This is a genomic window from Kitasatospora sp. GAS1066B, from assembly GCF_041262605.1.
In the GTDB taxonomy this organism is placed as follows: Bacteria; Actinomycetota; Actinomycetes; order Streptomycetales; family Streptomycetaceae; genus Kitasatospora.
Window position 1 is genome coordinate 1 of the sequence record NZ_JBGCCO010000018.1, and the last position, 115,343, is coordinate 115,343.

Below are 115,343 nucleotides of genomic sequence, written 5' to 3' on the forward strand. Positions count from 1 at the left end.
GGCTCCCAGTAGACGACTGGGTTGATAGGCCGGATGTGGAAGCCTCGTAAGGGGTGGAGCTGACCGGTACTAATAGGCCGAGGGCTTGTCCTCAGACGCTCGCGTTCACTGTGTGGTTCCCGGGTAGCGAACAGCTATCGCCGGCGAACACTGAGTCGATTTTTCGGCTCTACCGAAGTAGAAGCACTTATCAACTGAAAAGTGTGTTCGCTGAATACCCGATAGGGTTTCGGTGGTCATAGCGTGAGGGAAACGCCCGGTTATATTCCGAACCCGGAAGCTAAGCCTCATAGCGCCGATGGTACTGCAGGGGGGACCCTGTGGGAGAGTAGGACGCCGCCGAACAATTCTTCATAGGCCGTGGCCCCAGCGATGAGCTGGGGCCACGGCCTTTTTGTTTTCCGCGAACGATCAAGCTCCGCCCGCTCAGCTCCACTGCTTCCCCAAGCGCGGGTCGGGTGCTGATGCTTGACAATGGAGATGGTGCCTGGCCTACGGCCGGCACTCTGCCGCGGCGGGTGTACGCGATGCCCGACCCGTGGCGCAGCTGATGATGTAGACAGGAGTCACCGCGATGCCGAACCCGCCCCAGGACCGCCCCGATCGTCGATCTGACGATGGCCGAGGCCATGAGCCCCGTTCTCGCGGCGGTTGGTCGAACGACCGCGGCCCGCGCCGGGACGACCGTGGCGACCGTCCCTCCGGTGGCGACCGTGGTGGTTACCGTCGTGACGACCGCCCCTCCGGCGACCGCGACCGACAGTCCGGTGGCGATCGCGGTGGGTACCGCGGGGGCGACCGTCCGTCCTACGGTGACCGTCCCTCGGGCGGCGACCGCGGTGGGTTCCGCCGTGATGACCGTCCGTCCTACGGCGACCGCGACCGTCCGTCCGGTGGCGACCGTGGTGGGTACCGCGGTGGCGACCGTCCGTCCGGCGGTGACCGTGGTGGCTTCCGCCGTGACGACCGTCCCTCGGGCGGCGACCGTGGCGGGTTCCGTCGTGATGACCGTCCGTCCTACGGCGACCGTCCGTCCGGTGGCGACCGTGGTGGGTACCGCGGGGGCGACCGTCCGTCCTACGGCGACCGTCCCTCGGGTGGCGACCGGGGAGGCTTCCGTCGTGACGACCGTCCGTCCGGTGGCGACCGTGGCGGGTACCGCGGGGGCGACCGTCCGTCCTACGGCGACCGTCCGTCCGGTGGTGACCGTGGTGGGTTCCGTCGCGATGACCGTCCGTCCTACGGTGACCGCGACCGTCCCTCGGGCGGCGACCGCGGTGGCTTCCGCCGGGACGACCGTCCGTCCGGTGGCGACCGTGGTGGGTTCCGTCGTGATGACCGTCCGTCCTACGGTGACCGCGACCGTCCCTCGGGCGGCGACCGCGGTGGCTTCCGCCGGGACGACCGTCCGTCGGGTGGTGACCGTGGCGGTTTCCGTCGCGAGGAGCGTCCGTCCTACGGTGACCGTCCCTCGGGTGGTGACCGTGGTGGGTTCCGTCGTGACGACCGTCCGTCCCACGGCGACCGCCCGTCCGGTGGTGGGTACCGCGGCGGCGACCGTCCTTCCTACGGCGACCGTCCCTCCGGTGGCGACCGTGGCGGGTTCCGTCGTGAGGGTGGCCGGCCGGCCGGTGACCGGGGTGGCCGGTCGTACGAGAGCCGGGGTGGCCGCTTCGAGGGGCGTCGCGATGACCGGGGCCACGGGGGCTTCGACGACCGTCGCGGCAACCAGGAGCCGGTGCACCGGATGGCGATCCCCGAGGACGTCACCGGGAACGAGATCGACGCGGATGTGCGCCAGGAGCTGAAGAGCCTGCCGAAGACGCTGGCCGACGACGTGGCGCGCAACCTGGTGATGGTCGCCCGGCTGCTCGACACCGAGCCGGAGGAGGCCTACAAGTACTCGCGGGTCGCGCTGCGGCTGGCCTCCCGCGTCGCTTCGGTCCGTGAGGCGGCCGGCTTCGCCTCCTACATGACCCAGCGTTACTCCGAGGCGCTGACCGAGTTCCGCGCCTCGCGCCGGATGACCGGCCGGGCCGACCTGTGGCCGGTGATGGCCGACTGCGAGCGCGGTCTGGGCCGTCCGGAGCGGGCGCTGGCGATGGCCGGCGAGCCCGAGGTGAAGCAGCTGGACAAGGCGGGCCAGGTCGAGATGCGGCTGGTCACGGCCGGTGCCCGCGCCGACCTGGGGCAGTTCGACGCCGCCGTGGTCACCCTGCAGAGCCCGGAGCTGGCCTCCAACGCGGTTCACCCGTGGACCGCCCGCCTGCGCTACGCCTACGCCGATGCGCTGATCGCGGCGGACCGGGCCGACGAGGCGCGTGACTGGTTCGCCAAGGCCGCCGAAGCCGACCCGGAGGGCAGCACCAACGCCTCCGAGCGGCTCGCCGAGATCGACGGGCTGGAGTTCGTCGACGCCCTGGACCCGGAGGCGGCCGAGGAGGAGGAGCGCGAGCTCGACTCCGAGGAGGAGCGTCCGGCGCCGCGCGCGGCCCGGCTGGCCCACGACGACGGCGAGAACGAGGTCATCTTCGAGGACGACGAGGACGTCGAGGAGTACTACGACGAGGACGACCTGGAGATGGAGGAGGCCGACGAGGCCGAGATCGGCCGGGCCATGCGCGAGCGGGACGAGCGCGACTGATCTGATCGTCGAGCACGACAGCCGAACGAGCTGAACGAAGGGAGGAGGCTCCCGCCCAACAGGGCGGGAGCCTCCTCCCTTTCCTGCTTCGGGCTCAGCCCAGTTCCAGGCTCCGCAGCACCAGGCCGCTGGCCGGCTTGGGGCCGAAGGAGGTGGACTTCCGGGGCATGGTGACCCCTTGCTCGGCGAGCCGGCGGACCACGCCCTCGTCGACCGGGTGCAGCAGCACCGCGGTGCCGCCGCTGCGGGCGGCCTCGCGCTCGGCGGCCACGGCGGCGTGCAGGTAGCCGATGTCGTCGGGGCCGTCGGGGACCTGCCAGACGTGCTCCAGCAGGGTGGCGTGCAGCACCGTGGCGTCCAGGTGCCGCCACTCCTCGGGCTTGTCCTTGGGCACCGTGGTGTTGAGCAGCGCCTCGTCGGGCCCGGTGAGCAGGTGGTAGGTCGAGTCGCCGCCGGTCAGCACGAAGGCGTTCTCGCCCGAGCGCTTGGCCTCGGCGAGCGCGGCCAGCGCGGCGTTGAGATCGCCGTCGAGCCGGCTGAGTCGCCAGCCGTCCTCGGCGGTGGTGAGCGCGTCGAGCGCGCGCTGCGGCGGGAGGCGGTAGAGCACCCGGTGGATGGCCCGCACCCGCAGCGGGTAGCGGGCGGTGTCGACCAGCAGCACCATGCCGCGGTCCCACGGGCTGAACGGCAGGTGGCGGTGCTCGCGCTGCAGCCGCAGGTACATCTCCCAGCGGTGGTGGCCGTCGGCGATCAGCGCCCGGCAGGTGGCCAGGTCGCGGGAGACCTCGGCCAGCTCGGTCGGGTCGGTGACGGCCCACAGGCGGTGCCGGGTGCCGTCGGAGGTGGTGGTGGTGAGCAGCGGCTCGCTCGTCACGGTCCGCTCGATCACGGCGGCGGCCGGCCCCTTGCCCCGGTAGGTGAGCAGCAGCGGTTCCAGGTTGGCCCGGGTGGTGCGCATCAGGCCGACCCGGTCGGCGACCGGGCGGGGCATCACGTCCTCGTGCGGCAGCACCACCGCGCCCTCCTGGCCGCTGACCGCCAGGGCGCCGATCAGGCCGCGCTGCAGCAACGCGCCGGAGGGGCTGTCGGCGGCGGTGCGCTGCTCGTAGACGTAGAGCGCGGGCTGCGGGTCGGGGGCCAGCACGCCCTCGCGCAGCCAGCTGTCGAGCAGCCGCGCGGCGTGCCGGTAGCGGGTGTCGCGGTCGGCGCGCTCGCCGGTGTCGTCCGGCTCGGGGCGCGGCAGGATCAGCCGGACCACGTTGTGCGGGTCGGCGGTCTCCAGGCTGAGCCGGCGATGGGGATCCACCACGTCGTACGGCGGGGAGGTGACGGCGGCGAGGGTGCCGACCCGTTCGGGGACGTAGCGCAGGCCGCGGAAGGGCGACAGGGACAGCCCGGCCGTGGCGACGTGCCCGGGGTCGCCGGGGCCGCTCGGCGGAGGCGTCGCGCCGCTTCCGGCACTGGGTGCACTCATCAGATCTCTCCCGTCGGGCTCCGGCTTGGTGGGCCAGAGAGAAATGGGTCGTCGGATCATCGGACCGGGACGTGGGACGCCGGACAGCTGGTCGTGCGGGGGTGGTGCACGCCGTGGTCGGCGCCTTAAGAGTTGACAGCTTAGTTTCCGCGGGCCGGCTGCCGAGTGGCTCGCGGGTTGCGAGGAACGGAAACAGCCGTTTCAGTCCGTACTTCGGTCTCTTCGCCAAGCGGTGGCGGAGATCAAACCTGGGAAAGGTATCGGGGAACGAGGTTGTTCCGACATTTCGCGGACGGTCGGCGCGGTCCGCGATGAGGCGATGAGGCACGCACCAAGGACGAGCGAAGCGAGGTCGGGCATGAGTGGTGGACAGGGGCAGGCCGCGGGCGGGGCGGGCGAGGGTCCGGCGACCGGCGGTGGTGACGGGGCGCCGCTGGGGGACGTGTACGACTGGTTCCGGCGCGGGGAGCGGCTGCTGGCCGACGGGCACCCGGCGGCGGCCGAGCAGCTGCTGGCCTGGGCGGCGGCGGCCGAACCCGACTCCAAGAGCATCCGGGAGATGCTGGCCAGGGCCCAGTTCGACGCCGGCTCGTACGCGGCGGCGGTGCGGAACTTCCGGGCCGTGGCCCAGGCCGATCCGTCGGACGACTACGCTCAGTTCGGCTGGGGGATCGCGGCCGCCCGACTCGGCGACTTCGAGACCTCGGCCGAGCACCTGGCGCTCGCGGTGGCGATGCGACCGCAGGCCGAGCACTACCGGGCGGCGCTGCGCCAGACCCGGGCCACCCTGGCGGCCCGGGCGGGCAAGTGGGGGCCGCCGCTGCCGGGCACGCCCGGTCACCGGCCGCCGCTGCAGCGCACCGACGGGTCGAACGATGGGGAAGATCAGGCATGACGGACACGCAGCTCCCGGGCCACAGCGACCAGCCGCTGACGGCGGCGTACGACACCGCGCTGCTCGACCTCGACGGGGTGGTCTACGCCGGGCCGGGTGCGATCGCGCACGCGGTGGAGTCGCTCGACTCGGCCCGCGCGGCGGGCATGCGGCTCGCGTACGTCACCAACAACGCCTCCCGGCCGCCCCGGGCGGTCGCGGCGCACCTCACCGAGCTGGGCGTCCCGGCCGAGCCGGCAGATGTGATCAACTCCGCCCAGGCGGCCGCCCGGCTGCTCGCCGACCAGCTGCCGGCGGGCGCGAAGGTGCTGGTCGTCGGCGGGGCCGGGCTGGTCGAGGCGCTGGCCGAGCGCGGCCTGGTGGCGGTGGACTCGCTGGCCGACGGGCCGGCGGCCGTGGTGCAGGGCTTCGACCCCTCGGTGGGCTGGGAGCGGCTGGCCGAGGCCTCGTACGCGGTGGCGACGGGGCTGCCCTGGGTGGCGTCCAACACCGACATGTCGATTCCGACCGCGCGCGGGGTCGCCCCCGGCAACGGCACGCTGGTGGCCGCCGTCCGCGCCGCGACCGGGGCCGAGCCGCAGGTGGCGGGCAAGCCGCAGCCGCCGATGCACCGCGAGACGGTGCTGCGGACCGGCGCGAAGCGGCCGTTGGTGGTCGGCGACCGGCTGGACACCGACATCGAGGGCGCCCACAACGGCGGGGTGGACAGCCTGCTGGTCTTCACCGGTGTCGCCACGCCCGGGCAGCTGCTCGCGGCGCCGGTCCAGCATCGCCCGACCTACCTGGCCGCCGACCTGCGCGGGCTGCTCGAGCCGCACCCGGCGGTGACGGCCCGGGCGGAGGGCGGCTTCGGATGCCGTGGCCAGTGGGCCGCGGTGGTCGACGGTGAGCTGAGGGTCGGCGGCGAGGGTGACGCGGACGCGGACGGCTACGACGGGCTGCGGGCGCTGTGCGCGGCGGCCTGGGCGGAGCTGGACCGCACCGGGGAGCCGGCGGACGGACGCAAGGCACTGGCCGAGCTCGGCTTCTGACGGCTGGTCGGGGGCTACGGGTCCACGGGTCGACGCGCCGACGGGTCAGAGCAGGGTGCGCAGCCGGAGCAGGTCGCGGAAGCCCGCCTCCAGCCTGACCCGGCCGCCGGCCCAGGCACTGGCGAAGTTCAACCGGCCGTTGACCAGGGCCACCAGGTCGTCACTGGTCATGGTGAGCCGGATCGCGGCCTTCTCGGCGGGCGCTCCGGAGGCGTGGGAGAGCTCCTCGATCCGGCCGCCGCGCAGGATGCCGGTGAAGGTCAGGTCCAGGTCGGTGAGCCAGCAGCTGAGCGAGCGGTCCACCGCGGCCGCCTCGCGGACGTTTCCGTTCGCCTGCGCCAGGTTCTGGCTGAGCAGCTCCAGCGCCGCGCGGCACTCCTCGGTGTCGGCCATGTCCTCGCCCTCCGGGGTCAGGGGGTGTCCGGGACACGGTACCGGCTGAGGCGGCTGGGCCGGACGCCCACTGCTGCCGCGCGCCGGTGGGTGGAGGCGGTAGCGTCTTTTCCGGGCAGACGACGGCGTGGAGGAGGCACCGGGAGATGCGGCAGTTGCTTCGGGGATACCGGGGATACGTGGAATTGGCCGCCGGGCTCGCGGAGGCGGCCGGCAAGCGGGTGCTGGGGACGGCGGCGGAGCTGCTGGAGCGGGCCGGGGTGGACCTGGAGACGGTCGAGCGCACGGTGACGACGCAGGTCCCGCCCGCGGTCCAGCGGCTGGAGACGCTGGTCCAGGAGGCCGTGACGGTCGGCCGGGGCGGTGTCGACCTGGCGGTCGGCCTGGCCCGGGCGGAGGCGGAGAAGGCGGTCGAGCGGGTGGGCAAGCTCGGCGACCAGGTGGTGAAGGTCGGCGTGGTGCTCGCCTATCTGGAGGGCAAGCTGCGCGGCCTGGAGGGTGAGGAGGCCGCTGGGGACGGCGCCGCGCGTGAGCAGCGCGAGACGTCGACCGAGTCGACTCCCAGGGCCGGTCGGGCCGAGGGGCTGTTCGCGGCGGACTGGGAGCCGGAGCAGGAGTGGTCCGCGACCCAGGAGGACGCGGGGTGGGCGACGGCCGCGGAGCCGGACGTACCGCCGGTGGTGAAGCGGACGCCCACACCGCGGAAGGCGGCCGCGAAGAAGAGCTCGGCGGAGCAGAGCCCGGCGAAGACGAGCGCTGCCACGAAGAAGACGGCCACCGCCAAGGAGCCCGCTGCCGCGAACAAGACGACGGCCAAGAAGACGACGGCCAAGAAGGCGGCCCCCGCCAAGAAGGCCACCCCCGCGAGGAAGACCACCAAGAAGGCCACCCCCGCTCCCCACCCGGGCGACGCCGATGCCTGAGGACCCGGTCGAGCCCGCCGCCGCGCCCGAACCCGCGCACCTGTGGGAGCCGGGACCCGAGCCGCTCGGCGTCGCCCTCGACCCGACCGGCCACCCCGAGGTCGACGCCGCCCTGGCGCGGCTGGTCGAGCTCGACGGGGTGCCCGTCACGGCGCATGCGGGCGTGTACGAAAATGTTCAGCAGACCCTGAGCACCATCCTCACCACCCTCGACGACAGCTAGACAGCCAGCCGGACAGCTGGACAGACGACTAGGAGCTGAACCACCCGTGGCAGTGGCACGACGCCGACTCGACGCAGAGCTGGTCCGCCGCAATCTGGCCCGCTCCCGCGAGCACGCCAGCGAGCTGATCGCGGCCGGCCGGGTGAGCGTCGGCGGCGCCACCGCGACCAAGCCCGCCACCCAGGTGGAGACCGCCGCGGCCGTGGTGGTCGCCAAGGACGAGAACGACCCGGACTACGTCTCGCGCGGCGGCCACAAGCTGGCCGGCGCGTTCAGCGCCTTCGTGCCGCAGGGCCTGGTGGTCGAGGGCCGGCGGGCGCTCGACGCGGGCGCGTCCACCGGCGGTTTCACCGACGTCCTGCTGCGGGCCGGCGCCGCCGGGGTGCTGGCCGTCGACGTCGGCTACGGCCAGCTGGCCTGGTCGCTGCAGAGCGACGACCGGGTGACCGTGATGGACCGCACCAACGTGCGCGAGCTGACCCTGGAGCTGATCGGCGGTACGCCGGTCGACCTGGTGGTCGGCGACCTCTCCTTCATCTCGCTCGGTCTGGTGCTGCCGGCGCTGGCCTCCTGCGCGGCGCCGGACGCCGACCTGGTGCTGATGGTCAAGCCGCAGTTCGAGATCGGCAAGGAGCGCCTGGGCAGCGGCGGGGTGGTCCGCAGCCCGCAGCTGCGCGCCGAGATGGTCCGTCAAGTGGCCGGGCAGGCCTGGGAGTCGGGGCTGGGAGTGCGGGCGGTGACGGCCAGCCCGCTGCCGGGGCCGTCAGGTAACGTCGAGTACTTCCTGTGGCTCCGGCGTGACGCACCGCGACTTGATCCGGCCGAGGCGGACCGGGCTGTGGCCGAGGGTCCCCGCTAGGCTGCCGGGACAGGTGCGTCGAGGCCGGCGCCGCAACAGCGGGGGGACCGGTCCAGGGCCAAAGGTGACCCGGTGGACGTAGGGAGAGGGCATTGAGCGAGGGACGGACGGTCTTCCTGATCGCGCACACCGGTCGGGAGGCCGCGTTGCGCAGCGTCGAGCAGCTGGTCGAGGGCCTGCTGAAGGCGGGGATCAGGATCAGACTGCTGGCCGCCGAGGCGGTGGACCTCGACCTGCCCGACGGGGTGGAGACCGTGCAGGCGGGCCACGGCGCGGCGGACGGCTGCGAGCTGATCCTGGTGGCGGGCGGTGACGGCACGCTGCTGCGCGGCGCCGAGCTGGCCCGGGACACCGGGCTGCCGATGCTGGGCATCAACCTGGGCCGGGTCGGGTTCCTGGCCGAGGCGGAGCGCGACGACCTGGCCGTGGTGGTCGAGCGGGTGGTGGACAAGACGTACGAGGTCGAGGAGCGGATGACCCTCGACGTGCTGGTCCGCACCGACGGCGAGGTGGTGCACGAGGACTGGGCGCTGAACGAGGCCTCGGTGGAGAAGGCGGCCCGGGAGCGGATGCTGGAGGTGGTCACCGAGGTGGACGGCCGCCCGGTCTCCAACTTCGGCTGTGACGGGGTGGTCCTCTCGACGCCGACCGGTTCGACCGCCTACGCCTTCTCCGGCGGCGGTCCGGTGGTCTGGCCGGAGGTGGAGGCGCTGCTGATGGTGCCGATCAGCGCGCACGCGCTGTTCGCCCGTCCGCTGGTGACCTCGCCGAACTCGGTGCTCGCGGTGGAGGTGCAGCCCAAGACACCGCACGGGGTGCTCTGGTGCGACGGGCGGCGCTCCTTCGAGCTGCCGGCCGGCGCCCGGGTGGAGGTCCGGCGCGGGCAGGTCCCGGTCCGGCTGGCCCGGCTGCACCAGGCGCCGTTCACCGACCGGCTGGTGGCCAAGTTCGCGCTGCCGGTGACGGGTTGGCGCGGCCGCTCGCGCTGCTGAGCCACCCGCCGCACGGTCGGCGCACCCGCTACACGGTCGGCGTCTCCACCGGCGGGGCGCCGTACCGGTCCCGCTCGGCCGCCGCGACGGCCGCCGCCAGCCGCCGGGCGGCCTCGGCGGCGGCCGTGCCGGGCACGGTCAGCGGGAGCCGGACGAAGGCCTCGAAGGCGCCGTCCGCCCCGAACCGGGAGCCCGCCGCGATCCGCAGGCCGACCTGCTCGCCGGCTCGGGAGAGTGCCGCGCCGGACACACCCGCGGTGTCGATCCAGAGCGTCATCCCGCCGATCGGCTCGGCGAACCGCCACTGCGGCAGCCGCTCGCGCAGCGCCGGGAGCAGCGCCGCCGTGCTCTCGCGCAGGTCGGCCAGGCGGTGGTCGTGGACCTCGGCGAACCGTTCGCCGAGCAGGGTGGCGCAGATCAGCTGGTCCAGCACCGGCGTGCCGGAGTCGGTGTGGATCCGGTCGGCGGCCAGCTGGCGGACCAGTGCGGGCGCGGCCCGGATCCAGCCGACCCGCAGGCCGCCCCAGATCAGCTTGCTGGCCGAGCCCACGGTGACCACCTGCGCCGCCCGGTCCAGCGCGGCCATCGGCCGGGGCAGCCGTTCGGTGCCCCAGGCCAGCTCCGCCATCGTCTCGTCGGCCAGCACCGTCGTCCCGGCGGCCCGTGCGGCGGCCAGCAGCTCGCGGCGCTGGTCCTCGCCGATCAGCGCGCCGGTCGGGTTGTGGAAGTCGGGGATCAGGTAGGCCAGCCGCGGGTTCGCCCCGCGCAGCACTTGGCGCCAGTCGTCCAGGTCCCAGCACGGCAGGTGCTCGGGCCCTGCGGGCCGGTGTTGCGGGACGGGCACCAGCCGGGCCTCGCCCTCCCGCAGCGCCCGCAGCACGTGCGGGTAGCTGGGTGACTCGACGGCCACCCGGTCGCCGCGCCGCAGCAGTGCCCGCCGCAGCAGGTCGAGCGCGCTCATCGCGCCGGTGGTGATCAGGATCTGGTCGGGGGTGGTGGGCAGGCCGCGCGCGGTGAACCGCTGGGCCACCACCTCGCGCAGCACCGGGACGCCGGTCGGGTAGTTGCCGTGGCCGGCGGCGTAGGCCGGCAACTGCTCCACCGCGCGGGCGGCGGCCTCGGCGAGCAGCGGGTGCGGTGCGGCGGGCGAGGCGGCGCCCAGGTCGATCACCTGTCCGTGGGAGTCGGGCGGCAGCGGGAAGAGCGCGTCGGCGGGTGGCGCGCTGCCGGCTGGCAGCGCCGTCCAACTGCCCGAGCCGCGGCGGCTGTGCAGGTAGCCCTCGGCGCGCAGCGTCTCGTAGGCGGTGGCGATGGTGGTGCGGCTCAGCTCGAGGGTGGCGGCCAGCTCACGTTCGGCGGGCAGCCGGGTGCCGACCGGCAGCCGGCCCTCGCTGATCAGCCGGCGGACCTGGCCGGCCAGCACCCGGTAGGCGGGGTGGCGCTCGCTCGTGGCCCGGGGTGTGCGGGTGGTGCGCAGCAGGCGGGCCAGCGCGAGTGGGGTGACGGTGCTCTGCCAGTCATACACGCTGATCAGTCCACTTGAGTCGAATTGGACCTGCCAGGCAGGTGAGTGGACTTCCCATGATGGCAGAGCGGCCCGCTCGGTCCCAGGGGGGCGACGCACCATCAGCGACACGCACCATCAGTAAGGAGCCCTCGATGGCGATCCTCGTCCTGCCCCGCGACAGTGCGGCCCTCGGGCGGCGGCTGCCCCAGCTCCTCGCCGGCCTGCTGCTCTACGGCGTCAGCATGGGCCTGGCCTACCGCGCCGGGCTCGGCCAGTCGCCGTGGGGCGTGTTCCACCAGGGAGTGGCCGCCCGGCTCGGGCTGAGCATCGGGACCGTGGTCAACCTGACCGGGCTGGCCGTGCTGCTGCTCTGGATTCCCCTGCGCCAGCGCCCCGGCCTGGGCACCATCGGCAACGTGCTGGTGCTCGGCGTCGCGATGGACGGCAGCGACGCGCTGCTGCCGGCCCCGCACGGCCTGTTGCCGCAGATCGCGCTGCTGGCCGCCGGGATCGTGCTCAACGGGCTGGCCACCGGCCTCTACATCGGCGCCCGGCTCGGCCCGGGCCCGCGCGACGGACTGATGACCGGCCTGCACCAGCGCACGGGCCGATCGGTGCGCCTGCTGCGCACCGGCCTGGAGCTGACGGTGCTGCTGGTCGGCGTGCTGCTCGGCGGCCGGGCGGGGGTGGGGACGGTCGCCTACGCACTGGCGATCGGCCCGCTGACACAGTTCTTCCTGCGCCACTGCACCGTTCCCGAGCGAGAGGCCCGGAAGGAATGAACTTCGGGCCGTGGGGCCCGGGCTCGTCGCGCGCCGGGGCCGGGGTCTCGTAAGGTCGTCTCCGTGTTGGACGAGATGCGGATACGGGATCTTGGTGTCATCGACGACGCGGTGGTGGAGCTGGCACCCGGCTTCACCGTCGTGACCGGTGAGACCGGCGCGGGCAAGACCATGGTGGTGACCAGCCTCGGTCTGCTGCTGGGCGGGCGGGCCGATCCCGCGCTGGTCCGCGGGGGTGCGGAGCGGGCCGTGGTGGAGGGCCGCCTCGACCTGCCGGCCGGCTCCGCGGCGGCGGCCCGCGCGCTGGAGGCCGGCGCCGAACTGGACGACGGCGCGCTGCTGATCAGCCGCACGGTCTCGGCCGAGGGCCGTTCGCGTGCGCACGTCGGTGGCCGCTCGGTGCCGGTGGGGCTGCTCGCCGAGCTGGGCGAGGACCTGATCGCGGTGCACGGCCAGAGCGACCAGCAGCGCCTGCTGCGCCCGGCCCGCCAGCGCGGCGCGCTGGACCGCTACGCCGGCGAGGCGCTGGCCGAGCCGCTGGCCCGCTACCGGGCCTGCTACCGACGGCTGCGCGAGGTCGCCGACACGCTCGCCGAACTGACCACCCGGGCCCGGGAACGGGCCCAGGAGGCGGACCTGCTGCGCTTCGGCCTGGAGGAGGTGGCCGCCGCCGAGCCGGTGGCCGGCGAGGAGACCGAGCTGGCCGCCGAGGCCGAGCGGCTGGGCCACGCCGACGCGCTCTCCTCGGCCGCCGCGCTCGCGCACGCGGCGCTGGCCGGTGACCCGGCCGACCCCGACACGCTGGACGCCGGCACCCTGCTCAGCCAGGCGCGGCGTGCGCTGGACGGCGTGCGCGGCCACGACGAGCGCCTGGCCACCCTCGCCGACCGCCTCGCCGAGGTCGGCTACCTGTTCGCCGACGTGGCCGGCGACCTCGCGATGTACGCCGACGACCTGGACGCCGACCCGGTGCGGCTGGCGGCCGTCGAGGAGCGCCGCGCGGTGCTGGCCGTGCTGCTGCGCAAGTACGGCAGCGCCGAGGGCGGCACGGCCGAGGTGGTCGCCTGGGCCGAACAGGGCGCGCTGCGGCTGGCCGAGCTGGACGGCGACGACGACCGGATCGAGGAGCTGGCCGCCGAGGAGGCCGAGCTGCGCGGCGAGTTGGCCGCGCTGGCCGCCGAGGTCTCCGCCGCCCGGCAGGCCGCCGCCGGCCGGTTCGCGCAGGCGGTCTCGGCCGAGCTGACCGAGCTCGCCATGCCGCACGCCAAGGTCACCTTCGACCTGACCTGGATCGACGACCCGCAGGGCCTGGAACTGGACGGCCGCACCGTCGGCTACGGCTCGCACGGTGTGGACGAGGTCGAGGTGCTGCTCGCCCCGCACCCGGGTGCCGCCCCGCGCCCGATCGCCAAGGGTGCCTCCGGCGGTGAACTCTCCCGGGTGATGCTCGCCGTCGAGGTGGTCTTCGCCGCCTCCGACCCGGTGCCCACCTACCTCTTCGACGAGGTGGACGCGGGCGTCGGCGGCAAGGCGGCCGTCGAGATCGGCCGGCGGCTGGCCAAGCTGGCCCGCACCGCGCAGGTCGTGGTGGTCACCCACCTGCCGCAGGTCGCCGCCTTCGCGGACCGGCACCTGGTGGTCGAGAAGACCAACGACGGCACGGTCACCCGCAGTGGCGTCAAGACTCTCAGTGACGAGGAGCGGGTACGCGAACTGTCCCGGATGCTGGCCGGTCTGGAGGACTCCGAACTGGGCCGGGCGCACGCCGAGGAACTGCTCGCCGCCGCGCGCGGACCCAGGCAGGCCTGAGCCTCGCCGTGGCGCCGACTGTCCAAGAGCCCCGGCGACCTGGCATGGTGGCGAAGGACCTTGGTTTTTCTAGGTGAGAGCGATACGACGTGGACCATTCCCCGGACCCGGGCCAGCTGCACGTGGTGCTGGTGCTGTCCGCCGGCAGCGGCGGGATCGGCGCCCATGTGCGCTCGCTGGCCCAGGGCTTGACCGCGCACGGCGTCAAGGTGACGCTCTGCGCACCCGCCGAGTCCGACGCGCGCTTCGGGTTCGCCCGCAGCGGCGCGGTCTTCCACCCGGTGGAGATCACCCCGACGTCGGGGGCCCGCAGTGACGCCGCCGCGATCGGGGAACTGCGCCGCGCCTTCACCGGCGCCGACCTGGTGCACGCGCACGGCCTGCGGGCCGGCCTGCTCGCCGACCTGGCGCTGCGCACCGCGGGCCGGCTGCCGGGGCTGCGACCCGAGACGCCGCTGGTGGTGACCTCCCATCACGCCCTGCTGGCCACCGGCCTGGAGCGCCGGTTGCAGCGGCTGATGGAGCGTCGGGTGGCCCGCTCCGCCGACCTGGTGCTCGGCGCCTCCTCGGACCTGGTGGCGCGGGCCCGCGAGCTGGGCGCCACCGACGCGCGGCTCGGCCCGGTGGCCGCGCCGCCGCGCCCGCCGGCCGAGCTGGACCGGGCGGCGGCCCGGGCCGCGCTGCTCGGCCCCGACGAGCTGGACCGTCCGCTGGTGCTGGCGGTGGGCCGGCTGGTGCCGCACAAGGGCTACGCCCAGCTGCTGGACGCCGCACGGGAGTTCGGCGACGCGCTGGTGCTGGTGGCCGGTGACGGTCCGCAGCAGCTGGAGCTGGCCGAGCGGGTGGCCGCCGAGCGGCTGCCGGTGCGGCTGCTGGGCCACCGTACCGACGTGCCGGAGCTGCTGGCCGCCACCGACCTGGTGGTGATCCCCAGCCGCTGGGAGGCCCGCTCGCTGGTCGCCCAGGAGGCGCTGCGGGCCGGCGTGCCGCTGGTGGCGACCGCGGTCGGCGGGATCCCCGAGCTGGTCGGCGACGCCGCCGTGCTGGTCCCCGGCGGCGATCCGGCGGCGCTGGCGGCGGCGGTGCGCGCACTGCTGGCCGACCCCGAGCGCCGGGCGGCGCTCGCCAAGGCGGGCCCCGTCCAGGCCGAGACCTGGCCGGACGAGGCCGCCACCGTTGCACAGGTGCTCAGCACCTACGACGAGCTGGTCCAGCGCCGCTGACTCTTCGTCGTCAGCGGCGCCGTCGCTGTGGCCGGGCTCGGCTCAGGACCGGACGGGCTGGCGTCCCGGCCGGCTGGCCTGCTCGGTGGCCGGGGGCTGCGGGGCCAGGTAGGCGGCGCCGCAGGCGGTCAGCCGCAGCGCGGTGTCGATCAGCGGCACGTGGCTGAAGGCCTGCGGGAAGTTGCCGACCTGGCGCTTGAGCCGCGGGTCCCACTCCTCGGCGAGCAGCCCGACGTCGTTGCGCAGCGCGAGCAGCTTCTCGAACAGCTCGCGCGCCTCGGCCACCCGCCCGATCATCGCCAGGTCGTCGGCCAGCCAGAACGAGCAGGCCAGGAACGCGCCTTCGTGTCCGGACAGGCCGTCGACATTCGCGCCACTCTCGTCGTGGGTCGGGTAGCGCAGCACGAACCCGTCCTCGGTGGACAGTTCGCGCTGGATCGCCTCGATGGTGCCGATCACCCGCTTGTCGTCGGGGGGCAGGAAGCCGACCTGCGGGATCAGCAGCAGCGAGGCGTCCAGCTCGCTGCCGCCGTAGTACTGGGTGAAGGTGTTGCGCTCGGGGTCGTAGCCCTTCTCGCAGACGTCCGCGTGGATCTCGTCGCGCAGCGCCCGCCAGCGGTCCAGCGGGCCCTCGGCCGGGGTCTGCTCGATCAGCTTGATGGTGCGGTCGACCGCCACCCAGGCCATCACCTTGGAGTGGACGAAGTGCCGGCGCGGCCCGCGCACCTCCCAGATGCCCTCGTCGGGGGCCTTCCAGTGCTCCTCCAGGTAGCTGATCAGGCGCAGCTGGAGCAGGTGGGCGTGGTCGTTGCGGGACAGGCCGGTCATCTGGGCCAGGTAGAGCGCCTCGACCACCTCGCCGTAGACGTCCAGCTGGAGCTGGCCGGCCGCGCCGTTGCCGATCCGCACCGGTGCCGAACCCTCGTAGCCGGGCAGCCAGTCCAGGTGACTCTCGTTCAGCTCGCGCCGTCCGGTGATGGTGTACATGATCTGCAGGTTCTCCGGGTCGCCGGCCACCGCCCGCAGCAGCCACTCGCGCCAGGCCCTGGCCTCCTCGCGGTAGCCGGTGCGCAGCAGCGAGGAGAGGGTGATCGCGGCGTCCCGCAGCCAGGTGTAGCGGTAGTCCCAGTTGCGCTCGCCACCGATGTCCTCGGGCAGCGAGGTGGTGGGGGCCGCGACGATGCCGCCGGTGGGGGCGTAGGTGAGCGCCTTGAGGGTGATCAGCGAGCGGACCACGGCGTCCCGGTAGGGGCCCTGGTAGGTGCACTGGGCGACCCAGTCCACCCAGAACTCCTCGGTCAGCTCCAGCGAGCCCTCGGGGTCGGGGATGTCCGGCGGGGCCAGGTGGGAGCGCTGCCAGGTGAGCGCGAAGGTCACCCGCTCGCCGGCCTCGATGGTGAAGTCGGCGTAGGTGGTCAGGTCCCGTCCGTAGGTCTCGGCCTCGCCGTCCAGCCAGACCGAGTCGGGCCCGGCCACGGCGACCGTGCGGTGGCCGCCGCCGGCCTGCTCGACCCGGTGGACCCAGGGGACGATCTTGCCGTAGCTGAACCGCATCCGAAGCGCCGAGCGCATCCGCACCTGGCCGGTCAGGCCCTCCACGATGCGGATCATCTGCGGCACCGGCTCCTGCTCGCTCAGGTGCCGCGGCGGCATGAAGTCGATCACCCGCACGCTGCCGCGCGGGGTGTCCCACTCCTGCTCCAGAATCAGCGAGTCGCCCCGGTAACTGCGCCGATCGGCGGGCACCGCGGGCGCGGCCGCGCTGCTCGGCACCTCCTTCAGATCACCCGTATCGGTGAACGGGGCGCGCGGCGCCGGAGCGGTGGACAGCGGCGCCCGCTGGCCCTGCCGGCCGTGCGGGTCGGCCGGCGCGGCCGGCTCGGCCTCCGCGGGGCCGATCCGCCAGAAGCCGTGTTCATCGGTGCCCAACAGGCCGGCGAAGACGGCGGGGGAGTCGAATCGGGGCAGGCAGAGCCAGTCCACCGCGCCATCTCTGCTGACCAGGGCGGCGGTCTGCATGTCCCCGATAAGTGCGTAGTCCTCGATACGGCCGGCCACGTGCATCTCCAGTTCGCGGTAGTGCTCGGCGGTCACCGACAGGGGGGGCGAGAGCGGATGCTGCGGGGCCGGGGGTGACGCGGTGCCAAGAACCGGGCGCCGCCTCGACCCGCTGGTGGCGGTGGCCGAACACGGCCCGCACGGAACCACGGATGCGGGTTCCTGGCACTGGCTCTGGAGTGAACTGGTGGAGCGGGGGAGTCCGGTCGCGCATCGGGGACGGAGAGGTATCGTCCGGACCCCTCGTCCTCGCTTGCTCTGCTGTCAGCGATGCGTCCGTGCAGGATACGACGCCGAGAGGGGGCTGGGCACCCGGAAACGATCAGGTACCGCCGTCTGCTCAGGCTCCACGCGTGAAAGTGGCCCGCCTGGGTGATGGGGGGCAGTTGAACAGGGGGGTCAGGCGCTGATCAATCCGGGTCATGCCACCTGATCACCTTGGTGGGGGAGCCGGCCCGGCGATCACCCGAGCGGGTCAGCGGCGGGGCTTGCGACCGCGTGCCACCCAGCTCGCTGATACCCTGGTATCCCGTGGACTGGTGGATAAACCGCCCCGGCCCCGCTGGCTGACGACCACCGAATCCTGACGCGTCGTCACCTCCAGCGACCGCACTCCACCGGCGTCATCTTCGACAGCGACCCACGGGAGCCCCCTCTTGGCACAGCCCCATTCCGGCAAGGCGGCGAACAGCCGCGCCGTGACGACCAAGCACCTCTTCGTCACCGGGGGTGTCGCCTCTTCACTCGGCAAGGGGCTCACCGCCTCGAGCCTCGGTGCCCTGCTCAAGGCCCGCGGCCTGCGGGTGACGATGCAGAAGCTCGACCCGTACCTCAACGTGGACCCGGGCACCATGAACCCGTTCCAGCACGGCGAGGTCTTCGTGACCGACGACGGCGCCGAGACGGACCTGGACATCGGCCACTACGAGCGGTTCCTGGACACCAACCTGCACGGCTCGGCCAACGTCACCACCGGCCAGGTGTACTCGACGGTGATCGCCAAGGAGCGCCGCGGCGAGTACCTGGGCGACACCGTCCAGGTGATCCCGCACATCACCAACGAGATCAAGTCCCGGATCCGCCGGATGGCGACCGAGGACGTGGACGTGGTGATCACCGAGGTCGGCGGAACCGTCGGCGACATCGAGTCGCTGCCGTTCCTGGAGGCCGTCCGCCAGGTGCGCCACGAGGTCGGCCGGGAGAACGTCTTCTTCGTGCACGTCTCGCTGCTGCCCTACATCGGCCCGTCCGGCGAGCTGAAGACCAAGCCCACCCAGCACTCGGTGGCCGCGCTGCGCAACATCGGCATCCAGCCGGACGCCATCGTGCTGCGCGCCGACCGCGAGGTCCCGCAGGCGATCAAGCGCAAGATCTCGCTGATGTGCGACGTGGACGAGGAGGCCGTGGTCGCGGCCATCGACGCCAAGTCGATCTACGACATCCCCAAGGTGCTGCACAGCGAGGGCCTGGACGCCTACGTGGTGCGCCGCCTCGACCTGGCCTTCCGCGACGTGGACTGGACGGTCTGGGACGACCTGCTGCGCCGGGTCCACGAGCCGCAGCACATCGTCAAGGTCGCGCTGGTCGGCAAGTACATCGACCTGCCCGACGCCTACCTCTCGGTCACCGAGGCGCTGCGGGCCGGCGGTTTCGCCAACAACGCGCGGGTCGAGATCAAGTGGGTCACCTCGGACGACTGCGAGACGCCCGAGGGTGCCCGTGAGCAGCTCGGCGACGTGGACGCGGTCTGCATCCCCGGCGGCTTCGGCGACCGCGGCGTCACCGGCAAGGTCGCCGCGATCACCTACGCCCGGGAGAACAAGATCCCGCTGCTCGGCCTCTGCCTGGGCCTGCAGTGCGTGGTGATCGAGGCTGCCCGCAACCTGGCCAACCTGCCCGAGGCCAACTCCACCGAGTTCGAGCCGGCCGGCCGGCACCCGGTGATCTCCACCATGGCCGAGCAGCTGGCGATCGTCGGCGGCCAGGGCGACCTGGGTGGCACCATGCGCCTGGGCCTCTACCCGGCCAAGCTGGCCGAGGGCTCGATCGTCCGCGAGGTCTACGGCGGTGAGCAGTACGTCGAGGAGCGCCACCGCCACCGCTACGAGGTCAACAACGCCTACCGCGCCGACCTGGAGAAGACCGGCCTGGTCTTCTCGGGGCTGTCGCCCAAGGGCGACCTGGTGGAGTACGTCGAGTACCCGCGCGAGGTGCACCCCTACCTGGTGGCCACCCAGGCGCACCCGGAGCTGAAGTCCCGCCCGACCCGCCCGCACCCGCTCTTCGCGGGCCTGGTGGCGGCGGCGATCAAGATCAAGACCGGCGGCGAGTAGAGCCGGAGCGCCACTGAAGTTCGCCCGACGGCGGCCCTGCGGAAATCGCGGGGCCGCCGTTCGGCGTTAGATTGTGTCGTACTGACGAAAAGGGGAGATCGCTGATGGCCGAGCAGCAGCAGACGGAGCAGATCCGCGACGAGGCGGAGCAGTGGGAGGTCCGCTCCAGCGTGACGCCCTTCCAGGGGCGGGTCACCGGCGTGCGCACCGACGAGGTGCTGATGCCGGACGGCGGCTACGCGCGGCGCGACTACCAGACCCACCCGGGCTCGGTGGGCGTGCTCGCGCTGGACGAGCGGCAGCGGGTGCTGCTGGTGCGCCAGTACCGGCACCCGGTGCGCCAGCGCCTGTGGGAGCTGCCGGCCGGCCTGCTCGACGTGCCGGGCGAGAACCCGCTGCACGCCGCGCAGCGGGAGCTGTACGAGGAGGCGTACTGCAAGGCGGAGAGCTGGCGGGTGCTGGTCGACTTCTACACCTCGCCCGGCGGCACCGACGAGGCGCTGCGGCTCTTCCTGGCCACTGACCTTGCCGAGGCCGAGGGCGAGAAGTACGCGGCGGACGGCGAGGAGCTGGAGATCCAGACCGCCCGGGTGCCGCTGGCGCGGCTGGTCGAGCTGGTGCTGGCGGGCGAGCTGCACAACCCGACGCTGATCACCGGCACCCTCGCGCTGCACGCCGCCCTGACCGGTCCCGGTCTCGCGGCGCTGCGCCCGGCCGACGCGCCCTGGCCGGCCCGTCCGTTCACGGCGTAGCCGACGAACGCGCAGGGCCGCCCCAATCGCCCAGCTCGAGCCGGCGACTGAACAGAGTGGGCGACCATCAGGGTGATTTGCCACTTGGTCATACCGATGTCCCCTCGGCCGGGCGCCCTTGGCGAACTACGCTTCGCTGACGGGAAGCTGGGCGACCGGGTCGGGAGTGGCGCAGGTGGCGAGGAAGACGGCGACGATGGACGCACGCCCGGCCCCCGACGGGCCGGTGGCGGGCCTGCCACCCGGCCCGGAGCACTTCGCCGGGCGGGCCGCCGAGCTGGCCGCGCTGCGCGCCGAGGTCCGGCGGCCGCCCGGTGACGGCTGCCGGGTGCTGGTGGTCACCGGCCGCCCCGGCTCCGGCCGCACCGTGCTGGCGCGGCGGTTCGCCCGTTCGCTGGCCGGTGAGTACCAGGTGCTCACCGAGCGGCTGAGCGCCCCGGACGGGACGGCGCAGCCGCCCGGTGCCGTCGCCCGGCGGCTGCTGGCGGCCCTCGGGGTGCCCTGCGACACGCTGCCCCCGATGGCGGACGAGGAGGCGGACCCGGCCTGCGCGCGGCTGCGCGAGGCGCTGGCCGGGCGGGCCACCCTGCTGCTGCTCGACGACGTCGCGGACGCCGCCCAGTTGCGGCCGCTGCTGCCGGACGAGCCGCGCTGCCTGGTGCTGGCCGCCACCACCGGGCCGCTCACCGCGCTGGCCGACCGGTTCCGGGTCGACCCGGTGATCCTGCGCGGACTGGACGAGGCCGCCGCCGTCGAACTGCTCACCGCTCTGGTCGGCGGCACCCGGATCAGCTGCGACCCGGTCGGCGCGGCCGCGCTCGCCGAGGCCTGCGCGGGGCGGCCGGCTCCGCTGCGGCTGATGGCGCACTGGCTGCGTGCCCATCCCAAGGCCGCCGTCCCGGCCGCGGCCGACGCGCTGCGCGAGGCCGGCGGCGAGGTGCTGTCGGCCGCCTTCGCGCTGCGTTACCGGGCGCTGCCGGTGGCCCAGGCGCGGCTGCTGCGGACGCTCACGCTGGCCCCGGGCGGCTGGGCCGACCCGCGCACCGCCTCGGCGCTGGCGGGCTGCCCGGCGCCCGAGGCCGCCGCCGGGCTGCGTGCGCTGGCCGAGGGGGAACTGCTGGAGGAGCACGGGGCGAGCGCCGACGGCACGCCGCGCTACCAGGTGCCGGGCCGCTTCTTCGGCGAGCTGGTCGCGCTGCGCGAGCGGCTGGACCGGCCCGCCGAGGTCCAACTGGCCCGGGCCCGGCTGCTGGAGCGGCTGGTCCGGCTGGTCGACTCGGCCCGCGCGCTGCTCGAACCCACCCGCTCGGCGCCCGACCCGCTGCCCGGGCCGCTGCGGCTGCGCACCGCCGCGCACGCCCGTGGCTGGCTGCTCGGCGAGCGCGAGCTGCTGCTCGCCGCGGGCGAGCAGGCGGTCGCCCAGGGGGACCTGGACGGTTCGGCCGTCCGGCTGGTCGGCGCGCTGTTGCGGACGCTGCCGGCGGCCGGCCCGCTGGCGCCCGCCGACGCGTACCGGCTGCACCGGCTGGTGCTGACCTGCGCCGAGCGGCAGGGCACGCCCCGGCGGGCCGCCGCCGCGCTGCTCAACCTGGCCGAACTGCGGGCCGGGGCCGGCCAGTGGCGGGCCGCGGCCGAGCACTACCGGGCCGCGCACGTGCACAGCCGCGATCCGCTGGACGAGGCGGTCGCCGCCCGGGCGCTGGAGGGCGTGGCGCAGTGCCACCGGGCGCTCGGGGACGCGGTGCGCGCCGCCGACAGCTACGGCCGCGCGCTGGCGCTGCGCCGGGGCCTGGACGAGCCCGCGGCCCAGGCCCGGCTGCTGGCCCGGATCGGCGAGGCGCATGCCGCCCAGCGGCGCTTCGCGGAGGCGGAGCGCGAGTACCGGGCGGCGCTCGCGCTGCTGCGCCGGCTCGGCGACGAGCGGGGCGCGGCGGCGGTGGCGACGGCGTTGGAGCGGCTCGTCGCGAACGGGTGAGCGACGGTGAGGGGTGAACGGGGGAACGGGTGAGCGGTGCCGGGTGGGCCCGCGGTGGTGAACGCCGGATGTCCGACCGGTGGTCTTGCGGTAGCCCTCGGCTGGGATGGGAAGTTTGTCCGGAACACGGGGGTTTGCCAGGAAGGATCCAAGGCAAGCCTACGAATCTGCCAATGTCTCTCGCTTATTTAGTCACTTTGGAAGGCTGGCGGATTCGCTGGGCTTCATTACACTCGACTTAGTCGCGCAGTGCAGCGTGCCCCGGCTCTGCCGGAGGCCTGTCTGTGCGGGCACCCGCCGGTCTTCCCCCGGTTGGGACTCCCATGGCAAGAGGGACGTGTTTAACCGTGACCAAGGTCGGCATCCCCCGCGAGGTCAAGAACCACGAGTACCGCGTGGCCATCACGCCCGCCGGCGTGCATGAGCTGGTCCGCAACGGACACGAGGTCTTCATCGAGGACGGCGCCGGTGTCGGCTCCTCCATCCCGAACGAGGAGTACGTGGCCGCCGGCGCCACCATCCTCCCCACCGCCGACGAGGTGTGGGCCACCGCCGACCTGCTGCTGAAGGTCAAGGAGCCGATCGCCTCCGAGTACCACCGGCTGCGCAAGGGCCAGACCCTCTTCACCTACCTGCACCTGGCGGCCGACAAGGCCGGCACCGACGCGCTGGTCGCCTCCGGCACCACCGCGATCGCCTACGAGACCGTGCAGCTGGCCAACGGCGCGCTGCCGCTGCTCGCCCCGATGTCCGAGGTCGCGGGCCGGCTGGCCCCGCAGGTCGGCTCCTACCACCTGATGCGCCCGGCCGGCGGCCGCGGCGTGCTGCCCGGTGGCGTGCCCGGCACCCACCCGGCCAAGGCCGTCGTCGTCGGCGGTGGCGTCTCCGGCTGGCACGCGGCCACCATCGCGATCGGCATGGGCTACGAGGTGACCCTGCTGGACCGCGACATCAACAAGCTGCGCGAGGCCGACCGGATCTTCGGCACCAAGATCAAGGCCATCATGTCCAACAGCTTCGAGCTGGAGAAGGCCGTGCTGGAGGCCGACCTGGTGATCGGCGCCGTGCTGATCCCGGGTGCCAAGGCCCCCAAGCTGATCACCAACGAGCTGGTCTCCCGGATGAAGCCGGGTTCCGTGCTGGTCGACATCGCCATCGACCAGGGCGGTTGCTTCGAGGACTCGCGTCCCACCACGCACGCCGAGCCGACCTTCCCGGTCCACAACTCGGTCTTCTACTGCGTGGCCAACATGCCGGGCGCCGTCCCGAACACCTCCACCTACGCGCTGACCAACGCGACGCTGCCGTACGTCGTCGAGCTGGCCAACCGTGGTTGGAAGGAGGCGCTGAAGCGTGACGCCGCGCTGGCCAAGGGCCTGAATGTGCACGAGGGTCAGATCACCTACGGCGCCGTCGCCGAGGCGTTCGGTCTGCCCTCCATCTCCCTGGACAGCGTGCTCGCCTGACGCTCCGCCAGAAGCGCGCGACAGGCGCGCGACCAGTGTCGATGGCCCCTGGCCGGCGGTAGCCGACCGGGGGCTTCGACGTGCCTCGATGCGCCGTCAACGCGCTGAGGGTCGGGTCACCCGCCCCTTGACAGAACCCGGTCGGGTAGCCGACACATCGGGCCCACTACCGTGGATTGTGTTGCTGCGAACGCCCGAAACGGCCTAGAGTCGCAAACCGTCGGCATGGTGTCAGGCTGACGAATCGACATAATGCCCTGGATGCCCAAGGAGGTAAGACGACTTGTGAATGAGTCGACATTTGCTCCCGGGGGTGGTCAGCCAGGACTGGCGGAGCGTGTCTCCGGACAGCCGACCGACGACACCGGGGCCGCACATTCCACTGTCGGAGCCAGTGAGATCGGCACGGTCGCCGTGCGCACCTTCGAGGCCCGGCAGGCCGCGAGCCAGGCAGCCACCCAGACCGCGATCTACGAGGCCGATCTGCCCGGACAGGGCCTCGGCTATGCCGAGTTCGCCTACGGTTCCTACGACGACCCGGACGCCGAGTACGAGCCGGACCCGGAGTACGCCGCCACGCTGGCCCCCGACGCGGCCCGCCAGCGCCGCGAGCGGATCGGCCCCACCGGCCGTCCGCTGCCGTACTTCCCGATCCCCGCGCCGCTGGCCAAGCACGGCCCCGCGCAGATCATCGCGATGTGCAACCAGAAGGGCGGGGTCGGCAAGACCACCTCGACCATCAACCTGGGCGCCGCGCTGGCCGAGTACGGCCGCCGGGTGCTGCTGGTCGACTTCGACCCGCAGGGCGCGCTCTCGGTGGGCCTGGGGGTCAACCCGATGGAGCTCGACGTCACGGTCTACAACCTGCTCATGGAGCGGGGCCTGACGGCGGACGAGGTGCTGCTGAAGACCGCCATCCCCGGCATGGACCTGCTGCCCTCCAACATCGACCTGTCGGCCGCCGAGGTGCAGCTGGTCAGCGAGGTGGCCCGGGAGTCGGCGCTGGCCCGTGCGCTGCGCCCGCTGCTGCCGGACTACGACTACGTGATCATCGACTGCCAGCCCTCGCTCGGCCTGCTGACGGTCAACGCGCTCACCGCAGCGCACAGCGTCATCGTGCCGCTGGAGTGCGAGTTCTTCGCGCTGCGCGGTGTGGCGCTGCTCACCGAGACGATCGAGAAGGTCTGCGAGCGGCTCAACCCCGAGCTGCGCCTGGACGGCATCCTGGCCACCATGTACGACTCGCGCACCGTGCACAGCCGCGAGGTGCTGGCCCGGGTGGTCGAGGCCTTCGGTGACCACGTCTTCCACACCGTGATCGGACGCACCGTCAGATTCCCCGAGACCACCGTGGCCGGCGAGCCGATCACCACGTACGCGACCAACTCGGTCGGCGCCGCCGCCTACCGCCAGCTGGCCAGGGAGGTGCTCGACCGGTGCCGCCCCGTCGAGTGAGCCTCCCGGGGGCCGACGAGCTGTTCCGCACCACCGGGGGGATGGCGCTGTCGCCCTCCCTGGCCAGCCGCTCCGCCGTCGAACCGGCGGAGGGTGGCGGCGGTGCGCAGCAGCCTGACGCGGCCTCGGCTGACGCTCCCTCGGGTGGTCCCGGCGGGGCCGGCCCGGCCGTCGCCCGGCCGCGGGTCGAGCGGGCCCCGCAGGGTGCCGCGCCGACCGGCACCGTGGTGCCGGCCCGTACCGGGCCGCCCGCCGCGCCGGGCCAGGGCGAGGAGCAGGGCGCGGACAGCGCAGGGCGGCGCCGCCCGCGCGGGCGCGCACCCCGGCGTCCCAGCGGGCGCGAACGGCACGACGAGAAGATCACCGTGTACGTCTCCGCCGAGGAGCTGATGGACCTGGAGCACGCGCGCCTGGTCCTGCGTGGCGAGCACGGCCTCGCGGTGGACCGCGGCCGGGTGGTGCGGGAGGCCATCGCGGTCGTCCTGGCCGATCTGGAGCAGCGGGGTGACGCCAGCATCCTGGTCCGGCGGTTGCGCGGCCGATAAGCGGGTTCCGCGTGTGAAGATGGACCGCCATGGCCAGCACCTCCCCGGACCCCGTCACCGCCCCGGAACCCGCCCCGGAACCTGCCGCCGCTGACGTCGCGCGCGGCGCCTTCCAGGTGCGGCTGGTCAACTTCGAGGGCCCGTTCGACCTGCTGCTCGGCCTGATCGCCAAGCACAAGCTGGACGTCACCGAGGTCGCCCTCGCCCGGGTCACCGACGAGTTCATGGCCTACCTGCGGGCCATGGGCCCGGACTGGGACCTGGACGCGACCACCGAGTTCCTGGTGGTCGCGGCCACCCTGCTCGATCTCAAGGCGGCCCGGCTGCTGCCCGCCGCCGAGATCGAGGACGAGGAGGACCTCGCCCTGCTGGAGGCCCGCGACCTGCTCTTCGCCCGGCTGCTGCAGTACCGGGCCTACAAGCGGGTGGCGGCCGTCTTCGAGCAGCGTTGGGCGGCGGAGCAGCGCCGCCGGCCGCGCACGGTCGGCCTGGAGCCGCAGCACGCCGAGCTGCTGCCCGAGGTGGTGATCCACGTCGGCCTCGAGCGCTTCGCGCAGCTGGCCGCGAAGGCGATGACGCCCAAGCCGAAGCCGGTGGTCTACGTCGACCACATCCACACCCCGCCGGTCAGCGTGCGCGAGCAGGCCGCGTTGATGGCGGCCTACCTCACCGAGCACGGCGAGGCGTCGTTCGGCGACCTGGTCGCGGACGCCGGGGAGACGCTGGTGGTGGTGGCGCGGTTCCTGGCGCTGCTGGAGCTCTACCGGGAGCGGGCGCTGGCCTTCGAGCAGCCGGAGGCGCTCGGGGAGCTGACGGTCCGTTGGGTGGCCGATCCGGAGCGGGCGGCGATCGAGGTGACCGACGAGTTCGACGGCGGGCCGCAGCCCGCGGCCGAGGCGGACGGGGGACCTGGTCGAGGAGAGGGAGTCGAGGATGAGCGGGACCGCTGAGGGGTCCGGGCCGCTGAGCGCCGGCGATGCGCGGCCGGCCCGCCGCGCGCTGGGCGTGCCGGGCCAGGCCCGCGAGGACGAGTGGCTGGAGCCGGCCTACCCCTGGGAGGACGGCGCCGCGGTGGTCGACGCCGAGCCCGCCGAGCCTGCCGGTCCCGCCGAGGCTGCCGCGCCTGTGCTGCCGCCGCAGGCGGTCCCGGCGGATCCGGTGGCCGTCGATGTGGCGGCCGACACGGACGACGGCCACACCGGCGACGAGCCGGCAGCTGCGCCCGAGGTCGAGCTCAAGGCGGGCCTGGAGGCCGTGCTGATGGTGGCCGACGAGCCGTTGGCCGAGCCGCGGCTGGCCCAGGTCATGGACCGGCCGAGGCCCGAGGTGGCGGCGGCACTAAGGGAGTTGGCGGCCGAGTACGCGTCGCAGGGACGCGGTTTCGAGCTGCGGCTGGTGGCCGGCGGCTGGCGGTTCTACAGCGCGGCGGCCTGCGCGTCCGTGGTGGACCGGTACGTGCTGGACGGTCAGCAGGCCCGGCTCACCCAGGCCGCACTGGAGACGCTCGCGGTGGTCGCCTACCGCCAGCCGGTGTCCCGATCCCGGGTATCAGCGGTACGTGGTGTGAACTGTGACGGCGTGATGCGTACCCTGGTACAGCGAGGACTGGTGGAAGAGACCGGCTCCGAGCCCGAAACAGGTGCGATCCTGTATCGGACGACGAACTACTTCCTGGAACGGATGGGGCTGCGCGGCCTGGATGAGCTGCCAGAGCTCGCGCCCTTCCTGCCCGAGGTCGACGACGTGGAAGCGGAGTCCCTCGAAGGCACGGTGATCGCGGACGCGGTGGCCGCCGTGAGCGCAGGGGAAGTGCAGTGAGGTCGGCCGGCACGACCCGCACTTCCCGATGGAATCGACGTACGGACATTTGATGCGTAGCAGTGGCAGTGGTAACGGTAGGAACAGCGGCGGCGGCGGTGGCCGCGGCGGCTACAGCGGTGGCGGTGGCGGACGGGGCGGCAGCAGCGGCGATGGCGGCCGAGGTGGCAGCGGCGGCGCCAGGAGCGGCGGCAGCGGCGGTTACGGCGGCGGGAGCGGCCGGGGCAGTGGCAGCGGTGGCGGCTACAGCGGTGGTGGCAGCGGCAGCCGAGGTGGCAGCGGCGGCTACAGCGGTGGCGGCAGCGGCAGCCGAGGTGGCAGCGGCGGCGGCTACAGCGGTGGCGGCCGAGGTGGCAGCGGCGGCGGTAGCGGTAGTGGCAGTGGCTGGAGCAGTGGCAGCAGCCGGAGCGGGGGCAACCGCGACGAGCGTCGCGAGCCCCGCCCCGAGGAGCGCCGCTACGACCGTCCCGAGTACGGCGGCGGCCCGAACGCCACCCCCGCCCGCGGCGGCTTCAGCGGTCGCCGTCCCGGCCCCGCGCCGCGCCCGCGCCGCGAGGGCCAGGGCGCTCCCGGCGACCCGCGGCGCCAGCCGCAGCGTTCGCGCGAGCTGCAGGCCAAGATCGAGGACGCGGTGCTGCGCCGCCACGAGGGTCCCGGCACCGGCGGCAACGAGGAGGGCGAGCGGCTGCAGAAGGTGCTGGCCCGGGCCGGCATGGGCAGCCGGCGGGCCTGCGAGGAGCTGATCGAGCAGGGCCGGGTCGAGGTCAACGGCCTGCGGGTCACCGAGCAGGGCAAGCGGGTCGACCCCGAGAGCGACGAGATCAAGGTGGACGGCCTCACCGTCGCCACCCAGTCGTACCTGTTCTTCGCGCTCAACAAGCCGGCCGGCGTGGTCTCCACCATGGAGGACCCGGACGGCCGCCAGTGCCTGGGCGACTACGTGACCAACCGGGAGACCCGGCTGTTCCACGTGGGCCGGCTGGACACCGAGACCGAGGGCATCATCCTGCTCACCAACCACGGCGAGCTGGCCCACCGGCTGACCCACCCGCGCTACGGCGTCACCAAGACCTACCTGGCCGCGATCCAGGGCCCGATCCCGCGTGACCTGGGCAAGCAGCTCGCCCAGGGCATCGAGCTGGAGGACGGTTTCGCCCGTGCCGACAGCTTCAAGGTGGTCTCCAACGTCGGCAAGAACTACCTGGTCGAGGTCACCCTGCACGAGGGCCGCAAGCACATCGTGCGCCGGATGCTCGCCGAGGCGGGCTTCCCGGTGGAGAAGCTGGTCCGCACCCACTTCGGCCCCATCGCGCTGGGCGACCAGAAGTCGGGCTGGCTGCGCCGGCTGACCAACCCCGAGGTTGGGCAGCTGATGCGGGAGGTCGGCCTCTAGGGCCTGTACGGCGGATCTTTCCGGGCCCGCGACGCCGGGCATCCCGGCTGGACGCACGCCCGAATCGCCCAAGTACGTCCAGTACGAGGACGACTCGGGCGCACGCCCAGCCGGGCGCCCAACGCCGCGGGCTCATCCGAAAAGATCCGCCGTACAGGCCCTAGGTCCTGTCCGGCCGATCTTGCCGGGCGCGCGACCGGACGGGACCTAGGCCGCAGCCGATTCCGAACACAGGACGAACAGCGGGGCCACGCACCGAGCGGGTGCGCGGCCCCGCGTTCTGTCCGGACGCCGTGCCGCGATCGCGGCCGGTGCCGTCCCGGCTTGACGGGTCGGCTTGTCAGGGGGATCATCCGTGGCGCAGGATGGCCACGAGATAATCACTCGCCAATTGGCGTGAAACCGCCACACGGGGGAGGGGCGTCATGTTTGACGCTTTCAGCGCACTCGGGCTGTCCGATGTCGACGCCCAGATCTACGTCGCGCTGGTGGCCGCCCCGCAGTCCACCGCCGCGGAACTGGCCGAGCGCTGCGGCCTGAGCGGGCAGCAGAGCGGCAAGGCGCTCAGCCGACTGGCCCAGCAGGGCATGGCCACCCGCGCCCCGGTCGACCGCGAGCGCTACCTGGCCGTCGCGCCGGACGTCGCGATCGGCACCCTGATCGGCCATCGCGAGGCCGAGCTGCGCAGCGCGCGGGCCGAGATGCACCGGTTGATGGACACCTTCCGCGAGGCCTCCCGGTTCACCGACCCGGCCCGCTCGGTCGAGGTGCTGACCGGCAGCGAGGCGATCAACCAGCGGATCGAGCACCTGCAGGAGAGCAGCCATCAGCAGGTGCGCACCTTCGACTGCCCGCCGTACGTGCGGGATCCGGCCGCCAACCTCACCCAGCAGAGCCGCCGGCTCAAGGAGGGCGTGCGGTTCCGGGCCATCTACGACCGGGAGGCGGTGGCCTGGCCCGGGCGGCTGGAGAACGAGATCCTGGTCGGCGTGCAGGACGGGGAGGAGGCCCGGGTGCGGACCACCCTCCCGATGAAGTTGATCATGGCGGACGACCGGATGGCGATCATCCCGATCAGCGTCGGCGACAGCGTGCTGGACGCCGCCTACGTGATCCATCCGTCCGCCCTGCTGCAGGCGCTGGACGGGCTCTTCGAGGCCGAGTGGGACCGGGCGGTGCCGCTGCAGGCCGCGATCGGCTCCGAACCCGGCCCGCGCGAGCCCGAGGCCGACCAGCGCAAGCTGCTCGGGCTGCTCGCGGCGGGCCTGACCGACGAGTCGATCGCCCGCTCGCTGGGCTGGAGCGCCCGTACCACCCAGCGGCGGTTGCAGGCGCTGATGCGGGAGTTGGGCGCCAGCACCCGGTTCCAGGCCGGCATGGCGGCTCGCGAGCGCGGCTGGCTGTAACGACCGACCGGCAGCCGGGTCAGCTCCAGGGGATCATGCGCGCCCAGCGGCCGTCGGACCCGCGCTCCAGCTTCTCCAGGCCCTTCACCGCGCTGCGGTTCAGCCGCCCGTAGATGTGCGGGAAGAGCACTTCCGGCGCCACCCCGAGCGGCCGGTCACCGCTGGGCGCCTCCCAGCGGACCATCGGCTCCACCTCGTCCGGGTCGATCAGCAGGGCCATCAGCGGATCCGGCGCCCTGACGAAGAACAGGTTCGCGATGGCCAGCGTGGTGGGCTCATCCGGCGAGCAGTGGATGAACCCGTCCGTCAGCAACGAGGTGGCGCTGTACGGGCGGCCGGGATCGCGGAGCCAGTCGTCCAGCGGAGCGAGGTGCAGGATCATAGCTCAGTTGTACCGGAACGCCCGGCCCCGCGGCCGCTGCGACGTCCTGGGTTGCCAGGGCCTGTACGGCCGACCTAGGGCCTCTCTTACGGATCTTGCCGGGCGCGCGACGCCGGGCATCCCGCCTGGACGCACCGGCGAATCATCCAAGTACGACCCAGTACGAGGACGATCCGCCGGCCCGCCCAGCCGGGCGCCGTGGGGGCACCTCCCGGCCGAAGGCTGGGGGAGCCGCACGCTGATCCGACAAGATCCGTAAGAGAGGCCCTAGCCGGTGGTCAGCCCCGCCACCTTGGCCGAAGCCGTCACCTCGTAGACCAGGGTGACGGTCCGTCGGGCGCTCGGCGGCAGGGACAGGTCCCAGCGCAGCACGCCCTCGGCGTCCACCTCGGTCGGCGGCGGGTCGCAGGCCTCCTTGCGCAGCCGGACCTCGACCGCCGAGACCTCGGAGACCGGGATCCGCTCGCGCAGGGTGAGCCCTTGCGCGCCCTGCTCGCCCGGAGCGGAGAGCCGGGAGACGTGCACCCGCACGGTGCGGGTCAGCACCGTGCGCTGGCCCAGTCCCGGCAGGCCGGAAGTGCCCTGGGACTCCTCGAACTCCCGGATCAGCCGGATGTCGTCCGCGCCGGGGAAGGCCAGTTCGGCGGCGGCACCGGCGGCGGTGAAGCGCAGCTCGCCCCGGCCGACGAAGCCACTGCCGCGCACCAGCTCGACCGGGCCGGCCAGCAGCGGGTGCGCGGCCGGGTTGCGGAACGTCACCACCTCGCTGACCAGCGGCGACAGTTCGGGCGCGGCGACCCGCTCGGCCTGGCCCGGCACGGTGAAGCCGGCCAGCGGGACGCGGTGCGCGCGGCCGTCGCCCGGCAGGTCGGCCGGGTCGGCCGCGGTGAGCACCCTGACCTCGCCGCCGTCGTCCACGCCCGGCAGCTCGCCGGTCTGCCCGCCAGGCCCGGCGCCCGGTGCGCTGTCGGGACCGAGGGTGCTGATCTCCTCCTCGCGCAGCTCCACCTCGACGGTGCGCCGCTCCTCGCCGCTCAGCTCCCGCAGCGTCAGCCGGTCTTCGTGCAGTTGTGGCGGATCGCCGGCCAGCGCCGAGCGGGCGGTGGACAGGGTCAGCCGCACGCCGGACCAGTCCTCGCCGGTGGCCTGCCAGACCATCGCGTCCGACTCCAGCCGCAGCCGGCCGTCGGCGAACACCGCCCGGTAGGCGGGGCGCCAGAGCGCGCAGGGCGTCAGGTGGCGGACCGTCAGGTTGGCCGGGCCGGCCCGCTCGGCCAGCACCGTGAGGTCGAGGTGGGCGGTGAGCTCCGGGGGCTCGGCCTCGGCGGCCGTCAGCGCGTCCAGCGCCGCGTGCCGCTGCCGGGTCAGCTCGGCCAGCTCCGCCCGCAGCGCCCGTAGCCGCTCGGCGTGGGTGTCCTGCTCGGCCGCCACCCGGTCCAGCTCGCGCGCCCAGCGGACCGGTTCGGCCTCGCCGAGACCGGTGCCCTCGCCGATCTCGCGCAGCAGGTCGGCGGCCAGCTGGTCGAGCAGTGCCAGCCGTGCGGTCAGCCGCTGCACCTGCTGCTCGCCGGTGCGCAGCGCCGTCTCCAGCTCGTGCAGCCGGTGCCGTAGCGGCGAGTCGTCGGCGCCGGGCGGGTCGGCCGAGCGCGGGGTCCAGTCCCGGGTGACCCGGGCGGCGAGCACCTGGACGGCGCCCTGGGCGGCGGCCAGCTCGGTGCGCAGCGTGTGGTCGACGGCGAGCGGACTGATCGGGCCCAGCCGCAGCCGCTGCGGGCCCGCCGTGAGGCTGAGGGCGGCGGTGCGCTCGACGTGGGCGCGGTCCTCCAGGCAGGTGACGGCCATGACTGGTAGCGGAGTCGGGAGGGGAGTGGTGGACGTCATGGTGCTCAGCTCCTTCGGTTGCCGCCGGTCAGGGCCTTGCCGGCCGGGATGCGGATCTCGTAGCCGCCGGTCAGCTCGGTCCGGCCGTTCGGCGCGAGCTCGACCCGCCACAGCCGGGTGCCCCGGGGATGGAGCCGGTCCGAGGCGTCCGGTGCCGACCAGGCCGGTGTGCCGGGACGGTCCTCGATCTTGATGTCGCGATCGCCGGTCACCGGGATCCGCTCGCGGATCTCGACCGTGACCGGGTGGGCCAGCCGGTTGGCCAGCTCCAGCTGGATCCGCTCGGTCACCACCGTGGTGGAGCCGCGCAGCCCGGCGGTGGACTCCTGGGTCTCGGTCCTGCGGGTCACCCGCACGCTCTCCGCCACGCCCAGGCCGATGCGCCGGGTGGCACCGGGGGCGAGCGTGGGCAGCGCGGTGCCGAGCAGGAACGCGTCGTCCACCGTCACCTCCAGCGGCCCGGCGAGCAGGGCCCGCTCGGAGGCGTTGCCGAGCAGCAGGGTCGCGTAGACGGACTGCTCGACGGCGGGCACGCAGACGTACTCCGGGCGCAGGGTCACCGGCAGCTCGCCGAGGCCGACGGTGTGCCAGGCACCGTCGGAGGGCAGGTCGACCCTGGACTCGGCGTCGAAGCGCTGGTCGAAGGAGCCGGCCGACCGGCGGGGCGAGACGGCGTGCGGCGGTGGGACCGCGCCGGGCAAGGCGCCGCGCGGCACGGCGGAGGCCGGGGCGCCGGGGTGCAGGCGGCCGCGCCGGCTGGGCGGGTCGGCGGGGCCGGCCAGCGTGAGGTGGGCGTAGTCGAGCAACTCGGCGCCGGGGTGCGGGGGTTGCGGCGGGGGTGGGGGCGGGAGCTGGGGCGCGAAGGCGGGCGACTGCGGCAGCGCGGCGCCCAGGGATCGCATGACCTGCTGGGGCGGGGGTGCGCCGGGGGACGCGGGCATCGGCGGCGGGCCGCCGGGGGCGGGGGCGCCCGCGGACGGCGCGGCGCCGTAGCTGGCAGCGGCTGGGGCGGCGGCGCGCCGGTGCCTCGGGGCCATGGCGGGCGTCGGCGCGGGTGCGGCGGCCCCCGGCAGGACGTCGCTGTCGGGGCTGAAGGCGGCAGCGGCGGCAGCGGCGACCGGTCGGGGCGGCTGCCCGGCGCCGTCGTAGTCGGCGAACAGCTCGCCCAGCCCGCGCGGGGGCTCGCGCCAGCCCGACGGTGCGGGCGCCGGCTGGCGCCGGCCGATCCGGATCGAACGCAGCTCGGGCGGCTCGGCCGGGCGTTGCAGGTCGGCCGTGGAGAGGGTGAGCCGGACGTCCGTCCAGTCCTCGCCGGTGTGCTGGGCGACGGCCGCGCGCAGGGTCAGGGTGCCGCTGCCCGCGCCCTGACGGTGGCTCAGCTGGTAGGTCGGCAACCAGCGGGCGCCGGTGACCCGGTACTCCAGTTCGACGGTGATCGGCTCGGTGGGCAGCGGCCGCTCGGGGTCGTCCGGGGTCAGGGTGACCAGCGCGAGCAGGCTGGTCCCGACCGGCGTGCCCGGCTCGGCGGTGGAGGCGGTGGCCAGCCGGGTGGCGATCAGCTCGCGCTCGCGAACGGCGTGCCGCAGCCGCTCGCCCGCCTGCTCGGCTTCGGCGTGCAGGGTGCTGAGCCGCTCCTCGAGGAAGTCGGCGAGGGTGAGCAGCGCGTCGGCGGGCACCCGGTGGTGCGGGTCGCCCGCGTGGCGCTTGGGCGGGACGGGCCGCAGCTCGACGGTCTGGGCGATCCTTGCCGCCAGCTGTCGCTGCCGCAGCCGCAGTGCGGCCTCGGCCTGTGCGGCCTCGGCGAGCTGCCGGTGCAGCTCGGGCAGCTGCTCCGGGCTGGTCAGCCGCGCCTCGGCGGCCGGGCGGACCTCGGTGACCCGCCAGCCGGCCGGGCCGCCCGGCAGGCCGGCGCGCAGCGAGCCCGGCTCCAGCGTGGGCGGCAGGCCGGTGAGACGCAGCCGGACCGGACCCGGGCCGGCGGGATCGGCCGCCGGCGTGCCGTGCGCCACCCGGCGGCAGACGGCGCCCTCGGCGTGCACCGCCACGGAGTCCAGCGTGGTGGGCCAGGTCGGTGGGGGTGTTGACGTGGCGTCAGCCGGCTGATCCGTCATCGTGCTCCTCTTCGCGCGCCGCCTCGGTGGCCCATCGGGGGCCCAGTCTGCCCGCCCCGGTGACCACTGTCGCGGGTTTTCCCCGGCCCGGCGGGGCGGCGGCGCGGTGGGTGCGGGAGGATATGGGGGCACCCGCGGCACCCGCACCCCGGAACGCCGGAGGCTGTGGGGCACCCGCACCCCGGAACGCAGGAGAGCAGCAGCACCATGCGCACTGTCGCCGTCGTCGGCACCGGTCTGATCGGCACCTCCGCCGCGCTCGCGCTGACCGGACGGGGGATCACGGTGTATCTCTCCGACGCCGACCCCGACGCCGCCCGCACCGCCGCCTCGCTCGGCGCCGGGACCACCGAGGAGCCGCCGGGACCGGTGGACCTGGCGATCGTGGCCGTCCCGCCCGCGCTGGTCGGCAAGGTGCTGGCCGACTGCCAGCGGCGCGAGCTGGCCCGCTGCTACACCGACGTGGCCAGCGTGAAGGCCGGCCCGCGCGCCGAGATCGCGGCGCTGGGCTGTGACACCGTCCGCTACATCGGCGGCCACCCGATGGCGGGTCGCGAGCAGTCCGGCCCGCTGGCCGCCCGCGCGGACCTGTTCGAGGGCCGGCCCTGGGTGCTCACCCCCACGCCCGACACCGCCACCGAGACGCTCAACGCGGCGCTGGAGCTGGTCGCGCTCTGCGGCGCGATGCCGGTGGTGATGGAGGCCGCCGCGCACGACCGCGCCGTCGCGCTGGTCTCGCACACCCCGCAACTGCTCTCCTCACTGGTCGCCGCCCGGCTGGAGCACGCCGACGACGCCGCCGTGCGCCTGGCCGGGCAGGGCGTGCGCGACGTGACCCGGATCGCCGCCTCGGACCCCCGGATGTGGCTGGACATCCTCTCCGCCAACGCCGGGATGGTCGCCGACATCCTGGAGGAGCTCGCCACCGACCTGGGCACCACGGTCGCCGCGCTGCGGGCGCTGGAGACCGGCGACGAGGCCGGGCGGCGCTCGGGCACCGCCGACATCGAGGCGGTGATGCGCCGCGGCAACCACGGCCAGGCCCGGATCCCCGGCAAGCACGGCGCTCCGCCCACCCGCTACGAGACCGTGGTGGTGGCGATCGGCGACCAGCCCGGCGAGCTGGGCCGGCTGTTCCGCGAGGCGGCCAGGGCCGGGGTCAACATCGAGGACGTGGCGATCGACCACTCGGCCGGCCGCCGGATCGGCCTGGTGCAGCTCCAGGTGGAACCGGACGCGGTGCGGCGGCTGGAGAGCGCGCTGAGCGACCGCGGCTGGGACCTGCGGGACTGACGGCTGGGAGGCGCGGGCCTGGCGGCAGGCGGGCTGAGCGGGCCGGGCCGGGAGCGGAGCCGGTCGGGCGACTGGCGGCGGTCGTCTAACCTTGAGGTATCTCCCCCGGGTGTACGAGTAGAGAGGTTCCCCCGTGGACACTGCCGACCGAGCGCATGCCCCGGTCGTCGTCGCCATCGACGGACCCTCCGGCTCCGGCAAGTCGACCGTCTCCCGCGCGGTGGCGGCCCGGCTGGGCCTCAGCTTTCTCGACACCGGCGCCATGTACCGGGCGATGACCTGGTGGATGCTGGCCAACGAGGTGGACGTGACGGACGCGGACGCGGTCGCCATCGCCTGCGCCAAGCCCGTGATCGTCTCCGGTACCGACGCCGGCGGCCCGACCATCACGGTCGACGGCCAGGACGTCTCCGGGCCGATCCGCGGCCCCGAGGTGACGGCGCAGGTCAGCGCGGTGGCCGCGGTTCCGCAGGTGCGGGCCCGGCTGGTGGAGCTGCAGCGCGGCTGCGCCGAGCTGGCCCCGCGCGGCATCGTCGCCGAGGGCCGTGACATGGGCACCGTGGTCTTCCCCGGCGCCACCGCCAAGATCTTCCTGACCGCCTCCGAGACCGCCCGCGCCGAGCGACGGGCGGCCGAGCTGCGGGCCAAGGGCGTCGACGAGGCGACCATCGCCGCGATGGCGGCCGACCTGGGCCGCCGCGACGCCGCCGACTCCTCGCGGGCCACCGCCCCGCTGGCCCAGGCGCCGGACGCCGTCCTGGTGGACACCAGCGAGCTGACGCTCCAGCAGGTGATCGACACGATCGCGGAGTTGGTGGAGCAGCGGGCCGGGCACCTGACGGCTGCCTGATGACGGCTGTCTGAGCCCCGCCCAGATGTGATTTTTTCGCGCTGCCCGGCCGTTCGCGCCCGGGCAGGTACGCACGGCGCCCCGAGCTTCGGGACGCCGGGAAACGGAACAGACGAGAATGAGCAACGAGCACCTCGCCGGTCACGGTGAGCTGGACGATTCCGAGTACGCCGAGTTCATGGCCCTGGCCGAGGGTGAGGGCTTCGAGGACGGGGACCTCGACCTGGAGAACGGCGGGCACGTGCCGCTGCCGGTGCTGGCCGTGGTCGGCCGCCCGAATGTCGGCAAGTCGACCCTGGTCAACCGGTTCATCGGCCGCCGTGAGGCCGTCGTCGAGGACAAGCCCGGCGTCACCCGCGACCGGGTGAGCTACGAGGCGACCTGGAACGGCCGCCGGTTCAAGGTGGTCGACACCGGTGGCTGGGAGATCGACGTCCTCGGCATCGACGCCATGGTCGCCGCACAGGCCGAGCTGGGCATCGAGACCGCGGACGCGGTGCTCTTCGTGGTGGACGCCACGGTCGGCGCCACCGACACCGACGAGGCGCTGATCAAGCTGATCCGCCGGGCCGGCAAGCCGACCGTGCTCTGTGCCAACAAGGTCGACGGCCCCGCGACCGAGGCCGAGGCCGCCTACCTCTGGTCGCTCGGCCTCGGTGAGCCCTACCCCGTCTCCGGGCTGCACGGCCGCGGCTCCGGCGACCTGCTGGACGCCGTGATGGCCGCGCTGCCCGAGGCCCCGCCGCAGACCTTCGGCACCACGGTCGGCGGCCCCCGCCGGGTCGCGCTGATCGGCCGGCCCAACGTCGGCAAGTCGAGCCTGCTCAACAAGGTGGCCGGCGAGGACCGGGTGGTCGTCAACGAGCTGGCCGGCACCACCCGTGACCCGGTCGACGAGCTGATCGAACTGGGCGGCAAGACCTGGAAGTTCATCGACACCGCCGGTATCCGTCGCCGGGTCCACCTGACCTCCGGCGCCGACTTCTACGCCTCGCTGCGCACCTCCGCCGCGCTGGACAAGGCCGAGGTCGCGGTCATCCTGATCGACTCCAGTGAGCCGCTCGCGGAGCAGGACACCCGGATCATCTCGATGGCCGTCGAGGCCGGACGCGCCGTCGTCGTCGCCTACAACAAGTGGGACCAGATGGACGAGGAGCGCCGCTACTACCTGGAGCGGGAGATCGAGCAGGATCTCGTCCAGGTGCAGTGGGCGCCCCGGGTCAACGTCTCGGCGCTGACCGGCCGGCACATGGAGAAGCTGGTCCCGGCGATCGAGACCGCGCTGGCCGGCTGGGAGACCCGGATCACGACCGCCAGGCTGAACGCCTTCCTCGGTGAGCTGGTCGCCGCCCACCCGCACCCGATCCGCGGTGGCAAGCAGCCGCGCATCCTCTTCGGGACCCAGGCCGGGGCCAAGCCGCCGCGGTTCGTGCTGTTCGCCTCCGGATTCCTGGAGGCCGGCTACCGACGGTTCGTCGAGCGGCGGCTGCGTGAGGAGTTCGGGTTCGTGGGGACGCCGATCTCGATCTCGGTGCGGGTGCGCGAGAAGCGCAAGCGCAAGTAGTGAGTAGGAGCGGCAGGTGACAGCAGAGCGGTCCGGTGGCGGGGAGCCACCGGACCGCTCTGCTGTTGCCGACCGCGGCGGGTCAGCTGCGGCCCGGGGGCAGCGAGAGCAGGTTGCCGCGGTGACGGCCCGGGGTGGCCGGGCCGGGCGCTGCCGGGGCCGGGGCGGTCGGGGTGAGGTAGCCGGCGGCCACCCAGCCCTGGCCGGTGGTCGACGGCTGCTGCGGGTGGGAGTAGGGGGACGCCTGGTACGGGTGCTGTGCGGCGGGCTGGTGGGGTGCGTGTTGCTGGTGCGCCGGTTGCTGCGATGGCTGCTGCTGTGGCACGTGCTGGGCGGGCACGAACTGCGGCGCCCCCGTGAGCTGGCCCGGGTAGCCGGTGAAGGCAGGGTGCTGCGGCACCGCCCCGTACCCGTCGCGGTAGCTGTCGCCCCCGGCGCTGCCTCCTGCGCTACCCCCGCCGCTGCCCCCGAACGGGCGCTCGCGGATGGCGAAGCCGGTGAACCGCATGTCCTCCTCACCGGCGCGGTCGCCGGGTAGCGCGCGGAAGAGGCGGCGGTACTCGGAGTACAGCTCGTCGTAGATCGGCGTGGGGGTGGGGGCGATCGGATGCTCTCCGTCGTACGACGGCCTCATTGCCGGGATCCCTCGGGTGGCGGTGGTCTGGCGGAAGGCTGAGGTCACGTCGTAGCTGTACACGCAGGGCCCAACGAGCCAGCCGGGCTGGGGATGCGGGTCGCAGCGCACCGGGGTGGCGCGGTGGGGCGTCGGGTGGGTGTGTGGCGGTCGGCGTGTGGGTGCCCCGCGCCCCGCGCGCCGGTGGGGCGGCGGGACGGGAGCGGCGGGACAGGACGGGACGCTCGGGACATCGGGGTGGCTCAGGTGCCGGCCAGCGGAAGGGCGGCGGCGACCAGCAGGCCCTGGGCGGCCGCCCGGTCGAGGGCGGCCCGCAGCAGGTCCTCGCGGGGCTGGCGGCCGATCGTGCCGGCCGGCGCGGCATACATGATCACCTCGGACCGCCGGGCCGCCGCGAGCCGCCACGCGTCGGTGACGGCGAGCGGTGAATGCGCCTGCCACCAAGCGCTGTTGCCGATCGCGGACGGTTGCAGGATCGAGTGCAGCCGCCCCATCGCCACCAGCACCGACCAGCCCGCCAACCGGGCCGGCGGCTTGTCCACGTCCACGATCGGGGTGAAGCCGTGCTCGGCGAGCAGCGGGAGGAACTCGTCCGCTCCGGTCACCTGACCAGGGCGGCCGACCGGGCCGGTCGGCTCGACCACGATGGCGGCGTGCCCGGTGTCTCCGCAGAGCACCAGGCCGCAGGTGACGCCCAGGACCGCCGGGTCGCCCGGGGCCGGCACCCGGGCACCCGGGTCGGCCGGGCGCGCGGGTGCGTCGAGCGCCGAGTCGGGTACGGGCGCCGAGTCGGGCACGGGCGCCGGGGGTGCCGGCTGGGCGGCGTGGGTGGGGGTGAGGGGCAGGCCGAGGGCGTCGACCGGGTACCCGGGGTCGCCCGGGTACCCGTCCTGCCCGGCGCCGGGGTATCCGGCGCGGGTGGGGAACCCGCTGCCCTGGGCCTGGCTGATGCTGCGGACCGCGCCCAGCAGCTGCTCCTCGGAGACCGGGACGACCTGGGAGGGGATGCACCGGGCGTGCGCGAACGCCAGCACCGCGGTCTCGTCGCCGACGAAGAGCACGGTGCTGGTCGACTCGTGCAGTGAGTCGCCCGGCGTTCGACAGGACGTGCAGTCATAGGTGTCAGGGGCGTGGGCCCCGCCGAGCAGACGGTCGGCCTCGTCGTCGCCGATCTCGGCGCGGACCTCGTCGCTGACCTCGAGCATGCGCGGCAACAGGACTCCTCGGGTGTCGTCGGCTGGACGCCGTTCTCCTTGACCGGGCGGTGCGGTGGCCCCGGTGCGGCGCGGGCGGGCCCGGCCGCCATTACCAACGGGCTGCTGTGGTCGGAGTCACGGGTTGGGGGTCGGAGTGTCGCTTTTTTCCTCCGCGCCGACTGCGAATGGTGTCGATGCGATCACAATCTGTCGATGATGTGCGCAGGCTCACAGGCGGTGAAATGTGACCGGCGCCACGTGCACAGAAGGTTTGAGTCGCTCAAAACCTATCAAAACGGACATTTGATCATTCAAGTACTTGATCGTTACTTCGGGTAACACCTGGCTGACCTGGGGGAATCCTGGGCGGATCTTGAACCGGTTGATTCCGGACACTTCCGACCCCTAGCTTCGTCCCCGGTGCAACGAGCACCACCCGGGTTCACCCCCAGCGCACCCCACCGGGTGCCCGCCGTCCGACGGCTCGAACAAGTCGGCGGCGCGTGGGAGTAGCCGGGGCGGCGCGGTACGTCGGACACGTACTCGGCCGCCCAAGGACGCGGCACGCGAACTTCGGCCCGCAGGGGTCTGGTTCCGCACGCCCGCCCGGGGCTGTCGAGAGGGATTCCATGACTTTCCGTAACGAGAACGCCGCTGCCACCACCACGGCCACCAAGCGCAACCGCGTTCGGCTGGCCGTCCTGGGCGCCACCGCTGTGGCGGTCGTCCCGGTGGCGGGCCTCGTCACGGCCTCCACGGCCTCTGCCGCCTCCACCTCGACCTGGGAGGCCGTCGCCCAGTGCGAGAGCACCGGCAACTGGAGCATCAACACCGGTAACGGCTTCTACGGCGGCCTGCAGTTCACCTCCTCCACCTGGGCCGCCTTCGGTGGCACCCAGTACGCGCCGCAGGCCAACCAGGCCACCGAGGCCCAGCAGATCTCGGTCGCCGAGAAGGTGCTGGCCGCTCAGGGCCCCGGCGCCTGGCCCGTCTGCTCGGTGAAGGCCGGCCTGACCGCCGGTGGCGCCCCCGCCGCCGTCAACCCCGCTCCGGCCCCGGCCGCCCCCGCCGCCCAGACCCCGGCGCCGGCCGCCAAGGCCCCCGTGCAGCAGCAGGCCCCGACCCAGGCCCCCGCCCCGAAGGCCCCCGCGCAGAAGCAGGCCCCGGTGCAGCAGGCCCCGGCCCAGCCCTCGAAGCCGGCCGCCAAGACCTACGACTCCGCGACCACCGGTGGCAGCTACACCGTCAAGAGCGGTGACACGCTGAGCGACATCGCCGCCGCGCACGGCACCAACTGGCAGTCGCTGTACCAGAAGAACGTTCAGGTCATCGGCGGCGACGCCAACCTGATCCTGCCTGGCCAGGTGCTCTCGTTCTGAGGTCGCTGATGCTCTGACGCATCACGTCGCTGTCATCTCGCGCTGCTGTGCTGTGGACCGCCGTCCCCGTTGGGGGCGGCGGTCGACGGCGTTTCGCGCCGGCCGGGTGCCGGGCCGGTGGCGGCGCTCCGATGGCGTAGCGGGGAGCGGGCCCGGTCGCGGGTGGGGGAGCGGCTCGTGGACAGTCGGAGGATGCGTGGAATCAAGCCTCGAATAGCCGGGCTGCTCTGCGGCGCCGCGCTCGCGCTGGCCGGCAGTCCGGCCCCGGGACCCGGGGGTGACGCCGGAGCCGGCTCCGGTCGGACCGGTGGCCCCGGCCCGGTTTCTGTCCCCGTCTCCGTCCCCGTCGCCGATGCGACCTGGGATCAGGTCGCCGACTGCGAGAGCGACGGTGACTGGGCCGCCGACACCGGCAACGGCTACTACGGCGGCCTGCAGATCTGGCCACCGACCTGGCGGGAGGCGGGGGGCCTGCGCTACGCGAGCCGACCGGACCGGGCCGGCCGGCGACAGCAGATCACGGTGGCTCAGGAGATTCTGCGTCAGCAGGGTTGGCAGGCCTGGGCCGAGTGTGCGCGTGAGGTGGGTTTGCTGCCGTGAGCCGGATCGGTCCGGGCCGGCGGATCGCTCTCGTCCGAGGGATCGGTCCGCTCTGAGGTATCGGTCCGGCCTGGCAGGTGGGAGTGGCAAGCTGGTGGGATGGAATCGGGTACCGGTGCGGACATCGTCGTGGTGGGCAGCGTCAACCTCGACCGAGTGATCGAGGTCGCAGCGCTCCCCGCGCCGGGCGAGACCGTTCAGGGCGGTCCGATCATCCGACTCGGCGGTGGCAAGGGTGCCAACCAGGCCGTCGCCGCGGCCCGGCTCGGCCGGTCCGTCGCCTTCGTCGGCGCAGTCGGGACGGACGCGGACAGCGCCGGGCTGAGCCGCGAGCTGGCCGCCGAGGGGATCGACGTCAGCCGGCTCGCCGCCGTGGACGGACCGCCCGGTCACGCCGTCGTCCTGGTCGACCGGCAGGCCGAGAACTGCGTGGTGGTCTCGCCCGGCGCCAACGCCGGACTCGACGCCGAGGCGGTGCACGCCGCCGGCGCGCTGCTGGAGTCGGCCGCGGTCGTGCTCGCCCAGCTAGAGATCCCGATGGCGCCCGTGCTGGCCGCCGCTCGGCTGGCGCGCGGCGTGTTCGTCCTCAACCCGGCGCCGGTGCCCGTGCCCGGTCTGCCTGCCGAGCTCTGGCCGCTGGTCGACGTGCTGGTGCCCAACCGGACGGAGCTGGCCCGGCTCTGCGGCGTCCCCGACAGCGCGGTGCGCGACGCCGCCGAGGTGGCGCGGCTGGCCGCCGGACTGCCTTGCGCCCGCGTGGTGGTCACGCTGGGAGCCGACGGTGCGTTGGTCCGCGAGGGGGAGCGGTGCGAGCTGGTCGCCGCGCCGACGGTGCGCGCCGTCGACACCACCGGCGCCGGGGACACCTTCTGCGGCGCGTTGGCGGTCGGTCTGGCGGAGGGCCTGCCCCTGGTCGCGGCGGCCCGGTTCGCCGTCCGGGCCGCCGCGCTGAGCGTCGAGCGGACCGGTGCCAGGACGGCGATGCCGACCCGCGCGCGACTGTCGGGGGAAGGCGTGCTCGGTGACCAGTGAGCTGTTCGGTCGGGCGCGGGCCGAGCCCGCACCCGGAGCCGTGCTGCTGCCCGACTGGTTGACGCCGGCCGAGCAACGCGAGCTGGTCGCCGCCTGCCGCGACTGGGCTCGCCCGCCGGCCGGGCTGCGCACCGTCCGGCTGCCCGGTGGCGCCGAGATGTCGGTCCGTCAGGTCTGCCTCGGCTGGCACTGGGGCGTGGTGGCCCGCTGCCCCACCTGCGGCGCCGCGCGCAAGGCGGCCGAGGGCTGCGGCGATCACTGGTTCCCCTACGCCTACACCCGTCGGGTGCAGGACGGCGACGGCGCTCCCGTCAAGCCGTTCCCCGCGCTGCTCGACGCCCTCGCACGGCGCGCCGTCACGGCGGCGTACGGCGAGGGTGGTGCCGTGGTGGCGGGCGTCGTCGGATACGCGCCGGACGTCGCGTTGATCAACCACTACCCCGCCGGTGCGCGGATGGGCCTGCACCAGGACCGCGAGGAGCGGGTCGACGCCCCGGTGGTCTCGCTCTCGCTCGGCGACTCCGGCGTCTTCCGGCTCGGCAACAGCCGGACCCGCACCCGGCCGTGGACCGACGTCGAGCTGCGCAGCGGTGACCTGCTGGTGTTCGGCGGCCCCGCGCGGTACGCGTACCACGGTGTGCTGCGCACCCTGCCCGGCAGCGTCGACCCGCAGCTGCGGCTGGGTGAGCCGGGGCCGCCGATGACCGGGCGGCTCAACATCACGGTGCGGCAGTCCGGGCTGAGTGCAGAGGGCTGAGCGCTCAGCGTTTTCGCCGTGGGAGGCGGGCGGTGGGCCGCCACGGTCGGTCGCCGTACCTTCCGGTACCGTCAGCGGCGCCGACCGGTGGGAATTCCCGAGCGGCCAGCAGACTTCCAGCTAGACAGCAGCGGTATGCCGCCGGCCCCTCCGGCGTGCCCGTTGGAGAGGACGCACACCATGGGAACGCCAGTCGACCAGCTAGTCGACCTGCTGGATCTCGAGCAGATCGAGCTCAACATCTTCCGGGGCCGCAGCCCTGAGGAGTCGCTGCAGCGGACCTTCGGCGGGCAGGTGGCCGGCCAGGCGCTGGTCGCCGCGGGCCGTACCGTCGCGGCCGACCGCGCGGTGCACTCGCTGCACGCGTACTTCCTGCGCCCCGGCGTTCCCGGCGTCCCGATCGTCTACCAGGTCGACCGGATCCGGGACGGCCGTTCGTTCACCACGCGCCGGGTCCTCGGCATCCAGCAGGGCCGCAGCATCTTCGCGCTGACCGCCGACTTCCACGTCGCCGAGCCCGGCGGCATCGAGCACCAGGAGACGATGCCCGACGTCCCCGGTCCCGAAGAGCTGCCCAGTGCCCTGGAGGAGGTCGGCGCCCGGCTCGGCGAGCTGCCGCCGTTCATCAGCCGCCGCCAGCCGTTCGACATCCGCTACGTCGAGCGGCTGCGCTGGACCCAGGAGGAGCTGGCCGGCGTGCAGCCGCGCAGCGGCGTCTGGCTGCGCACCAACGGCTCCCTGCCGGACGACCCGCTGATCCACGTCTGCGCCCTGACCTACGCCAGTGACATGACCCTGTTGGACTCGGTCCGGGCCCCCGTCGAGCCGCTCTGGGGCCGGCGCAACTTCGACATGGCCTCGCTCGACCACGCGATGTGGTTCCACCGTCCGTTCCGTGCCGACGAGTGGCTGCTGTACCAGCAGGAGTCGCCGATCGCGCACGGCGCCCGAGGCCTGGCGCGCGGTCAGATCTTCGACCGGAGCGGGCAGTTGGTCGTGTCGGTGGTGCAGGAGGGGCTCTTCCGGCCGCTGCGGGAGAGCTGACAGAGTCCCATCCGTACCTGCTACGGGTATTCGAGCAGTCGAGCATTCGAGGAGAGCGGCTCATGACGACGACCGACGCCGAGGATTGGCAGCGCTGGACCGAGGCCCGCACGGCGTCCGTGAGCGCCCCGCACGGCATGCTCGCGCTCATCGGCACCCATTGGCTCGACGCCGAGCCGGTCGAGATACCCGGCGTCCCCGGCCGCTGGTCAGTGGCCGGGGCGGGTGTACGGGTGGTTGCCACCGCCGGCGAGGGGCTGCGGGCCGGTGCGGCCGAGCAGCCGGTGACCGGCGAGCTGGTGCTGCGCCCCGACACGCACGACGACGCCGAGGTGGTGCGGCACGGGGACAAGCTGCTGGTCCCGATCGAGCGTGACGGCGAGTTCGCGCTGCGCGTCTTCGACCCCGACTCCGAGGGCCGCGCGCACTTCGCCGCAATCGCCAGCTACCCCTACGCGCCCGAGTGGTCCGTGCCGGCCGTCTTCACCCCCTTCGAGACCGGCGACCGTGCGGTGACCGTCCCGAGCGCCGACGGCCGCGACCGCCCGCTCGCCGTCGCCGGCGAGATCGCCTTCCACCTGGCCGGCGAGCCGTACACGCTGACCGTGAGCCGGGCCGCGGACCGGCTGAGCGGTGTGATCGCCGACGCGAGCAGCGGGCAGGACACCTACCGCTTCCGCTTCATCACCCTGCCCCCACCGGCCGCCGACGGCCGCACGGTGCTGGACCTGAACCGCGCGTACCTGCCGCCGTGCGCCTTCGCGGAGCACTTCATCTGCCCGTTCCCGCCGCCCGGCAACCGGCTGCCGATCGCGGTCCGGGCCGGGGAGAAGGCGGTGCTGCGGGGCTGAGCGCGGGCGACCCGGGCCACCCCCGCCTCCGATGCGCGGGGGAGCGGGGGCGACGATAGGTCGCTGTGTCGACCAATCATCCCACCTCTTCCTCTTCCCGTTCCCCTTCCCCACCGGAGACCGAGCCCTGCGCCGCCCCGCCGGACGGCTCGTCCACCCGGCTGCGCCGCCTGCTCCGCGGTGCCGTCGCCGACCTCACCCCGCTGCGCGCGAGCGCCGACTACCGGCGGATCTGGTTCGGCCAGTCCGTCTCCTCGATCGGCCAGCAGATGACCGCCGTCGCGGTCTCGGTCCAGGTCTACGCCCTCACCGGCTCCACCTTCGCCACCGGCGCGGTGGGCCTGTGCTCGCTGATCCCGCTGGTCGCCTTCGGCCTGTACGGCGGCGCGATCGCCGACACCGTGGACCGCCGCAAGCTCGGCCTGCTCGGCTCCGCCGGCCTGGCCGCCGTCTCCGCCCTGCTGGCCGCCCAGGCGCTGCTCGGCCTGCGCCAGGTCGCTCTGCTCTATATAGCGGTGGCGCTGCAAGGCGCGTTCTTCGCCGTCTCCTCGCCGGCCCGCTCCTCGATGATCCCGCGCCTGCTCCCCGCCGAGCAGTTGCCCGCCGCCAACGCGCTCGCCACGGTCAGCATGAACCTGGGCATGACGGTCGGCCCGATGCTGGGCGGCCTGCTGATCGGCGCCTACGGCAGCCAGGCCGCGTACCTGGTCGACACTGTCGCCTTCACCGCCACCCTGTACGCGATGTGGCGGCTGCCGGCGATGCGCCCGGGAGGCGCGCAGGCCGTCCAGCCCGGCCGACGCGCCTCCCTGCTGGACGGCTTGCGCTTCCTGCGCGAGCAGCCCAACCTCCGCACCAGCTTCCTGGCCGACCTGGCCGCGATGATCTTCGGCCTGCCGCGCTCGCTCTTCCCGGCGCTCGCGGTCGGCTTCTACGGCGGCCACGCCGGCACCGTCGGCCTGCTCGTCGCCGCCCCGGCGGTCGGCGCGCTGACCGGGGCCCTCTTCTCCGGCTGGATCGCCCGGGTGCACCGGCACGGCGTGGCCGTCCTCGCCGCCGTCACCGCCTGGGGCCTGTCCATCGCCGCCTTCGGCCTCACCTCGGGCCACCTCTGGCTGGGCCTCGCCCTGCTCGCCGTCGCCGGCTGCGCCGACACGGTCAGCATGATCTTCCGCAACACGATGATGCAGGTCGCCGCCCCCGACGAGATGCGTGGCCGGCTCCAGGGCATCTTCATCGTGGTCGTCGCCGGCGGCCCCCGCCTGGGCGACTTCGAATCCGGCACCGTAGCCGCCCTCACCACCCCCACCATCTCGGTGATCTCCGGCGGCCTCGCCTGCGTCGCCGCCATCCTCCTCCTCGCAGCCCGTCGCCCCACCTTCCTCCGCTACGACGCCCGCCACCCCACCCCGTGAGCGGCGACCGCCCTCACCGCCCCCCCACCAGCACCGGCACCAGCCACGTGACCTGCACGGAAAGCTGGCAGCGAGCACCCCCCGCCGTGCTGTATTGTTTTCCACGTCGCCGGGACACCGGGGACAAGGTCGAGAAGCCAAGCCCGAGGGCGCGGCAGCGAGACCACGGGACGTGGCGCAGCTTGGTAGCGCACTTGACTGGGGGTCAAGGGGTCGCAGGTTCAAATCCTGTCGTCCCGACTTGCTGAACAGCAGGTCGTAGGCCGTTTCCGCTTCTGGCGGGAGCGGCCTTTTTGTCGTTGCGTCAGCTGGTGGTCGCATGGTGATCGCACCGGTCACATCGGAAGTGGCGCGTGAGCTGGGCGTTCGCGGTGGGTTCTGCGTTGGCTGGCGGTGAGGTGGTCGCGGAAGTGGGCGATCAGATTCCGTGGCCGGTCCGCTCGTTGGGTGGCGTGCAGTGCGAGTTCCGCGCTGTCGAGGAGGCGGGCGATGGCGTCGACGGCCTCGCGAGCGGCCTGGCGGGTGAGGTGGCTGTAGATGTTCGCGGTGGTCGACAGGGTGCGGTGGCGCAGGGTCTTGGAGACGATCACGAACGGGACGCCGCCGTTGAGGGCGAGGGTGGTGGCGAGGTGGCGCAGGTCGTGGACGGCTATGCGGGGGACGCCGGCCTCGTCGCACAGCCGACGGAACCGGTCGAGGACCTTCTTCGGGTTGAGTGGGCGGCCGTGCTGGTGGAAGACGTAGCCGTGGGCGGGGAGGGTGTAGCCGAGGAAGTGGTGGTCGGCGAGGTCGTCGAGGGCCCGGCGGGCGCGCTGGTTGATGGCGATCCAGCTGAGGCTGCTGGGGGTCTTGGGTGCGGTGAGGACGGTGTAGTGGTTGTCGACGGTGGAGAGGGTGGACGTCGACGGCGTAGGTCCAGGTGCCGTGGTCGGGGTCGTGGAGCAGGCGCGGGCAGTGGGCGCCGAGCTGGCGGCGGCGGGTGTCACGGCAGCCGCAGCGCCGGCAGACGCGTCCGCGGTCTTGGGTCGGGTGTCGCATGGTGATCGCCTCGAAGGCTCGGGTGTAGGTGCTCCTCCCAGTCAGTTCCGGGCGTCCTTGTCGCCGATCCAGGGGAAAGCCGCAGCTCAGCCCGGGTAAATACGAGATGGTGGTCGCATGGTGATCGCGTTCGGTGGGCGCGCGAGCGCCGCTGAGCCGTTCTCGTCTCGTATCCCGCTCCTCCGGGGGACTGTCGGAAGCGGGTCGGGGTGGCTCCGAGCCCCCGCCTTTTGGTCACTGTAGGTGACCAAAAGGCGGGGTGCGGACTCGCGAGCCAGTAGGGCTGACTCTTCGACGACGCGGATCCGGCACTGGGGGGTGTTACACGAGCCGGTCCCGGCTGTGGTGCTGGTGCCGTTCGGCGGTCTCGTCGTCCGATTCCTCCTCGTCGTCCCGATCCTCGTCCTCGGCGTATTCGTCGTGGAGGAGCCAGCAGCCGTTGATGGCGGTGAGGAGGTCTTCGACGAGGTCGCGGGCGGGGCGTCGTGGGTCCAGCGGGGTGAGGCGGATGCCGGTGAGCACGGTGTCCGCCTCCTCGGAATCGTCGTCGGCGTACTCGGCGATCACTTCCTCGGCCTCGTCGAGTTGCTCGCGGAGCGCGGCCGGGCCGAACGGGTCCTCCTGCAGCAGTTGGTCGGCGGCGGCGACCTGGGCGGGGGAGGCGCCTTCGCGGCTGAGCAGGACGGCCTGTTGGGCCCGTCCGGTGAGGTCGCCGAGCTCGGCGCTCTCGACGGCGGCCAGCTCCACCGTGGTCTCGGCGCGGATCGCCTCGGTCAACTCCGGGTTGTCCAGGGCGATGAGGGCGCGGCCGACGCGGTTCGCGATCTCCAGTACCGGGCTGTACTCGACGATCACCGAGCCGCCATGCGGGAGGTTGGGGCCGGCCACGGCTTGGGCGACGTCGCTGAACGCCTTGCGTTCCTCCTAGCGGCGCCAGCCCTCGCTGTTGGGCTCGAGCGAGTCGGTGGCGCTGGCCGGGTGGGTGTAGGTGCGCCAGGCCGCTGTTGACAGTTGGGTGAGGGCTGCGGTCAGGCGGGACAGCGTGGCGATGTCCGTGCCGGCCGGGACGGCGGCGATTCGTGAGGCGAGCTCGCCTTGGCCGGTTCCCCAGGTGGCGATGAGTTCGTGTCGATCAGGGTCGACGCAGTAGCGGATCATGACGGACCACCTCCAGCTCGACTACGTCCTATCACCTGTGATCGGCAGGGTGGGCGCGGACACGGCTTTCCATCCGAAGAGGGGGCTGTGGGCTGCGCGCGGTGTGTGCTGGTGATGTGCGGGGCCGCGTCGGCGGCGGGGTTGTGTGGGGCGGGAGTTGTGCTGTTCGGAAACTGGTCGCTGCTGGTCAGGTCGCTTATCGGTACTCGTTGATGACGCCGCTGAGTACTCGGGTGCGGAGGAACTGGTGAGCGGGCATGGTGGCTTGGGTACTGGGTGCTCCTGGGCTGGGGGAGGGAACTGTCTCCGAGCCTGGTGTGGGCGATGGCGGGTGTCGTGCCGGGTGTAGGTGTCGAAGACCTGCTGGGCGTGGGTCTCGTTCCGTATCAGCAGATGGTTGGGCACTTCGCGCCGCAGGGTTGCGATGACTCGTTCGCAGTGGGCGTTCGCTCGCGGAGCACGGGGCGGTGTTTGGATGACCTCCATGTCCTCGGCCTCGAAGACCGCGTTGAACGATGCGGTGTACTTCGCGTCCCGGTCGCGGATCAGGAAGTGCAGTGAGTCGAGCCGGATGCCCAACTCGACGGCGAGGTTTCTCGCCTGTTGCACCGCCCAGGGACCTGGCGGGTGGGCGGTCACTCCGGTGATGTGCAGTCGGCGTGTGCCGTGCTCGAGGAAGACCAGCGCGTACACCCGGCGCAGGTCGACCAGATCGATGTGCACGAAGTCGCAGGCGATGACCCCCTCGGCTTGCGCGGCCAGGAACTCGCGCCACGTCGGCCCACCGCGGCGCGGGGCCGGATCGACGCCCGCCGCCGTCAGGATCCCCCAGACCGTCGTCGTGCCGATCGGATGCCCGAGGCGCACCAGTTCGCCCTGGATCCGACGGCAGCCCCAGCGCGGATTCTCCTTGGCCAGCCGCAGCACCAGCCTTCTCAGCGCGCTCGCGGTCGGCGGCCTACCGGGCCGGCCCCGCCGCTTGCTGCAGTCCCACTTCCGGGCGATCAGCCCGCGGTGCCACGCGAGCAGAGTCCCGGGCGTCACCGGAAGCACCGTCGCCCACCGGCTCCGGGGGATCAGCGAGGACAGTGCCGCGAACCACAGGCGGTCCGCCTGCTCGTACCGCACCGGCACGGTGAGTTGCCTGCGCGGCACCGCGTTCTCATGCCGCAGCACCAGCAGTTCGGCGTCCTGGGCCGCATCCCGGCGCAGCAGCATCGCCGGAACCGAAAGCAGATTCCGCGTCAGCCGATACACCAGTGAGACGATCATCCGGACAGGGGCCCTTGTAGGCCGTGACGGCGCGCCAGACCCACCCGAACAGCACCGATGAGTTTCCGAACGGCACACCCTGCGCCTGGCCCTGGGCGGCGACGCGGTCGACGGCGTCCGCGCCCAACTCGCCTCCCGCCTGCGGGACGTCGCCGACTGGGAACACCTCAGCCGCACCACTGACGCCGCCTGATCCCCTCCCCGTCTCCCGCCCGCCCTGGGCCGTGCCCGATGCGACGCCCGATGCGACGCCCGCGCGGCCCAGGCCGGGAGCCCACCGCCGACACCCGAAGGAGCACTTCGTCGGGCGTGGGGCGCCGGTGCCGATGCCTTCCCGGCAGGTTGCCGCCTGCCGGGAGAGCATCGGGCCTGTGTCAGCGGGAGGTGGTCCGGGCAGCCTGTTCGATCAGGTCGGTGACTGCTCCGGGGTTGGTGAGCATGATCAGGTGGGGGCCGTTGACCTCGACGGTGTGTGCGTGGGCCCGGGTGGCCATGAACTCTTCGAGGGCCGGGGCGATGGCGTGGTCGCCTTCGGCCACCATGTACCACGACGGGGTCGTCTGCCACGCCGGCGTGCCGGAAGTCTCGGTCACCGCGTCGAGGCTCAGCGGCCGCTGTTCGGCGGCCAGCGCCTCCTCCTGGTCGAGCGGGAGCTCGTTGTCCAGGAAGACGCTGGGGTACTGGGCCGGGTCGATGGTCAGCTCCGTTCCGGTGGTGCCGTCGAGGTTCGGGTAGCTCGTCGCGATGACGGGGAGCGCGGGGATGGTCTTGCCCAGCTGCGAGCCGTTGAGGCCGGCCAGTGAGTCGCCCTTGGCCGGTGCGAAGGCGGCGATGTAGACCAGTGCCTTGACGTTGGGGTCGCTCTGGACGGCGTTGGTGATCACGGCGCCGCCGTAGGAGTGGCCCACCAGGATGACCGGGCCCTGGATCTGTTCCAGGACGCTGTGGATGTACTGCGCGTCGGAGTCCAGGCCGCGCAGCGGGTTCGGCGGTGCTTTGACCGGGAAGCCGGCTGCCTCCAGTCGTTCGATGACCGGGGTCCAGCCGGCGGCGTCCGCCCATGCGCCGTGCACCAGCACGATGGTGGGCTTGGCACCGTGCCAGTCCGAGATGGCCCGGGTCTGGGCCGGGACGGGGTGGGACGGCTTTGCCTGGGCGCTGGAGGTGAGCGCGACCGTCGACAGCCCGGTGGCCGCGAGTGTCGCCGCGACCAGGCCGGCGATCCGTGCGTTGCGTTTCATCGCAGTTCTCTCCCGTTTCGGTGTGGGTTGGGTCGTGCGGCGCTATCGGGTGGCCAGGTATCCGCCGTCGACCGGAAGGGTCACGCCGTGGATGTGCGTGGCCTGGCTGCCGGCCAGGAACACCACCGCGTCGGCGACCTCGTCGGAGGTGCCCGGCCGACCGGCGGGGGTGGCGGCCGTGTAGCCGCGCAGCGCGTCGTGGAAGGCGGCGTTCTCCTCGGTCATCGTCGGTCCGGGCGCCACCGCGTTGACCCGGATGCCCTTGGGGGCCAGTTCCGCCGCCCACGACGCGGTCAGCGAGTGGAGCGCCGCCTTGGTCGCCCCGTACAGTGCCGCGACGGACATGCCGATCGCGCCGTTGATCGAACCGACGTTGACCACCACACCGCCGTCGGCCTCGATCATGGCCGGGACCAGGGCCGCGGTCAGCAGGGCCGGCGCCTTGATGTTCACCGCCAGGGCCAGGTCCGCCAGTTGCTCGTCGACCTCGGTGAGCGACTGCGCGGGGATGAGCAGCGCCGCGTTGTTGACCAGTACGTCGATCGGTCCGCCCGCCGCCTCGGCCGCGGCCTGTGCCAGATGCGTGGCCGCCCGGGCTCCGTCGGCCAGTTCGGCGCGCACGAAGTGCGCCGCGCCGCCGGCCGAGTGGATCTCGGCCACCACCTTGTCGCCGGCGTCCTTGTTGCGGCCGCAGACCACCACGGTGGCGCCCTCGCGGGCCAAGGCCGTGGCGATCGACCGGCCGATGCCGGAGGTCGAGCCGGTGACCAGGGCGCGACGGCCGGCCAGACGCGCCACGGAGTTGGGAACAGCCGTCATGATGCGAGCCTTTCGGGAGTGTTGGGCACAGGAGGGAGGGTGTTCTGGCGCGGCGGGCGGAGCAGCAGGATCCCCCCGAGCAGCAGCTCGAACGCCAGAATCGTGTACACCGCGATGCGCTCGGGCACTCCTCCGTAGGAGTTGTAGAGCGGCCGGTCGGCCTGCAGGAGCACGAATGCGGCCAGGCCGAGGACCCCGAGCGCGGTGCCGGCTGCGCGCAGCCACCGGGGGGCGCCCAAGGCTGCGCCGCGTGTGCCGACCAGGATCGGGATCACGTTGCCGGCGATGATGGTGGCGGCCGCGCCGATGCTGTGGACCACGATCACGCCGTTGTGCAGAGCAGCGGAGGATTCGTGGAAGAACCCGACGAGGATCACGCCCACGCCGTGGGCGATCGCCAGTCCGAGCAGCACGCGTTGGAACCGTCCCACGTTCACGGCACTGAGCAGCAGCACACTGGCTGCGATGAACAGCGCTCCCTGGGCGATGAACGCGGTGTCCATCACCAGGTGCAGCGGTGAGTCGACGGTCCTGCCCTGGAACACGTCCCCGGGGACCGGGTTGCCCAGGTCGCTGATGAAGTCGACGGCGTAGTTGTAGGAAGGGTTGTGCCAGGCCGCGGCGGTGACGTACTCCAGCACCGCGTACTGCACGGCGGCGAGTACGAGGAGTGCTCCTGCGCCGCGTATGCGGGCTGTGGGGTTTTGGACTTTCACGTCCATAAGGCTGGCACGCAAAATTTGGACTATCAAGTCCAGAAAGCTAGGCTTGCCGCATGCCTACGCCCAAGGGAGAAGCGACCAAGGCCCGCATCGTCGAGGCCGCGGCGGACCTGCTGATCACCGCGAACGACATCAACCTCGACGAGGTCATGCGGCTGACCCGCACCAGCAAGGGGCAGGTGTTCCACTACTTCCCCGACGGGAAGGAGGAACTGCGCCGCGCGGCCGCCCAGTGCCACCTCGCGCGACTGGCCCAGGCCGACGCACCTGCGGTGCCGCTGGCCACGTGGCAGGACTGGGAGTCCTGGATCGAGCAGATCCTGCGGCTGCACGAGCAGCAGGGACGCGACGACGCCTGCGAGGTCGCGGCCCTGGCGGGCCGGGCGCTGGACACCGACCGGATCACCCGGGACCTGGTCGGCCGGATGTACGAACAATGGGCCGCCGAGCTACGGGACCAGCTCACTGCCATGCAGGCAAGCGGCCTGCTGCGCGAAGGAACCCCCGTTGCCGAACTCGCCTCCATGATGCTCGCCGCACTCCAGGGCGGCGCGGTCATCGACAAGGCGACCGGATCCCGTCAGCACCTCGCCCGCGCACTACGGCAGACCCTCGTCCTGCTCCGCTCCTACGCCGCATAGCAGCCGGCTGGCGAATGCTGACGATGCCTGCCGGGATCTCGCCGCCTTTGTCCGTGCGGGGGCTTCAGGTGCAGTCGAGCATGACCGTCTCGGCACCTGCACGCCACCGCACGCCGCAGGTCAACCGGTTGTGGGCTGCAGGTTGTCCACGAGCAGGCCGAGGGCGAACTCGAAGCGGTCGTGTCCGGTGCCGGAGATCAGCTCGGCGGCATGGCGTCGGGTGTGCGGGAACTTCTCGGCAGGCAGTGCGGTGAAGCGGTCCATCAACTCCTCGTGGCTGAGCACCCATTCCTGATCCTGGTGCTGGCGCCGTTGCCGGACCAGCGACTGTTCCAGTGCGTAGGCGCTGACGTAGAGGGACATCGCATCGCGGGCCCATCCGGCCGTCCTTGGTTCGATGCCGCCCGCGAGCAGGATCGCCAGGATCCCTTCGCCGACCCGCAGGGTTTCCAGGTTGGTCGACACCACGGCCAGCGCGGCGCGCGAGACTCCGGGGTATTTCAGGTACAGGTCGCGGATCTGCGTGTACACCCCGAGCAGCTGCTCGCGCCAGGCGGCCGGGTCCGGTTCGGGGAGCACGACGTCGGCGTAGAGCCTGCCGATCAGCAGGTCGTCGATGTCGTCCTTGTTGACGATGTGCGCGTACAGCGACGACGGACCGGTGCCGAGTACGGCGGCGACCCGGCGGATGGTCAGCGCGTCGTACCCCTCGGTGGCGACGACTTCCAGGGCGGCGTCGGCGATCCGTTCGACGGTGATCGGCTTCTTGCGTGGTGCCGACGCGGCGACCTCCGCTGCGGGTTGGGCGTGGCGGGCTGTGCGGCGCTGTTGGGGATCGGCGGACATGCCGACCACCATACCTTGACACGATCTAAGTTCGTTGAGTAGAACTTAGATCGTCAGAACGAACTAAGTTCGTGCAAGTGGCCCGGAGGTGTGTGATGCGAGTTTCCGTTGTCGGAGCCGGTCTGGGGGGTCTGGCTCTCGCGCAGGGTCTGCGTGGCGCGGGGATCGAGGCCGAGGTGTTCGAGCGCGACCCGGGGATCGTGGCACGGTTCCAGGGCTACCGGCTCGTGCTGGACCCGATCGGGTTCCAGGCGGTGCGCGAGTGCCTGCCGACGCGCTGGCACCGGCTGCTGGACGAGGTCGTCATGGACGCTGCCGTCGAGCAGTTGGTCCTGGACCCGCAGCTGAACGAGATCGGCAGGCTCGGCGGGGGCCGGACCGGCATCGTGGTCGACCGGCAGGTGCTGCGACACCTGTTGCTGACCGGCCTGACCGTGCACACCGGTGCCGCGCTGACCGGCTACGACGTGCTGGCCGACGGCAAGGTCCGAGCCCGGTTCGCCCGCCGCGCCCCGGCCACCGCCGACCTGCTCGTCGGCGCGGACGGCGTCACCTCCGCGGTCCGCGGGGTGCTCTCGCCGCAGACCGCCCCGCTCGACACCGGCGTCCGGTTCGTGATCGGCCGCACCCCGCTGACCGAGGAGTTCGCCGGCCTGTCCAAGGCCTATGGCTCGAAGATCGCGGGCGACGGCGTCAGCCTGCTGCTCGGCGTGATGCGCTTCCGTACCCCGCCGAAGCAGGCCGCCGAGCGATTGGCCCCCGAAGTCACACTGCCCGACATCGGCGACTACGTGCGCTGGGCCATGATCCTGCCGCCGCACGGCTCGCTGCAGGACCTCTCCGCGCAGGACGCCGTGCTGTCCAGGATGGAGGGGTGGCACCCGCAACTGCGCGCGCTGATCGAGCAGGCCGACCCGGACAACAGCACCCTGCTGTCCATCCGGGCGGTCAAGCCCGGTGAGCGCTGGGCGTCCGGCCCGGTCACGCTGCTCGGCGACGCGATCCACGCCACCTCTCCGACCGGCGGCAACGGCGCGAACACCGCACTGCGCGACGCCGACCTGCTGCGCCGCTGCCTGATCGAGGCGGGCGAAGGCCGCCAGGATCTGCTCGGCGCGGTCGACGACTACGAGCGGCAGATGTTCGAGTACGGCGCCGAGGCCGTGCGCAGCAGTCTGGAGAAGCTGCCCGTCTTCGCCCCGGAAGCGAAACTGTCCTGATGCCGCCGGCTCGTGGGCCGTGCAGTTCCCCGGATCCGGCGGCGCGGGCGGGCCGGGGTCGCCGATGTCGGGCAGCGTGACCTCCGGGGCCAGTTGCTCGGCGGCCCGCCTCCGGAGGCGAACCGTGGACGACACCCTGCCCCGCGCCGAACCAGGAGGCCGGGCGATGGTCAAGGCCGCCGATCCAGTCGACCGCCGCGCGCACTTTCTCGAACGCGAGGTCGGTCGTGTTCCTGTGCGCCGCCGGGATCACGGTCGCCGCCTTCGTGCTGAGCTTCTTCCTCAAGCAGGTCGCCCTGCGCAGGCCGGGCGCCGACTGCGCCCCGTCCACCGGTGAGTAGGCGCGCGAGTTCTGGCTCCAGTTGACGTCAGGACCGGCTCGCAGCCCGAGAAGGCGCACGGTCCAGCCGAGGCCCGTTCCGCTCGGCCGGCCACGCGACCGAGCCGCCGCTGGCGGCGTACGACCAGGAGATCGACGAGGCCACCCGCGCCGGCCCGGCCGCCCGGCGGCCCTGCAACACCCACGACCCGGCAGCCTGCTACGGCGGCGACGAGCACGGCTGCACCGACCACCCCGCCCTGCCCCCAACAGCGGCCACCACGAAACCCACCCCGGCGACGAAGACAGGAACCCCACTCATGACCACCCCGGCCCCGACCGCCCGCCGCCTGCAACACGCCCGCTACGGCGGGCCCGAAGTACTCGAACTCGCCGAGACGCCCCTGCCCGAGCCCGGCCCCGGCCAGGTCCGCATCCGCATCCACGCCGCCGGCGCCAACAGCCGCGACTCCAAGATGCGCCAGGGCCTGTTCGCGCCCGGTCGCACCGCCCCCGCCGCACCCGCGCCGCTCGGCATCGAGATGGCCGGCGAGATCGACGCACTCGGCCCGGACGTCACCGAGTGGACCGTGGGACAGGCGGTGTTCGGACGCACCGCCGAACTCGACGCCATCGCCACGCATGCCCTGGCCCGGGCCGACGACATCGTCGCCAAACCCGCAGCCCTCACCTTCGAGCAGGCCGCGGCACTGCCGGTCGCCACCGAGACCGCATACCGCACCCTGCGCCGGCTCGACCTGCGCGCGGGACAGACCCTCCTGGTCCACGCCGCCGCCGGCGGCGTCGGGCTGATGGCCGTCCAACTCGCCCGCCTGCGCGGCGCCACCGTCCTCGGCACCGCGAGCGAGGCCAACCACGCCTACCTGCGCCGGCTCGGTGCCATCCCCATCTCCTACCACGACGAGCTGGCCACGCAGGTGCACGCCGCCGCCCCGTACGGCATCGACGCGGTCCTGGACGCCTCCGGACGCGGAGTACTGCCCGCATCGATCGAACTGACCGGCAACCCGGCGAAGGTCGTCACCATCGCCGACCTGCGCGCCGCCGAACACGGCGTGCACTTCTCCACCGGGACGCTCCCGATACCCCAGGTCATGGCCGAAGTACTGCCGCTGATCGAGAACGGGGGCATCACCATGCCCATCGAAGCCGTATTCCCACTGGAGAAGGCGGCCGAGGCCTACCGCCTCCTGGATGCCGGTCACCTCCGAGGCAAAATCGTCATCAACACCCTCGGATAAAGCCCCCCGCACAGCTGAGACCCCCGTCCCGGCGCTTCCGGGGTACGGGGGACGGGGGGCCGCGCGCCTGCGTGTCGCCTACCCCGAAACACCCCTGACGTGCCATCAACTGAACACGCCACCTGACAAGGCGACGGTGCCCCCGGGCCGGTGCGCCTGCATCCGTCGGTAGTGTGACGGCGGTTGGTCCGACTCAGCAGAGCACGGATCATCACCGGGGAGCACCGCCGTGATCTCGCCCGTGGATCGGTGGCGTCGGTCGGCGGGGAGAGGCAGTCACACACGGGTCTGTGGAACTTGGACAAGGGAGCGAGCAACGTGGACGAGCTTCAGCGGCAGACGCAAGCACGAAGCAGCGCGGACCAGGCCGGGCGAGCAATCGAGGAGGAGTTCGATGTCATCGTGTGCGGCGCGGGCTCGGCGGGATCGACGGTCGCGGGGTTGCTCGCGGCCGACGAGGACCTGCGGGTGCTGCTCCTGGAGGCGGGCCCCGACGATGTCGACGGGCGCGTCTGCGATCCTGACCGGTGGCCCGAGAACCTCGGCAGTGAGCGCGACTGGGGCTATCTGACCGCGCCGGGCGCCCAGATCGATGACCGGCGCCTGTTCTACTCGATGGGCAAGGGGCTCGGCGGCGGGTCGAGCATCAACGTCGGCGTCTGGTCACGCGGCCACCGCAGCGACTGGGACGAGCTCGCCGCCGGCTGCGCGGACCCGCGCTGGGACTACCGCTCGATGCTGGAGGTCTACCGCGAGCTGGAGACCTGGCGCGGCCGGCCCGACCCCGAGCGGCGGGGCAAGGCCGGTCCGATGCACATCCAGCCGGCGCAGCCGCTGGATCCGTTCTTCGCGGCCATGCTCGCCGGGGCGGAGTCGGCCGGGCTCGCCCGCTACGACAGTCCGAACGGGGAACTGGCCGAGCGGGGCTCCGGGTGCGCCGTCCGGGACGAGATCGTCGAGGACGGCACACGGCGCTCGCCCTATCGCGCGATGGTCTCCCCCCGGCTCGGGCAGCGCAACCTGACGGTGCTCACGCAGACGATGGTCACCAAGGTCGTTTTCGAAGGCAACCGCGCGGTCGGCGTCGAGGCCGTGTCAGGGGGCCGCCTGGTCCGCTTCCGTGCCGCACACGAGGTGGTGCTCAGCCTAGGGGCGGTGCAGACGCCCAAGATCCTGATGCAGTCGGGCATCGGTCCCGCAGGTCACTTGGAGCAGGTCGGCATCGCCGTGCGCCAGAATCTGCGGGGCGTCGGCGCCAACCTCGACGACCACATGCTGGTCGGCTGCGTGTGGGAAGCCAAGGCGGCGGCGCAGCTACCGCCGCCGCCACGGGCCCAGGCGGTGTGCTTCTGGGGCAGCGACGGCGGTCGTGCCCAGTCGCCGAAGTTCGTGATGTACTCCGGGGCGAGCGCGTTCATGAGCCCTGAGGCGGAGGCCCGGTACGGCAGGCCCGAGGCAGCGTTCACCTTCCTCCTCGGCATGCGTCTGCGGTCGCGAGGATCGGTGCGACTCGCCGACGCCGATGCGGCGAGCGCGCCTGTGATCGAGACCGGCTACCTCGACGAACCCGACGACCTGCGCGACGCGATCGAGGCCTACCGGTTCGCCGAGGAGATAGCCCACTCGGAAGCGATGAGCCCCTATCGCGGCTCCCGCGCGATCCCCGGGAAGGGCTCCGACGCGGAGCTCGCCGCCTACCTCCGCACGGCGGCCAACACGTTCTGGCATCAGTGCGGGACGGCCAGGGTCGGCATCGACACCGATGCCGATGCCGTCGTCGATTCCGAACTGCGGGTCCGGGGCGTCGAAGCCCTGCGCATCGCCGACGCGTCCGTGCTGCCGCGCGTGACCTCGGGGAACACCATGGCGCCGTGCGTGGCCATTGGATCCCGGGCGGCTGATCTCATCCGCGGATGAATGCCGGACGGCTATCTGGAACTGCCCGCTCAGGTGAACGTGTACTCACTGGCCGCTCGGTGGCTTCGTGAGTGCCTGCGAGCGCCCGGGTGAATGGTTCGGCGTTGGCGCTGTCGCGCCTGCGTCGACTTCAGCGCGTGACGGTGGCGCGGATGTGTTCGCGGAACCAGCGGTGGGCGCGGCCGGCGTCGTGCGTGGGTGCCAGGCCATGCCGATGCCGATGATCCGCGCTTCCGCTGCAACCAGCTCGGTCCACGCCGGAGAGGCATGAGTGCCCGATGGCCCGCACGTCGTCGGGTGGCCGTGCCGGATTACTGGATGCGGTGGGCCTCGCGGAGGTTCGCGGCGTTGATCGTGCCGAGGTCCCGGGTGGCGGTGGTGGTGAGAATGCCCGCGTCCACGAGCCGCGAATCTGGTTGAGGATGTGGTGCTGCATGGGCTGGTCCGGGGGCTGGAAGCATGAACTCCCAGTGGAAAGAGGCGCTCTTGGGCTTGAGGGCGCCGATGTCCAGGTCGAAGTCGTCGATCGCGACGATCTGGCCGAAGGGGGTTGAGCGCCTCGGCGTAGGCCGGAGGGTCCGGTCGGTGCTGGTGGTGCTGAAGACGTAGTCCACGCCGTCCGGTGCCACGTGCAAAGATCGCGGCCACGATGGCGGTCGTGCGGGGGAGTCTCAGGGGCTGAGGGCTTGGATGTGCGTGGGGACGACGCGGGCGTGCTGGGCGAGGAGGTCGGTGAAGGCGGAGGCGAGGGGGTCGGGCCTGCTGCGGGTGTAGGCGGTGAGCGCGCGGCGCACCGGGGGCCGGGCGTAGCAGGGCGCCGTGGAATCCGGGCGGGATGATGTTGGCGGGGACGAGGGCGGGGCCCAGTCCGGCGGCGGCGAGGAGGCTTCGTGTTCTGGGCCCTCGTCATCGCTGCCGTCATCGCCACTCCCATCTACGTCGTCCGCCTGGTGCGCAACCGCCGCAACCGTCGTTGAACACTGCCTGAGCACACGGCGGTTGGCGCCCCCCGTGGTGCTCGGGCGGACGGCGATCACGCACTCCGCGCTGGGAAGTCACTCCCAGGAGCACGTCAGGCGCCCAACGCCCGGTGCGCGGCTCGGATGACCTCCCCAGCGATGAGGGCATGGCGACGAGCGCTGCCGGGATCCTCCTCGACCTGCATGAGGTACTCGGCTTGGCGCAGCCGCCCCGCCGGAGTCCGCCCGGAGTCCCGTCGGACCCGTTCTGGCAGACCCTGGCCAACTCTGGTCTCTGCCGGTCGCCGGACGGTAGGGAGCGCGAGTTGCACCCGCGGAGCGGGCAGGCACGCCGCTGACGCCCAAGTGCATCGATGAGGACCCCAGCGGGCGGAGCCGCGGCGATCGACCTGTGCCTGCACCTGGTCCGTGGCGATCACGGCAGCGCCGTGGCGAACCGGGTGGCACGCCTCAACATCGTTGCCGCGATGCGCGACGGAGGGCAGGCGCAGTTCGTCTACCGGCCTGTCGCCGAGGACGCCGGCACCTCGACGGAGGCCGCCAGGGCACGGATGCTGGCCGGGCTCGACCGCAATCACGCACTGACAGAGCTGGCCGCCGAGGCGCACATGAGTGTGCGGATCTCCACCCGCCGCTTCCGGCAAGAGACCGGAGTGTCGGCGGTGGAGTGGCTCAACAAGGCTGCACTGTCGATGATGCGGGCCGCGATCTTCGCCGGGTCACCGAGGACCGGGACCGGGGCCTTCTTGAACTGGCGCACGAACGCGGCCGACATTCGGGCGAGCGCCTCCATGAAGCCCTCGACGCCCCGCGTCGTTTTTCGCCGCTGGCGCGGCGATTTCAGGTGGATCGAGGCTCTGTCCGCCGCCGCAGGGTGGTCGGGGTCTCGCCGTATCGCTTCTTGTGGGCCCTGATGAAGTGGCTGCTGTCGTGGAAGTGCCAGCGGGCGGCGATCTCCGCGACGGTCCAGGCGGTGGAGAGCAGGTCGGTGCGGGCGCGCTCGAGACGTCGTTGCCGCACGTGCTCCATGATCGAGGTCTCTCGGCCGGCGAAGGCGCGGTGGAGCGTACGGACGGACACGTGCAGGGCGTGGGCGATGGCGCGGGGGTCGAGGTCGGGGTCCGTCAGTCGGCTCTCGACGTAATCCTGCGCCGCCTTCACCAGGGTGGCGAACAGGTGCGGATCATCGATGACCTGGTCGTCGAGCACGCCTTGGAGCAGTTCGACGGCGGCGTTGCGGGCCGCCACGCCGAGCCGGGCCTGTTCGCCGACCTCCGTGCAGGCGCGGAGGTGGGCCAGTAGCAGGCGCGCGGCCGGGGTGTCCTGCGTGGCGGCCATGATCGGGCCGATGGAGGGGAAGCGGATGTTCTCGGCGGGCAGGGCGAGCGTGACGGCATGCGTTCCAGGGCCGACCTCGAAGTTCCAGGACGTGCCGTTCCTGCGTGTGCACAGTTGGCCGGGGTGGGTCGTGACGGCCGCACGCTCCGAGGCGTAGGTCATCCGGCCGCGGAAGTTGAAGTGGGCGACGACGTGATCCGCGAGGTGCCCGTGCGGAGTGCCGGTGCTGCCGGCAAGGGCGTCACTGTACTGGTTCTCGATGAAGGCGTCGTGGAAACTCAGCCTGTTGAGGCGCACCGTGTAGTCGCCGGTGCCGTGCCGCGGCAGGGTCAGCGGGGGTGGCGGCAGGAGTCTGCCCCCTTGGCGCTCCCACTGGCTGATCAGCAGTTCGTTCCGCCGCTCGTGCGCGAAGGGCACGGTGATATCGATCGAGGGCCGCTGAGCGGCGTCCTCGGAGTCCACGCCGCCACCCCGAACCACGACCCCACGATACCGCGAGTGCCCGGACACGGGCGCGGAAGTCCCATCCGGGTGGCGCCAACGTCCAATACTCCGGGGCCGGGTGATCATTACTGTCGATCGTGACTTCGACCCCCCGTATGATCCCGATCAAGAAAGTCATGGATTAGCGATGCGTGTTCTGTTCTTCGGTTGCCCCGGCTTCGGCCACGTCGTCCCGCAGTTGCCGTTGGCCCGGGCGATGCGCGAGCGAGGGGACCAGGTGGCGTTCGTCGCGGCCGCCTCCCTCAGTTCGCTGCTCGAGGCGGAGGAGATCGCCCTGCTGCCCGCGGGGCCCGAGGTCCCGGAGCTCGTGGTCGAGCTCAAGCGCAGCACGGGCGTCGACATCCTCGCCGCCCCGCCGAGCGCCGAGATCGAGGCGGAGATCTTCGCCGGCGCCCGGATCGACCTCGGCTACCAGGACTCCCTGGCCGCGGCGCGCGATTTCAAGCCGGACCTGATCGTCGTGGACGCGATGGACTATGTCGGCCGGATCGTGGCCAGCGCGCTGGACGTTCCGCACGCGGTGATCGCGCTCGGACCCGCCGTGCGCCCGGAGAGTGTGGCGGCCACCGACGCGCGGTCCGTGGTGAGCCACGAGGCCCGCGGCCTGACGCCGCACAAGGCCCGCTGGTACCTGGACACCTGCCCGCCCGCCCTGCAGTTCGACGACTTCCGGGCCCCGGTGCCGCGCTTGGCCCTGCGCCCCGAGGCCTACACCGGCGGCGGCGCCGCCGTTCCCGCGCCCGGCGAGAGCCGGGTCAGGCCCCGGGTGCTGGTGAACTTCGGCACGATCTTCGTCATCCCCGAGGTCATCACCCCGATCGTCCGGGCGCTGCTGGCCCGTGACCTCGATATCCGCGTCACCCTGGGCCCGGTACGCAACGCCGAAGAGTTCGATGTCGATTCGGACCGCGTCGAGTTCGTAGGCTTCACCCCCCTGGCCCAACTGCTCAGCGACGTCGATGCCGTGGTGACGGTCGGCGGCGCGGGCACGATCCTCGGCGCGCTCGCCCACGGACTCCCCATGGTCCTGACCCCCCTGGCCGCGGACCAGCCCCTGCACGCCGGCCGTGCCGCCGCGGCGGGCGCGGGAATCGCCTTCCCAGTCGGCGAGTTCAAGCCCGACCAGGTCGCCGAGGCAGTCGCGTCCGTCCTCGAGACACCCGACTACAAGGAAGCCGCACAGCGCGTCGCCGCCGAGATCAAGGCCATGGCGTCCCCGGCCGAGGTAGCCGCCGAGCTGGCCGCCGCGATCGACTGACGGCGGCGTGCAGGACGGCGAAGGTGCGGCCAGGGACATGCGGCGACCGCCGAACACCGCTAGCTAGCGCCGACCCGCCCGCGGCCGGATTGCCCTTCGACACAACAGGCTGCAGTCATGCGAGGAATTCTTGGCCGGCGGGACCGGATCGCGGCTGTGGCCACTGACCCGCTCGGTGTCCAAGCAACTGCTGCCGGTCTTCGACAAGCCGATGGTCTACTACCCGCTCTCCACCCTGGTAATGGCCGGGATCAGCGAGATCCTGATCGTCACTACACCCGAGGATCAGCTGCAATTCCGTCGGTTGCTCGCAGATGGCGCCCAGTTGGGGCTGAGTCTGGAGTACGCCGTCCAGGAACGCCCGGAGGGCATTGCCTGAGCCGCTCCGCGCAGGGCTGAGACCGCGCCATGTGGTCGGCATGCGGGTTCCCGTTGCTCCTCCTGTCATGCGACCCTGCGTCCCCACCCGCGGATGAACTGTCGGCACCGACAACCGCACCGCGATGAGGAGCCCGAGGAGCTCGCCGGGCCGGATCTCTTCCCCGCCTCCGACGAAGGCGGCGCGGCCTTTCTCGCGGGCGGGACCGTCAACGTCGACGGCGGCAGTTTCAAGCACTGATTCACTGTCGCAGGACTGAGCAGAAACGGATCGACATGGTTGACGTGAACGTAGCGCCGTTCGAAGTCGAGGTGCGTGGCCGCACGGGAGACCTGCTGCGGGCCGATGTGTACCTTCCCTCCTCAAGTGACGGCCCGTACCCGGTCGTTCTGGGTGCTTCTCCGTACCAGAAGGCGCTGCGTCACCTGCCGCCCAACCCTGTCTTCCCGTTCATCGAGTACGGCCCGATCCAGCTGTACCTTGACAGCGGCTACGCCTACGTGGCGATGGACCTGCCCGGTACCGGGCGCTCGGAGGGGATCTGGGACCCGGTCTCGCGTGCCGAGGGCGAGGCGATCCACGACATGATCGAACATGTCGCCGTCCAGCCGTGGTCCACCGGCGCGGTCGGCATGATCGGTATGTCGCACTACTGTTGGAGCCAGTGGAACGCGGCGCGCACCCGTCCGCCGCACCTGCGGACGATCGTGGCCTACGACGGCGCGACGGACATGTACCGGGACTGGATGTACCACGGCGGGATCCCGACCCAGGGGTTCCTCAACACCTGGCTGTTCGGATCGGTGCTCTACCAGCACGAGCTCCAGGGCATCGACTTCCATGTCGGCGACAAGCACGAGTACATCTACGACGTCCTGTCGCACCCGCTCGACGACGAGTGGCAGCGCCGCCGCTCGCCGTTCTGGGAACTGCCGTCCGTCGACATCCCGGTGTTCTCCATCGGCGTGTGGGGCAAGGCCGCGTTGCACCTGCGAGGCAACTTCTACGGTTTCGAGCGGGTCCAGGGTCCGAAGAAGCTCCTGGTCGCGCACCCCTCCACGTTCGCCGAAGCGCAGATGTACTACTTCGACGAGCAGTTCCACCGCGAGGAACTGCTGCCCTGGTACGACCACCACCTCAAGGGCATCGACAACGGGGTCATGAAGCAGCCCGCGGCGCGCTTCTACGTCAACGGGGAGGGCGCCTACCGGTCGGCTGAATCCTGGCCACCGCCCGACGCGAGGCCGACGGTGTTCTACCTCTCCGGTGAGCACAGCGGCGCCGTCACCTCGCTCAACGACGGCTCGCTCAGCGAGAGCGAACCGGACGCTGAGCAGGACTCGACCGCGTGGTCCTACCCGGATCCGCAGTGGATGGCGGGCGTCACCGTCTTCGACAAGCACGGCGTGCCCGACCACGTGGCACGCGTGACCACGTTCACCACGGCGCCGATGGACCGGGACCGCGAGTTCACCGGCCACGGCGTGCTGACGCTGCACGCCTCCACCGACCAGACCGACATCGACCTCTTCGTCAAGGTCTCACTGGTCTCAGCCGATTCCGACGCCGGGCTTCCGGTCAAGGTCACCCAGGGCTGGCTGCGCGCGTCACACCGCGCCGAGGACCCGGAACTGACCTCCGACATGCGCCCGTTCCACCAGCACGCCAAGATCGAGCCACTCGTGCCCGGCGAGGTCTACGAGCTGCGGGTGGAACTCCTGCCGATGTCCTTCCTGGCGCGCCGGGGCGACCGGATACGCCTGGAGATCACCAACCAGGACTCGCTGATCACCGACGCGCCGATGACCCACTTCTACGGGACCAAGGTCGGCACCGACACCTACCACCACGACCGCCCGCACCCCTCGGCGCTGCGCCTGCACGAGCGCCCCCGCACCTGATCGGAGATCCCCGTGAGCATGGCCTACCTCGCGCAACCCGAACAGCAACAGCAACTCGAATGGCTCGGCGGCGGCACGCTGGCGATGCTGCTCGACGGCAAGGCCACCGACGGCCAGCTGATGATGGGGCGCTTCGACGTCGCCGAGGGCGAGGCGCCGCCGTATCACATGCACACCCGTGAGGATGAGATCTTCCTGCTGATCAAGGGCACCGCCCTGGTGTGGTGCGACGATCAGGAGTACGAACTCGCCGAGGGCGGCGTGGTGTTCCTGCCGAAGCTGAAGCCGCACGGGTACCGCATCACCTCCAAGAAGGCCGACCTGCTGGTGGTCAACACGCCGGCCGGCATCGAGGAGATGTTCCGGGAGACCGGCCGCGACAAGTCCATCCCGCGTCCGCCCGGCTTCCAGGTCACGCCCGACCCCGGCATCGCCGACAAGTACGGCAACGTCATCCTGGGCCCGCCGCGCTGACCGGTCCGCTCCACCTGCCGCAGCTTCGCCTCAGTCCCGCCCGCATCCCGAAAGGCGCCACCATGACCCAGCAGCAGCGCCAAGCCCTCGACGAACTTCTGCGTCGCGGCCCGCTCGACGTCGGGGGCGATGTCGCCGAGCAGCGCGTGATCTTCCACGAGATGATCTCCGCGGCGCCACTGCCTGACGATGTCTCAGCCACACATGGCGAGCTCGGCGGCGTGCCCGTGGTGACGGTCGAGACTCCAGGGCTCGACCCATCGGCCGTCGTCCTCTACTTCCACGGCGGCGCGTACGCCCTCGGCTCAGCGCCCGACTCGGTCGGCCTGGCCGCCGACGTCGCCCGACGCGTCGGAGCCAGGGCCATCTCGGTCGACTACCGCCTGGCTCCGGAACACCCCTTCCCGGCCGCCATCGACGACGCCGTGGCCGCCTACCGCGCACTACTGGGGGAGGGCGTGCCCAGCGAGCGGATCGCGTTCGTCGGCGAGTCCGCCGGCGGCGGCCTGGTCGCCGCGACCCTCGTCGCGCTCAAGGACACCGACCTGCCGCAACCCTGCTCGGCCGCGGTCTTCTCCCCTTGGGGCGACCTCACCGTCTCCGGCGCCAGCGTGGCCGGTAAGAGCGGACTCGACCCCGCGCTCACCCCCGAAGCCCTGCGTACCAGGGTCGTTGACTACCTCGGGGATCGCGACCCCGCCATGGCGCTGGCCAGCCCCGTCTTCGCCGACCTCACCGGTCTGCCCCCGCTGCTCATCCAGGTCGGCTCCCACGAGATCCTTCTCGACGACGCCGTCCGCCTCGCCGCCCGCGCCGCCAACCACGACGTACCCGTCGAGCTTCAGGTCTGGCCGGAAGTGCCGCACGTCTTCCAGGCCTACGCCGCGATGCTGGACGATGCGGACCACGCCCTCCAATCCGCCGCCGCCTTCATCAGGCGCAACTGGGCCGGCTGACGTACTTCGCAGCCTTGCAAGGCGCTGCTCGCACCCACCACGGAGTTGAAGATGCACGTAGTCATCGACCATATCGAAGAGCGGCGGAAGGCGTACGAGGGGCACGACTTCTTCGTCAAGCTGCTGACTGATGAATCGCTGCCCGGCGAGCGGCGCCTGGCGTGGGCGCCGAGCGTCGTCCCCTTCATCATGGGCTACTCGGATCTCAACAAGTACGTCTTCCGCAAGGGAGAGGGTGATGCCGACATCGATCCCCTGCAGGCCTTGCTGAACGCGCACACCTACGAAGAGGACTTCCACTGGCAGTGGATGCTGAGCGACCTGGAGAAGCTCCGAGCCGACAGCCGGATGCCGCTGTCCGAGGCCACCCGTGTGCTCTGGGGAACGGAGTTCAAGCACTCTCGACGCCTGTGCCTCGGATTGGCATCGCTTGCCGCCGACGCGCCGGCTTACGCCGTCTTTGCGATGGTGGAGGCCATCGAGGCGGTGTCCATCACCATTTTTGAACACTGCCAGGGAATCACTCTTCGCGACGGTCGGGAATGCGAGTTCTTCGGCACGAAGCATTATGCCGCGGAGGCGTCGCACAGCATCAAGTCCCCGGAGGTCGCGGAATCGAGCCTGCCGACCCTCGACGACCTCCGGCGCGGAGAGGCGATGTCGATGGTGGACCGGGTGTTTCTGCTGTTCGACGAGTGGTCCGACGGGCTTCTGGAATTTGCGATCGAGAATGAGGTGAATTCCGACACCTACGCGAGAGCGATAAAGCAGAGCAAGGAAGCGTGGCCGGAGAACATCGACTCATTCACGTTCGAACCCTGACTCGCCGGACCTGGCTGCCGGTAAGGGGATCAGGCAAAGCCAGGGCGTGTGTCGGGGCGTCGTCGATCCGCGAGATTCGCCTGGAAGCCCTGCCTGCGGCGGGACTGAAGGACGGCGGCGGGAAGGCGCCGCCCGGAGCCGGCCGGCGGGTCGGGCCCACCGCGCCCGGTGAAGCGGGCCCTCGTCTGTCCGAAAGCCGCGAACGCGCGCTGCCTCCACCGAAGAAGGAGATGTCGATCATGTCTCGAAGGAAAGCACCGTCCGGCTCCCGTTTCCGGCAGGGCGCAGCCGCCCTGTCGGCGTCCGTCGTGGTCCTGCTTCTGGCCTGGTCACGGCGGTCCCGGCCGGGGCCGAGGCCATCCCGCCCGGCTCTCCGTACTGGGGCAAGATCTACGGTCTCGCCGGCAACCCCGCCAACTGCGTCGAGGCCTATAACTTCCAGGGCGTGGGCGCTCCCGCGAGCCTGGACGGCTGCATCAACGAACACAGCCAGCAGTGGAGTTACAGCACTGCCTACAACATGATCGACGTGGGTATCGACCCCTACGCCTGCCTGAGCGTTCAGCCGGGCGCGAGCGGGGACGGAGCCCCGATCGTCCTGTGGCACTGCTCCGACACCGGCACCTGGCACACCTGGCGGATCGTCGGCCAGGAACTGGTCAACCAGGAATCCGGACTGTGACCCGACGACACCGCCTACGGAGGCGCGGGCACTCGACTGGAGCTCTGGGACTGCAACGGCGGCGCCAATCAGAACTGGGACATCATCGGCTACAACGACCAGTTGTAGCGGTGCGAGCCGCCAGGCGACCGCCGGGCTCGTGCGGCAGGGGAAGCCCTGCCGCCGAGGCCGGCCAATGAGCGTCGGCTGCAGCGGACCGGTCACGGAGCGACGCCGTCAACCCGTACAGGCCATACCTACTGCCGGGGCCGCAGGAGCGACCCGCGGCAGCACACCGTTGATACCCTCACCGACACCTGACAACCAGCGACCTGGGTTCGGCAGCCGCACATGAGCGTTGACTCCGGCCTCTTCGGCCCCACATCCGTGACCTGGCATCTGCACGCCGACCCGGCGATGTGGATCGGGGGCATCAGTGCCCTGCACCTCCAGGCGCTGCACCCCCTGGCGGCAATGGGCATCGTGCAGAACTCATCCTTCGAGGAAGACCCCTTCGGCCGACTCGTGAGTACCGGCTCCTTCATCGTGCAGACCACCTGGGGCACGCGAGCAGAGGCGGAGCTGGCCGGAAGCCGGCTCCGCGCCGTCCACGCAGGGATGCGGATCCACGAAGCGGGCACCGGCAAGATCCACCGCCTGGACTCCCCGGACCTCCTGCTCTGGGTGCACTGCGCCCTCACCAGGTCCAACCTGCACGCCGTGCGGCGCGGGGGCCTGAAGATCACCCCCGAGCAGGCGGACCATTACGTCCACGAGCAACGGAGCATCGCTGCCCTCGTCGGACTGGACCCGACCGACACCCCCGGAACCGCTGCCGACCTGGATGACTACCTGACCGGGATGTACGGGGCACTGGCAGCTTCGGAGGAAGCAATGGTGATCCACCGCTTTCTGTCCAGCCCACCGCTCCAGGGACTGCACAGAGCACTGCGCCCAGCATGGAGCGCCGCCTCCCGGCTGGGATACTCGATTATCCCTCCCGAGGCCCAAGCCCTCTACCAGCGACCCGGAATCCCTGCGCCCATGGCGACCGTGGCCTTACGCGCGGCCCGCTCCGCAGCCCTCCTGGTCCCGCAGCAGAGGCGTCTCAGCTTTCCCGCCCCCCACCTGAGCCGGGCCATTGCACGGCTCGGCCAGGCCGGCGTCCCCTCCGGTAAGCGGCTGCGCAGCCTCAGCTGGTCCGCTGCTCCTACCTCGCAGGTCCACGGTGCTGATCGGAAATGAGTATCCCTGGACGGGCAACCACGCCGCAGAGGAAGGAGGGCCGCCTGGCTCCGTGCCGCCAGAGCGGGGCGGACGCCGGACGCCGGGTAGGGCCGCGGAGAGCAACGGGTGCTGATGGTGGATCGGGTCTTCTCGCTGTTCGACGACTGGGCCACGTCGCTTCTGCGGTTCGCGACCGAGAACAATGCGCACGCCCATGCCTACGAGAGGACGGTGCAACAGAGTAGAGAAATCCAGCCGGAGACCGGCGTCGCAAGACAACGGGAACTCTGCGACGACATGCGGGCCAGCGATGCCGGCCTGCCCACGACGGCTTGACTCCAGCCCCGGGTGTGGGTTTCGACATACCCGACGCACCGTCAGACCATCGTGCGCACACTGACGTTACAGTACCTGTCCAAGCTCACGGTCGGCCCCGCGATACGGCGGCTGGTCGTCATCACCACACTCTCCCCTAGCGCCGCAGAGGCAGAACGGAGCGGTTGACGACATCGATCGCGACCACCCGTCAGGCAGTCGGGGCACCCAGGGTCGGCAGTGCTCGACTGGCCGAACTCCTGGTGGGCGTCCACCCCGAGGGCGACGGCACAGACCTCCTCCTCGATGGTGCTGGTGGTCTGCTGGAGGAAGTAGCTGTGCTCATCGGCAAGTTACGCCTCGAGCGGGAGGGCGGCAGCACTCACGGGCTTTGTGTGCTGGACCCACTTGGCGTCGGCCCGATTCGATGCTTGAGGGCCGTGCGACAGGATCGGCAGGCGTGGGTGGAGCGGTTGCCGTAGCGGTGGATCGGGGTACCGCACAGGCGGCAGGGCCCGATCTCCCAGATCGGGCAGCCGAACCGCGAGGCCGCTGCCTGGCGCTGGGCGGCGGTGATGTCCAGGGTGGGGGAGGAGGCGGGGAAAGCGAACAGGGACCGCGGGGCGCGGACGAAGGTGTGCAGGCCGGTAGCCTCCGGGCGGTCCCGGCGGGGGCGGGGGTCGTTGCGGGCGAGGGTCTGCTGCTCGCCGTAGCGGCAGGTGGGGTCGATGTCCTCGCGGGTGAAGGCGATCTCTTCCTCGGGCGGGTCGGCGGTGTCGTCCTGGTCGGTGGTGCTCTCGGGTGGGCCGATGATGTCCCACCACCGGTCCCGGTCGGTGACGGGCACCCACATGCGGGCGACCGCACGCCGGTCATCGGCGGCGCGTATGCACAAGGGGACGAACTCGCCGTCAGTGCTGGCCACGACCAGGCGATCCACTTCGGTGGGTGGCTTGTTCGGTAGGCACAGGGTTGGCAGGAACCAGCCGGAGTGGAAGCGGCCGCAGGCACTGCCGGTGGTCGGGCAGGGGCGTTCGCTGGTGGGCAGGCACTTCCAGACCTGGAAGTGGCGGATGCCACCGCGGACGAACATAGCCAGGCGGGAGGCGATGTCGCGCGAGGAGAAGTCGTCCACGCGCACCCACGGGGTCCGGTCGATGAGCGCGGCTTGCTCGCTGTCGGTGACCCACAGCGGTGTGATGCCGTGCTCGGCGGCCTTGCGCGAGCGGCGGCGAACGGTCTCGCCGGTGATCGGCGAGTACTGGGCCTCCCAGCCGATCCGCCGACCGCCGGCCCCGGTGACCAGGACGGCGGTGAGGACACGGCCGTCCGCCGAGCGGGCCCCGACCTGCGCGCTCAGGCCGTGCCGCTCCGCACACCGGGCGATCCGCTCCTTCATCGCCCGGTGGCGGGCGCTCTCCTCGGGAGTGGCCTTGTGGGTGACGGGCAGATGGGAGGCGACGAGGACCAGGCGGCCTTGCCTGCGCCGGATGCTGACGAACATCCAGGGAGACTTGTCCGCGTGCTGGGAGCGGCAGACCCTGCCGGCGTGGTGGTCGAGGCACTCCAGCAGGCCGCGTTCGCGCTCGTCGACCGGTCGCAGGATCTCGTCCAGCAGGCCGGGGTGCTCGGGTGGCCGAGGTCGGGGAGGGTCAGGTTGATCGTGATGCCGTATCCGGTGTGGAACACGCCATTCGCCATACCACCAGCGTAAGCACGGGCGGTGACAAGCGGACCGGCACGGAAATCAACAACTTCGATGATCCACACGTGAGTTAGGCCAGCACAATGGCGTGAGGAAACTGCCGATCAGCTGTGCCACTACGAGCCGCAACCGCCCATCCGCCCGGATCGCAGACCCGGTCGGCGATGGGACCCGGCCCGTGCAGCCCGACTCCGACGCGGCGAATCGGCTCGTGCGGCTACTCGGAGCTCAGCGACGCTGCTCGACGCATTCGGAAGCACGGATTGGATGGCAGGAGCGCGCTGCTGGACTTGCGTCAGGTGAGGTCCCTGGCCTGCCAACCCGGCGGCAGCTTGGGCAGCCCGATCAGGGCGTCGATGCCGAGATGCTCGAGTAGCAGGGCTTTCAGGTTGCGGCCGTCGATGAGGTCCAGGCGTTGGCCGTTGCGCTGCACGATGTCGTAACTGGCCTTTCCGAACCAGGAGGTGGTCACCAGGACACCGCGGCTGGCGTCCTTGTCCTCGACGGTGCCCAGCAGGGCGCGGACGGTTCCCGGGCTGACCAGGTTCTTGGAGCGCTTAGCCTGGATAGCGATGACGGTGACGCCGACCGGGTCGCGCTTGGCCGCGACCGCGTCCAGGCCGTCGTCGCGAGAGTTCTGGGTGCGCCAGGTCTCGTAGCCCATCGCTTCGAACAGCTCGCGCACCAGGCGCTCGAAGGCGAACGGGTCCATCTGGAGCAGGTCCGGCCGACTGTCCAACCCGGCGACCACGGAGGCATCTTCGGTGAGCTTGTACCGCGACGGGTCGAACTCGACGACCGGCGGCACCGGCTCCAGATCGTAGGGGTGTTTGGAGACCACAGCGCCAAGGCTGCGCAGGCACCGTTGCGGGTCGAGCTTGGGCTCGTCCAGCACCAGTTCGGCGAAGTCCTCCCGCTGTGCCACCAAGCTCACCACGCACGGGCGCACCGCTCGCCCGGTCGCGGGATCCGTCGTACTGACATGTCCGTTGAGGAGCACATCGTCCACCAGGGCGGCGGGCGTCACCGAGAACACCTCGTCCAGCGCCCGCAACGCGAGCCGGGCCACCAGCCGGCGGTACGCATCCTGCTGGTCGGCCTCCTTCGCCGGCTGTGCGACGATCTCCGCGCGCTGCGCGACGAGGCGGTACGCCGTGACCGTGGGAAGCACATCAAGTGGGGGAAGACCCATGTCGACCAGTAGCCGCCGGGCCTCGGGGACGTAGACGACTTCTGTGCTGTCCCGGCAGCCCTCGGGGACCGGGGAGCGCCGCAGCAGGTCCGCCACGACCTCCGCCACGCCCACCGCACCGCCGTGCACCAGCGCCTGCTCGACCAGCGGATGCCACTCGTCGAGGCCCTCGGGGCGATGAGACAGCACCGCTTCCAACTCCTCACGCCGTCGCAGAACTTGGCGCGTTCGAAGCTCGACGTCGTCCTTGAGGCGCTGGGCAAGCGCCTCGCGCTCCTGCCGATGCTGCTCCCTCTCGGCCCGAACGCGTTCACGTTCCGTCGACTGGGCCTCCCGAAGGCGTGCGGCCTGGCGCTTGGCCAACCCCGTTTCCACGCGGGAGGCTTCCTTTGCGCGCGCCGCGTCCTCGCGGGTCAGGATCTTCTCGCCGGCGGCCAGCAGCCGCTTGTGCTCGGCGTCAGGATCGGGCCGCCGGGGCTTTCTGGGGCGCTGGCCTGCGGCGGGCTTGGACGCCGGCTTGTTCGCCGGCTCGCCGCCCAGAGCCTCCGCGGCCTTCGCCTGCTGCTTGGCGAGGTACGCCTCCGCGAGCAACTCCGACACAGTCTTCCGGCGCGCCACCGGCCCCCCTCAGCTCACCGCCGCACGGACGGCAACGAACCCTCCTGCGAACGGCCCCAACGGCTACGCCAGCAGCACTACCCGGGCCTGCCCGTCCCGAACCACGACGGGCGAGAGCCCAGTGGCGCCTTGGCCTCTAATGACCACGGCGGGCGGCAGCAGCAGGAAGCCGTTGGCGCGTGGAGTCCACGGCTTGACGCGATGATCCCATGATGGTGTCATAGTCGCATGCTGTATTCATCGCCCGTGCTGCAGAAAGCGGACCTGCGGGTTCTCGCCGAGATCGAGGAGATGCGGGACCGGCTTCGGCTGCATCTGCGCACGTCCCGGCGGTGGGAGGGGCAGCTGCGGCGCAATCTGACCGCGCGGGCGATCGCCGGGTCGAACACGATCGAGGGTTACGCGGCGAGCGTGTCGGATGTCGAGGACATCATGGTCGGCGAGGCACCGATCGACGCGAGTGAGACCGTAGCCGCCGAGATCGATGGCTACCGGCAGGCGATGACCTACATCCAACGCCTTGCCGAGGCCGGAGACGATTTCGCCTACAGCAAGGGCCTGCTGAACGCGCTGCACTTCATGATGCAGGGCCACCACCTGCTCAAGCGGCCCGGCTGGTGGCGCTCCGGGCCGGTGTACGTCACCTCGGCGGAGGATCCGACGATCGCCGCCTACACGGCACCGGACGCTGAGCAGGTGCCGCAGCTGACCGGCGAATTGGTGCAGTGGCTGAACGAGGGCGACCTGGGGGAGCCGGGGCTGGTGCGGGCGTCGATGGCGCACCTGAACCTGGTGGCGATCCACCCGTGGTCGGACGGGAACGGGCGGATGTCCCGCGCCCTGCACACCCTGGTGCTGGCCCGCGAGGGGATCATGGCGCCGGAGTTCTCCAGTATCGAGGAGTGGCTCGGCCGGGCCCGCAATACCTACCGCTACTACGACATCCTCGCCGACGTCGGTGGCCCCGTCTGGACCCCGGAACGCGACACCCTCCCGTGGGTGCGGTTCTGCCTGCGCGCCCATCATCAGCAGGCGCAGAGCGTCGAGCGCCAGGTGAACACCACCCGCGAGGTCTGGTCCGCCCTCGACGAAGCCATCGAGCAGCGCGGCTGGCCCGACCGCATGCTCTACGCCCTCTACCCGGCCGCCATGGGCAACCGCGTGCGCCGCGCCACCTACCAGGCTGACGCCGAACTCAGCGAGCAGCAGGCGCAGCGCGACATCCGCGAACTGGTCCGGGCCGGCTGGCTCGCAGCCAAGGGCGAGGCCCAGGGCCGCTACTACACCGCTGGCCCGGACCTGCCGGAGGAGATCACGAGCGGGGCGCGCGAGCCCCGACCGCTGCGCGACCCATACGCGTAGACCTGGCGGGGGGCGATGCCTGCGAGAGCGTTCCGTCGAATGCGCGGGGCCACCGCTCTGCCGACGGGTCAGCCGGTGGTGGTGGACAGGGCGGTGAGTGACGTCACCGCGAACTGGTGTACCAGGTCGAGGGCGAGTTGCCTGACGAGCTGTTCCCGGGCCCGAGCGGTGGAGACCAAGTCGGCCAGTGGCGTCTCGGCGGTCACGGGAACGATCCGGCGCAGCGTGATGCTGTTGGGTACGGGTTGCGGGGTCTCGCGCGTGTACCGCTGATTGGTGAGGGCGAGCTGCGCGGATGGCAACCTGTCGCTGAGGGCTACGGAGACGCGGACTTGCAGGATGCCGTCGGCGTGGCGGCGGTCGGCGTGCAGGACGGCCACTGTCAGCAGGTCTCGGACGGCGCTCTCCAGTCGAGCTTGGACCACGAAGTGGGTGCCGTCGACGGGTTCGGCGAAGCCCGCGTTCAGCGCACCCACGAAGGATCCGTCGTGGAGCAGCTCGATATGCCCTCGTGTGCTGGTCCCGGTGTAAGGGATGTCCGTGCTGACGACCGCACGGCGCAGTCCTGCCCTCGGAGACGCGATGGTGAAGACATCTCGCAGCATGTTGCCCTCGGGGAGGAGATCGAGGGCGGCGAGCATGCTCGGTTCGGTTCTGGTCCCGTCGACGACCCGGCTGGTGGTGACGGTCGATGGCATCGAGCAGGAAGCGCTGACGGTGACCCAGATGCTCGTGTCAGTGTGGAGCAGCCGGTCTGACAGGAGTTGGTCGGCCAGCTCTGCGAGCTGCTCCTCGGCGGATCGCCGGCGTTGGAACCGGGCCGCGTAGGCGGATTCGAGGTCGCTTTCTCCGAGCCAGTCGGTGTCGCTGCCTCTGCGCCTGGGCAGCCCCCACGACTCCTTCGTCTGGGGCACAAGGTGGGGAGCCTCGGCGCTTCGGGGAACTTCCACCACGATGACGTGAGTGCCGGCCAGATCCGGTTGGCTCAAAGGGACGGAGTAGACCCGCAGCGCCGGTACGAACGGGCGCACCATGGCCGCCCGGCCCCGCAGGCTCTGGACCTGCGACTGCGGGTTGGCGACACCGACCAGCTCGCTTGCATGCTCGGCACCGTCTTCGCGAACGCCGAAGACGATGATCCCGCCCAGGGTGTTTGCCATCGCGGCCACGTCCTTGGCGAACTCCTTCGGGTCCTTGATCTCGTCGACAGCAGCCTTCCAATCCAGGTCCTCGGCTTCGCCCACTCCGGCATGTACGGCGTCAAGAATCATCTTCTCGGTCACAGGTCCTGCTGGGACTCCGAGTGTGCGATGCAGCGATGTGTACGTCACAACGGCACGCTATCGGTGGCTCGCGGAGCCCGGCAGGGGTGTAGGCCGGGAGGTTCGACGCGGTCCATATGCGGCTTGACGGCGGCGTTCAGCGCGTTGCGCAGGGTGGAGACGGCCCGGTAGACGGTGACGCGGCCCCGTTTGGCTTCCAGTTGGGTGGTGATCCAGTCGTCGATGTGCTTGGCGCGCAGGTCGAGGAGCCTGCGGTGGCCGAAGGCGGGGATCAGATCCCGTTCGACGCAAGCCTTGTAGCCAGCGTAGGTGTTCGGGGCGAGCACTTCCTTCTTCGCGGCGAGCCATTCGCGTAGGTAGCTGGCGACGGTGGTGCGGCGGTTCTCGTAGACGCCGCGCAGTTCGCCGTCCAGGACGGCGGCCATCTCGCGGGCGGCTTCCGCGTGGCTGGCGAAGCCGCCCCGGCGGCGGACACGGCGCCGGCCGTCCTCGCGGGCGAGATCGACGGCGTAGGTCCACGTGCCGTGCTTCACGTCCTCCAACAGTCGCATGCACCAGGGGCCGAGCTGCTTCTTGTTCTCGTCCTGGCAGCCGCATCGACGGTAGACCCTGCCGCGCTTCGTCCGTTGTCCCATGGGCTTCTCCTTGTCGGATTGGTGGTTCCGAGTTCAGGTTCGCCGGGTGGTCGGGCGTGTCGGCAGAGCGCGCAGCGCGGGGCGCGAGGCACTTCGAGACCGACCGGGCAGGACACGCTCAAGAAGACACACCGCCTGGAAGATGACGATGCGTAGCCGATGGGTAGTTGACCTTGATCTGCCCGCGCTCGCCCAGACGGAGAGCGCTGCCGGGGCGCGATCAGGGGGGCAGCGAGGCGATACCGGCGGGAGCAGCTGAAGGACCGCCAGATTCCGGTTGCACGCCGTAACCGGCGGCCTCCCGCGGCCCTGGGGACCAGTTGGGGACCACGCGCCATGAGCGCCAATGAGCGCCCATGGGTCATAACGGACGCCTGTGCACGAAATTGACGCTGCCTGTGCCTCGCGCCCGTCGCCGGCCCTCAGTCGCCAGAGAGCACCGAGAATCTCTAACACGCCCTCTAGTCCATGTAGTTGAGACAACAAAGAAGCCAGGACCGTCAGATCCTGGCTGGCGACACTACTTGAAGCACTTGACTGGGGGTCAAGGGGTCGCAGGTTCAAATCCTGTCGTCCCGACTTGCATCACTGCAGGTCAGAGGCCGTTTCCGCTGGATGGCGGAGACGGCCTTCGTGGTTGGTGGTCGCAGTGTGGTCGTGAACGCTCGTTCACGTCGCGCTCCGGAGGGCACTACCTGCACTCGGGAGCGTCTCAGGGTGGCTGGGTCCTCCTTCGCTGGCGAGTTGAGCGCAGCTGACAGGCCGTTCGGACTCGGTTCGGCGTCGGAGTGACGTTGATTTTTCTGTGGGCGGGCATGCCTGTGAGACCCGCGGCATCCGTTTGTGGGCGGTTGCTTGAGTGGACGTCAGCTGTGGACCGGCTGCCCGGTGTTCTGTGACCCCTGGCGTGGGACGTGGCTGTAGCGCCGTCAGGCGGCGTGGCTGAAGAGAGGGTTCGGTGCCGGGCCGCTGAGGGCGAGGACGTCAACGCCGCACGCGCGGGCTTCGACGAGGCAGAGCCTGGCTTCGATGGTGTGGACCGCGGCCATCGCCACTTCCCAGGTCAGGTGGCTGTAGATGTTCGCGGTGGGACGCATTCCGCCCGTCGCCAGACGATGCGTCGCCCGGATCGGCACCCCACCAGGACGGCGAGGTCAGTCGCTCCCGACGGTCTTCACCTGGCACCCTCGGCCCCTGGTGCGGATCCCAATCAGGCTGGCGGAGAGGTTGCAGGTATGCGGCATGCGTCAGTGCGTTGGGCGCTCATCCCATGCCGGGAGCGACTGGGTGCTCAGCTTGGAAGGCCAGCCTGCGTTCGGCGTCTTGCGCGATGTGGTCGAGAACATCGTCGAGTGCCACGAACGCTTCCCAGGGCTGTTGGTGGCCAGCCTCGGCGAGGCGCTCGATCATTAGTTGTTCGAGATCGGTGACGCGCTTGCCCTTCCAGACCTTGTCGGCGACGCTCACCAGCAGGTCCTCGGCGCTGATGCCGGCGGCGCTCCACGATGCGTGGTTGCGGGCGAAGCGGGCGAGTTCCTCGGTGACCCCCCCGGACGGCGTGCCGGTCGAAGTCGAGCCGGGGGTAGCGCTGTTCGGCCCAATCGACCAGTTGGTGGGCGACGTCGTGGACGGCCCGGCGATGGCCTCTACGCTATGAGGGGAAGGTCATCTACCGGACCACGGAGGTCCGTGACGGCCTGACCCGCACTAGTCACACCGCCTCGACGACCTGCGGACTCACATGATCACCGGGGTCTTGGAACGCCCTTGCGTCCAGAACTCCCTGAGCAACTCGTTCACCACCTGATGGCGGTCCTGGTGCGGGTAGTGGTCCGTACCGGCGACCCGCACCGCGTCGGCTCCGATCCGCTCCGCGATGAACTGGCCAGTGGCCGCGATGGCGTCGCCCACGAACTCCCGGTAGGGCTGTGCGGCGGTCTCCCAGGTGCCGTTGACCACGAGCTTCGGCCAGGTCGCTGCGGCCAGCGGCGCGAGCGTGATCTGCGCGTCCCAGCAGGGCCGTTCATCCATCGCCGTCCGTGTGGCCCGGATCCTGCGCGGGGTGAGCTCCGGGCAGGGCAGTCCGTACGGCTCGGTCGACATCCGCAGGTAGTCCTCCGGGCTCACCGGCTCGCGCTCCGCGCCGACGGTCGCCCGGAGCCGGTCCAACGCGGCGGCCACGACCGGGTGTTCCTCCGCCACCCGCAGGGCCGACGGCTCGATCAGCGCCAACGAACGGACCGCCTCGGGCTTGCGCGCAGCGGCGATCATCGCGACGACGCCGCCATAGGAGTACCCGACCAGGTGAGCGCTCGCGCCCAGCAGCTCGACGACGTCGTCAGCGTCCACCTCGTAGTCGCTGCGCTCGATGTCAGGACTGTCCCCGAAGCCGCGCCGGTCCATGACGTCGAGCCGGAAGGCATCGGCCAGCGGACGCTGGGCAGCGAAGCAGTCCGTCCCCCAGGTCATCGTGCCGTGCACCAGCAGCACCCGGGGCGCGTCCGATCCCGAGTCGTTCCACACCGTCACGTGAACAGCTTCGTGTCCCATGGACTCACCCTAGCGGCCGTCCGAGCGCATGCGCAGGTGATGATCCGGTGCACAGGCCAACGCCGGCCGAACCGCCGGCCATCGTGCGCAGCGAATGCCAGATCGATGGCAATGCGATGCGCCTGGTTCGACAGAGTACGTAGGCATGACGGAGCTTCTCTACGACCCGGGGTTCAGCAGCGGCACTCTCGTGGAACTGTTCCGCGAGACGGTGACGCACCACCAGGACCTGGCCGCTGTCAGCGACCGGCGACAGACCCTGACCTACCGCGACCTGGACGAGCGGTCCGACGCGGTGGCCGACCTGCTGCAGGGCCGCGGGCTGGGATCCGAGGACCGGGTGGTCCTGTACCTCCCCCGCTCGGCGGACCTGGTCGTCGGGCTGCTGGGAATCCTGAAGTCAGGAGCCGCCTATGTGGCCGTGGACACCGGGTACCCGGACTCCCGGCGCGACCTGATGCTGCGGGAGAGCGGCGCCAAGGCCGTGCTGACCGATTCCGCCGGTGCCGACCGGCTGCCGGCCGGACTCGATGCGGAGATCCTTGAGTGGACGGCTCCGGGCATGGCGGCACCGCCCGCGTCCTCGCCCGCCGAACCAGGCTCCGCTGCCAGCGTGCTCTTCACCTCGGGCTCGTCCGGCACGCCCAAGGCGATCGTGCTCGAACACCGCAACCTCGTTTCGTTCGCCAGGAATCCGGCCCTTCCCGCTCCGCTGGCGGGAGAACGTGTCGGGCAGATCTCCAACGTGTCCTTCGACGCCTTCCACTTCGAGGTGTGGTGCAGCCTGGCGCAGGGCGCCGAGATCGTCGTTCTGCCTCCCGCCGCCGATCTCCTGGCCACCGGGCTGGGAGCGGAGCTGCGCCGACAGCGCATCAGCGTGCTGCTGGTGCCGACCGCCTTCGCCAACACGATGATGCGGGAGGACCCGACATCGTTCTCTTCCCTGCGCATCCTGCACACCGGCGGCGACGTCCTCTCCCCGGCCTCCTGCCGGGCCCTGCTGGAGAGCGGCTTCTCCGGCTCGCTGTTCAACCTCTACGGCCCCTCGGAGGCGACCACCGCCTGCGTGTTCCATCGGGTGGACCACGTGGACCCGGGCGACACGACCGTCCCCATCGGCCGTCCGCTGGCCGGCGCGGCGGCCCACGTCCTCGACGACGAGCAGCGCCCCGTCAGGCCCGGTGAGGTCGGCGAACTGCACGTCTCGGGGCTCGGAGTCGCGCGTGGCTACGCCAACAACGCGGAGCTCACCAAGGAGAAGTTCCGGCCCGACCAGGCCACGAGTGGTGGATACCGGATGTACGCCACCGGTGATCTCGTCCGACAACGACCTGACGGCAACCTCGAATTCGTCGGCCGGGTGGACGATCAGGTCAAGGTGCGCGGCTACCGGGTCGAGCCGGGGGAGGTCGAGCGCCTGCTCCAGCGACACCCGCGCGTGACGGACGTCGCGGTGCTGTCGGCCGGTGAAGGCGATGCCCGGCACCTCATCGCCTTCGTGGTCCACGAAGACGCCTTGTGCTCCGAAGACCTGCGCTTCCTCGCCGCCGAGGAACTTCCCGACTACATGGTTCCGTCCCGGTTCGTGAGGATTCCGGCGATTCCGGTGAACGACCACGGCAAGCGCGACCGTGCCGCGCTGATCGAGCTGGCCAGCCATGCCGAGCGCGGGCAGCCGGCCCCCGCCCCGACCCGGCCGGGAACGCAGCGCTTCCTGGCCGACCTGTGGTGCGAGCTGCTGGGCGTGACCATGGTCAGTGCGAGCGACGACTTCTTCACCCTGGGCGGGAACTCGCTCTCGGCGTTCAACATCGTGCGGCGGGTACAGCAGGACCTCGGCGCCTCCGTCGGCTTCCGGTGCATCCTGGACAACCCGGTCCTCGAAGATCTTGCTGCCGCAATCGACACCGCGCTCGCCGACGACCCGGGCCACCCGGCCGAGAACCCGGGGACGGCCGGCTGAGTCGGCTCCGGCTTCACGGCGTGTCGTCCCCGTGCGCTGCTGACGGCACGTCGAAGCTCTGGTCGAACGGGGCGACCTTTCTCAAGTCGCCTCGTCCGACCGGAGCTTCGACGTGTCCGTGACGGCCTGTCGAGGGACGGCCGCCCCGGTGGGCCTGGAGGAGCACGCTCAGCGACTGAGCTCCAGCTGCAGGGCCGTGTCATCGGCCAGCTTCGCGAGGACGGTCTCCGCGGAATCCCGGAGATAGAAATGCCCGCCGGGAAGGACGTGCACGGTGCAGTGGCCGGAGGTCGTCTCCCTCCAGGTCGCCAGTTCCTCGGGCGTCACGTATTCGTCGTCGGCGCCACCGAACACGGTGACCGGGCAGTCGAGCGAACGGGCCGCTGCGATGGGAAGCGACTCGACCACGGAGAAGTCCTGGCGAATGGCGGGCAGCAGCAGTTGCAAGTACTCCTGGGCCTCCAGGAGTGCTTTCGGAATTCCGCCGTAGCTGGACAGCGAGTGGATCAGCTCGCGGTCAGGGAGTGTCGAGACCGCGGTGCGCCGGTAGGGCAGCGTGGGCGAATGGAATGCCGACACGAAGAGGTGGATCGGGCCCGGGCGCCCGCGGCGGGCGGCATTCCTGGCGACCTGGAAGGCCACTGCGGCGCCCATGCTGTGACCGAAAAGGGCATAGGGCCGGTCGTCGCTCTCGACGATCCGGTCGAGCAGGGCATCGGCTATCTCGTCGGCTGACCCGAGCGCCGACTCGTCGAAACGCGACTCACGGCCCGGCAGTTGGACCGGGCAGACCTCGATGAAGTCGGCGACCGCGCGGGCCCACGGCCAGTAGGTCGACGCCCCACCGCCGGCGTGCGGCAAGCAGTACAACCGGACACGGGCCTGCGGTCGCTCGACGGGAAGCGTGAGCCATTTCGACGAGGATCGTGATCGCATGGGCTCCTCCTGATTCCACGGCTCCAGGGCAGCCGTACTATTCTCGCTCGCCGATCGGCGACAAATGCACAGTAAGGCAGCAGGGGCCTCGGATGGCAGTGCCGACGGCCTGGAAAGCCCGCATATGGGGAGATGATGGCGGTTCAATGGTCCGGCGGTGGACCGAGTCCCCATGCTGATGAGGGTCAGTGCCGCAATCCCAGGAAAGCGCATAATCAGCGAAGAACTCCGATGCGCCTGACCGCGCTCATTCCTGCCGCGCTCTGCCGTGGTCCGGTCGGCGTCGCCCGGGCCGTCCGTTGAAGGCGATGTCCCGTACCGGGCCGTAGCGATGTCATGCCGGAGCAGCGGCTGAGCGCCGAGCAGACCATCGGTGACCCGGAAGGGCGAACGAGTGAACCATGCAGCCGATACGCGAGGGCCGCGTCCTGTACTCAGCGGGCCGGTGATCGTCCACTCCTACGATCGGGGCCTGCCCGGCCTGGTGAGGGAGAGTACCCTCCGCTCTCCGCAGGCCGTTGCCTGCCGGGATGTCAATCGTCAGTTGACCTATCGGGAACTCGACCTGCTCAGCGACGCGTTCGCGGTCGCGGTCGAGGCGGCCACGGGAGGACGTCGGGGCGCTGTCGTGGTCCGACTGGCCAGGAGCGTCGATGTGCTGGTCGCCTTCCTCGGCATTCTCAAGGCCGGTTGCTGGTACCTGCCGGTGTCCCTGGAGGAGCCGGGCACCCGAGTGGCGTCGATGGTCGCCGACGCGCGACCGCTGGCCGTGGTGGCGGATTCCGCGGACCTCTGTGAGGCGTTGACCGGTCTCCCGCTGGTACCGCTTCCCGGGGCGCCGCAGCACGACGCCTTGCGGCCACTTCGCAAGGTCGCGCCGGACGACCCGGTGTACGTCCTGTTCACCTCGGGCTCGACCGGCGCGCCGAAGGGCGTGCTGCTGGGCAGTGCCGCACTGTGCAACCGCCTGGTGTGGATGGACCGCCACTACGGTCTCGCCGAGGACGACGTCGTTCTGCAGAAGACCCCGTGCACGTTCGACGTGTCAGGTTGGGAGCTGTTCTGGCCGCTGATCGCAGGAGCCCAGTGCCTCTTCATGCCCGAGGGCGACCACCGCGATCCGGCCCTGGTCATGCGCTTCGTGCGGAGGTACCAGGTGACGACCTGTCACTTCGTCCCTTCCATGCTGGCGGTGTTCCTCCAGAGCGCCAGTGGCCGCGACGGCGCATCACTGCGTCGCGTGTTCTGCAGCGGGGAGGCTCTGCCGGCGGCCGTGGCGGTCCGCTTCCACCAGGTGTTCGACGCCGAGTTGCACAACCTCTACGGACCCACCGAAGCCGCCATCGACGTCACGTACTGGCCGGTGCCCAGGACCCTGGAGGTCGGGGACCGGGTGCTGATCGGCAGGCCGATCGACAACTGCGTGCTCCACGTCCTGGACGGCGAGCGGAAGCCGGTCGCGGCCGGCGACGTCGGTGAACTGTGGATCGGCGGTGTCCCGGTCGCCCGGGAGTACGTCAACCGGCCCGACGCCACCGCAGCGGCTTTCCGGCGTGTCGGGGGCGCCACCTGCTATCGGACCGGGGATCTGGTCCGTGAGGTCGAGGGCGGCCTCGAATACCTCGGCCGGGCCGATGACCAGGTCAAGATCCGCGGAGTGCGGGTCGAGTTGGGCGAGGTGGAACAGGTCCTGGGCGGGCACCCGGCGGTCGGCCATGCCGTCGCGGTGGTGGTGGAGGGGCGGGAGCCCGGCGAGTCCCGGCTGCTGGCGGCGGTGACGGCACGCCCGGCGTTCGCGGATCGCGAGCCGACCGAGTCGCAGTTGCGGTCCTACCTGAGCGAGCGGTTGCCGTCGGCCTACGTGCCCTCCGGCGTCACGTGGCTCGACGCGATCCCGCTGGGACACAGCGGCAAGGCCGACCGGCGCCGACTGCGGGAGGTGCTCGGCCGACACCGAGCGCCCTCGCGGATGCCCGGGGCCGCGGACACCTCGGACCTGGCCGGCACCTGGTGGGACCTGGTGGCCCGGCCCGAGGGCACGGAAGGCGACACCGAGGGCTTCGTCAGTCTCGGCGGCCATTCGCTGCTCGCGGCACGGCTGGCCGGATGGTGTCTGGAGCACCTCGGGGTCGAGGTCCCGCTGCGGCTGCTACTCGACGAGAACGCGTCGCTGAAGGAGCTGGAGGCGTTCGTGGAGGCAGCCGATGCCGTCCCGTGCGCGCCTTCGACCGCGGTGCGGGCCCAGTCGGACGCGCCGGACCGCAGGAGCGGGTCCTCGCCGCTGGCTCCCGGGCAGCGCCGGCTCTGGTTGTGGAGCAAGCTGCACCCCGACTCCTCCGCCTACCACGTGCTCTCCGTGCTCCGGCTGCGCGGCGAGGTCTCGGTGACCGCACTGCAAGCGGCTCTCGCCGCGGTCGTCGACCGGCATGACGCGCTGCGCGCAAGGGTGGTCGGCAGCGAGGAGCCGAGCTGGCGGTACGACGTGAGCGCAGCGCCCACCCTGGTGGAGCGGACGGCCGTGCAGGCACTGACCGACAGGTCCATCGAACGGTTCACGGACGAGTTGGTGCGCGACCCGATCGCGCTCGATCGAGCACCCCTGCTCCGGGCTGGCCTGTTCCGTTCCCTGGCGGGCGGGGAGAGCTGCTTCGTCCTCTCCCTGCACCACGTCATCGCCGACCAGCGGACCACCGAGATCGTCCTCGCGGACCTCGCCACCGCCTATGCGGCGGCGCTGCGGGGAGTTCGGCCCGTCTTCGAACCGGCACCGAGCCACGCCGGCCATGCCGAGCGCGAAGCCTGCGAGGTCGGCTCGCCGCGGTGGCAGGCCGACCTGGACCACTGGCGGGAGCGCCTGTCGGAGGCGCCCCGCGAACTTCGACTGCCTTTCCAGCGGCCGTCGGAAGGTCCGCCGGACACGGCAGGGGAGGCGCACCGCCGCTCGCTCGGAGCGGACCGCAGCCAGAAGATGCGCGAACTCGCCGCGCGAGCCGCGGTCACCCCGGCGACCCTTCTGCTGGCCTGTGTGAGTGTCGTCCTGTCAGCCTGGTCCGGGCAGCACAGCGTCGTGCTCGGCATGGCGGCGTCGCGACGGCGGACCGTCGAGGAAGAGCAACTCGTCGGATTCCTCGTGGACAGCCTGCCGATCCGGGTCGACGTGCGGGACCACCGGGATTTCACCGCGCTGCTCGCTCATGCGAGGCAGCGGCAGGTCGAGGGCCTGCAGCACCACAGGCCGGCCTTCGACGCCGTCGTCGAGGCGCTGGGTGTGCCCACCCAGCCCACCGGCAACCCGCTCTTCCAGGTCTGGCTGAACGACCTCAGCCAGTCGGCGCCTGCTCCGTCCCTGCCCGGCCTGTCTGTCGAGGAGTACGAGACCCCCTGGACACCTGCCCTGTTCGACCTGAACTTCTACCTGCGGCGCGACGTCGCGGGTGACGGCGGATACCGGATCGACCTGGTGCGGGCCGTCGACCGGGTGGCGTCCGCCGTGGCCGACGAGCTGGTCGACCAGTGCCTGGCGGTGCTGGACCAGGTGATCGAGGATCCGGCCTCCCAGCTGGACGCGCTCGACCTGCGGACCGGGCGGATGACCGACCTGGCGGTTCGCCGGCACCAAGCCCCGCAGCGCTCCGTTCCCGGCCGGCCGGTGGTCGCACAGGTCATGGAAACGGCCGCACGGCAGGCGGACCGGGTGGCGATCGCCATGCCGGACGGTGCGGCCATGACCTACGGCCAGCTGGAGCGCGAGGTGGCCGAGTTGGCCGACCGGCTCGCCTCGGCCGGTTGCGGGACCGGTTCCGTCGTGGAACTGCGCACCGCACGCCTGCCGCGCCTGGCGGTGGCGCTGCTGGCCGTCTGGCGAACGGGAGCGGTCGCGGCACTGGTGGACGGAACGCTTCCCGGCGGACGGTTGGACGACTGCCGTCGGCAGCTGCGACCGTCCCACACCCTGACGGTGCCGATGGACTCCGCCGCCCCCGTGCTCTCCGACGGCGTCGAGGATCCGCGCTCGCTGCCGGGGGCCAGTCATGTGCTGTTCACCTCGGGAACCACCGGCCGGCCCGCTGGAGTCGTGGTCCCACCCGGTCCGCTGCGAACCGCGATGGACTGGTACCTGGGCGAGTTCGAGTTCACCCCTGAGGACCGGGTCCCCCTGCTGGCCGGGCTCGGGCACGACCCGCTGCTGAGGGACGTCCTGGCGCCGCTGCTCAGCGGTGGCACCCTGGTGGTTCCCCCGGACGACGTGTACAGCACTCCGGCGAGACTGTTCGACTTCCTGCTTCGGCAGCGGATCACTGTCCTGCACACAACGCCCGCGCTCCTCGAACTGGTGCTGGCCGGCGGCGAGGAGCGCCACGGCGAGCGCCTGACGGCCCTTCGGCTGGTGGTCACCGGCGGTGCACCGCTCCGCGGGGGGTTGGCCGGCAGACTGCGCACGGTGACCGGAGCAACGCTGGTGAACGCCTACGGTGCGACGGAGACCCCCCAGATCGCGGCGTGGACCCGTGTCGCGGACGAGCCGCTGCCGGCGGACGCCACGTTGCCGATCGGTAGGGCGGTTCCCGGTACGGAACTGGCCGTCGTCGACGCCGGTGGCCGGCCGTGCGGCGTCGGGCAGCTCGGTGAGCTGATCGTGTGCGGTGGTCAGGTTGCGGACGGCTACCTCGACGGTGCCGAACGACAGGACCGGTTCGTCTCCGGTTCGGACAGCTCGCGGCCCGCGGCGTTCCGCACCGGCGACCTCGGCCGGCTCGATCCGTCAGGCCGGATCCATCTCGCGGGCCGATCCGACCGCCAGGTCCTGATCCACGGGTTGCGCGTGACCTTGGAAGAGGTCGAGGCCGTCGCCCTGCGGCACCCTGGCGTCCGCGAGGCCGCCGCGGCCCTGGCCGAGACGGTCGGCGGCGAGACACTGACGCTGTACGTCACACCAGTGCCGGGTGCGGCCCCGGAGCCCGCCGAACTGCGGGCCCACCTGGCCGCCAGGCTGCCGAAGGCGGCCGTGCCCGCCACGGTCAGGGTCGTCGAACGCCTCGCTCGGGACGGCAACCACAAGGCCGCCGGTCGGCCGCCGGTCGGGACGAGCGCCGCCCCAGGCGTGCGGACGGCAGTGATCGACAACGTGACCGTGGCCCGGCTGAGCGAGTACATCAAGTGCTTCATCGATCGCGACCTCGGCCCGGACGAGAACTTCTTCGACGCCGGGCTCAACTCGATGGCCGTGCTGCGGCTGCACGCTCGGCTGGTCGAGGAGTTCGACGACCAGATCGCCGTGACCGACCTGTTCACCCACACCACTCTGCGGTCTCTGGCCGCCCACCTGTCCGGCGCCGCTACCGCCTCATCGCGACGGACCGGGCGGCGGCCCCGGCCGAACCAGACCGCCGTCCGTGCCGCGGAAAGCCGCCGGAGCATCCGTAGCCAGCTCTACCGCAGTCACCAGGAGCATGCATGAGCGAGTACGCCGAACCCATTGCGATCATCGGGATAGCCGGGCGTTTCCCCGGCGCCGGCGATGTCGACCAGTACTGGCGGAACCTGTGCGAGGGAAGGGAGTCGGTTCATCGTCCCTCGGACGACGAACTGTTGGCTCTCGGTGTCTCGCACGAGGTCCTCGCCGATCCGGACTACGTCAAGGCCGTCGCACTGGCACCGGACGTGGACAAGTTCGATGCCGCGTTCTTCGGTCTGACACCGCGTGAGGCACAGCTGTGCCACCCGCAGATGCGCCTGCTCCTGGAGACCGCGCACGCCGCGTTCGAGAACGCGGGGTACGCGCCGGGAACGGTCACCGACGTCGGCGTCTTCGCCTCGGGCGGGGCGAACCGCTACGGCGCGCTGGAGGGCAAGACCGAGAGCGCGCTGCGCAGTGCCTCCGGCATCTCGCTCGCGGTGCTCAACAACACCGACTACGTAGCGACCCTGGTGTCCTACAAGTTCGGTTTCCAGGGGCCCAGCTTCACTGTGCAGACCGCCTGCTCCAGCTCGCTGGTCGCAACCCACCTGGCTGTTCAGGCCCTGCGCAACGGCGAGTGTGAGATCGCCCTGGCCGGCGGGGCGGACGTCGAGTTCCCCCTCGGGCACGGACACTGGTGGGCCCCGGGCAGCCCGTTGAGCAAGGAGGGCCGAGTGCGGCCCTTCGACCGGGATGCGGACGGCACCATCTTTGGCAGCGGCGTCGGTGTCGTCGCGCTGAAGCGGCTGAGCGACGCGCTGGCGGACGGCGACAATATCCGAGCGGTCATCCGCAGCTCCGCGGTGAACAACGACGGCTCGGACAAGATCGGCTTCAGTGCCCCCAGCATGGCCGGCCAGTCCGCCGTGATCAGCGAGGCGATGCTGATGGCCGGAGTCGAGCCGTCCGACATCTCCTACGTGGAGTCCCACGGCACGGGTACCCCACTGGGCGACCTGATCGAGGTGGCGGCACTCAACGACGCCTACCGGTCCCTCGCGGACGGCCACATGACGCCAGGGAGCATCGCGCTCTCCTCGGTCAAGGGCAACATCGGACACCTCGGTCACGCGGCGGGTTCGGCGGCCCTCATCAAGATGGTGCTGGCGCTGGAGAACGAGCGGATCCCGGCCAGTATCAACTTCAGCGAGCCCAACCCCAAGGCCGAGTTCGACCGGTCGCCGTTCTTCGTGAACGACACGCTGCAGAAGTGGGAGCGTGCCGACGGGAAGCCGCGTCGCTCGGCGGTCCATTCACTCGGAATCGGCGGCACCAATGTGCACATGGTGCTGGAGGAGGCCCCGCTGCGGGACTCCGCGGAAACCGACCACCGCCCGCGTCTGGTCGTCTGGTCGGGCCGGACACCGCAGGCCGAACAGGAGTACCGGAGCAGGCTGGCAGCCCACCTCGCCGGCGCCGGAGAGGAGCTGTTCGCCGACACCGTCCTCACGATGCAGCACGGCCGGAAGGCCGAGGTGGTCCGGTCGGCCGTGGTGGCGTCGAGCGCCGCGGAGTCGGCGGCCGCGCTGCGCGGAGTACCGGGCGCCCCGGCCGTCGTCACGGGGTCCGCCGAGGAGCCCCGCCCGGTCGCCTTCCTCTTCCCCGGCCAGGGCTCGCAGCACGCCGCCATGGCGGCCGGACTCCACGGAGTCGACCGGGTGTTCACCCAGTCGTTCGACGAGTGCCTGGCCCTGCTGGACGAGGCTGGTGCCGCTGCCGGGAGTGCCTGGCGCGAGGCCACGGAGGATGAGGAACTCCAGAGGACCGAGCTCGCCCAGCCGTTGCTGTTCGCGGTCGAGTGGGCGCTGAGCCGGATGTGGCAGTCCTGGGGAGTGCGCCCCGAACGGTTGCTGGGTCACAGCATCGGTGAGCTCACCGCGGCCACCGTGGCCGGGGTGTTCGAACTCGCCGACGCCGCACGGCTGGTGGCGGCTCGGGCCGGTGCCATGGCGGCGATGCCGGCCGGTGCGATGCTCGCGGTGTCAGCCGCGCCGACGGAGATCGAGGACCTCCTGCCGCCCGCGATCGGTGTCGCGGTGGTCAACGGGCCCCGGCAGACCGTGGTAGCCGGACCGAAGGCTGTCCTGGACGATTTCGCCCGGCTGCTGGCCGAGCGGGGGATCCGCACGAAGAGCGTGCGTACCTCGCACGCCTTCCACAGCGAGGCCATGGCACCGGCGGCCGAGGAGTTCCGGCGGTCCTTCGAGGGGATCGTTCTCCGGGCGCCGGAGATCCCGTTGTACTCCGCAGCGAGCGGCGGCCTCCTGACCGAGGCCCAGGCCGTCGACCCCGACTTCTGGGCAGACCAGCTCACCACCCCCGTCTGGTTCGGCCGGGCCCTGGACGGGATGCTCGCCGAGGGGCCGCAGCTGCTGCTGGAGGTGGGGCCCCAGCAGGCCCTCGCCGGCCTGGCCAAGCCGCACCGCGAGGTCACGCAGGGACGCAGCGCGGTGGTGGCGAGCCTGCCGCACCTGGGGGCGGCGCGCGGCGACTGGGAGTCGCTGCTCGCGGCGGCGGCGGTGCTGTGGACCGAGGGCCACCCGCTCGACTGGGCGAGGATGGCACAGCAGGAGACGTGGCGCCGTACGGTGGTGCCGGGCTACCCGTACCAGCGCACGCGCCACTGGGTCGAAACGCCCGCCGAGAGAAGCGGGAGCACCGAGGCAGCTGCGGCGGCGGTCGTCAACGCCGTTGTCGGCCATGAGGAGGCCGGGCGGGAGGAGCCCGAGCACGAGGCGCGGCCGCTGCCGTTCTACACGCTCTCGTGGACCGAACAGCCGCGCGGGTCCGGATCGGCGCGGGGCGGCGCAACCACAGCGCTGGCGCTCCTGCCCGAGGACCGGTCCTCGGCCGGCGAGGTGGCCGCAGCACTGCAGCGAGCCGGTCTTCGGGTCATTCCGGTCACCCCGGGCGAGGCGTACCGGGAGACCGCTGTGGGCTTCCGTATCCGCCGTGACAGCACCGAGGACATCGAGCGCGTGTTCACCGCGCTCGCGCGGCGCGGCAGCTATCCGCGCCTGGTCGTGCACGCTGCCACGCTCGGCGCGTGGGCGCCCCCCACCGTGGCGAACGCCCCCGGCCAGACGGAGCGTTCCTTCCACAGCGTGCTGGCCTTCGTCCAGCAGGGCGCGCGGCGGGCGGCGGGGAACCCGGTTCCCGGACTGCTGGTCCTCACCGACCGGTCGGTGGATGTCTCCGGGGGCGAGCAGGTCGATGCGGTCAAGGCGACCCTGCACGGACTGGTCCGGACTCTTGCCGTCGAAGAGCCCGGCACCGCGTGCAAGTTGATCGACCTGGGCCGCGGAGTCCCGGAGGAGGACCTGACCGACGAACTCGCCGACTGGTCGTCCCACGAGGTGGTGGCCCTGCGCGGTGACCGGCGGTGGGTCAGGAGTGAGCAGCAGTTCGTGCCCGAGAGCGGTACGGCCACGGCGTTCCGGCCCGGCGGCAGCTACCTGATCACGGGTGGACTCGGTGGGCTGGGCCTGGAGGTGGCCAAGGGGATCGTCCGAACGGGCCTGCGCCCGCACCTGCTGCTGCTGGGCAGGACCGGACTCGCCGAGGTCGAGGAGCCGCACCGGGTGCCGGACGGAGCGGACGAGCGGACCACCCGGCTGCGTGCAGGGCTGGAGGAGATCGAGGAGCTGGGGGCCTCGTACCGGATCGTCACCGCGGACCTGAGCGACCCGGCGGCCCTGCGCGCGGCGCTGGCCGAGGCCACCGGCCGGCGCGGCCCGATCGCCGGGGTGTTGCACCTCGCCGGTGTGGCGGGCGACGGGATGATGCAGTTCCGCACGCGGCAGCAGGCCGAAGCGGTGCTCGCGCCGAAGGTGCTCGGCTCCCTCGCACTGGCCGAGGCGTTCGCCGACCGGCCGAGTCTCGACTTCTTCGTGGCCTTTTCGAGTACGGCCGCACTCCGGGGTCTGCGCGGGAGCGGGGACTACGCTGCCGCGAACTGCTTCCTCGATGCCTTTGCCGCGACGCAGCTGCCGTTCGCCCGCCGTGCCCTGACCATCAACTGGCCTGCCTGGAATTCGGTCGGGATGGCCGTGCCCGGTCTCGCGAAGCAGACGGAGGCGACCGCGGCGGTGGCGGGGCCGGTGTGGCGGGCCGCGCTGACCCCGAGCGAGTGCCCGATGCTGGACGAGCACCGGATCAACGGTGAGGCGGTGCTGCCGGGGACCGGCCACCTCGACTTCGTGGTCCGCGCCTTCCGGGCCCAGGTGCTCGACGGAGCGGCCACGCCCGTCCGGCTGACCGAGGTGGTCTTCCGGACACCGCTGGTGGTGCATGACTCCCGGACGATGGAGATCGCGTTCACGCCGGGCGACGACGTATGGCAGTTCGTGGTGCGTTCGTTCGCCGGCACCCGGGCCGTCGGTGACGTGCAGGTGCACGCGACCGGCACGGTGGAGAGCGCAGCGGGTACCGCTCGTCAGCTGGACCTGGACACCCTGCGGGTCTCCCTGTCCGACCGCCGGGAGCGAGGGGAACCGGAGCGCCGACTGGTCGAGTTCGGCCCTCGCTGGAGCAATGTCACGGAGGTCGGATCCGGCCCGGCGGATCCCGGCGAGATACTGGTGCGGCTGGACCTGCCGGAGGCGTTCGCGGCCGAGGCGACCGAACACGAACTGCACCCCGCGCTGCTGGACAACGCCACCGCCTTCGCTCGCGACCCGGAGCGCGATGCCCCGCACCTGCCGTTCATGTACCGGTCGGTCGTGGTGTACGACCGGCTGCCCGCCCGGATCTACAGCCACATCCGTCGTGGCAGCGGCGCCGACGGCCTGATCGTGGCCGACATCGATGTAGTGGCGCCCGACGGGCGATTGCTGGTCGAGATCGAGGGCTTCGCCATGCGACGGGTGGAGGACGGGTTCGTCGTGGGGGACACCCCGGTCGCGGAGGTGGACGAGCCGCGGGCTCCCGGCAGGCCGGAGGCTGACGCCACGTCCGGTCAGACCGGTATCGATCCCGAGACCGGGGTCGGGCTGCTGCTTGAGCTGATCGGTGCCAGGACGCCGCGACAGGTCGCGGTGGCACGGTTCCGGGACGGCGTACCGGTGCTCTCCGCGGACGCGCGTCGGGTTCCCGTGGTCGCCCGGCCGGCCGTCGAAGCGTTGCCCGTGCCCGCCGGGACCCCGGAGCACCGGGCCGCCGCGGTGCCGACACCGGTGCCGACTCTGACTCTGGAGGCGTTGCCGCAGGCGGCGGAGCAGTCGACGGTGGACACCATGCGAGAGCTGTGGACCGACGCGCTGGGAATCCCGGACATCGGGCCGGGGGACGACTTCTTCACCCTCGGCGGCAACTCGCTCACCGCGGTGGACCTGATCACCCGGATCAGGGCCAGGTATCGCATCGACCTCAGCATCGCCGTGTTGTTCGAATACCCGACGCTCGGCGCCCTGGCCGAGGAACTCCGTTCACTGGGCGCGGGCTGACCGTGGCAGACCTGGGTGCTCCGGGCGGATCGTGCCGCCCGGAGCACCCCTGGCGATCGGGCCCCAGGCCGGTGCGGCCGGCCGCAATCGAAGATCAGGAGTGGGAGCGTGAGCCGAATATTCGCCGACGGGTTGTTGGCCGGTCAGACCGCCGTGGTGACAGGTGGTTCCAGCGGCATCGGCCTGGCGATCGCGGAAGGCTTCACCAGGCTGGGATGCGAGGTCGTGATCGTGGCCCGCAGGCCCGAGCGACTGGAGCAGGCCATGACCGGTATCGCGGAGCGGACCGGTCGAACACCGGGCGGCTTCCTCTGCGACGTCCGGGACGAGGAGCGCATCGACCTGCTGCGGGAGCACGTGCTCGGTGCGGTCGGGGTACCGACGATCCTGGTCAACAACGCGGCCGCCAACTTCAAGATGGCGGCGGAGCGGATGACCCGGCGGGCCTTCTCGACGGTCCTGGACATCGACCTCGTCGGCACCTTCAACGTGACGAGGGCCTTCGCCAACGACATGATCGAGGCTGCCCGCGGGAGCATCCTCAACATCAGCATGGTCGATGCCGAACGCGGCTTCCCCGGCTTCTCGCACGCCGGCGCGGCCAAGGCGGGAGTCCTGTCGCTGACCCGGAGCTGGGCCGGTGAGTGGGGGAAGCACGGCATTCGGGTCAACGGCATCGGCCCGGGGCCGGTGCCGACTGCCGGTGCGGCCGCGAACATGCTCGGGCTGGCCGACTCCGGTGACGCGTTCGCCGATGTGCTCGGCCGGATTCCACTCGGGCGGCTCGGGACCGAGGACGACATCGCGCACGCGGCCACGTTCCTCTGCAGCCCGGCGGCTGCCTGGATCACCGGGGTCAACCTCGCGGTCGACGGTGGCTTCAACCTTCCCTGAGAACCTGCGGGAGCGTGCCGTGTTCAGCAGAACACGGCACGCTCCCGCGGTTTTTGGCGCGTCCGGCCGGCGTGAGCGGCTCAGTCGGCGGGTTCGTACTCGATGCCCTCCGCGCAGGCGTGGTCCAGCCAGCGGACCACCTCGGCGATCTCCGTGTGGTCCGCGCCCTCGGCCCGGATCGTGAACGCGCGGTCCTTCAGGCCGTTGCGCCAGTCGAGGACCGTGCCGGGCTGGACGAACACATCCACGTCCCACACCCGGGGGTGGCGCAGGAACCGGGAGGCGGATGCCGCGCTCCGGACCCGCACGCGCTGCTGCGGCGGCAGGGCGAGGTAGAACAGCGCCGAGCCGTCGAACACCACAGGCCGCCGGTCCACCGGGTAGCCGACCGCGGTGCGGACCGCCAGCCGTACCGGATCGAGGTCCGAGCACCGGTTCATCAGCTGGGCGATCCCGCCGCCCAGGCGGCCGTTCACCTCGATCACCCGTGGTCCCTGCGGCGTCAGCTTGAGCTCGGTATGGGTGATGCCGATGTCGACGCCCAGCGCCCGCACCGCTGCCGCTGCCATCGCCGTGACCTCGTCCCGGAGCTCCTGGGGCAGCATGCCGGGGATGATCGTCCCGTGCTCGCGGAAGGGAGCGGCGAGCGGCAGCTTGTCGCTGACCGCGAAGTGCCAGGTCCCCGACGCATCGGTGACCGACTCCACCGACACGTAGTCACCGAGCCAGTCACCGAACGGATGGCGCCCCGGTGTCAGCAGCTCCTCGACCTCCCAGCTGTGCGGGCCGTCCCCCAGCCGCTCGGGCAGGACGGTCTCGACGGCCTGCGCCAGCTCGTCCTTGTCGGTACAGCACAGCGTGTACCGGCCGGAGTCGCCGTGCACGGGCTTGACGACCACCGGGTAGCCGACCGTTGCCGCGGCTGCCGCCAGCTCGGAGCTGTCGGCAACGGAGACCTGTCGCGTCACGCTCACGCCGGCCGCGTTCAGCAGGGCGCGCTGGCGCGACTTGTCGGTCAGTGCGGCGGCCGTCTCGAGCCGGTGGTAGGGGAGGCCGAGGCGAGCGGCCAGCCCAGCCGTGGTGCGCACCAGTGAGTCACTGAACGTCAGGATGCCGCGGACCGGGCTCTCCGATGCCTCGGTACACGCCGACGCCAGGTCCTCGGCGGTGCTGTAGTCGACAGTCGGCGCCAGCGCCTCCAGGACAGGGCGCATCGTGCGGCAGTGCGGGTCCTGCCCGTCGATGAGGAACAGCAGCCGGGCGTCCGTCTGCGCGGCCTGGATGATGCTGATCGGGCTGACCGAACCGAACCCGTAGACCAGGGCGAGGGTCGGCAGTGCGGTGTCAGCGTTCATTGGAGTCCTTCCTGCCGGGAGCCGCCGCTTTGAACGCGTTGGGCCCGGGTGGTGAGCGCGGCAGCGAGGACTGCCGCCACAGTGAAAGACGTGTCGGAATCCGGCGCCATGACGTGCAACCGGTCTTCGTCCACGTTCAGGCAGACGGTGATCCGCGGTGCCGGGCGCAGCCCGAGCGGACCGGTGTCCAGGGCGAAGACGATGGTCGGGCGCGGGGCTTGCGGCGGGACGCCTGCTCGGCGCACGGCGATGTCACGCAGGAACGTGCCCTGAGCGGCGGCTTGCCGTACGGCGGCGGAGCCCGTGGACTCGATCTCGGCGTCGTCGGTGTCGAGGGTGACCGGCACGGCTGTCGCGAACAGCTGGTCCAAGGGGCCGACTGCGGCTCGGACGGATGGTTCGCTCCACCAGAAGGTCTGCTGCCGTCCGCCGAAGCCCGCCGCGTAGGCGGCCCAGCCCAGCGCCGCGGCGGTCAGCCACTCTCGTCGGCCCTCGCGGGTGCGGGTGGCCGGCCGGGCCGCCGGGGGGAGCCGGACGGTGGCCGTGTGGGAGTCCGGCGGCAGCGATCCGGTCGAAGCCCCCAGCGGCAGGTGCTCGGACATCGGCTGGACCGTTGCCAGCACAGCTGCCCAACCGCTCTCGTGGCGGTTGAACCCGGTGTCGCACTCACCAGCGAGCCGGGCCAGGTCGTGGCCGGGGAGGTCCAGATGCCGGCCGGCCTCGATGCCGAGGGCCGAGGCCCACTCGGCCCCCGACAGCTCGACGCCGTCCAGGCCGCGAACCCGGTGGATGACGAGATCGCCGCCACCCGTGGTGAGTGCGAGCGTGCCCGGATCAGCGGGCACCACGAGACCGCTGCGATCCTCGTCGGAGGCTGCCCGCGAGGTGACTTTCGTGAGTACCGCCAGTGAGTCGCCCACCAGGATCTTGGGGGCGCCGAAGGCGTTGTCCGTCGGACCCATGTCGGCCGCCCGGCACCAGCGTTCGATCTCCTCGGCGGGCTGACCGGCCGCGACCAGCCCGGCTGCCGGCAGACGGCGTCGACGGGAGTAGTAGGAGCGCTGCTCCAGGTCCTGGGCCCGTGGTCGCAGACGCTGCTGCTCCAGCTGCGCCAGCAGCTCGTCGAAGCCGGCCAGGCCGTCGTCGTAGCACTTGATGCTCAGGGTCAGGGTGGTCTCGTCGGCTGCGACCGGAAACGTCCGCTGGACCAGGATGTCGCCGCTGTCGAGACGCTCCCGCATCGTGTGCCAGGTGGTGCCGTATTCCTGCTCGCCGTTCACCAGCGCCCAGGGCATCTGGTTCACACCGGCGTAGCGCGGCAGCGGAGAGCTGTGGAAGTTGATCGCCAGCTTGCCAGGCAGTGCTAGTTCGGCGCCGGTGAGTACCTCGGGATTGGCGATGCTGAACAGGTAGTCGGGCCGCGGTCCGCCCAGGCCGCGGGTGTGGTCGGCGGTGGGGACGCCGCGTCGTTCTGCCCACTCTCTGGCCGGGCCCCGTTCGCCGGCCATTCCGCCGACCCGATGTCCGCGTGCGAGCAGGCGTTCGCCGCACTCGATGACAAGTGCGCCCCTGCCCGCCAACCAGCAGTGGAGTGGTCTGCCGATCCTGTCCGGTACTGATTCGGAGTGTCCGGAGAATACTTGGCGGTCCGCCATGATTGCCCTTCTCAGGGATTTGTCTGGATCGGAGAGGTGGCGCATCGGGGTCCGCTCCGTGCGCCTTCGTGAGAAATTTCTGCAGAGAAATAATCCAGGGATTTCCCATCGAAGTGTCATCAGGGCGCCATCGGCGAACCATTGACGATCCCCGAGGTGATCGCGCGGCCTTGTCCTGCATTGGAGCGGCTGATTTACTCGGGGCGATCGTACGCTGACGTAGAGGACTTGGGGAGGATGCTTTGAGGATGATGGTCAACACCCTGAGGCGCCAGGCTCGGTTCCGGAATCTCTGGATCGGCCAGAGCATTTCGGTGATGGGCACCGCAGTGACGGAGATCGCCATGCCGCTCACCTCGGCCGTCTATCTGAAGGTCTCGACCTTTCAGATGGGCCTGCTGTCCGCCCTCGGGTTCCTGCCCTGGCTGGTGATCGGGCTCCAGGCGGGGAGTTGGGTGGACCGGTCCTCGCATCGGCGCACGCTGATCCTCACGGATCTGCTCCGCTTCGGACTGCTGGCGATCGTACCGATATGCGCCTGGTGTCACGTCCTGAATTTCATGGGCCTGGCCTTCGTGGTGCTGTGCGTCGGAGTCTGCACGGTGTTCGCGAATTCCGCGTCCTCCGCGGTCCTGCCCGAACTCATCGACGAGGAACAGCTGGTCGAGGGAAACAGTCTGACCCGGCTGAGCCAGTCCGTTTCCTATGTCGCGGGCCCCGGCCTCGGTGGCTGGCTGGTCGGAGTGCTGACCGCTCCGGTCGCGTTGGTGGTCGACTCGCTCTCCTATCTCGTCTCGGCGCTGTTCATGTTCCGGCTGCCCGAGCAGGAGGCACGGAAGCAGCCGGAGCGACGTGAGACGACGCTTCGGCAGGACATCGGGGAAGGCCTGCGCACGCTGTTCGGAAATCGGTACCTGCGTCCGGCGGTACTGAGCACCGGGGCACTGGCCCTGGGGAACGGCATCTTCGGCCCGGTCTACATCCTCTTCCTGACCCGCACCCTGGGCCTCGCGCCGTCCTTGGTAGCGGTGCCGTTCATGGTGTTCGGCGCGGGGGCCATCGCGGGCTCCCTGTCGGCTGCCTCGATCGGCCGCCGGTTCGGTTTCGGTCCGACCCTGATCGTCGCCGGCCTGCTCAACGGCTTGGCGTCGTTCGCGTTCCCGCTGCTCGGCCACCGTCCGGTCTCGGTGCTCGTGGTGAGCGCACCGTGGCTCCTCTTCGGCTTCATCGCGCCGGTGTACGGGAGCCTGACCCAGACGCTGATCCAGAGCGCGAGCCCCGCCGGCATGCTCGGACGCATCAGTTCGGCCTCCAGCGTGCTGTCCTGGGGTCTGCTGGCGGTCTCGGCGGTGCTGGGTGGCTGGCTCGGTACTGCTGTCGGTCTGCGGGGTTCCCTGCTGATCTGCTGCGGTGCGTACCTCGCGTCCCCACTCTTCATGATCTTTTCGCCGGCCAGGTCGTTGCGCAAGCCCCAGGAGGCCAAGCCGGTCGACGCGGAGGCCGCCGAGGCCACGCCCGAACCGCAGCAGGTGGCGGGCGGCTGACCCGGTCCACCGCGGCCTGAGCCGGAAGCGGCTTCGCCTTGGCCGCCGGTCCCCGCGACGTCGCGGGGACCGGCGGCCAAGGCGTCGGTCGGTCGCGGTTTGTCCGCTCTACCCTGGACCGCCGACCGCGGTACCGCTGATGGCAGCGGTGGTAGCGGCTCGTGAGGTGGAAAGTAGGCGCTGGCGGCAGCATCACCCGCAGGTTCGGCGGTTGAGCGGCGGGCAGCCTACTGGCGAGGGTGGGATCCACCCGGTTGTTCGCGTCGCCTTCCGGTGTCCGGACGCGCTATTACCGGGAGATTCAAATGTACTTTTCGGTGCTCGGTCCGTTGGAGATGACGGCCAGTGAGAAGACCATCGAGGTCGGCGGCCTGCGGCAGCGGCACATTCTCGCTGTGCTGCTCCTCAACGCCGGAAGGACGGTCTCGGTCAGTCGCCTGACCGAGACGATGTGGGACACCGTGCCGCCCGCGACCGCCAAGGAGCAGGTGCAGAACTGCGTTTCGATGCTTCGTCGGGCGCTCGTCGCGGCGGGCGCGCCGAGCGGCATCATCCTCACCCGCCCCTCGGGGTACCTGCTGGACGTCCCGCGCGATGCCCTGGACCTCAACGGCTTCAACGACGTGGTGGCAGTGGCGCGGACGGCGGCGGCGCAGGGGCAGCGGGAACAGGCCTGCGGTGAACTGCGCCGTGCCCTGGACATGTGGCGCGGCCCCGCCTTCGATGATCTGTCCAGCCGGGTGGTGCGTGCGGGTGCGGCCCGGCTGAACGAGCAGCGCCTGGTGGCACTGGAGGAGTGCATCGAGCTGGAGCTCGGCCTCGGCCGCCACCGCGAGATGGTCGGGGAGCTGACCGCCCTGATCACCGAGCATCCGCTCCGGGAGCAGCTGCGCGCCCAACTGATGCTCGCGCTCTACCGCTCCGGCCGTCAGGCCGAGGCACTCGCGGTGTACCGCCAGACGCGGCGGACGATGATCGAGGAGCTCGGCCTGGAGCCGAGCGCCACGCTGCAGCGGGTCGAGCAGTCCATCCTGGCGGAGGATCCCGCCCTCGACCTGCCCACCTTGCCGGCTCCGCGACTCCTGGAGCAGACCGAGGCGCCGGAGCGACCGGTGCCGCGTCAGCTTCCACCCGCCCTCGGGATCCTGGTCGGAACGGATGGACCCGCCGAGGCGATGGCGCGGATTCTGACCCGTCAGGACGACGCGGCACCGAACGGGCCGGCGGTCTGCATCGTGACCGGCGAGGGCGGGATCGGGAAGACCTCACTCGCCGTGCACGTCGCCCATCAGCTGAAGGAGCGTTTTCAGGACGGGCAGCTCTTCGTGGATTTCCGCGGCAGCGGTCTGCTGCAGGCGGACTTCGGCGAGACACTCGCCCATCTCCTCCATGCCCTGGGCGTGGACGTGCCCGAGAAGCTGGACGACCGGATCACGGAATACCGCAGCGCCCTGGCGGAGCGGCGGGTGCTGATCGTGCTGGACGACGTTCCGGACGAGAGGACCCTGCGGGATCTGACGCCCGGGGCGGCGAACTGCGCGGTGATCACGACCAGCCGCGCTCGGCTGGTCGGAAAGGGGCTGGGGCACCTGGTCCAGTTGGCGCCGCTGACGGAACAGGATGCCACCGACCTCCTGGTCTCGGTCGTGGGCGACGGCCGCGTCGAGCGGGAACTCGCCAGTGCCCGCCAGCTGGTGGCGCTCTGCGGGTACCTGCCGCTCGCGGTGAGCAGCGCCGGGATGCGCCTGGCTGCCAAGCCGCACTGGAGTATCCAGCGTCTGGTCGACCTGCTCCAGCCGGTCTCCCGCCGGTTCGACGAGTTGGAACGCGGTGGTCGCAGTGCCCGCTCACTCTTCGAGGAGCCCTACCGCCGGCTTCGACCCGTGGCCCGGCGGGTCTTCCGGTGCATAGGTCGCTCGACCAGCCACCCGGTGACCGCCGTGCAGGGCGCGGAGCTTGCCGAACTCTCGGTGGACGAGACCGAGGAGGCGCTGGAGGAGGCGGTGGACCTGCGGTTGGTGGAGGCCGAGCGGACCTCGGGTGGTGAGGTCGCCTACCGGCTCGCCGAGCTGCCGAGGGTCTTCTGTCGCGAGCGTGCCGTGGACGAGGAGCCTGAGGCGGCTCGGTCCTCCCGCCCGGCAGGGGTGCTGATCGAGTCGATGGTGGGTTAGGGCCGGTACGCCTCAGCCCTTGGATCGTGTCCTGCGTGCCGGTGCTCGGAGCACCACCACGCAGGACACGATCCGCCGTTTCCGGAGGTACTGGCTCACCTGCTACGGAGCAGGTGAGCCAGCTGTTCGTCCGGCCGGCCGACGAGCAACCGCAGCGTCTCGACGAGTCCTGCTGCCAGTCCGGCCGCGGTCTCGGCGCTGAAGAGGTCACGGCTGTACTCCAGGAAACCCCGATAGCCGGACCCGTCGGGGAAGAGGGTCAGCAGCAGGTCGAGTTTGGCTGTTCCGGTCTCTATCGCCTCCACCGTGATGTCCAGGCCGGGGACGTCAGGGTCCCGGTGGGGGGCCGACTCCAGTACCAGCATCGCTTGGAACAGAGGGTTCCGGCCCGCCTGCCGCGGCAGTTCGAGGTGGCTGACCAGCTGGTCGACCGAGACGCCCGAGTGGTCGAACGCGTCCAGGCAGACGGCCTTGACGTGCTCGACCAGCTGCCGGAACGTCAGCTCCGGTGACACGTCCATGCGCAGGGCGATGGTGCTGGCGAACAGCCCGATGACCGATTCCAGTTCCGTGCTGGCGCGGTTGCCGGCGTAGGCGCCGATGCACAGGTCCTGCTCGCCGCTCAGTGCGTGCAACTGCACGGCGAACGCGGCGAGCAGCACCATGAAGGGCGTTGCCGTGACACTGCGGGCCAGGTTCGTGGTCCGCAGCCCGGTCTCCGCGCAGATGTGGACGGGTTGCCACGCGCCGGCGTGCGCCGGCGAGGCGGGCCGGCTGCCCTGGCCGGGGAGTTGCAGGGGCGGTGGAGCAGTACGGAAGACGCCCTTCCAATGCTCGATCAGGCGCTGGAACTCCGGCTCCGCCTCCCTCTTGCGCTCCTCGACGGCGAAGTTCGCGAATGCCAGGGGGAGCGGAGCGGACGGGGCCGGCTGTCCGGCGGCCATCGCGGTGTACAGGCCGAAGAGATCCGTGAGGAGCAGCGCGGACGCCCAGTAGTCGGCGGCTATGTGGTGCAGCACCAGGACCACATCGTGCCGAACCTCGGAACGGCGTATGACGACTGCTGCGAAGGGTGCGTTCGCGGTCAGGTCCCGGACCCGCGAGAGGCAGGTCCGTTCGGCGGCCGACTGGATCTCCCGGACCTCGGAGTCCGGCAGCAGGCGGGCGTCGACCACCTCGACGGCGCTCTCGGCGGCTGGGCGGATGTGTTGGACGGGTCGGCGTGCGACCAGGGGAAAGGTGGTGCGCAGGATCGCGTGCCGCTGGACCAGCTCGCGCAGGGCGGCCTCGAAGGCGTCGAGGTCCAGCGGCCCTTGCAGGGTGATGCGGTTCCCCAGCGCGTAGAAGTTGCTCGTGGGAGCGACCCGCTGGAGGAACCAGAGGTTCTGCTGAGAGCTGGTCAGCGGGAAGTACGCCTCCTGGACGACCTCCGCGGCGGTCGGTGCCGACTCGGTCGCCTTCGCGGGGGAGGCGTTGCTCCGGGGCCTGAGCCGGTCGATGTGGTCGGCCAGGGCACCGAGTTCCGGGTGGTCGAAGATCGTGCGCATCGGCAGGGAGAGGTCGAAGAGCTCCCTGACCCGGGCGAACAGCTGGGTGGCGAGTAGCGAGTGGCCGCCCAGCGCGAAGAAGTCGTCGGCAGGGCCTACCTCGCTCACGCCGGTCAGTTCTGCCCAGACGGCCGCCAGGGCGGTCCTGGTGGTCGAGGGCGGGTCGCCGGCCGCGGCGGGCCCGGGGCCGGCGGTGCGCGGTTCGGCGCCGGCCACAGGTCGGGCCGGGTCCTGCGCGGCCGCCCGCGGTGACGCGCTTGGCGGGTCCACCCAGTGCCGTCGCCGTTCGAACGGATAGGTGGGCAGCGGGATCCTCTGGCGCGAGCTGGTCCTTCGCCCCGCGAGCCAGTCGACGGACACTCCCAGCGTCCACAACCGGGCGACCGATCCGGCCAGCTCTGCGTCTCCCTGTCCCGTGTGCCGGTTCAGCGTCGCCACGAAGACCGAGTCCTCGGCATGGTGGCGTACCAGCGGACCGAGCACCGGATGGGCGCCGACGTCCAGGAAGACGCGGTGGCCCTGGGCGAGGAGCGTGCGGACCCCGTCGGAGAAGAGCACCGGCTCGCGCAGGTGCCGGACCCAGTACTCGGGGGAGGTGGCCTGAGCGGGAGTCAGGACCTCGCCGGTCACGTTGGACACCACGGGCACCGTGGGCGGGCGGAGCGCGACGTTCTGCAGAACCACCCGCAGGGGGTCGAGCGCCTCGTCCATGGCGGCGGTGTGGAAGGCGTGCGACACCCGCAGACGGCGGGCGGTGGTTCCCGATGCGGCCAGGAGCGCGGCCAGTTCGTCGATCGCTTCGCCCGGCCCGGCCACGGTGCAGAGCGCAGGCCCGTTGACCGCGGCGACTGCCAGGGACGCGGGCAGCATTCCGGCCACCTCGGCCGGCGGCAGCGGCACCGTCAGCATCGCGCCGCGCCGCAGGCCGGAGACGATGCGGCCGCGCGCCTCGACGATGCCGAGCGCGTCCGGGAGCGAGAGGATTCCGGCCTGCTGGGCCGCTACGTACTCGCCGACACTGTGGCCGAGCAGGGCCCCGGGCCGCAGTCCGTAGGCCCGGAGGGCTTCGGCCATGGCGTACCCCATGGAGAACAGGACCGGTTGAGCCAGCCGGGTGTCCAGCAGCTCCTCCTCCCCGGCGGGGGCCGCGCCGTGGAGCAGCTCGCGGATGTCCACCCCGAGGGGGGCGCGGAGGATGTCGGCGCAGTCGTCGAGGGCGGCTCGGAAGGCCGCGTTCTCCCGGTACAGCTCGGCGCCCATCCCGGGGAACTGCGAGCCCTGCCCGGAGAACAGCCATGCGGCGTGCAGCTCGGAACCGCGCGGCGACCGGAGGCTGACACCGGCGGCTGCGTCCCGCAGGGCCGATGGCACCTGCGCGGTGCCCCGCACGCTGACGGCCCGCCGGTGGTCGAGCTCGGGGCGGCCGACCTGAGTAGTCCACGCGACATCGGCGAGCGGCAGCTCGGGGTGGCTCTCCAACCGGCCGGCCAGCTGCTCCGTCGCCTGTTCGAGTGCGTCGGCGGTACGGGCGGACACCAGCACGAACTCCCGTGAGCCGTCGGCTGCGATGAGCGGTGGCGTGGGCGGTTGCTCCAGCACCACGTGCGCATTGGTGCCGCCGATGCCCATCGAGTTGACACAGGCCCGGCGGACGCCGTCGAGCGGCCAGCTCCGCAGCCGGGTGTTGACGAAGAACGGGCCCTCGGCGAACGGGATGTGCGGGTTCGGCCGGTCGAAGTTCAGGCTCGGCGGAATGACGCCGTCCCGGACGCAGAGCGCGGCCTTGATCAGGCCGACCACGCCGGCGGCGGCGTCCAGGTGACCGATGTTGGACTTCACCGAGCCGATCGCGCACCACTGGGCCGCCGGTCCTGGCCCGAACGCCTGGGTCAGCGCGGCGACTTCGATCGGATCGCCGAGGGGAGTGCCGGTTCCGTGGGCCTCGACGTACCCGATCGAGCCGGAGTCGATCTCGGCGACATCGAGTGCCGCGCGGATCGCGGCGCTCTGGCCGTTCACGCTGGGGGCGGAGAACCCGACCTTGGCCGCCCCGTCATTGGTGACCGCGGAGCCGCGCAGCACGGCGACCACGGTGTCGCCCGCGGCGATCGCGTCGTCCAGCGGCTTCAGGAGGACCATGCCCACCCCGTTGCCGGTGATGGTGCCCTGCCCGTCCGCGTCGAACGGGCGGCACAGGCCGTCCGGCGAGCCGATGCCCGACTCGTGTGCGAGGTGGCCGACGCGCTGCGGAACCCGGACGGTCACGCCACCCGCGAGCGCCATGTCGCACTCGCCGGCGATCAGGGCCTGGGCGGCGAGGTGGACCGCCACGAGCGAGCTGGAGCAGGCACTCTGCACGGCCATCGCCGGCCCGGTCAGATCGAGCTTGTAGGCGGTACGGGTGGCGAGGTAGTCCTTCTCGCCGCCCAGGAGCAGGGTGAACGGGCTGAAGGTGCGGTGCAGCGCCTCGTTCGGCCAGACGTTGTTGAGGAGATAGGTGTTGGCGCTGGCGGAACCGAACACGCCGATCCGGCCCGGGTAGCGTCGGGAGTCGTAGCCGGCGTTCTGCAGTGCCGCTGCCGCCGTCTGGAGGAAGAGTCGCTGCTGGGGATCGATGATGGCGGCTTCCGCGGGACTGTAGCCGAAGTATTCGGCGTCGAAGCTGTCCTCGTCGTCGATCACCGCCGCTTTGCGCACGTAGTCGGGTCGGGTCAGTAGCTCCGCCGCCACTCCGGAGGCCAGCAACTCGTCGTCGCTCAGGTCGCGGATGCCGCTCACCCCGGCGCAGAGGTTGCGCCAGAAGGTGTCGACGTCGGGAGCGCCGGGGAACCGGCCGGCCATGCCGACGATCGCCAGTTCCAGGCCTTTGCCGCTCTCGGTCATGCGTGCGGTCCTTCCGGACGACGCCGACGTGCGGTCAGCGCACGTCGGAGCGAAGCCCGGTCGGGCTCTGCTGACTGGTCTCCGCGGGCCTCACCGGTGAGCTTGGCGGCCAGCGAGCTGATGGTGGGGAACTCGAAGAGGTCGACCGGGGAGAGCCCTCGGGCTGCCGGCAGCAGTCGGCCGAGCTTGCCCCGGACGCGGAGCAGGAGCAGTGAGTCGCCTCCCGCGTCGAAGAAGTTGGTGTTCGGGGCGATGTCCGAGCGGCCGAGGACCTCGGCCCAGACGCCGGCGATGGACGACTCGGTCGCGTTGGCGAACGCGGGCCGCGCCGTGCGCGGCGGCGCCGGGGTGGGCAGGGCCCGGCGGTCCAGCTTGCCGTTGCTGTTCAACGGCATCGCTTCCAGCACGGTGTAGCGCGAAGGCAGCATCGCGGAGGGGAGGAGGTCGGCCAGGGCCGCGCGCAGGCTCGGCACGGAGAGGTCGGTGGATCCGTCGCCGGTGAGGTAGGCGAACAGCTGCGGGTGTCCGGCGACCGCTTCGCGGACATCGACCACGGCTTCGCTCACGCCGGGTTGGGCCCGCAGGGCGGCTTCGATCTCGCCCAGTTCGATCCGCTGCCCGCGGATCTTGACCTGGTGGTCGAGGCGGCCGAGGTAGTCCAGGTTGCCGTCGGGGCGCCAGCGGGCCCGGTCCCCGGTGCGGTACATCCGGGCTCCGGGGGCCGGAGCGTACGGGTCGGGCAGGAAGCGTTCGGCCGACAGCGAGGGGCGGTCGTAGTATCCCCGTCCGACCTGGATTCCGGCGAGGTACAGCTCGCCTGCCGCTCCCACCGGCAGCGGGTCGAGGTTCTCGTCCAGGACGTAGGTGCGGGTGTTGGCGATCGGGCTGCCGATCGGCACGCTGCTGCCGGTCTCGTCGGGTGCGCAGTGCCAGGCGGTGACGTCGACGGCCGCCTCGGTCGGACCGTAGAGGTTGCTCAGCAGCACGTCGGGCAGCTTCCGGTGGCACTCGTCGCGCAGGTCGGCCGGGAGGGCCTCTCCGCTGCAGATGATCCGCCGAAGGCTCGGGAGGTCTCCGGGCGAGACCGCGGCGAGGAAGTAGCGGAGCATGGACGGCACGAAGTGCACGGTCGTGATCCGCTCGGTCCGGATGGCCTCGACCAGGTAGAGCGGGTCCCGATGCCCCCCGGGTTCGGCCAGCACCAGCTCGGCGCCACTGATCAGCGGGAGGAAGAACTCCCATACCGCCACGTCGAAGCTCATCGGTGTCTTCTGCAGGATGGCGTCGTCCGCCCCGACGCCGAACTCGTCCCGCATCCACAGCAGTCGGTTGACCACGCCGTCGTGCTGGTTCATGGCGCCCTTGGGGGTGCCGGTGGAGCCGCTGGTGTAGATGGTGTAGGCGAGGTCCTGGGGGTGGGTGGTGGTGGGTGTGGGGGTGTGGGGGTGGTGGGTGTCGATGGGGATGAGGGTGCCGGTGAAGTGGTCGGTGATGTGGGGGTGGTTGTGGTGGGTGAGGACGGTGGTGATGTGGGAGGTCTGGATCATGTGGTGGAGGCGGTTGGCGGGGTATTCGGGGTCGAGGGGGGTGTAGGCGGCTCCGGTGATGAGGGTGGCGAGGAGGGCGGTGACGAGTTGGGGGGTGCGGGGGGCGAGGATGCCGATGGTGGTGCCGGGGCGGGCGCCGTGGTGTTGGAGGGTGGCGGCGAGGTGGTGGGCGTCGTCGAGGAGTTGTCGGTAGGTGAGGGTGGTGGTGGGGGTGCGGACGGCGGTGGCGTCGGGGGTGCGGTGGGCTTGGGTGATGACGAGGTCGTGGACGGTGGTGGTGGGGGTCGGGGTGGTGGTGTCGTTCCAGTGGTGCAGTACTCGGTCGCGTTCGGCGGCGGACAGCAGCGGCACCTCGTGCAGCTCCGCCGCTGCGGAGCCCGCCGGAAGGATGGCGGAGACGGTACGTGCGATCCGGTCCGCCAGACCCTGGACGGGGAGGTCGCCGGCGTGCGCGCGAAGGACCAGGTCCACCGTGTCGCCGTGGTCCTCGACGATCAGGTGGACCTCGTTACGCGGGTAGGCCTCGTGCACCCTCAGCGACACCGGGCCGCCCGGCCCGTCCAGCTCGCGGGTCGGATAGTGGTTGTAGAAGAAGCGGGTCTGCTCGTTGAACAGCCGGCGCTGGCGCAGGACCGAGACGAAGGCCCGCGGCCCGAGAGCTCGGTGCCGGTCGTGCAGGGTCTGCGGCAACTGCCCTGCGAACCCGTCCTGGTGCCGCTGGGACCAGGGGATGACCGTCGGCACCACGTGGTAACGGGCCCCGCTCGCGCGGCGGACCGCGGTGCGGCCGGCCTGGAGCCGATGGACCACGAAGTCCCCGGTGGGAGCGAAGCAGCGTCCCAGCACCAGGCCGAAGGCGGCGAGCAGAATGCTGGAGGGGCCGATGCCGCGGCGCTCGCACTCGCGCCGCAGCCGCAGCAGCGGTTCGCCGCCGATGCTGACGCGCTCCTCCCGGAGGGTCGCCTCGTCAAGCCGGTCGAGCGGTGCTCCGAAGGGCGGCGGAACGCTCAGCGCGTCCGTCCGGTCGGCGATCTGGCGCCAGTACTCGATCGTGTCCGGCGTGTCGAAGGCGGGCTCGGTCTCCGGGCGCTCGGCGGGTTGCGGCGAGTCCTCGGGAGCGGCATCGACCGGGAGCGGTGAAGTGAGGCGGGCGTACGCGTGGAAGAGGTCGGCGAACACCTCCTGGGCACCGGCCACGTCCAACACCAGGTGGTGCGCGCCCAGGACCGCGTGCCACTGCCCGTCAACGTGCAGCACGGCATGGCGGACGAGCGGATCGCGCTCCAGCCGGTACGGCTTGCGCGCCTCGGAGATCGCGTCCTTGAGCGAGCCGGGCCGCGCGCCGGGGGCCGGAACGGCGACCTCGACGGGCGCATGCTGCGGTTGCAGGGCGCAGAAGTAGGGCTCGTCGTCCAGGGCCGCGAACCTCGTCCGCAGGGCGGGGTGTTCGGCGACCACGCCGGCAACGGCGGACTGCCAGGCCGTCAGGTCCAACGACGGTCCCAGCTCCGCCGTGAAGGCGAGGCAGTACCGGTCGGCGTCGGGCTCGCGGCAGTAGTCGAGGTAGAGGTCGCGCTGGGTCGCGTTGGCCGCCACCACCGAGGCCACCGCTGCTGCGTCCAGATCCAGTGCGCCGGCGAGGAGTTCGAGCGTGCCCGGCGCGGGATCCGGTGGGGGGCACGGCGCGGTGGGATCCGAGGCGCAGGCATCGAGACCCTGGACGTACAGGTCCATCATGCGCTGGGCCGAGGCGTCGTCGATCACGCCGCGGTCATAGTGGAGCTGGACAGCGATGGCCGAGCTCGCGATGTCCTCCACCACGTAGGTGCTGAGCGGGAAGTTGCCCTCCTCGTAGAACATCAGCGGCTCGACGGTGACATCGGTCTGCGCCGTCAGTGCGTCGAGGTCCCGGAACCGCACGTAGTTGAACGTGGCCTCGGTCGGCTCCTGAGCCGGCTTCAGCTCGCGCCGCAGCACCGCGTACGGGACGTGCCGGTGGGCCAGGACCGCTGCTTCGGCCTCCAGCGCCCGCTGTGCCAGCTGCTGCCAGCTCGCCGCGGAGACCGAGGTCCGGCAGGGCAGGGTGTTGAGGAAGAGGCCCAACTGGTCGGTGCTGCCGACCGCCTGCGGGCGCACGTTGACGATGAGCCCGCAGGTGACGTCCGTCCGCCCGGTCACCTGGCCCACCATCCACTGGTGGATCCCCAGCGTGAGGTGCTTGATCCCGAGCCGGAGGTCGTGGGCCACCGCCCTGAGCCGTTCGGCCACCTGGGGATCGAGAAGCTGTTCCAGCCGGCCGATCCCGTCTCGACCGTGCTGCTGCGCGCTGCGGGGCAGCCGGAGCGGCGTGAAGTCGTGCAGGTAGCCGCGCCACCAGTCGAGCTGCTCCTGGGAACGCGCTGCCTGCTGCTCCAGAACCGCTGCCTGCCGCTGGGCGGGTATGGCGGACGAGGCGTGCGGCAGCCGCTCGCCTGTCGCGAGCGCGTGGTGGGCAGTGAGCAGGAGCCTGACGAAACGCGCCAGGCTGTGCCCGTCCAGAATCGCGTGGTGGAACGAGACCCCCAGCACGAATCCGGCCGGTCCTTCGTCGAAGAGGGCCAGACGCAGCAGCGGGGGGCAGGCGATGTCGAACGGACGGGCGTGTTCCTCGCGCACCCATCGGTCGTAGCGGTCCTGCAGCTCGGCTCCGCTCAGCCCCCGGTGGTCGTGTGCGGTCGACTCGGCCTCGGCCGCGAGGTGGACGAGCTGGAGCGGCTCGCTGTACGAGTCCATGTCGAAACTTGAGCGGAGGGTCGGGTGCGCGGCGACGGTGCGGACCACGGCGGACCGCATCGCGGCCGGGTCGAGGCGCTCCCCGACCCGGTACAGGGCCACGTCGTGGTAAGCCGTGCTGCCGGCGTACATCGAGGAGTGCAGGATCATGCCCTGCTGCAGCGCGGATGCCGGGAACGCGTCCTCCAGCCCCTCCGCGGTCAGGGCGCGGTCCTCGTCGGAGAGCTGGAACGCGGTCACCGCCGTCGAGGTGTCCGCTGCGGCGGACCGGGCCGGCTCCTCGGCTGCGGCGAGGTCGGCCAGGACCCCGCGCAGGCTCTGACACCGGTACAGCATCTCCAGTGTCATGGGGATGCCCTGCTCCTCGGCGGCGGCCGAGGCTTCGATGCTCAGCAGGGAGTCGCCGCCCTGTGTGAAGAAGGACTCGTCCGGGCGCACGTCCTGCGACGCGATTCCCAGCGTCTGCGCGAACACCTCCGTGAGTCGTTCGGCCAGCGTCGGGTCTGCTGCTGCCCCGCTGCTCGCAGGGCCCGTTGCGTCACCGCTCGTGCGCTCCATCGTTCCTCCGTTGTTCGGTGCCTGCCGCTCCGGCGGTCGGCAGGCGGATCAGTTGTCGCGGGTTCGGGAGCTCCGCTGGCTGCGGAGCCGGTCCTGGCGCCGGGCCGCAGGCGGGGGTGACTGCCGCGCGGCGTTGTCGTTCGCTGTGGCGGCGAGGTACTCCGTCAGGGCGGCGATCGTGTGGTACCGGAAGAGGTCGACGATCGCGACCCGGCCCTGGAAGCTCGCCTGCAGCAGCCCGTGCAGCTGGGTGGCACGCAGGGAGTTGCCACCGATCTCGAAGAAGCTGTCCTCCCGGTCGATGGCGTCGTGCCCGAGCACCGCCGCCCAGGCGGCATGCACCTGGTGCTCGATGCCCGCACCTCCCGGGCCGGCCACGGGCGGCTGCGGTACGACCGCGGTGACGGCCGGGAGCCGGTTCCGGTCGATCTTGCCGCTCGGGGTCAGCGGCAGTTCCGTCATCGGCTCGAAGACGTCCGGGATCAGGTAGTCGGGCAGCGAGTTGCGCAGGAACGCCCGCAGTTCGCGTACCGGCCCGGTGTCACCGACGACATACGCGATCAGCCGCTGGTCCGCGCCGGGTGCGCTCCGCTCGGTGACGACGACCGACTGGAGGACCCCCGGGTGGGCGGCGAGTGCCTTCTCCACCTCGGCCGGCTCGATCCGGAAGCCGCGGATCTTGAGCTGGTGGTCGAGGCGGCCGAGGTACTCCAGGTTGCCGTCGGGGCGCCAGCGGGCCTGGTCCCCGGTGCGGTACATCCGGGCTCCGGGGGCCGGAGCGTACGGGTCGGGGACGAACCGGTCTGCCGTCAGGGCGGGTTGTCCGGTGTACCCCCTGGCCAGGCAGGCGCCGGCCAGGTACAGCTCGCCGGGTATCCCGGCGGGCAGCGGCCGCAGCCGCTCGTCGAGGACGTATGCCCTGGTGTTGGCGATGGGCCTGCCGATCGGCACCGACGCCGGCCAGTCGGCGGCCGGCGCCTGCAGCTCGTACGCCGTCATGCAGTGCGTCTCGGTCGGTCCGTACTGGTTGACCACGACGCAGTCGGTCCGATCGGCGAACATCTCGCGCACGCTGTCGGTGATCACCAGCTGCTCGCCCGCGCTGATGATCTCGCGGACACCGGGCAGCGTTCCGTGCGGCTGGTTCGCGTAGGCGGCCTGCTGGTACAGGGCTGCGGGCGACAGGACGAAGCAGCCCACGTTCTGCTCGGCCATGTAGGCAGCCCGCTCGACTGGATCGCGGCGCACCTGCTCCTGCGCGAAGACCAGGGTCCGACCGGAGACCAACGTGTAGAAGATGTCGAGGAACGACATGTCGAAGCTGAACGCGGGGAACTGCAGGGTGGCGTCGTCCGGCTTGAGGTCGGAGCGCCCGAGCTGCCACAGCAGCAGGTTGACCAGGGGCTGGTGCGGCATGTCGATGCCCTTGGGGGTGCCGGTGGAGCCGCTGGTGTAGATGGTGTAGGCGAGGTCCTGGGGGTGGGTGGTGGTGGGTGTGGGGGTGTGGGGGTGGTGGGTGTCGATGGGGATGAGGGTGCCGGTGAAGTGGTCGGTGATGTGGGGGTGGTTGTGGTGGGTGAGGACGGTGGTGATGTGGGAGGTCTGGATCATGTGGTGGAGGCGGTTGGCGGGGTATTCGGGGTCGAGGGGGGTGTAGGCGGCTCCGGTGATGAGGGTGGCGAGGAGGGCGGTGACGAGTTGGGGGGTGCGGGGGGCGAGGATGCCGATGGTGGTGCCGGGGCGGGCGCCGTGGTGTTGGAGGGTGGCGGCGAGGTGGTGGGCGTCGTCGAGGAGTTGTCGGTAGGTGAGGGTGGTGGTGGGGGTGCGGACGGCGGTGGCGTCGGGGGTGCGGTGGGCTTGGGTGATGACGAGGTCGTGGACGGTGGTGGTGGGGGTCGGGGTGGTGGTGTCGTTCCAGTGGTGCAGTACTCGGTCGCGTTCGGCGGCGGACAGCAGCGGCACCTCGTGCAGCCGGGTCTGCGGATCGGCGACCACGGCGGTCAGAGCGGCGACCAGGCTGTCGGCGAAGTTTTGGACGGTCCGCTCGTCGAACAGGTCCGTGGAGTACTCGAATGCTCCGGCGATGCCGTTCGCGGTCGGTCGGAGGAAGAGCGACAGGTCCAGCTTGGTGGAGTCGGTGCGGATGCTGGAGAGCGTGGCCTGCAGACCTTCGAACTCGGGCTGCGGCGCCTCCTCCTCCCAGGAAGCGAGTACCTGGACGATGGGGGCACGGCTGAGGTCCCGCTGCGGCCGGAGCTGCTCCACCAGGGTCTCGAACGGGACGTCCTGGTGTTCGTACGCCGAGATGCAGGTCTCCCGGACCCGCCCCAGAAGCTCCGCGAAGGACGGATCGCCGGACAGGTCGCAGCGCAGCGGGAGGGTGTTGATGAAGAAGCCGATCAGGTCCTGGAACTCGGAGGCACCCCGGCTCATGGCAGGCACCCCGATCACCACGTCCTCCGTGCCGCTGTACGCACCGAGGACACCGGAGAAGGCCGCCAGCAGCAGCATGAACGGTGTGCTGCGCTGCGCGCGGGCGAGCCGGAGGACGGCGGCGGACAGGTCCGCCGGCAGCGCGAAGCGCAACACCGCGCCTCGGAACGACTGGTGGGCCGGCCGCGGCCGGTCGGTCGGCAGCGCGAGGATGTCGCAGGTGCCGTCCAGCCGTTCGCGCCAGAACTCGATCTGACGGTCGGTCTGCGCCGATCCTCTGCGTGAGCGCTGCCACTCGACGTAGTCCCCGTACTGGGCCGGCAGCGGCTGCATCGGAGCGTGCCCGCCCAGGGCCCTGCGGTAGGCATGGCTGAGATCGCGGAAGAGGATGCTCTGTGAGGCTCCGTCATAGGCGATGTGGTGCACCACCAACACCAGGAGGTGGTCATCCGGCGACAGGCGCAGCAGCCCGGCCCGCAGCATCGGACCGGTGGTGAGGTCGAACGGGCGCAGGGCCTCGTCCCGGGTCAGTTGACCGAGCCGGGCTTCCCGCTCGTCCGGCGGAAGGCTGCTGAGATCGATCACCGGCAGCCCGACCTGTGCGTGCCGTACCTCGGCGACGGGACGGCCCTGCTCGGAGACCACCGCTGTCCGGAGCACTTCGTGCCGCTGGAGTACCTCGTCCAAGGCGGCGGACAGCGCTTCGACATCCAACTCGCCGGCCAGTCGGAGTGTCAACGGCACGTGGTAGAAGGCGCTTTCGGGCATGAGACGGTGCAGGAACCACAACCGCTCCTGCCCGGAGGAGAGGCCGCGCGGGTGGCCTGTGGTGTGGCCCGGCGGTGCGGCCGCCGGCTCCGTGGCGAGCGCATCCGTCGAACCGGTGGTTCGCCGGGCATCCGTCACCGCGGTCGCCATGCCGCGCGGGGTCGGGCCGTCCAGCAGCCGGCCGAGCGGTACCGACACTCCGAGCCGCTCCCGAATGAGCAACTGGATTCCCGCTGCCGCGAGAGAACTGCCGCCGATGTCGAAGAAGTCGTCGTCCGCGGAGAGTTCGTCCGGCGTCGTTGCCAGGATATCGGCCCAGATCTCCAGCACAGTGGGCGTGGGATCGTTCATGTCCACGTTGAACCAACCTCAGTAGGCCACCGTTGCTGCCCGGTGGGGAAACGAGCGGGTCAGGCCTGGCGCCGCGGTGAGGAGGGTGCGCGCGTCCCAGGTCTGAACTCGGTCCACCGGACCGAGCAGGCACAGGGCGGCGGCGTACCCGGGCGCCGGCCGCAGGTCGAGCAGTTCGGCATCGGCGGCGATGGCGGGCCGCCACGTATGGGCGAGCAATCGAGGCCGATGGTCCGGGTGCCCTACCTCGATCAGCCGCAGGGAGCGGCGCAGGCCTTCGCCGGTCGCCTTGACCGCGGCTTCCTTCCGCGCCCAGTACCGGAAGAACGCGGGGGCCCGGGCGGAGTCCGGCAGCGAAGCCAGGACCGACTGCTCGTCGTCGCTGCAGGAGAACCGCGCGGCGGCACTGGCGTCAAAACCCGGTTGGATCTCCTCCACGTCCACGCCGACGTCCGCCGAGCGGGCGAAGGCAGCGACCACCAGTCGGCCGGAATGCGAGATGTTGAAGAATATCTGGCTTCCCGGGAGCCGGAGCCGGGGTTTTCCGTGCGGGCCGCCGCAGTAAGCGCAGATGCGGCTGAACCGTAGTTCGGCCGGTGGGCATCCGGTGAGGCCGGAGAGAACCGTACGAACCAGGACACGACCGACCGTGAACCGGTCTCGGTCGAACGGTTTCGGTAGCGAGGAACGCTTTCTCTGTTCGTCAGAGGATAGCAGTTCCACGTTCATCGACGTTGCCTGGTCCGAGTCCGCCCACCACACGTGGCAGGTGCGGTCGGTCAGTTCGGGTATTTTCTCCGGTGACCTGTTGCTCACGAGGGTCAACTGAACCAGGAGGAAGGTCCCGGAGCAAGGGAGGCAGGCTATTGGCGGGCCCGGCTGTGGCTCGTCGATGGTCGCGCGATGGCGTCTCGATGGCATTCCTCGGGAATGCTGTCCCCGTCAGTTGTTCCTGACCTGCCGGCCACCCGTGCCACCACGGTCGGAACTTCGGCTGAAGTCGGGTCCGACGGCTCGCAGCAGGGACCGGAGGAAGGATTCTATGTTCGGCCCGGAAGATCACGCACTGCGCAATAAGGTTCTGGAATTCGCTCGGGCGCTGTCGGCCGAATCCGATGAAAAGGCTCGCGATGGTTTCGACCGGGTCGGCTGGAAGCGTCTGGCAGAATTCGGCGTGCACGGCTGGATCGCCCCTGTGGAATACGGCGGAGCCGGACTGGACCCGCTGTCCGCGATCCTCGCGTTCGAGGCGCTGGGCCAGGGCTGCACGGACAACGGGCTGGTGTTCGCCGTCAACAACCACGTCTGGGCCTGCATGGTCTATCTGATGGAGCACGGCACACCGGCCCAGAAGGGGCGCTGGCTGCCCGGACTGGTCGACGGATCCCTGATCGGCGCCCACGCGCTGACCGAGGCCGAGGCCGGCTCGGACATGCTCAGCATCACCACCAGTGCTCGACGCGACGGCGACGACTGGGTGATCGACGGCGCGAAGTGCTTCATC

85 protein-coding genes, 2 tRNA genes, 2 rRNA genes and 4 pseudogenes (1 of these 93 running past the window's edge) are annotated in these 115,343 nt (G+C 71.6%); 58 read left to right on the forward strand and 35 right to left on the reverse strand.

Annotation, left to right across the window (positions count from 1 at the left end):
* From ABH937_RS20790 to ABH937_RS20805, 4 genes and pseudogenes are all read left to right on the forward strand, one after another.
* Positions 1–93, forward strand: a 23S ribosomal RNA gene (locus ABH937_RS20790); the annotation flags it as partial.
* A 135-nt stretch (positions 94–228) separates the two neighbouring features.
* Positions 229–345, forward strand: a 5S ribosomal RNA gene (gene rrf, locus ABH937_RS20795).
* 328 nt (positions 346–673) lie between these two features.
* Positions 674–1,459 (forward strand): annotated as a pseudogene (locus tag ABH937_RS20800) (hypothetical protein); the annotation flags it as partial.
* Between the two features lie 288 nt (positions 1,460–1,747).
* Positions 1,748–2,644 carry a hypothetical protein gene (locus tag ABH937_RS20805; protein WP_370219127.1) on the forward strand — a complete coding sequence of 299 codons (897 nt, stop codon included), beginning with the start codon at positions 1,748–1,750 and terminating at the stop codon, positions 2,642–2,644.
* 94 nt (positions 2,645–2,738) lie between these two features.
* Here ABH937_RS20805 and ABH937_RS20810 read toward each other — a convergent pair whose 3' ends face one another.
* Entirely contained in the window at positions 2,739–4,118 is a 1,380-nt protein-coding gene (locus ABH937_RS20810; RefSeq protein WP_280690627.1) for a DUF1015 domain-containing protein, read from the reverse strand.
* Positions 4,119–4,476: 358 nt separating this feature from the next.
* On the opposite strand from ABH937_RS20810, the gene ABH937_RS20815 reads away from it, so the two are divergent.
* On the forward strand, positions 4,477–5,013 hold the full coding sequence (locus tag ABH937_RS20815; RefSeq protein WP_370219055.1) for a tetratricopeptide repeat protein: 537 nt from the start codon (positions 4,477–4,479) through the stop codon (positions 5,011–5,013).
* Entirely contained in the window at positions 5,010–6,044 is a 1,035-nt protein-coding gene (locus ABH937_RS20820; protein WP_280690625.1) for an HAD-IIA family hydrolase, read from the forward strand. The genes ABH937_RS20815 and ABH937_RS20820 overlap by 4 nt, the downstream gene beginning before the upstream one ends.
* Positions 6,045–6,089: 45 nt before the next feature.
* On the opposite strand, the gene ABH937_RS20825 is transcribed toward ABH937_RS20820, so the two are convergent.
* Positions 6,090–6,437 (reverse strand): sterol-binding protein, encoded by a 348-nt coding sequence (locus tag ABH937_RS20825; protein WP_280690624.1) that lies wholly within the window; start codon positions 6,435–6,437, stop codon positions 6,090–6,092.
* Positions 6,438–6,583: 146 nt separating this feature from the next.
* Between ABH937_RS20825 and ABH937_RS20830 the strand changes: the two genes are divergently transcribed.
* From ABH937_RS20830 to ABH937_RS20845, 4 genes are all read left to right on the forward strand, one after another.
* Complete coding sequence (locus ABH937_RS20830; RefSeq protein WP_370219056.1) at positions 6,584–7,360, forward strand: hypothetical protein; 777 nt, start codon at positions 6,584–6,586, stop codon at positions 7,358–7,360.
* Entirely contained in the window at positions 7,353–7,583 is a 231-nt protein-coding gene (locus ABH937_RS20835) for a hypothetical protein (protein WP_370219057.1), read from the forward strand. Before ABH937_RS20830 ends, ABH937_RS20835 begins: the two co-directional genes overlap by 8 nt.
* A gap of 52 nt (positions 7,584–7,635) precedes the next feature.
* On the forward strand, positions 7,636–8,442 hold the full coding sequence (locus ABH937_RS20840) for a TlyA family RNA methyltransferase (RefSeq protein ID WP_280690641.1): 807 nt from the start codon (positions 7,636–7,638) through the stop codon (positions 8,440–8,442).
* Between the two features lie 92 nt (positions 8,443–8,534).
* Positions 8,535–9,434, forward strand: a complete 900-nt coding sequence (locus tag ABH937_RS20845) for an NAD kinase (RefSeq protein WP_280690621.1) — start codon at positions 8,535–8,537, stop codon at positions 9,432–9,434.
* Between the two features lie 28 nt (positions 9,435–9,462).
* On the opposite strand, the gene ABH937_RS20850 is transcribed toward ABH937_RS20845, so the two are convergent.
* Positions 9,463–10,959: a PLP-dependent aminotransferase family protein gene (locus tag ABH937_RS20850; protein ID WP_370219058.1), complete on the reverse strand. Its 1,497-nt coding sequence runs from the start codon at positions 10,957–10,959 to the stop codon at positions 9,463–9,465.
* 134 nt (positions 10,960–11,093) lie between these two features.
* On the opposite strand from ABH937_RS20850, the gene ABH937_RS20855 reads away from it, so the two are divergent.
* The 3 genes from ABH937_RS20855 to ABH937_RS20865 all read left to right on the forward strand — a co-directional run bounded on the left by ABH937_RS20855 (position 11,094) and on the right by ABH937_RS20865 (position 14,755).
* Positions 11,094–11,723, forward strand: coding sequence for a YitT family protein (locus tag ABH937_RS20855; protein WP_370219059.1), 630 nt, complete (start codon positions 11,094–11,096; stop codon positions 11,721–11,723).
* A gap of 75 nt (positions 11,724–11,798) precedes the next feature.
* On the forward strand, positions 11,799–13,532 hold the full coding sequence (gene recN, locus ABH937_RS20860) for a DNA repair protein RecN (RefSeq protein WP_370219128.1): 1,734 nt from the start codon (positions 11,799–11,801) through the stop codon (positions 13,530–13,532).
* A gap of 89 nt (positions 13,533–13,621) precedes the next feature.
* Positions 13,622–14,755 carry a glycosyltransferase family 4 protein gene (locus tag ABH937_RS20865; RefSeq protein ID WP_280690618.1) on the forward strand — a complete coding sequence of 378 codons (1,134 nt, stop codon included), beginning with the start codon at positions 13,622–13,624 and terminating at the stop codon, positions 14,753–14,755.
* Positions 14,756–14,797: 42 nt separating this feature from the next.
* Here ABH937_RS20865 and ABH937_RS20870 read toward each other — a convergent pair.
* Both ABH937_RS20870 and ABH937_RS20875 read right to left on the reverse strand, forming a co-directional pair.
* Positions 14,798–16,495, reverse strand: a pseudogene (locus ABH937_RS20870) (glycoside hydrolase family 15 protein); the annotation flags it as partial.
* A 126-nt stretch (positions 16,496–16,621) separates the two neighbouring features.
* Positions 16,622–16,813, reverse strand: a pseudogene (locus ABH937_RS20875) (trehalase-like domain-containing protein); the annotation flags it as partial.
* A gap of 656 nt (positions 16,814–17,469) precedes the next feature.
* Here ABH937_RS20875 and ABH937_RS20880 point away from each other — a divergent pair.
* The 10 genes from ABH937_RS20880 to ABH937_RS20925 all read left to right on the forward strand — a co-directional run bounded on the left by ABH937_RS20880 (position 17,470) and on the right by ABH937_RS20925 (position 29,956).
* The gene (locus tag ABH937_RS20880) at positions 17,470–19,146 is read left to right on the forward strand and encodes a CTP synthase (RefSeq protein ID WP_280690617.1); all 1,677 of its coding nucleotides are present in this window, start codon (positions 17,470–17,472) and stop codon (positions 19,144–19,146) included.
* Positions 19,147–19,250: 104 nt separating this feature from the next.
* A complete protein-coding gene (locus ABH937_RS20885; RefSeq protein ID WP_280690616.1) occupies positions 19,251–19,898 on the forward strand; it encodes an NUDIX hydrolase in 648 nt (215 codons plus the stop codon).
* A 196-nt stretch (positions 19,899–20,094) separates the two neighbouring features.
* Positions 20,095–21,873, forward strand: coding sequence for an AAA family ATPase (locus tag ABH937_RS20890; protein ID WP_370219060.1), 1,779 nt, complete (start codon positions 20,095–20,097; stop codon positions 21,871–21,873).
* A gap of 347 nt (positions 21,874–22,220) precedes the next feature.
* Positions 22,221–23,339: an alanine dehydrogenase gene (gene ald, locus ABH937_RS20895; RefSeq protein WP_370146185.1), complete on the forward strand. Its 1,119-nt coding sequence runs from the start codon at positions 22,221–22,223 to the stop codon at positions 23,337–23,339.
* Positions 23,340–23,753: 414 nt separating this feature from the next.
* Positions 23,754–24,794, forward strand: a complete 1,041-nt coding sequence (locus tag ABH937_RS20900; protein ID WP_370146186.1) for a ParA family protein — start codon at positions 23,754–23,756, stop codon at positions 24,792–24,794.
* Between the two features lie 41 nt (positions 24,795–24,835).
* Complete coding sequence (locus ABH937_RS20905; protein ID WP_280690638.1) at positions 24,836–25,339, forward strand: hypothetical protein; 504 nt, start codon at positions 24,836–24,838, stop codon at positions 25,337–25,339.
* Between the two features lie 29 nt (positions 25,340–25,368).
* Entirely contained in the window at positions 25,369–26,289 is a 921-nt protein-coding gene (locus ABH937_RS20910; RefSeq protein ID WP_370219061.1) for a ScpA family protein, read from the forward strand.
* A gap of 220 nt (positions 26,290–26,509) precedes the next feature.
* Positions 26,510–27,157 (forward strand): SMC-Scp complex subunit ScpB, encoded by a 648-nt coding sequence (scpB, locus tag ABH937_RS20915; protein ID WP_280690637.1) that lies wholly within the window; start codon positions 26,510–26,512, stop codon positions 27,155–27,157.
* Between the two features lie 52 nt (positions 27,158–27,209).
* The gene (locus ABH937_RS20920; protein WP_370219062.1) at positions 27,210–28,550 is read left to right on the forward strand and encodes a pseudouridine synthase; all 1,341 of its coding nucleotides are present in this window, start codon (positions 27,210–27,212) and stop codon (positions 28,548–28,550) included.
* A 425-nt stretch (positions 28,551–28,975) separates the two neighbouring features.
* On the forward strand, positions 28,976–29,956 hold the full coding sequence (locus tag ABH937_RS20925) for a helix-turn-helix domain-containing protein (RefSeq protein ID WP_280690610.1): 981 nt from the start codon (positions 28,976–28,978) through the stop codon (positions 29,954–29,956).
* Positions 29,957–29,975: 19 nt separating this feature from the next.
* Here the strand turns inward: ABH937_RS20925 and ABH937_RS20930 are convergent, their stop codons facing one another.
* The 3 genes from ABH937_RS20930 to ABH937_RS20940 all read right to left on the reverse strand — a co-directional run bounded on the left by ABH937_RS20930 (position 29,976) and on the right by ABH937_RS20940 (position 34,330).
* A complete protein-coding gene (locus ABH937_RS20930) occupies positions 29,976–30,338 on the reverse strand; it encodes a DUF952 domain-containing protein (protein WP_280690609.1) in 363 nt (120 codons plus the stop codon).
* Positions 30,339–30,605: 267 nt separating this feature from the next.
* Positions 30,606–32,219 (reverse strand): DUF4139 domain-containing protein, encoded by a 1,614-nt coding sequence (locus tag ABH937_RS20935; RefSeq protein ID WP_370219063.1) that lies wholly within the window; start codon positions 32,217–32,219, stop codon positions 30,606–30,608.
* 5 nt (positions 32,220–32,224) lie between these two features.
* Complete coding sequence (locus ABH937_RS20940; RefSeq protein WP_370219064.1) at positions 32,225–34,330, reverse strand: DUF4139 domain-containing protein; 2,106 nt, start codon at positions 34,328–34,330, stop codon at positions 32,225–32,227.
* A 165-nt stretch (positions 34,331–34,495) separates the two neighbouring features.
* Between ABH937_RS20940 and ABH937_RS20945 the strand changes: the two genes are divergently transcribed.
* The 3 genes from ABH937_RS20945 to der all read left to right on the forward strand — a co-directional run bounded on the left by ABH937_RS20945 (position 34,496) and on the right by der (position 38,037).
* On the forward strand, positions 34,496–35,623 hold the full coding sequence (locus tag ABH937_RS20945) for a prephenate dehydrogenase (protein ID WP_370219066.1): 1,128 nt from the start codon (positions 34,496–34,498) through the stop codon (positions 35,621–35,623).
* A 133-nt stretch (positions 35,624–35,756) separates the two neighbouring features.
* On the forward strand, positions 35,757–36,473 hold the full coding sequence (gene cmk, locus ABH937_RS20950) for a (d)CMP kinase (RefSeq protein ID WP_280690605.1): 717 nt from the start codon (positions 35,757–35,759) through the stop codon (positions 36,471–36,473).
* Positions 36,474–36,591: 118 nt separating this feature from the next.
* The gene (der, locus tag ABH937_RS20955) at positions 36,592–38,037 is read left to right on the forward strand and encodes a ribosome biogenesis GTPase Der (protein ID WP_280690604.1); all 1,446 of its coding nucleotides are present in this window, start codon (positions 36,592–36,594) and stop codon (positions 38,035–38,037) included.
* 82 nt (positions 38,038–38,119) lie between these two features.
* Here der and ABH937_RS20960 read toward each other — a convergent pair whose 3' ends face one another.
* Both ABH937_RS20960 and ABH937_RS20965 read right to left on the reverse strand, forming a co-directional pair.
* Positions 38,120–38,671, reverse strand: a complete 552-nt coding sequence (locus tag ABH937_RS20960; protein ID WP_370219067.1) for a hypothetical protein — start codon at positions 38,669–38,671, stop codon at positions 38,120–38,122.
* A 242-nt stretch (positions 38,672–38,913) separates the two neighbouring features.
* On the reverse strand, positions 38,914–39,885 hold the full coding sequence (locus ABH937_RS20965) for a hypothetical protein (protein ID WP_370219068.1): 972 nt from the start codon (positions 39,883–39,885) through the stop codon (positions 38,914–38,916).
* Between the two features lie 611 nt (positions 39,886–40,496).
* On the opposite strand from ABH937_RS20965, the gene ABH937_RS20970 reads away from it, so the two are divergent.
* The 8 genes from ABH937_RS20970 (at position 40,497) to ABH937_RS21005 (ending at position 47,185) form a co-directional block, all read left to right on the forward strand.
* Positions 40,497–41,246 (forward strand): transglycosylase family protein, encoded by a 750-nt coding sequence (locus tag ABH937_RS20970; RefSeq protein ID WP_370219069.1) that lies wholly within the window; start codon positions 40,497–40,499, stop codon positions 41,244–41,246.
* Positions 41,247–41,438: 192 nt separating this feature from the next.
* Complete coding sequence (locus ABH937_RS20975; RefSeq protein WP_280690601.1) at positions 41,439–41,846, forward strand: transglycosylase family protein; 408 nt, start codon at positions 41,439–41,441, stop codon at positions 41,844–41,846.
* Between the two features lie 99 nt (positions 41,847–41,945).
* Positions 41,946–42,878: a ribokinase gene (locus tag ABH937_RS20980; protein WP_370219070.1), complete on the forward strand. Its 933-nt coding sequence runs from the start codon at positions 41,946–41,948 to the stop codon at positions 42,876–42,878.
* Positions 42,868–43,635 carry an alpha-ketoglutarate-dependent dioxygenase AlkB gene (locus tag ABH937_RS20985; RefSeq protein ID WP_370219071.1) on the forward strand — a complete coding sequence of 256 codons (768 nt, stop codon included), beginning with the start codon at positions 42,868–42,870 and terminating at the stop codon, positions 43,633–43,635. Before ABH937_RS20980 ends, ABH937_RS20985 begins: the two co-directional genes overlap by 11 nt.
* A gap of 180 nt (positions 43,636–43,815) precedes the next feature.
* Positions 43,816–44,679, forward strand: a complete 864-nt coding sequence (locus tag ABH937_RS20990) for an acyl-CoA thioesterase (protein WP_370219072.1) — start codon at positions 43,816–43,818, stop codon at positions 44,677–44,679.
* A 62-nt stretch (positions 44,680–44,741) separates the two neighbouring features.
* Complete coding sequence (locus ABH937_RS20995) at positions 44,742–45,530, forward strand: DUF1684 domain-containing protein (protein ID WP_370219073.1); 789 nt, start codon at positions 44,742–44,744, stop codon at positions 45,528–45,530.
* A 65-nt stretch (positions 45,531–45,595) separates the two neighbouring features.
* Positions 45,596–46,945, forward strand: coding sequence for an MFS transporter (locus tag ABH937_RS21000; RefSeq protein ID WP_370219074.1), 1,350 nt, complete (start codon positions 45,596–45,598; stop codon positions 46,943–46,945).
* A 166-nt stretch (positions 46,946–47,111) separates the two neighbouring features.
* A tRNA-Pro gene (locus ABH937_RS21005) sits at positions 47,112–47,185 on the forward strand.
* Positions 47,186–47,280: 95 nt separating this feature from the next.
* On the opposite strand, the gene ABH937_RS21010 is transcribed toward ABH937_RS21005, so the two are convergent.
* The 7 genes from ABH937_RS21010 to ABH937_RS21040 form a co-directional block, all read right to left on the reverse strand.
* On the reverse strand, positions 47,281–47,931 hold the full coding sequence (locus ABH937_RS21010; protein ID WP_370219075.1) for a tyrosine-type recombinase/integrase: 651 nt from the start codon (positions 47,929–47,931) through the stop codon (positions 47,281–47,283).
* 373 nt (positions 47,932–48,304) lie between these two features.
* The gene (locus tag ABH937_RS21015) at positions 48,305–48,871 is read right to left on the reverse strand and encodes a Voldacs domain-containing protein (RefSeq protein ID WP_370219076.1); all 567 of its coding nucleotides are present in this window, start codon (positions 48,869–48,871) and stop codon (positions 48,305–48,307) included.
* A 36-nt stretch (positions 48,872–48,907) separates the two neighbouring features.
* Positions 48,908–49,141 carry a hypothetical protein gene (locus tag ABH937_RS21020; protein ID WP_370219077.1) on the reverse strand — a complete coding sequence of 78 codons (234 nt, stop codon included), beginning with the start codon at positions 49,139–49,141 and terminating at the stop codon, positions 48,908–48,910.
* Positions 49,142–49,162: 21 nt separating this feature from the next.
* A complete protein-coding gene (locus tag ABH937_RS21025; protein ID WP_370219078.1) occupies positions 49,163–50,359 on the reverse strand; it encodes an integrase core domain-containing protein in 1,197 nt (398 codons plus the stop codon).
* A gap of 428 nt (positions 50,360–50,787) precedes the next feature.
* The gene (locus ABH937_RS21030) at positions 50,788–51,654 is read right to left on the reverse strand and encodes an alpha/beta fold hydrolase (protein ID WP_370219079.1); all 867 of its coding nucleotides are present in this window, start codon (positions 51,652–51,654) and stop codon (positions 50,788–50,790) included.
* A gap of 42 nt (positions 51,655–51,696) precedes the next feature.
* Positions 51,697–52,473 carry an SDR family NAD(P)-dependent oxidoreductase gene (locus ABH937_RS21035; RefSeq protein WP_370219080.1) on the reverse strand — a complete coding sequence of 259 codons (777 nt, stop codon included), beginning with the start codon at positions 52,471–52,473 and terminating at the stop codon, positions 51,697–51,699.
* Positions 52,470–53,189 (reverse strand): DUF998 domain-containing protein, encoded by a 720-nt coding sequence (locus ABH937_RS21040; RefSeq protein ID WP_370219081.1) that lies wholly within the window; start codon positions 53,187–53,189, stop codon positions 52,470–52,472. The genes ABH937_RS21035 and ABH937_RS21040 overlap by 4 nt, the downstream gene beginning before the upstream one ends.
* 59 nt (positions 53,190–53,248) lie before the next feature.
* Between ABH937_RS21040 and ABH937_RS21045 the strand changes: the two genes are divergently transcribed.
* Positions 53,249–53,836, forward strand: coding sequence for a TetR/AcrR family transcriptional regulator (locus tag ABH937_RS21045; protein ID WP_370219082.1), 588 nt, complete (start codon positions 53,249–53,251; stop codon positions 53,834–53,836).
* A 120-nt stretch (positions 53,837–53,956) separates the two neighbouring features.
* Here the strand turns inward: ABH937_RS21045 and ABH937_RS21050 are convergent, their stop codons facing one another.
* Positions 53,957–54,682 carry a TetR/AcrR family transcriptional regulator gene (locus ABH937_RS21050; protein ID WP_370219083.1) on the reverse strand — a complete coding sequence of 242 codons (726 nt, stop codon included), beginning with the start codon at positions 54,680–54,682 and terminating at the stop codon, positions 53,957–53,959.
* A gap of 95 nt (positions 54,683–54,777) precedes the next feature.
* Between ABH937_RS21050 and ABH937_RS21055 the strand changes: the two genes are divergently transcribed.
* From ABH937_RS21055 to ABH937_RS21065, 3 genes are all read left to right on the forward strand, one after another.
* On the forward strand, positions 54,778–55,902 hold the full coding sequence (locus tag ABH937_RS21055) for an FAD-dependent oxidoreductase (RefSeq protein WP_370219084.1): 1,125 nt from the start codon (positions 54,778–54,780) through the stop codon (positions 55,900–55,902).
* A gap of 639 nt (positions 55,903–56,541) precedes the next feature.
* Positions 56,542–57,483, forward strand: coding sequence for an NADP-dependent oxidoreductase (locus ABH937_RS21060; protein WP_370219085.1), 942 nt, complete (start codon positions 56,542–56,544; stop codon positions 57,481–57,483).
* Between the two features lie 249 nt (positions 57,484–57,732).
* Complete coding sequence (locus tag ABH937_RS21065) at positions 57,733–59,400, forward strand: GMC family oxidoreductase (protein ID WP_370219086.1); 1,668 nt, start codon at positions 57,733–57,735, stop codon at positions 59,398–59,400.
* Positions 59,401–59,711: 311 nt separating this feature from the next.
* Here ABH937_RS21065 and ABH937_RS21070 read toward each other — a convergent pair whose 3' ends face one another.
* Together ABH937_RS21070 and ABH937_RS21075 are read right to left on the reverse strand one after the other, a co-directional pair.
* A complete protein-coding gene (locus ABH937_RS21070; RefSeq protein ID WP_370219087.1) occupies positions 59,712–60,014 on the reverse strand; it encodes a hypothetical protein in 303 nt (100 codons plus the stop codon).
* Positions 60,015–60,071: 57 nt separating this feature from the next.
* The gene (locus ABH937_RS21075; RefSeq protein WP_370219088.1) at positions 60,072–60,194 is read right to left on the reverse strand and encodes a hypothetical protein; all 123 of its coding nucleotides are present in this window, start codon (positions 60,192–60,194) and stop codon (positions 60,072–60,074) included.
* Between the two features lie 539 nt (positions 60,195–60,733).
* On the opposite strand from ABH937_RS21075, the gene ABH937_RS21080 reads away from it, so the two are divergent.
* Positions 60,734–61,294: a hypothetical protein gene (locus ABH937_RS21080; protein ID WP_370219089.1), complete on the forward strand. Its 561-nt coding sequence runs from the start codon at positions 60,734–60,736 to the stop codon at positions 61,292–61,294.
* Here ABH937_RS21080 and ABH937_RS21085 read toward each other — a convergent pair.
* Entirely contained in the window at positions 61,221–62,180 is a 960-nt protein-coding gene (locus ABH937_RS21085; RefSeq protein ID WP_370219090.1) for a helix-turn-helix transcriptional regulator, read from the reverse strand. The genes ABH937_RS21080 and ABH937_RS21085 overlap by 74 nt on opposite strands.
* Positions 62,181–62,349: 169 nt before the next feature.
* Between ABH937_RS21085 and ABH937_RS21090 the strand changes: the two genes are divergently transcribed.
* From ABH937_RS21090 to ABH937_RS21135, 10 genes and pseudogenes are all read left to right on the forward strand, one after another.
* The gene (locus ABH937_RS21090; protein ID WP_370219091.1) at positions 62,350–63,480 is read left to right on the forward strand and encodes a glycosyltransferase; all 1,131 of its coding nucleotides are present in this window, start codon (positions 62,350–62,352) and stop codon (positions 63,478–63,480) included.
* Positions 63,481–63,610: 130 nt separating this feature from the next.
* A pseudogene (locus tag ABH937_RS21095) lies at positions 63,611–63,856 on the forward strand (sugar phosphate nucleotidyltransferase); the annotation flags it as partial.
* Between the two features lie 96 nt (positions 63,857–63,952).
* Complete coding sequence (locus tag ABH937_RS21100) at positions 63,953–64,099, forward strand: hypothetical protein (protein ID WP_370219092.1); 147 nt, start codon at positions 63,953–63,955, stop codon at positions 64,097–64,099.
* Positions 64,100–64,143: 44 nt separating this feature from the next.
* Positions 64,144–65,760 carry a CocE/NonD family hydrolase gene (locus ABH937_RS21105; protein WP_370219093.1) on the forward strand — a complete coding sequence of 539 codons (1,617 nt, stop codon included), beginning with the start codon at positions 64,144–64,146 and terminating at the stop codon, positions 65,758–65,760.
* A gap of 18 nt (positions 65,761–65,778) precedes the next feature.
* Positions 65,779–66,234 carry a cupin domain-containing protein gene (locus tag ABH937_RS21110; RefSeq protein WP_370219129.1) on the forward strand — a complete coding sequence of 152 codons (456 nt, stop codon included), beginning with the start codon at positions 65,779–65,781 and terminating at the stop codon, positions 66,232–66,234.
* A 62-nt stretch (positions 66,235–66,296) separates the two neighbouring features.
* Entirely contained in the window at positions 66,297–67,190 is an 894-nt protein-coding gene (locus ABH937_RS21115) for an alpha/beta hydrolase (RefSeq protein WP_370219094.1), read from the forward strand.
* A gap of 51 nt (positions 67,191–67,241) precedes the next feature.
* On the forward strand, positions 67,242–68,012 hold the full coding sequence (locus ABH937_RS21120; protein WP_370219095.1) for a hypothetical protein: 771 nt from the start codon (positions 67,242–67,244) through the stop codon (positions 68,010–68,012).
* 388 nt (positions 68,013–68,400) lie between these two features.
* On the forward strand, positions 68,401–68,694 hold the full coding sequence (locus tag ABH937_RS21125; RefSeq protein ID WP_370219130.1) for a ricin-type beta-trefoil lectin domain protein: 294 nt from the start codon (positions 68,401–68,403) through the stop codon (positions 68,692–68,694).
* Between the two features lie 330 nt (positions 68,695–69,024).
* Positions 69,025–69,918 carry an oxygenase MpaB family protein gene (locus tag ABH937_RS21130; protein WP_370219097.1) on the forward strand — a complete coding sequence of 298 codons (894 nt, stop codon included), beginning with the start codon at positions 69,025–69,027 and terminating at the stop codon, positions 69,916–69,918.
* A gap of 108 nt (positions 69,919–70,026) precedes the next feature.
* Positions 70,027–70,236, forward strand: coding sequence for a hypothetical protein (locus ABH937_RS21135; protein WP_370219098.1), 210 nt, complete (start codon positions 70,027–70,029; stop codon positions 70,234–70,236).
* 361 nt (positions 70,237–70,597) lie between these two features.
* Here ABH937_RS21135 and ABH937_RS21140 read toward each other — a convergent pair whose 3' ends face one another.
* Positions 70,598–71,719: a hypothetical protein gene (locus ABH937_RS21140; RefSeq protein WP_370219099.1), complete on the reverse strand. Its 1,122-nt coding sequence runs from the start codon at positions 71,717–71,719 to the stop codon at positions 70,598–70,600.
* 496 nt (positions 71,720–72,215) lie between these two features.
* Positions 72,216–73,730, reverse strand: a complete 1,515-nt coding sequence (locus ABH937_RS21145) for a restriction endonuclease (RefSeq protein WP_370219100.1) — start codon at positions 73,728–73,730, stop codon at positions 72,216–72,218.
* Positions 73,731–73,976: 246 nt separating this feature from the next.
* Here ABH937_RS21145 and ABH937_RS21150 point away from each other — a divergent pair, with 246 nt between their 5' ends.
* A complete protein-coding gene (locus ABH937_RS21150; RefSeq protein WP_370219101.1) occupies positions 73,977–75,092 on the forward strand; it encodes a Fic family protein in 1,116 nt (371 codons plus the stop codon).
* Between the two features lie 68 nt (positions 75,093–75,160).
* Here ABH937_RS21150 and ABH937_RS21155 read toward each other — a convergent pair whose 3' ends face one another.
* Positions 75,161–76,375, reverse strand: a complete 1,215-nt coding sequence (locus ABH937_RS21155) for a helix-turn-helix domain-containing protein (protein ID WP_370219102.1) — start codon at positions 76,373–76,375, stop codon at positions 75,161–75,163.
* A 44-nt stretch (positions 76,376–76,419) separates the two neighbouring features.
* On the reverse strand, positions 76,420–77,010 hold the full coding sequence (locus ABH937_RS21160; RefSeq protein WP_370219103.1) for a hypothetical protein: 591 nt from the start codon (positions 77,008–77,010) through the stop codon (positions 76,420–76,422).
* 492 nt (positions 77,011–77,502) lie between these two features.
* Between ABH937_RS21160 and ABH937_RS21165 the strand changes: the two genes are divergently transcribed.
* A tRNA-Pro gene (locus ABH937_RS21165) sits at positions 77,503–77,589 on the forward strand.
* Between the two features lie 350 nt (positions 77,590–77,939).
* On the opposite strand, the gene ABH937_RS21170 is transcribed toward ABH937_RS21165, so the two are convergent.
* The 3 genes from ABH937_RS21170 to ABH937_RS21180 form a co-directional block, all read right to left on the reverse strand.
* Positions 77,940–78,107: a hypothetical protein gene (locus ABH937_RS21170; protein ID WP_370219104.1), complete on the reverse strand. Its 168-nt coding sequence runs from the start codon at positions 78,105–78,107 to the stop codon at positions 77,940–77,942.
* 166 nt (positions 78,108–78,273) lie between these two features.
* Positions 78,274–78,477 (reverse strand): hypothetical protein, encoded by a 204-nt coding sequence (locus tag ABH937_RS21175; protein WP_280690595.1) that lies wholly within the window; start codon positions 78,475–78,477, stop codon positions 78,274–78,276.
* Positions 78,478–78,747: 270 nt separating this feature from the next.
* The gene (locus tag ABH937_RS21180) at positions 78,748–79,560 is read right to left on the reverse strand and encodes an alpha/beta fold hydrolase (RefSeq protein ID WP_370219105.1); all 813 of its coding nucleotides are present in this window, start codon (positions 79,558–79,560) and stop codon (positions 78,748–78,750) included.
* 145 nt (positions 79,561–79,705) lie between these two features.
* Here ABH937_RS21180 and ABH937_RS21185 point away from each other — a divergent pair, with 145 nt between their 5' ends.
* Positions 79,706–81,523, forward strand: coding sequence for a non-ribosomal peptide synthetase (locus ABH937_RS21185; RefSeq protein ID WP_280690593.1), 1,818 nt, complete (start codon positions 79,706–79,708; stop codon positions 81,521–81,523).
* 168 nt (positions 81,524–81,691) lie between these two features.
* Here the strand turns inward: ABH937_RS21185 and ABH937_RS21190 are convergent, their stop codons facing one another.
* Positions 81,692–82,459, reverse strand: coding sequence for a thioesterase II family protein (locus ABH937_RS21190; protein ID WP_280690592.1), 768 nt, complete (start codon positions 82,457–82,459; stop codon positions 81,692–81,694).
* A gap of 484 nt (positions 82,460–82,943) precedes the next feature.
* Between ABH937_RS21190 and ABH937_RS21195 the strand changes: the two genes are divergently transcribed.
* The 3 genes from ABH937_RS21195 to ABH937_RS21205 all read left to right on the forward strand — a co-directional run bounded on the left by ABH937_RS21195 (position 82,944) and on the right by ABH937_RS21205 (position 94,255).
* Positions 82,944–87,917 (forward strand): amino acid adenylation domain-containing protein, encoded by a 4,974-nt coding sequence (locus ABH937_RS21195; protein WP_370219106.1) that lies wholly within the window; start codon positions 82,944–82,946, stop codon positions 87,915–87,917.
* Entirely contained in the window at positions 87,914–93,361 is a 5,448-nt protein-coding gene (locus tag ABH937_RS21200) for an SDR family NAD(P)-dependent oxidoreductase (RefSeq protein WP_370219107.1), read from the forward strand. The genes ABH937_RS21195 and ABH937_RS21200 overlap by 4 nt, the downstream gene beginning before the upstream one ends.
* Positions 93,362–93,469: 108 nt before the next feature.
* Positions 93,470–94,255: an SDR family oxidoreductase gene (locus ABH937_RS21205; protein ID WP_280690589.1), complete on the forward strand. Its 786-nt coding sequence runs from the start codon at positions 93,470–93,472 to the stop codon at positions 94,253–94,255.
* Positions 94,256–94,335: 80 nt separating this feature from the next.
* Here the strand turns inward: ABH937_RS21205 and ABH937_RS21210 are convergent, their stop codons facing one another.
* Positions 94,336–95,610, reverse strand: coding sequence for an acetyl-CoA carboxylase biotin carboxylase subunit family protein (locus tag ABH937_RS21210; protein ID WP_370219108.1), 1,275 nt, complete (start codon positions 95,608–95,610; stop codon positions 94,336–94,338).
* Positions 95,607–97,118 carry a formyltransferase family protein gene (locus ABH937_RS21215; protein ID WP_280690587.1) on the reverse strand — a complete coding sequence of 504 codons (1,512 nt, stop codon included), beginning with the start codon at positions 97,116–97,118 and terminating at the stop codon, positions 95,607–95,609. Before ABH937_RS21215 ends, ABH937_RS21210 begins: the two co-directional genes overlap by 4 nt.
* Positions 97,119–97,513: 395 nt before the next feature.
* On the opposite strand from ABH937_RS21215, the gene ABH937_RS21220 reads away from it, so the two are divergent.
* Entirely contained in the window at positions 97,514–98,809 is a 1,296-nt protein-coding gene (locus ABH937_RS21220) for an MFS transporter (RefSeq protein ID WP_348533661.1), read from the forward strand.
* 305 nt (positions 98,810–99,114) lie between these two features.
* Positions 99,115–100,980 (forward strand): AfsR/SARP family transcriptional regulator, encoded by a 1,866-nt coding sequence (locus ABH937_RS21225; protein ID WP_280690586.1) that lies wholly within the window; start codon positions 99,115–99,117, stop codon positions 100,978–100,980.
* 95 nt (positions 100,981–101,075) lie between these two features.
* Here ABH937_RS21225 and ABH937_RS21230 read toward each other — a convergent pair whose 3' ends face one another.
* The 4 genes from ABH937_RS21230 to ABH937_RS21245 are packed head-to-tail and all read right to left on the reverse strand — an operon-like array spanning position 101,076 to position 114,655.
* Positions 101,076–105,410, reverse strand: coding sequence for a type I polyketide synthase (locus ABH937_RS21230; protein WP_280690585.1), 4,335 nt, complete (start codon positions 105,408–105,410; stop codon positions 101,076–101,078).
* Positions 105,407–110,287, reverse strand: coding sequence for an amino acid adenylation domain-containing protein (locus ABH937_RS21235; protein WP_370219109.1), 4,881 nt, complete (start codon positions 110,285–110,287; stop codon positions 105,407–105,409). Before ABH937_RS21235 ends, ABH937_RS21230 begins: the two co-directional genes overlap by 4 nt.
* Before the next feature lie 48 nt (positions 110,288–110,335).
* Positions 110,336–113,839, reverse strand: a complete 3,504-nt coding sequence (locus ABH937_RS21240; RefSeq protein ID WP_370219110.1) for an amino acid adenylation domain-containing protein — start codon at positions 113,837–113,839, stop codon at positions 110,336–110,338.
* A gap of 18 nt (positions 113,840–113,857) precedes the next feature.
* Positions 113,858–114,655 carry a 4'-phosphopantetheinyl transferase superfamily protein gene (locus ABH937_RS21245; RefSeq protein ID WP_280690582.1) on the reverse strand — a complete coding sequence of 266 codons (798 nt, stop codon included), beginning with the start codon at positions 114,653–114,655 and terminating at the stop codon, positions 113,858–113,860.
* Positions 114,656–114,881: 226 nt separating this feature from the next.
* Between ABH937_RS21245 and ABH937_RS21250 the strand changes: the two genes are divergently transcribed.
* A protein-coding gene (locus ABH937_RS21250) for an acyl-CoA dehydrogenase family protein (RefSeq protein ID WP_280690581.1) crosses the window boundary here: on the forward strand, positions 114,882–115,343 show its start. The gene runs 684 nt beyond the window's last position; 462 of the gene's 1,146 nt are visible here — the first part of the coding sequence; the start codon lies at positions 114,882–114,884; its stop codon lies off the right edge, out of view.

Bases quoted from the DNA above. Each gene is read 5' to 3' on its own strand.
- ABH937_RS20805 (WP_370219127.1), top strand. From the start codon at position 1,748: ATGGCGATCCCCGAGGACGTCACCGGGAACGAGATCGACGCGGATGTG.
- ABH937_RS20810 (WP_280690627.1), bottom strand. From the start codon at position 4,118: ATGAGTGCACCCAGTGCCGGAAGCGGCGCGACGCCTCCGCCGAGCGGC.
- ABH937_RS20815 (WP_370219055.1), top strand. From the start codon at position 4,477: ATGAGTGGTGGACAGGGGCAGGCCGCGGGCGGGGCGGGCGAGGGTCCG.
- ABH937_RS20820 (WP_280690625.1), top strand. From the start codon at position 5,010: ATGACGGACACGCAGCTCCCGGGCCACAGCGACCAGCCGCTGACGGCG.
- ABH937_RS20825 (WP_280690624.1), bottom strand. From the start codon at position 6,437: ATGGCCGACACCGAGGAGTGCCGCGCGGCGCTGGAGCTGCTCAGCCAG.
- ABH937_RS20830 (WP_370219056.1), top strand. From the start codon at position 6,584: ATGCGGCAGTTGCTTCGGGGATACCGGGGATACGTGGAATTGGCCGCC.
- ABH937_RS20835 (WP_370219057.1), top strand. From the start codon at position 7,353: ATGCCTGAGGACCCGGTCGAGCCCGCCGCCGCGCCCGAACCCGCGCAC.
- ABH937_RS20855 (WP_370219059.1), top strand. From the start codon at position 11,094: ATGGCGATCCTCGTCCTGCCCCGCGACAGTGCGGCCCTCGGGCGGCGG.
- recN (WP_370219128.1), top strand. From the start codon at position 11,799: ATGCGGATACGGGATCTTGGTGTCATCGACGACGCGGTGGTGGAGCTG.
- ABH937_RS20885 (WP_280690616.1), top strand. From the start codon at position 19,251: ATGGCCGAGCAGCAGCAGACGGAGCAGATCCGCGACGAGGCGGAGCAG.
- ABH937_RS20890 (WP_370219060.1), top strand. From the start codon at position 20,095: ATGGACGCACGCCCGGCCCCCGACGGGCCGGTGGCGGGCCTGCCACCC.
- ABH937_RS20905 (WP_280690638.1), top strand. From the start codon at position 24,836: ATGGCGCTGTCGCCCTCCCTGGCCAGCCGCTCCGCCGTCGAACCGGCG.
- ABH937_RS20910 (WP_370219061.1), top strand. From the start codon at position 25,369: ATGGCCAGCACCTCCCCGGACCCCGTCACCGCCCCGGAACCCGCCCCG.
- ABH937_RS20920 (WP_370219062.1), top strand. From the start codon at position 27,210: ATGCGTAGCAGTGGCAGTGGTAACGGTAGGAACAGCGGCGGCGGCGGT.
- ABH937_RS20925 (WP_280690610.1), top strand. From the start codon at position 28,976: ATGTTTGACGCTTTCAGCGCACTCGGGCTGTCCGATGTCGACGCCCAG.
- ABH937_RS20930 (WP_280690609.1), bottom strand. From the start codon at position 30,338: ATGATCCTGCACCTCGCTCCGCTGGACGACTGGCTCCGCGATCCCGGC.
- ABH937_RS20935 (WP_370219063.1), bottom strand. From the start codon at position 32,219: ATGACGTCCACCACTCCCCTCCCGACTCCGCTACCAGTCATGGCCGTC.
- ABH937_RS20940 (WP_370219064.1), bottom strand. From the start codon at position 34,330: ATGACGGATCAGCCGGCTGACGCCACGTCAACACCCCCACCGACCTGG.
- der (WP_280690604.1), top strand. From the start codon at position 36,592: ATGAGCAACGAGCACCTCGCCGGTCACGGTGAGCTGGACGATTCCGAG.
- ABH937_RS20960 (WP_370219067.1), bottom strand. From the start codon at position 38,671: ATGAGGCCGTCGTACGACGGAGAGCATCCGATCGCCCCCACCCCCACG.
- ABH937_RS20970 (WP_370219069.1), top strand. From the start codon at position 40,497: ATGACTTTCCGTAACGAGAACGCCGCTGCCACCACCACGGCCACCAAG.
- ABH937_RS20975 (WP_280690601.1), top strand. From the start codon at position 41,439: ATGCGTGGAATCAAGCCTCGAATAGCCGGGCTGCTCTGCGGCGCCGCG.
- ABH937_RS20980 (WP_370219070.1), top strand. From the start codon at position 41,946: ATGGAATCGGGTACCGGTGCGGACATCGTCGTGGTGGGCAGCGTCAAC.
- ABH937_RS20990 (WP_370219072.1), top strand. From the start codon at position 43,816: ATGGGAACGCCAGTCGACCAGCTAGTCGACCTGCTGGATCTCGAGCAG.
- ABH937_RS20995 (WP_370219073.1), top strand. From the start codon at position 44,742: ATGACGACGACCGACGCCGAGGATTGGCAGCGCTGGACCGAGGCCCGC.
- ABH937_RS21020 (WP_370219077.1), bottom strand. From the start codon at position 49,141: ATGATCCGCTACTGCGTCGACCCTGATCGACACGAACTCATCGCCACC.
- ABH937_RS21025 (WP_370219078.1), bottom strand. From the start codon at position 50,359: ATGCTGCTGCGCCGGGATGCGGCCCAGGACGCCGAACTGCTGGTGCTG.
- ABH937_RS21030 (WP_370219079.1), bottom strand. From the start codon at position 51,654: ATGAAACGCAACGCACGGATCGCCGGCCTGGTCGCGGCGACACTCGCG.
- ABH937_RS21035 (WP_370219080.1), bottom strand. From the start codon at position 52,473: ATGACGGCTGTTCCCAACTCCGTGGCGCGTCTGGCCGGCCGTCGCGCC.
- ABH937_RS21045 (WP_370219082.1), top strand. From the start codon at position 53,249: ATGCCTACGCCCAAGGGAGAAGCGACCAAGGCCCGCATCGTCGAGGCC.
- ABH937_RS21050 (WP_370219083.1), bottom strand. From the start codon at position 54,682: ATGTCCGCCGATCCCCAACAGCGCCGCACAGCCCGCCACGCCCAACCC.
- ABH937_RS21055 (WP_370219084.1), top strand. From the start codon at position 54,778: ATGCGAGTTTCCGTTGTCGGAGCCGGTCTGGGGGGTCTGGCTCTCGCG.
- ABH937_RS21060 (WP_370219085.1), top strand. From the start codon at position 56,542: ATGACCACCCCGGCCCCGACCGCCCGCCGCCTGCAACACGCCCGCTAC.
- ABH937_RS21080 (WP_370219089.1), top strand. From the start codon at position 60,734: ATGAGGACCCCAGCGGGCGGAGCCGCGGCGATCGACCTGTGCCTGCAC.
- ABH937_RS21090 (WP_370219091.1), top strand. From the start codon at position 62,350: ATGCGTGTTCTGTTCTTCGGTTGCCCCGGCTTCGGCCACGTCGTCCCG.
- ABH937_RS21100 (WP_370219092.1), top strand. From the start codon at position 63,953: ATGAACTGTCGGCACCGACAACCGCACCGCGATGAGGAGCCCGAGGAG.
- ABH937_RS21110 (WP_370219129.1), top strand. From the start codon at position 65,779: ATGGCCTACCTCGCGCAACCCGAACAGCAACAGCAACTCGAATGGCTC.
- ABH937_RS21115 (WP_370219094.1), top strand. From the start codon at position 66,297: ATGACCCAGCAGCAGCGCCAAGCCCTCGACGAACTTCTGCGTCGCGGC.
- ABH937_RS21120 (WP_370219095.1), top strand. From the start codon at position 67,242: ATGCACGTAGTCATCGACCATATCGAAGAGCGGCGGAAGGCGTACGAG.
- ABH937_RS21130 (WP_370219097.1), top strand. From the start codon at position 69,025: ATGAGCGTTGACTCCGGCCTCTTCGGCCCCACATCCGTGACCTGGCAT.
- ABH937_RS21140 (WP_370219099.1), bottom strand. From the start codon at position 71,719: ATGTTCGTCAGCATCCGGCGCAGGCAAGGCCGCCTGGTCCTCGTCGCC.
- ABH937_RS21160 (WP_370219103.1), bottom strand. From the start codon at position 77,010: ATGGGACAACGGACGAAGCGCGGCAGGGTCTACCGTCGATGCGGCTGC.
- ABH937_RS21170 (WP_370219104.1), bottom strand. From the start codon at position 78,107: ATGCGTCCCACCGCGAACATCTACAGCCACCTGACCTGGGAAGTGGCG.
- ABH937_RS21180 (WP_370219105.1), bottom strand. From the start codon at position 79,560: ATGGGACACGAAGCTGTTCACGTGACGGTGTGGAACGACTCGGGATCG.
- ABH937_RS21185 (WP_280690593.1), top strand. From the start codon at position 79,706: ATGACGGAGCTTCTCTACGACCCGGGGTTCAGCAGCGGCACTCTCGTG.
- ABH937_RS21190 (WP_280690592.1), bottom strand. From the start codon at position 82,459: ATGCGATCACGATCCTCGTCGAAATGGCTCACGCTTCCCGTCGAGCGA.
- ABH937_RS21200 (WP_370219107.1), top strand. From the start codon at position 87,914: ATGAGCGAGTACGCCGAACCCATTGCGATCATCGGGATAGCCGGGCGT.
- ABH937_RS21210 (WP_370219108.1), bottom strand. From the start codon at position 95,610: ATGAACGCTGACACCGCACTGCCGACCCTCGCCCTGGTCTACGGGTTC.
- ABH937_RS21215 (WP_280690587.1), bottom strand. From the start codon at position 97,118: ATGGCCGGCGAACGGGGCCCGGCCAGAGAGTGGGCAGAACGACGCGGC.
- ABH937_RS21220 (WP_348533661.1), top strand. From the start codon at position 97,514: ATGATGGTCAACACCCTGAGGCGCCAGGCTCGGTTCCGGAATCTCTGG.
- ABH937_RS21225 (WP_280690586.1), top strand. From the start codon at position 99,115: ATGTACTTTTCGGTGCTCGGTCCGTTGGAGATGACGGCCAGTGAGAAG.
- ABH937_RS21230 (WP_280690585.1), bottom strand. From the start codon at position 105,410: ATGACCGAGAGCGGCAAAGGCCTGGAACTGGCGATCGTCGGCATGGCC.
- ABH937_RS21235 (WP_370219109.1), bottom strand. From the start codon at position 110,287: ATGGAGCGCACGAGCGGTGACGCAACGGGCCCTGCGAGCAGCGGGGCA.
- ABH937_RS21240 (WP_370219110.1), bottom strand. From the start codon at position 113,839: ATGAACGATCCCACGCCCACTGTGCTGGAGATCTGGGCCGATATCCTG.